Source organism: Paenibacillus sp. H1-7 (genome assembly GCF_022354825.1).
In the GTDB taxonomy this organism is placed as follows: Bacteria; Bacillota; Bacilli; order Paenibacillales; family NBRC-103111; genus Paenibacillus_S.
Map to the genome: position 1 here is coordinate 610,343 of NZ_CP031168.1, position 115,343 is coordinate 725,685.

The following is a 115,343-nucleotide window of genomic DNA, read 5'->3' on the forward strand; positions in this document are numbered from 1 at the left end:
CGGGTATATCATAGAACCGCCTAATGTTATTGGTGATTTTGGTCCAATTATCCGATGATAGAGTGGCTTTATTGTCATTAGGATCAAGTGAGGGCTCCGACAGCTGGTTCCACATCATGTAATGGGAAGGATTCACTTGGAAACCCTTATAAGTCACGTCCCCGTCCTGCTGCGTTAGCTTTTTGGCCAAATCATAGGCTTCATCCCAAGTCATTCCCGGCTTAGGGTAATTGACGCCGAATTTATCGAAGATGTCCTTGTTATACACCAGCACCCATTCGGCAGAGCTGTAGGGCAGCGAATAAAGCTTTCCATCTGATGAGTTAACCGATTGCTGCAGCATCGCTTGGTTTAATTTGTTTGTATCGAAGTTATACTTCTTGACCAACTCGCTCATGTCATACTGCAAATTATACCTGCGGACCTCCCTGTATGTGTTGCGGGCGGAATCATCGATGACAATATCGGGGACGGTACCCGCTGCAAGCAGGTCTTTAAATTGCCGTCCCGGATTATCCCATTGAATATGCTTAAACTTGACATCAGGGAACTTCTTGGCAAGGTGTTGACCGATATGCTGCTGCCAAGTTTCTTCCTTAATATAAAATTGCGGCCATACCGTGTAGATCAGCAGTTCGTTTTCGGAGGAAGACGACTGCTCCTGAATCGTATTTGTGGAAGGGTCGGTCGATGCAGTTTGCCCGGGTTCCAGTTCCGCACCGCTCTTGCAACCCGCCAGCATTATGAGGCTCATGATCACTGCGCAAAAGCTTTTTATTTTCATACCTTCACCACCTGTTTAATGATACTGGAATAAATTTATCTTAAACGGCGGCTAGTCGGTTGATAATTCTAAAATCTTAAGAAAGGTGGATAATTTTAAAACAAGAAACTTAAAAGTAACCAGACGGTTAGCCATCACTAGTGTTCAATTAACGGTACGCCTGCGAATGCTGTTCGTTTTTTTAGGAACGGAAGATACATGGGGGGATCCTATAAAATGGCTCATAGTTATGAAGAATACTCAGAACACATTAACGAAACGTATAATGAATATAAGGAAGATCAAAAGATGAGTAATAAGGAGGCGATTGCAAGAACATTTAATGAATATGATATGTCAATGAATAAAAGTGAGACAGATAAAGCAATCATTAGTGTAACAATTGCGGAAATATTAGTTACTCATATGAGAATTCTGTACAGTTTTAATGATTACATAATGGACACAGTGCTCTCTTTAAATTTTAAATTAATTGAGCAAGAAAATAAGTTATCTCAAGAACAACGTATTGATCTACTATCTCGTAAGGAACTTGTACTTAAGCAGTTAGAAAAAAAGTCGTTAGACTATTATCCAAGAGTATGTTGGTACTATGAAGAATTGACTGACGAAGTTAATAAATATTTTGATCAAATCAACGCTGGAAGTATATTCATGGACGAAATAGTTGCTAAAGTATTACAACGATTTGAACGAGATTCTAAAAATACATTAAGTGAAAAAAAAATCGTGTATACTACTCTAGCTGAGAACATGCTAAAACATGGTTATACGCAGGCAGAAGGAATACAGAAGATAAAAAAAGAGTTGCTACTGTTAAATAAGGAACATATTAGTGGAGAGCAATTAACAGAAGAGGAGCAAAAGAACCTGAAAAATCGAATGAATAACGTACTACTTCAAATAAAATAGTTGAATAAGCGGTTCGCATGAGTCTTGAAAAATATATCAAACCCTGGTCGATATGATTTGATATCGGCCTGGGTTTATTTGCATTCCCTAAATTCACCCAACCCCAAACACATCGGTAAGCAGCGATAACAAAAGCAGCACTCCCATAGCCCCGCTAGCCGTAAGTGCCCATGATTTCGTTTTGCCATGGGTGTTCTTCAACAGCGACCGCGCATACAGAAGGAAGCCCGCACCTACCAAAACAAGCTCCAGCACCATGCTTACACCCGGAAACTGCCACAAACCGAAGCCGAGCAGCGGCAGATTGCCAAGGTTGCCGGGCAGCAGAGGGAGGTCCATGCGGTGCACGATCAGGTCGAGAAGCCAGTGGCTAAAGACGACCGACCCGATCACGAAGCCGCTGCGCTTGCCCCAAAAGCGACTTGCAAGCAATCCGGCAAGCAGCGTAATAAGTAAGGCTCCTACCAAGGAGTGCGTGTAATCGGCGTGGATAACGCTCCCTCCATAGCCTTGGCTGCCTTCAACGGGCTCAATCGTTTCCACCCCTGACAAGAAGAGCGGGACGAACGCGACATCAAGCAGCTGGGTACCCAGCATGATTGCCCAGAGAGGCACTTCCGGCGTCTTGGCCTTCACAGTGGCGGCTAATCCGAAATGGCCAGCGAACATCTTACATCCCTTCCTTTCGTTTCATCGAACGAGTCCTTGCATCCAACCATCCGCATCCAGCGGTAAAAAGAATCACGAACAGCAAAAAGCTCATGTGTCGCTCACTCCTTATTTTTCTTGGGTGGGAAGCTCCGTACCGCCTTGCTTCATCGTCTGAATGCCTGAGATAAACGTATCGATAAGCAGACGCAGGCTAACGTCGAGATCGAGAGGGATGCCAAAGCCGCCCCGCTGCTCCAGGGACGCGAAGCCGTGCAGAATGCTGCGTAGCCCGCGCACGGCATGAATTGCTGCATCGCCCTGCAGATCGTACGCGTTCAGCACGCGGATAGCAAGATCGACAATATCGCTGCCGACTCGCTGCACATCAGGATCATTCGGATCCGGAGCACGAAGCGTGGCATCATACAGGCCGGGATGGGAGCGGGCGAAGGCTACGTACGCTGCTCCTATCGCGCGAACGGCATCATCACCTGAACGACCGACCGCCGCTTGGGTAGTAACGCTGAGAAGCTGTTCCAATCCGTAGACGGCAAGCTTGGTGCGAAGCCCGGGAAGTCCGTGGACGTGATTGTATAGAGAGGGGGAGCGAATATCTAGCTTTTGCGCTAAGGAGGCCAAGGTAACTTCTTCGATGCCATGAGTGTCGGCCATTTCCGCAGCTGCTTGTAAAATTGTAGGTATATCAAGTCCGATTCTCGGCGACATAACGGATGCTCCTTTTGACTAATTAAAAACTAATAACGTTAGTTTTATAATAACTAATGATATTAGTTTTTGCAAGAAGTTTTTTCCATAAATAAAATTACGTTAAGGTCGAGCTCTTGATACACGGTCGGGACGACTACTATAATAGAGAAAATAGCTCTTGGGCTTGACTAGGGATGCTTTTAGGAACGGGAGCAAAATACGGTTGGGAAGGCGGAAGCGCAATGAACTATACGTTCGATCTGCATCCTAAGGAGTCAAGGGTCCGGCAGCTGAGTCTCATGGATCCCAGGTTTGCCGAGCTGGCCGAAGTCATCGGGTCAATAAAAGTGCAGGAGCGTACGGATGGCTTTGAGTTTTTGGCAAAATCGCTTATCGGGCAGCAGCTTTCCGTCAAGGCCGCAGATACTATATGCCGGCGCGTTGAGCAGAACCGCGGGATTACAGCCGATTCGATGCTTGCGGCTCAAGAAGATGATTTGCGAACAGCTGGTGTGTCCAGACCCAAGATCGCGTATATTAAAGGGCTCGCGCAAATGGTCAAGCAAAATGAACTCGATTTCCAGTCCATGAACGGCATGAGTAATGAGGAAGTTTTGGACCGGTTAATGAAGGTGAAAGGGATTGGGCGTTGGACGGCCGAGATGTTTTTGATTTTTTTCCTTGGCCGGGAGGATGTGCTGTCTCTAGGGGATGCAGGGCTTCGCCGCTCGGCTCATTGGCTGTATGAAGGGGAGACGGGGAGCAGCCCGACGGCGCTGGAGCATTACAGCAACCAATGGAAGCCTTACCGTACAGTCGCGTGTTTGTACTTGTGGGAGGCTGTCAATCGCGGGCATGTCGGGGCCGGTAGTTTTCGGGATTTTCAAAAGGAGCTTGCAAAGGATTAAAGAGGCGGATGAATACGTTGACACCATTTACGAAGCAGGTTATCGGGATTATAAAAGGAATACCGGAAGGCCGGGTCATGACGTACGGGCAAATCGCGGAGCTGGCCGGAAGCCGCAGAGCCGCGAGGCAGGTCGTAAGGATTTTGCATTCATCGAGCAAAAAGCACGGTTTGCCGTGGCACCGGGTAGTCAATGCCAAGGGGGAAATCGCGATTCAGAATGACGAATCCCGGTTTATGCAGACGGTTCTTTTGCAAAATGAAGGGGTTGAGGTGGACGAGGAGGGCCGTCTCGATTTGGCGAGCGTACAGTTTCATCCGGATTGGAACGGGGAGTAAGATGAAAGCGGAGCTTTTGGCTTCCGACTGATGTGGAAGGACACAGTTCAACGGTAGCGGGTCGCAGGTACGAAGCTGGTTAGCATCACGCCAAAGGAGAGAACAGGGCTAGGGCTGCGGCGGAAAAAGGGGATTCCATCCTAAGAAGGTCTAGCCGAAAAAGTCTCCGGTATGGTATGCTATTTAAACATCAGATGATCAGATATAATTGAGACGAGTGGGGAGGAAACCAACATGAAATACATGATCGATTTGCAAAACATAACGTACCGGCGGGAACAAAACGAGCTGCTGCGAGGTATCGATTGGCAGGTTCGTCCCCGGGAGCATTGGGCGATTCTCGGTCTGAACGGCTCCGGTAAAACGACGATGCTCAATATCGTAAACGGATATATTTGGCCGACGACCGGTAAAGTATCTGTGCTGGGGCATGCCTATGGGGAGGTCGATCTGCGCGAGCTGCGGATGTCGATCGGCTGGGTGAGCTTGTCGCTGCAGGAAAAATTGTACCCAACCGACAAGGCGGAGCAAATCGTCGTGAGCGGCAAGTACGCGACCATCGGCTTGTACGAAAAGCCGGACGAGCAGGACTGGGAGCGGGCGATGCAGCTGATGGAGCAGATGCGCTGCATGCATTTGAAAGGACGGCAGTACCAGACGTGCTCCCAGGGGGAAAAGCAAAAGCTGCTGATCGCCCGGGCGCTCATGAGCTCGCCGAAGCTGCTGATCTTGGACGAGCCGTGCAATGGGCTCGATTTGTTCTCGCGGGAGGCGCTGCTCGAAGCGATCGATCAGCTGGCTCAATCTCCGGATGCGCCGACGCTGCTATACGTGACGCATCATACGGAGGAGATTCTGCCGATCTTCCAGCATGCGCTGCTGCTGCGCCGGGGCGAGGTATTCGCGTCCGGGCGGGTGAGCGAGGTGCTGACCGAACCGAGCTTGTCGAGCTTCTTCGAGGCGCCCGTCGAGGTGTTAAACCGGGAGGACCGGATCTGGGTCCTCCCGAAGCAGACGCGCCATGAGCTGCTGGCGCGGAAGTGACCTACATGACGGCCGGGCGCGTCATGCATAAGGCTGAAGCTGCTGCTGCAGCTTCGCGCCGATAGGCGTCATCGGCAAGCGGAGCGTGCCGCTGGCCAGGATCCCTTGCTCCGCGAGAAGCCATTTGAGCGGAGCGGGGTTCGGCTCGGCGAACAGCAGCCGGATGAGCGGCAGCAGTTCGTCGAATTGCTCCTTGGCTTCACTCACACGGCCTTCCGTGAAGCGGTGGTACAGCTGCACGAACCGCTCGGTGCGGATGTGAGCGGAGGCGAGCATGCCGCCACGGGAACCGCAGCAGAGCGATGCGAATAGATAAGCATCCTCGCCGCACAGCACGGGCTTCGAGCCGGTGCGCGACAGCTCCGAGACGAGCTGAATGCCTCCCGAGCTATCCTTCATCCCGATAACCCCATCCATATCCAAAATGGTGCGAACGGTGTCTAGCTCCAGCGCCACTCCCGTCCTAGCGGGAATTTCGTATAAAATGACCGGAACCCCCACCTCGGCGACCCGCCGAAAATGCTCTATGATCCCTTGCTGCGAAGGTTTGTTATAGTATGGAACGACGACAAGGACGGCGTCCGCTCCGAGCTTGCCTGCTTGCTCTGTTTTTTTCACAGTGGAAGTCGTATCGTTCGTGCCCGTGCCGAGCACAAGCGGAATCGGCGCCGAGCCAATGGCTGCTTTGGCGGCACCGGCCAGTGCCCCCATTTCTTGTGCGGTAATGGTAGGCGACTCTCCGGTCGTTCCGTTGACGACGAGACCGTGAATTCCGCTGTTAAGCAAGTGGACCGCAAGCGTATGGAACGATTCCAGGTCCGGTTCTCCGTTCGGGTGAAACGGGGTGACGATAGGGACATAAACGCCTTGAAGCTGCTGTTCGGTTAGCATAGGAATGACCTCCTGAAGATTTTTTTTGTGATGGAAAGTTAGCGCGTTACGTGTAGCAGGAAGCTGCACTGAAGCGCGTTACGTGAACATAAAATTGTTGCAAATTGCGATTCCGGTGTGATACACGAAATTGTAATGAAGTCCAAGACTTCATCTGCAAGGCAAAGCGAGAAAGAAATTGAATCGGCAAACCCGACATAATGCGATAAACCTGGGGCGAAGCAGGAAACTTATGCGATGAACGATCCGCCGTACATCAACTGTAGCATGGATTTCATCATCACTGATAGCTATAATAAATGATAATGTACATCAATATTTTTGATGATGGAGGCGAACGGTGATGGATTTAACCTACATGCGCACGTTCCGCGAGGTGGCGCGCAGGCAGAGCTTCACGCGGGCGGCGGAGGAGCTCGGCTACGCTCAGTCGAGCGTAACGATGCAGATACAGAAGCTGGAGCGCGAGTACGGCGTCCCGCTGTTCGAGCGGTACGGCAAGCAGCTCCGGCTCACGCCGCCGGGCGAGGCATTGCTCAAGCTTGCGGTGCAGATGCTTGAGCTGTACGACCAATCGAAGGAATCGATTGGCAACCAGGTCAGTGGTGCCGTCACGATCGGCACCATCGATTCGCTGGCGGCCTACTATTTGCCGCCGTATTTGCAGCAGCTGAGGCAGCGGTTCCCCGGTCTCGGCATCCAGCTGCTGCCCGACAGTGAGGCGGCGTTGGTCGCCAAGGTCAAGGAGGGCGACTACGACGTCGCCCTGCTGCTGGACCGTGCTCCGGCCGACGTCTCGCTGCGCAGTATTATGGTGCGCGAGGAGCCGCTCGTGCTGGTCGCGCCCCCCGGCCATCCGCTGACGGAGGCGGCGGGCGACGTCCGGCTCCATGATTTGGACGGCTGCGAGCTGATCGTGTCCGAAGGCAGCTGCCTGTACCGCAGCACCTTCGAGAAGGTGCTGAAGGACCATGCGGTCGCCTACCGGATCGGCTTCGAGCTGGGCAGCCTGGAGGCGATCAAGCACTGCGTGATGAGCGGCCTGGGTATCGCGCTGCTCCCGCGCATCGCCGTAGAGGAGGAGCTGTCACGGGGAAGCCTGGCCATGATTCCGTTCTCTCATCCGGACATGCGCTTTTATTTACAGCTTCTCCTGCATCCGAAAAAATGGATGTCGCAGATGCTGCTAACCTTCATCGGCTTGCTGACCGGTGAAGATCCCGCGTCCGTCGGTAAGCAGCTTCGCAGCCAGCAATGAGCCCCGGGAGCTGAGACGCCAGGGACATGCGTTTTTACTTGCAGCAAAAAACCGTAAAGCTTGTATCTCCAATTTTAGCTTCCTCCATGCCCAAACCAGTAATAATTCCAACTTAAAATCAAACGCGTACCAAGCCGCATTTCATCGCTATAAGGCAGCCGTTAGAACTTTAACCGCTCAGCTTCCTTTTCCATTATCGAGAAGCTGAGCGGTCTTTTTTGCCTAATTATCAATAGTTTCTTTGTTGACAAGTTTCGACTTATAAACTACTATGTAATTGCACAATGTGTAACCGGTTACACATAACATCGTAGAGATTATGGGTTATTGCTCGCTTTACATATAAATACTGCATTATTGAGCTTTACACCTTATGGTCCTGCTTATGTAACGGTTTACATGATGGCGTGCGATTAAGGCTTTGGCATGTGCCGGTTAACCGGTTACATATGGAGGTGGCCCGTGGCAACGATCAAGGATGTCGCTAAATTGGCGGGGGTTTCAGTAGCTACTGTATCCCGCGTAATAAATAAGAACGGCTACGTGAATGATGGAACGAAGGTTAAGGTGGACGAGGCGATCCGCAAGCTCCAATACGAACCGAATGCCATGGCTCGCGGGCTTGCCACCAGGAAGACGGAGACGATAGCGCTCATCCTGCCTGATATTTCGAACCCCTTTTTCCCTGAGCTGGCAAGGGCTGTCGAGGATGTGGCCCGGACGTACGGATACACGGTCATTCTGTGCAATTCGGACAGCGAAGCCAACAAGGAGAAGGAATATATCCATATTTTGAAGCAGCGGTATATTGACGGGATTTTGTTCTCCTCCCATTCCCTGAAGGCGGAGGACGTCGAGCTGATGAATAAGGAAAACATTCCGTTCGTCGTGCTGGACCGCGCTCCGGTGCAGGTCGACTGCCCGGTCGTCCGTTCGAAAAACTTTGAGGGAGCGCAAATCGCCGTGCAGCATCTGCTCGATGTAGGCTGCAGCAAAATCGCCCATATTTACGGACCGCAGGAAATGGCTACGGCACGAGAGCGTCTGATGGGGTACGAGGATTCGGTCAAGCATTTTGACTGGTTTACCCCGAGCCTGCTGGTTGAGGGCGATTTCAGCATTGAAGGCGGGAAGCGGGCGATCGAGCTGCTGATGAGCCGGCATCCGGATGTGGACGGTATTTTTGCAGGCAATGACCTGATGGCATTGGGCGTCATGAAGAAGCTGCATCAAATGGGCATTCGGGTGCCCGATCAGATCGCACTCTGCGGCTTTGACGGCATTCATCTTACGACGATAACCGAGCCGGAGATGACGACGATCGCCCAGCCGATCTACGACATCGGGATGCTCGCTACCCGGCTGCTGATCAAGAAGATCGAAGGGACATCCGAGAATAACAGGGTTCATGAATTCGATGTGAGGCTAATTCCAAGAGGATCTACAGAAAGGAAATGAACGTATGGTACAACCGAATATTGTGGTGATCGGGAGTTTGAATATGGACATCGTCGTGAAGGTATCCCGGTTTCCGCAAGCAGGGGAGACGTTAACAGGAGAGGAAGCCCACTTTATCCCCGGCGGCAAAGGAGCGAATCAAGCGGTAGCCGCTTCCCGTCTGGGGGCGCGGACGACGATGATCGGCGCTGTCGGCACCGACTCGTTCGGCCGCTCATTGCTGGAGTCGCTGCAAGGCAATCATGTCGCCGTCGACGGCGTCAAACGCATCGACCAGGCACCGACAGGGGTAGCTTCCATAACGCTCACCCCTTCCGATAATGTCATCGTAGTCGTACCCGGTGCCAATGCGCTCTGCTTGCCCCAAGATATTCAGCAAATCGAGCAGGTGATCGAAGAAGCCGATGTACTGCTGCTGCAGCTGGAGATTCCTTTGGAGACGGTGATTTATGCGACGGAGGTAGCCAAGAAGCACGGGAAAATGGTCATTTTGAATCCGGCACCGGCCCGCCAGCTTCCGGCAGAGCTGCTGCGTAACGTGGACTGTATTACCCCGAACTTATCCGAGCTGGAGCTGCTGACGAAGGTCGATACCTCGAAGCAGGGGCTGCAGGTAGCGATGGATACCTTGCTCGCAATGGGACCGGCTAGCGTAGTTACGACATTGGGAAGCAGAGGCTCTGCATGCAAGCGTCAAGGGGAACAAATGAAAATAATTGAGGCGCATAAAGTCCCTGTCGTAGATACGACGGGAGCAGGCGATGCCTTCAATGCAGGGCTTGCGTATGCGCTGGCTTCAGGCAGCAGCTTGTACGAGGCGGCGCAGTTCGCGGGTCATGTATCTGCATTGGCTGTAACGAAGTTCGGCGCTCAGGAAGGAATGCCGACATGGCAGGAGGTCAAAGCATTCGAAACGAGTTCTGCAGGCCAATAGCTGGAGTGTCTCCTCCTGCAGGACAAGCGGTCCGTCAGACTAATAAAACCAGAACACCGCGGCATCCATAGCTGCAAAAGCCCGTGAATCGATGGCGCAAGGCATCGGGCCGAACGATTCGGCCCGGCATAGCAGCGCATCAGACACAGGGACTGGAGCCTGACGATGATATCCAGCGATCGCTTCCAGGCTCGCATGACCCTGACACGAGACACGGCCTTGCTTTCTTAAGCGAACGTGTCACGCACAGGCATTTTTCATAATGAGAACATCATGCAAACGCAAGGAATTTTTATCGGCATCTCGGGCTTCTAGTCTTTGCGCGGCGCAAGCAACGACGATTATGATCGAGACCGCTCCGGGCAATACCGTGCCAAGCAGGCTGATCAGAAGCCTGTGTAGGTTTCCTCCAGCCTTTTTGGTTATCGCCGCTTGATCGCTCGCGCACGTAATGATCCAAATGAGGCAGGGACATGCTAAAGACAGACAGCCGCAATAAATGAAAGCAAACGGATATTGGAGATGTATTAGGTTGGATATGAAAGAAAAGCAAGGAAAGCAAGCGAAGCAAGATCGGCTTGGGAAGCAAGAGCGTCAGCGTCTAGGCTGGAACGAGGGGATAGGGGCCTTGCAATGGCTCGTTTTTTTATTGGCCAATGCGGTTACGCTGCCGATTGTTATCGGACAAATTTACCATCTGCCCTCCGATGAAGTAGTATCCCTTATGCAGCGGACGTTTCTTGTAGCCGGACTGGGCTCGTTTTTGCAAGGGTGGCTCGGCCATCGTCTGCCCGTGCCGGATGGGCCTGCAGGAACCTGGCTCGGGGTCTTTGCTATATTGGGAGCCGAGGTTGCGAAGCAAAGCGGCGGCGGAGCCTATCATACGCTGCAAGTATTGGAGACGGGCATGATTACCGCGGGCGTCATGCTGCTCCTGTTTGTCGCGACCGGGCTTACGGCGAGAATGATGTCTCTGTTTACGCCTCTTGTAACCGGCTCGTATTTGCTGCTGCTCGGGCTGCAGCTGGGAGGCGTCTTTTTGCAGGGGATGCTCGGACTAAGCGCCGACCAGCCGCATGTGGACGCGGTTACAGCCATTGTATCGATCGACGTCTTTGTTCTGATTCTCTTTTTATCGATTAAAGGCAGAGGCTGGGTCAAAAATTATGCGGTATTCATCGGCATCATACTGGGATGCATCCTGTACTACGCCCTTGGCAAAGGCTCTGGGATGGGGGCTGACGCCAGTATCGGCATGCCGCAGCTATTCGCATGGGGAGCACCCCGTTGGGACACGGGGATCGTCATTTCTTCAGCCATCATCGCCTTGATTCTCGTGTCGAATACAATAGCCAGCATCGCAGCGATGAAGCAGGTGATGCCGGATTCCTCGGGCGGCGAAGAGGAACCGGATCCGAAGGCCGTGAGCCGGAGCGGAGCGGTCGGAGGGGTCATTCAGCTGCTGTCCGCGCTGTTTTCTACCGTCGGAACCGTCCCGCTTTCGAGCGCCGTAGGCTTCGTACGCATGACCGGGCAGACGAAGCTGCGTCCTTTTCTCATCGCGTGTATCCTCATGGCAGGCGTAGCCTTCGTGCCCATTCTGATCCGTCTGATGGCGCTGCTGCCGAGTCCGGTAGCTTACGCCTCCGTCATGGCGTCCTTCGTCAATCTGGTCGGCGTAGGACTGCAATCCATCGCCAAGGACACGCTGGATCAGCGAAGAACATACATCCTCGGTATTACGTTGTTAATCGGCAGCGGCTCGATGATTTTGCCGGCATCCGTTTTTGAAACGATGCCTTCGGTGTTCCGCTATGTGTTCGGCAACGGGCTCATTCTCGGTACCATCATTGCGATCGTCATGGAGCAAATATGGAAAGAGAAGCGGAAGGCGGTACAGTGACGGATAATGGCAATTCATAGATTGTTGTCGCTGTATAGGCAAACAGGACTTTGCAATTTGATCGGGCATTATCAACGGCTTCCTTTACAGGACGTGCTTGTGGTAATGTCTTTTTCTTTTGTCTAATACCTTTCAACGTAACGGAGTACTCCCAATTCAAGTTGGTTCCAAGCTAATGTGATAAAATTTATGGTGAGATGCTCCATAATTCGAGATAAAGTCGGGAGATGAATTATGCCAAAACTAAGTAGAGAAGAGCTAATTGAATTGATCAGCAAAATTCGTTTAGGTCTAGGTGAGGATGAAGAAGTAGAAGGTTGGATCATGAGTATAAAACAGAGCGTACCCCATCCAGAGATTCTAAACGTAATAACACGAAACAAAGATGGGTTATCTGTAGAAGAAATAGCTGATAAATTATTGAATTATCAGCCTGTTATTTTAAAAGAAGCATCGGACAAGTAAGCCTTTCTTCCATTTTAATCAACACAAAAACACCTCCACGATTATAGCCATATCCTCCGACATGGTTACAAAGTTAGGAAGGTGTTTTAACCGTCTGAACTTTTGGATCAGCAAATACTCCCTGCAACGAAGCCCTCCGCCTCGTTATTTCACAATAAGCACGGGAATTTGGGAATGCTGCACGACATGATGGCTGGTGCTGCCGAGGAACAGCTCGTCAATAGCCGTATGTCCCCTGCTGCCGATGACGATCAGATCGACGCCGTTTTTCAGGGAATATTCTATAATCGTTTGGGCGGGACGGCCCGTGAGGATCGTGGATCTGCACCGGGGGATATCCGCTATAAGCTCCCGCAGCTCATCTTCGACCGCCTGCTCGTGCTCGTAGTAATTTTTTTGCAGCATGGGGGTGCTGATGACAGCTTCGCCGATAATGACAACCGGGTTTTGGTACACATGGAGCACCTCGATCTCCGTATCGTTTCCGGCCAAATGCGGAATATAGGTCAGCGCTTTTTTTGACTGATCAGAGCCGTCATAAGCTACCAAAATGTGAGAGAACATAGCAAACACCTCTTTAACGTGTAGTAGATAAATGGATAACCGTGAAAAAATACCCGCTCGTAATAACCTCTCCTATCCAGTGCCTGTTTATTCCACTTAATAAGCTTTACCCTTTCGCTGCAGCAGTGTCACACCTCTCGATATCGATCCAAGAGAAGCAGTTCCTGCGCTTATGTGGCATGATGCATGCATGGCTCCGTACGGTTTGCCCTCTTCCACTCCCGATGGCTTTAATTGAACAAAGGGCAATTATGTCAGGTTGATGTCAGAAAAAGTTTCAATTAAAGGATGACGGTACAAGGGATGTGTGCTACAATTTCAATAATTCGTGTTACTGGAGAATCTTTCATAAAAAAAGCTTAGGATAAGAAAGAATAGGGGAGAGAGCATGCTGAAGCAAAGTTCCATTCGCTTAACCATCCTGTTGGCGCTCATCGTGTCCGTGATAGCGGCAGGATGCTCGCAAACGCCAAAAGAAAGTGCAAACGCAGCCAAAGAAAAAGACCAGCTGGTTGTAGCGGTCGGCGCAGAGCCGGAGGGAGGCTTCGATCCAACGACGGGCTGGGGACGTTACGGTTCCCCGTTATTTCAAAGTACGCTTTTCAAATACGATGACAAAATGAGCGTCGTTAACGATCTGGCAACCGGCTATGAATTGAGCGCGGACGGCTTGGTCTGGACGGTCAACATTCGCAAGGATGTGAAGTTTACCGACGGCAAGCCGTTAACGGCGGCAGACGTCAAGTACACTTACGAAACGGCGGCAGGCAGCGGATCGGCGATTGATTTGAGCAATATGAAAAGCGTCGACGCCGTCAATGACACCACCGTCAAATTTACGCTGAAGGAGCCGCAATCGACGTTTCTCCAAATGATGCTAGCGACAGGGATCGTACCGAAGCACGCCCATGGCAAGGATTACAGCCAAAAGCCGCTTGGGAGCGGGCCTTACAAGCTCGTGCAGTGGGATAAGGGTCAGCAGCTCATCGTCGAAGCGAATCCGGATTATTACGGTACAAAGCCGTACTTCAAGAAGCTGACCTTCTTGTTCTTGACGGAGGATGCGGCGTTCGCGGCGGCCAAAGCGGGTAAGGTGGATGTCTCCTACATTCCTGCGGCATTCAGTAAGCAGCAGGTGCCCGGGATGAAGCTGGAAGCCGTTCGTACGGTAGATAACCGCGGCATAGTATTCCCGTATGTGAAATCCGGAGGCAAAACGAAGGACGGGTTCCCTATCGGGAACGACGTAACATCGGATATCGCGATCCGCAAGGCGATTAATACGGCGCTCGACCGCAAAGCGCTCGTGCAGGGCGTATTGGAAGGACACGGCACGCCTGCGTTTACGGTCAATGACGGCTTGCCTTGGTACAACCCGAGCTCTGTAGTACCGGATGCGGATCCGGAATCAGCGAAAAAAATGCTCGCCGACGCTGGCTGGAAAGACACGAATGGCGACGGCATTTTGGAAAAAGGCGCGCTTAAGGCGGAGTTCACGCTGCTGTACCCGTCCAATGACGTGACGCGGCAATCTCTAGCGATTGCGGTAGCGGACAAGATCAAATCCATAGGGATTAACATTAAGGTGGACGGCAAGAGCTTCGATGAAATCAAAAACCTGATGTATTCCAGCGCCGTCCTGCTGGGATGGGGAAGCAACGATCCGACGGAAATGTACAATATATATAACAGCAAGTACGCAGGTGTGGAATATTACAATCCAGGGTATTACAATAACCCGGCGGTTGACGACTATATGAACAAGGCATTAAGAGCTACCAATACGAAGGATGCAATGGAGTTTTGGAAAAAAGCCCAATGGGACGGCACGACCGGCTTGAGCGCCAAAGGGGATGCACCGTGGGCATGGCTCGTTAATATCGACCATTTGTATTTGGTGAAGGACAATCTGGATATCGGGAAGCAGCGCATTCATCCGCACGGACACGGCTGGCCGGTTACGGACAATATTGAAGAGTGGAAATGGCGGAATGAATAGGAAGCGGGGTTCATTAGCATGTTCGGAAGCTTGCTGAAGTTTTTTATGCAGAAAGCGCTCAGGCTGATTCTGCTGCTTGCGGCCATCAGCTGCGTTTCGTTTCTGCTCGTCAGCCAGTCCCCGATCGATCCGGTGCAGGCCTATATCGGTGCCGATGCGATGAAGGTATCCCCGGAGCAGCGCGCGCAAATCGCCGCGCACTGGGGGCTGGACCGCCCGCCGGCCGAGCGCTTCCTGAAATGGATAGCTTCGATGGCGCAGGGAGATATGGGCACGTCGATGATCTTTCGCCGCCCGGTAACGGAGGTGATAGCCGAACGGTTCGTCAGCTCTGTAGTGCTGATGAGCGCCGCGTGGCTGCTGTCGGGGCTGATAGGATTCACGGCGGGAGCCGTTGCCGCCATGCACAAAGACCGCTGGGTCGACAAAGCGATCAAATGGTACTGCTATATGCTCGCTTCGACACCGACCTTCTGGATGGGGCTGCTGCTGCTCATCGTGTTCGCGGTATGGCTCGGCTGGTTCCCGATCGGGATGGGCGTTCCCATCGGGGTGCTTGCGGAGGAAGTGACCTGGCAGGATCGGCTGGTTCACATGATTTTGCCGGCATTGACGCTAAGCGTTATCGGGATTTCTACCATCGCCTTGCATACGAGGGAGAAGCTGGTAACGATATTATCGAGCGACTATATTTTATTTGCGAGAGCTAGAGGAGAGAAAGGATTCGGCCTGTTCTGGCGCCACGGCCTCCGCAATGTGGCTCTGCCGGCAATTACGCTGCAGTTCGCCTCGTTCAGCGAGCTGTTCGGGGGCGCGGTGCTGGCTGAGCAGGTGTTCTCCTACCCTGGACTCGGGCAAGCAACCGTAGAGGCGGGTCTTCGCGGAGACGTGCCCTTACTGATGGGGCTTGTATTATTCAGCGCCGTGTTCGTATTTACAGGCAACCTGCTCGCCGATCTCCTGTATCGGATTGTCGATCCGAGAGTCAGAGAGGGGCGGGCTGTATGATACGATTGAATCGAAGACGGCGGACGGCAGCGATGACGATGCTGGCTGCGGCTCTCCTGGTATCAATCCTCCTGGGAGGGCTTCTAACAAGCAGCGAAAGCATCAACTCGCACTTGGAAATCCGCAACCAGGCTCCGTCATGGGACCATCCGTTCGGCACCGACTGGCTCGGGAGAGATATGTTCATCCGGACGCTGAAAGGGCTTGTCCTTAGTATCGGCGTTGGGATGACCGCCGCAGCCGCCAGTGTGATCATTGCTATGGCTCTCGGGTTGGCGGCAGCTACGATGGGCAAAGCCGTAGACCGGGCGATCAGCTGGCTGATCGATCTGTTCCTCAGCGTCCCCCACCTTGTTACGCTCATCTTGATAGCGTTCGTATTGGGTGGCGGGGCCAAGGGAGTTATTATCGGGATTGCGTTGACCCACTGGCCGAGCCTATCGCGTGTCATCCGTGCAGAGGTGATGCAGCTGCGATCCGCCGATTATGTGCAGCTATCGAGGCATTTGGGCAAGTCCAGGTGGTGGATCGCAACCCGGCATTTGCTGCCTCATCTGACCCCCCAATTTGTAGTGGGGCTGCTGCTCATTTTTCCCCATGCTATATTGCATGAAGCGGCCATTACGTTTCTAGGCATGGGCCTGTCGCCCCACCAGCCGGCGATAGGGGTTATTTTGTCCGAGTCGATGCGGTATTTGTCGACGGGCATGTGGTGGCTGGCGTTTTTCCCGGGCATTTGCCTGCTGCTTATCGTTCGATCATTCGACGTGCTGGGCAGCAACCTGCAGGCGCTGCTAGATCCGCACAAGGCTCATGAGTAAGCGGCATTCAAACATAGAATGGAACTTGTTGATCAGGGAGGCGGAAGGAACATGAACGCATTGGAAGTAGACGGCCTCTCCGTATCCTTTACGCAGTATACCGGGGGGCTGAAACAGCGCAAGGTCCGGGTCATTCACGATCTTCATTTGACGATTCAGGCAGGGGAAATCGTGGCGGTTGTCGGCTCCAGCGGCTCAGGCAAAAGTCTGCTCGCGCATGCGGTGCTGGGCATTCTTCCTTCGAATGCCGTAATGACCGGGAGCATCCGCTATAACGGAGAGGAGCTGACGGCGGAGCGGGCGGCCGGATTGCGGGGACGGGACATCGCCCTGGTGCCGCAATCCGTCACCTTCCTCGATCCGCTGATGCGGGTCGGAGCGCAGGTTCGCTCGTCCGTTCGCGAGGGCGACGCGGCGGCCAAGCAAAGGGCGGCCTTCGAACGGTTTCGGCTCGCCCCGGACACGGAGCGCAAATATCCGTTCGAGCTGTCCGGCGGCATGGCCCGGCGAGTGCTGGTATCCACCGCAACGGTAGGCGGCGCGCGGCTGATCATTGCCGACGAACCGACGCCAGGCCTCGATCCGGCCGTGGTGCAGGAGGCGCTCGACGGCTTACGCGAGCTGGCGGACGGCGGCTGCGCGGTCATGCTGATCACGCATGACATTGAATCGGCGCTTGCCGTCGCGGACAAAGTAGCCGTGTTCTATGCGGGAACGACGGTGGAGGTAGCGCAGGCAGGCGATTTCGCCGGGAGCGGCTCCTCGCTGCGGCATCCGTATACACGGGCGCTGTGGAGAGCGCTGCCGCAGAACGATTTTGCGCCGATCTCGGGCTTTCAGCCGCATCCGGACGCGCTGCCTCCCGGCTGTCTGTTCGCGCCGCGCTGCGCGAATGCAACGGACGGCTGCGGGGCAGCAATGCCCGCCATGCAGGAGCTGCGGGGCGGAAGGGTGAGGTGCATCCATGCGACTTGAGGCACGAAATATCGGCTTTGGCCACGAGAAGGGCGAGTGGCTGTTCCGCGGCGTCGATCTGACGCTGGAGCCGGGCGAGATCGTCGGGCTGACCGGCCCGAGCGGCTGCGGCAAAACGTCGTTCGGCCGTATTCTGGCCGGCTACGAGCAGCCCCGTGAGGGCTCGGTGCTGATGGACGGCCGACCGCTGCGGCCTAAGGGCATTCATCCGGTGCAGCTCGTCTTCCAGCACCCGGAGAAAGCGGTCAATCCGCGCTGGAAGATGGACCGGATGCTGCGCGAGGGCGCGGAGCCCGATGCCGAGCTGCTTGCAGCGCTCGGCATCGAGCGCGATTGGCTCACCCGCTGGCCGAACGAGCTGTCCGGCGGGGAGCTGCAGCGCTTTTGCGTGGCGCGGGCGCTCGGTCCCGGGACGCGCTATCTTATCGCGGACGAGATGACCGCGATGCTCGATGCGATCACGCAAGCGCAAATTTGGCACGCGGTGCTCGACACGGCTCGCAAGCGCAATATCGGCATCGTGGTCATAAGCCACGAGCACAAATTAATAGACCGGCTATGCAGCAAGGTCATAGACGCCCGCAGCTGGCGGGCAAGAGGAAGCACGGTACCGGCGGAACGGTGACCGTGCTTTTTTTGCCGTCCGCGAATCCGGTGGATTGGGTTTGGCTATAGCTGCAACGTGACGATTAGAAGGATAATGAAGTGTTCAAGCAATAAAATGATTGAACTTAAAGGATTTTAAATGGGCGGGAGCGAAATGAACAGCATAAGGCTGCAATGTGTTTCCGGCTGGAGGGTATTGACGATAACAATGGATCGCCCCACAGCGGATTGACAGCTCAGCAAACGAAGGAGTCATGACCATGAGTGAGGAAACATACGGAAGAATCGTGGACACGGCCTATAAGCTGATAGCGGAGCATGGGCTTGATCATACAAGCATGTCGATGATTGCACGGGAAGTGGGCATATCCAAACCGGCCATTTATTATTATTTTACTTCCAAAGATGTGCTGATTGATGTATTGTTCGAGGAGCTGTGCAAAGAGATGGGCTTTGCGAAAAGCTTCGCCGTTTCCGATTATACGGAGCACAATTTTCGAGATAAGCTGCTCGAGGACGGTTTCCACATGATTAAGGAGCATCAGGAAAATCCCCATTTCTCCCGTGTTGTCAACGAGTTTCTAACACTATGCTTGCGCAATGACACATATCGCGAGCGTATTCAAGCTATTACGAAAGGGTTCGTCACAGGCTTCCAGGATCTATTGCAGCAAGGCGTGGAGCTTGGGGTGGTGTCTGGGGAGCGAATTGCGGCCAAAGCGCAGCTGCTGACGGTCGTTATCGACAATATCGGCAATTTCATGGTGATGGGATACGATTTTGGGAGTGATTACGAGCAAATTTGGGCTGAGGCAGTTCACAACGCGCTGAATCGTTGATTTGATTTGGAAGGTTCTTCAGTAGCAGGCCGTATAAAAGGAAGAGCACTACACCGCGAATGCGATGTAGTGCTTTTTTGGCTATTTCCCATTTATTATTATTTCACGATAAGTACGGGAAGCTTGGCGTTTTGCACAACGTTATGGCTGACGCTGCCGAGAAACAGCTCGCGAATCGGTCCGAGACCGCGGCTGCCCATCAGGATCAAGTCGCTGCCTTTGTCGTCGGCGTGCTTAAGAATCGTTAGAGCGGGCTGTCCGTACTCGACGAGAAACTCGGCTTCGACTTCGGCCGGAACCAGCTGCCGCGCTTCATCGACGACGGCTTGAATCAGCTTGGGATCGATCGTGACCGCAGTTCCCATGACATAGGATACGTCCTGGACAATATGCAGAACATCCAGCTTGGGTGCGGTATCGTGGTGAGACGAGGTCTCCTTGACGATCTCGACCGCTTTGATCAACGCTTTCTTCGATAAGTCCGATCCGTCGTACGCTACTAGAATGTTGGAAAATAACATGGAAACCACCTCCGATAAGGATACGATCGTTGCTTGATAAGATTGGATTGCGACTAGTTAGATGCGAGTAGAATTGCCGGATGAATGGTTGCTTTCACACCTTCATTATATCATAGCTGTAGCGAAAGATGTCGAAATTGTCAGAAAGTTCACACATGGAACCGTTTCCTGTATTGCAGCGGAGATACTCCGATTTTATCCGTAAAACAGCGCGAGAAGTAAGCGGCATAATGAAATCCCGACCGATCGGCAATGGCCGAAACCGGTAGATCCGTCGTAAGAAGAAGCAGCTTGGCCTGCTCCAGCCGGTATTGCTGCAAAAACTCCATCGGCGTGCATTGATACACGGCCTTCATGCACCGGGTGATGTAGTTCGGGTGAAAATGCAGCGCTTCGCCAATAGACGTATTGGTCACATCCTCTTGAAAATGCTGCTTGATGTAGGCTTCCGCTTGTTCGGCGACGATTCTTGCCGGAGTCAGGCTTTCCATGCGCTGTCCCTCGTCCGCCAATCTTAGCAGCCGGAGAAACAGCAGCTGCCGCTCCCAAAAGGCGTGGGACCGCTTCTCGGCGGACATGGCGTTCAGCTTATCAAACAGCTCATAGCCTTCCGAAGGCACAGGCAGGGTCCAATGCTTGGGAACGCTGATCACATGTGACGGCTCGGGATGATATTCGCGGCTATCCCCAGGCTCCGGAAGGAAACCTGCGTCTTGACTCGGATCGGCCTCCGACTCCGTCCAGCTTCCCGCGGATTGGTAGTGAAGCCAATGAAACGTCGTATGTTCTGCGCATGGGGCTGCCGAGTAATGATACTGGTCCGGTCTAAGAATGAGCATATCCCCTGGCGCTAGCTCCCAAGCGGTTTCTTCTTCTCCGATGAACAAACGGCCCTTCTCAACAAGCAGCAGGTCGAACACGCCGAGATTCGCTCTATTCGGATGCTGGTCGCCCGGCCGGTATACGGCAGTTCCGCATTCCAGGAAAAAAGGGAGCGGGACGGGGGCGTAATGAAGGTAGGAAAATGAGGGCATCGATCCTCACCTCAGGTTCAAATAGTATAAAAACAATGTGAACAGGATCGTATTTTCATCTTATTTTATCCGATATGATGGGAGGAGGAAAGGGTTCGATTTTACATATTACCAAGAAAGGCGAGTGGCGGTGAAATGAGTTGGAGCAGCAGACAAATCCCTTTGAAGCAGGTACGGGTGGAGGACGGTTTCTGGTCGCCGTATGTCCGATTAGTGAGAGAGGTCGTGATCCCTTATCAATGGGAAGCATTGAATGATCGGGTTCCCGGTGCGGAGCCGAGTCACGCCATCAGCAACCTGCTGATCGCTGCAGGCAGGAAGAGCGGGGAATTCGGGGGCTTCGTCTTTCAGGACAGCGACATTGCCAAATGGCTGGAGGCCGTCGCTTACAGCTTGTCTACGCACCCGAACGATGAGCTGGAGAACATAGCGGATCAGGTTATCGAATGGATTGCCGAAGCGCAGGATGATGACGGCTATTTCAATACGTATTTCATAGTCAAAGAGCCAGGCAAGCGTTGGACGAATTTGACCGACTGCCATGAGCTGTACTGTGCCGGCCACTTGATCGAAGCCGCGGTGGCTTATTACCACGCTACGGGAAAAACCCGCTTTCTGGAGATCATGAGCCGATTCGCGGATTATATCGGTACGGTATTCGGTACGAAGCCGGAACAGATCCGGGGCTATGACGGCCATCAGGAAATAGAGCTTGCGCTGGTGAAGCTGTACGAAGTTACCGGAAAGGAGGCATATTTGCAGCTCAGCCGATATTTCATTGACGAGCGCGGAGGGAAGCCGAGCTTTTTCATCCAGGAATGGGAGCAGAGGGGGCAGACTACCCATTGGAGACCTGGGAAGGTGCCGCCGACGAATTTGGCGTACCACCAAGCCCATCTTCCCGTACGGGAGCAAAAGGAAGCGGTGGGCCATGCCGTGCGCGCTGTCTATATGTATACGGCGATGGCGGATCTCGCGGCGTATACAGGCGATTTGACCTTGCTGGAGGCTTGCCGTACGTTGTGGAGCAATATCGTTCAACGGCAAATGTACATCACCGGAGGCATCGGCTCTACGGCGCATGGCGAAGCATTCAGCTTCGACTACGATTTGCCGAACGATACTGTCTATGCGGAGACCTGTGCGTCGATCGGACTAATTTTCTTCGCCAGCCGAATGCTCCGTCTGGAAGCCAAGGGGCATTATGGCGATGTATTGGAGCGGGCGCTGTACAACAATGTAGCGGGAAGCATGTCGCTGGACGGAAAGCATTACTTCTATGTCAATCCGCTGGAGGTTTGGCCGAAGGCCAGCGAGGGCAATCCGGGCTGCAAGCATGTGAAGCCGGTCCGGCAGCCTTGGTTCGGCTGCTCGTGCTGCCCGCCGAATATCGCCCGCCTGCTGGCCTCTCTCGGGGAGTACATTTACACAAGCAGTAACGATACTATATTCGCTCACTTATATATTGGCAGCGAGGCTCAGACAACATTGGGGGCGGCGCAGGTGAAGCTGAAGCAGTCATCGAACTACCCTTGGGAAGGCCGTATTCAGCTGGAGGTAACACCCGAGGAAGCAGCGGAATTCACTGTGGCGCTGCGTATTCCCGGATGGTGTCAAGGAGCTGGTCTTCATATTAACGGCGAGCCTCTTGCGATAGAGCAGATTGCCGTTGACGGGTACGCATACATCCGAAGAAGGTGGGAGGCCGGAGATACCGTCGTGCTGGAGCTTCCGATGAGTGCACAGCTGGTCCGTTCCCACCCGAGGGTGCGTGCCAATGCAGGAAAAGCGGCTATCCAGCGCGGTCCGCTTGTGTACTGCCTGGAGGAAGCGGACAACGGCGGGCTGCTGCCGGCCATCCGGCTGAATGCCGGGACCAGATTTAGTGAGCGGTATGATTCCGAGCTGCTGGGAGGCATCGTCGCGATCGAGACAGATGCCGAGCGTGAAGACGAATCGGCTTGGAACACTGAAGCGCTGTATGGCACGGACCGGAAACGAACGGAGTCTCATAGGCTTCAGGCGGTACCGTACTGCTTGTGGGGGAACCGGGGACAAGGGGAGATGGCAGTGTGGATTCGGGAAGGCAGTTGAGTATGATTTTGCTCCAATAAACCAGAATAAGAGGGTACGCTTCAAAAACTTACATTTTAAGGAGATTTGCAGCATGAAGAAATGGATCCTCATTACTCTGATCTCAATGACCGCGGCTTGGATCTTTACGGCTTATGTTCCGTCCGTTCAAGCGGCAGAGCAGATGCAGGCGAAGGAGAAAAAAGATTGTATCAGCCCGGCGGCGGCCAAGCTCACATTCTGATTTAAGAAAACTATGGATCGATCATGTCGCCTGGACGAAAAGCTATATGATAAGCGCTCTGGGCGGATTGGAAGATCAGGAGCAGGTGTTGGCCCGGCTTCTTCAAAACCAGGTGGAAATCGGCAACGCTATTAAGCCTTACTATGGAGAAGCTGCCGGCAATAAACTGGCGGAGCTGCTGAAGCAGCACATCTTGATTGCAGGGAAAGTGATAGCGGCTGCCAAAAGCGGAAACGAGCAGGAACTCGCTGTACAAAATAAAGAGTGGTACCGTAATGCCGACGATATGGCCAAATTATTGAGCGGAGCCAACCCTAATTGGTCGTTCAAGGAATTGCAGGACTTACTGTACACGCACTTGAAGCTTTTGACGGAAGATGCTATGGCAAGGCATAAGAAGGATTGGAACGGAAGCATTGCGGCTTTCGACAAAGGCGAAGACCATCTTATTAAGCTTGCGGATGCTCTGTCCAAAGGCATTATCAAGCAGTTCCCGGATCAATTTTAAATTCTCGGACCGTATAGCTCTCACCAAGTCTATCCGGCAGCTTGTTCCTTCGCCTGACACAATAGGGATTGTGGAACCAATATATAAATTTGAGAGATAAATGGTTTATGTCATGAATCCGGGTTTTTCAACGTCTGATCCTTGCGAGAGCAAGGATTTTTTCGTTGTTTTGGAACTTTGCAATTCTAGTTTTCATAGACAAGAGGGCTCCCCCGGAGCTAATGTCCAACCTTTTAACGGATTAATGCCGATCAAGCACGTGCATAATTCGGACGGAATGGGCTTTTTAGGCTGTTTTCGCTTTCGGGAGACTGTTTCTTGGTTTCCAAATCCTTTACGATAAGAAAAAATGAACCTTTTGACCCTGCGGAGCCAATATAGAGTGAAATCCAGATTAGGGGGCCGGCCGCCTATGATAGACCCATCCAGTATGCAAGAATGGATTCGCAGAATGAATAACGGCAGCGAGGAAGCGTTTCGTGTCATTTATGATCAGACCAAGGAGCATGTGTACGGCACGGTGTCACTTCTGATTAACAATAGGGAGGATGTGTCCGATGTCGTAAACGAGGTGTATGCGGAGCTTATTACATCGCTTCCCAAATACGATTTGGGAAAGCCGTTCCGCCCATGGTTAACAGGATTAACGATTCGTCAGGTGAACAATTGGAACCGTAAGCTTTGGCGCAAATTCAGGTTAGTTGAGCGGAGCAAAAGCTTTGCTCTGCATGAGCCGAATCCCGGATCGGACGCCGTCGTCCTTCACAACGAGCACCGAAGCAGCCTCGTAGAGCTGGTGCAAAAGCTGCCTTACAAGCACAAAAGCGTCGTTGTATTGAGGTATTATCATGAGCACTCGTTCGAGGAGATTTCCGAGCTGCTGGGCATCCCGGTAGGGACGGTCAAATCGCGGCACCACGCCGCTCTTGCCAAGCTGCGCAAGCATGCAGTCACTATATTTTCGGAGGAAGAAGGAGGCATTCCCTCATGTCCATCGAACATCAATTAAAAACCGAGCTTCAACAGTACGCGAAGCAAATGCGTTATCCCCGCGAGTTGGATGAACGTATTAACAGACTGTCGGTCCGGGTCGGCAAAGCGGCAAAACCGGGGAAAACGGCGCGAATTGCGCTGATCGCGGCTTGCATTTTCTTATTTTCGGGTATAGCCTATGCATCAAGCTTGCTCTATACGATGCATTCCGGCAAGGTATCGGTGGAAGTGTCCAAGGACGAGCAGGTACAGCTGCCGGATAAGGTGAACGCCGAAATCAGGGCGTCGTTCCAGGATATCCGATATCATCTGACGCCGGGGGAATCGGCGATTGTCTACATATTGGAGCTGGAAAAGCGCAATCTTCCTGCATTAACGAGAGTGAATCGTCCTATCGAATACACTGAATTGAATCCATGGGCAGAGATGACCAAAGATTCGGAAGGGGTTCCTCTTAAAATGCCGACCAGAATGCCGCAAGGCTTCACTTTTTCCTACGGGGAGCTGGAAGCGCCTGTCGGCTTAGTCGATGCGACGAGCTATTCCTTGTACAGCAAGCTGCTGAAGGATAAGGCGTCCAAGTCGAAGCAGTCTATCGTATGGGAACGCGATACCCGATCCCAAGCGGCCTCGGCCGGCTTGAAGAGCCCCGGTCTCGTCTACATGAATCCGAAGGGGGATCCGATAGAAATCCGTTATCAGGTACTCGAGACGGCGGAAGGGAAAATCGACATGAGCCTGCGGACAGGCTCGGCGACCAGGGGGGAAAAGGTAACGGTGAACGGGAAGGACGGATATTTTACGGTAAATAACAGCTCGTTTCTTAGCGATACCGGCATACAGAGCACGGTCAGTTGGCTGGAAGAATCGAGTAACGGACGAACGATTATCTATCAGATTTCCGCTTTTTCGCCGAACATCGGTAAAGAAGAGCTGCTGCTTGCGGCTAACGGCTTGAAGTAGATTACGGCTGAGCCATGGCGGTTGGAAACCCGTTTTCACTTGTGAATAGTGGAGGCGGGTTTTGTTTTGGTATCATGGTATGTAACGTAAGAAACCATTCTTTCACTTTGACGCATGTTAAGGTTATACTTGGGAAAGAAAGGCACAGCATAAAGTTTATGAGGAGGCGGTTGCGATGATTTTTAGCGATTTGGGGAATTGGGAGCGGGAAAAAGCCGTGTACCCGAAGGCGGTGAACCGCGGGCTGGAATATATCCGCAGTACGGATTTCAGCACACTGCCGCTTGGAAAGCACGAGATCGAAGGGGATTTGATGTTTGCACTGCTGCAGGAGGCGTCAACCCGGGCTTGGGAAGAGCAGCGTCCTGAATCTCATCGGACTTATACGGATATTCAATTTTTGATTTCCGGCGAGGAAATCATCCGGGTTGCTCCATGGTCGGAGGACGCCAAGGTGTCCGAGGAAGCGTTCGAGCTTAAGGATATCGCATTTTATGAACAGGTCGGCAAGGAAAGCGAGCTGGTGCTGAGTCCGGGTTCGTTCGCAGTGTTTTATCCCGGCGATATTCACCGTCCTTGCTGCCGCGTGAATGATAACGGGACCATTAAGAAGGTCGTCATCAAAATCCATAAAAGCTTATTGGAACTATAACGTATTGTACCGGGACCACACTTAATGCGGAGTCCGCTTGCCAACATCCAGTCAAGCCACGTACAGGAGCGTAAGGAAGGGAGCCAACGGTTATGACAGAATCGATAGCGCCGTTTCAGGCATTGGTTGTCGAAAAGGAGGGAGACCGGTTCCAGGCCGGTGTTAAAGAATTGAAGCTTGAAGATTTGCCCGCAGGGGAAGTACTCATCCGGGTCAGCTACTCCGGCGTCAATTTCAAGGACGGCTTGGCCTGCCTTTCTAACGGCGGCATCGTTCGCACTTACCCGCACATACCCGGGATCGATCTTGCGGGAACGGTCGTAACCTCTGCGGACGCGCGCTTTCAGCCGGGACAAGCCGTGCTTGTGACGGGCTTCGACCTGGGCGTAGCCCATTTCGGCGGCTTCAGCCAAATGGCCCGCGTGCCGGCCGATTGGGTCGTAGCGCTCCCGCCGGGGCTCACCGCCTACGAAGCCATGGCCATCGGCACGGCCGGACTCACGGCGGCGATGTCCATCGACCGCCTGGAGCATAACGGCCTTGCGCCGGGCCAAGGCCCTGTGCTCGTCACCGGCGCTACCGGCGGTGTCGGCAGCTTCGCCGTCGCGCTGCTCGCCGCGCGCGGGTATGAGGTCGCGGCCAGCACCGGCAAGGCCGCGGAGCACGATTACCTGCGCAGCCTCGGCGCGCAGGACGTTCTCGAGCGCAGCGCGCTGGAGCCGGAGGCGATCAAGCCGCTCGAGAAGCAAAAGTGGGCGGCCGCGGTAGATCCGGTCGGCGGCCGCTCGCTTGCGTACATCCTTGCCTCGATCCGCTACGGCGGCTCTGTCGCGGTGAGCGGTCTTACCGGCGGCGGGTCGGTCCCTACGTCGGTGCATCCTTTTATTCTTCGCGGAGTCAGCCTGCTCGGCATCGATTCGGTGCAGTATCCGGCGGAGCGCCGATATGCGTTGTGGGAGCGGCTTGCGGCGGACCTTAAGCCGACGGGCCATCTCGAACGGATCGGCGGCACGCGGATCCGTCTCGCGGAAGTGCCGCAATATGCCGCTGACATATTGCAAGGCCGCATCAAGGGCCGGGTCGTCGTCGAGCTGTGACGACCGCGCCATGAGAGGCCGGATAGCCGCCCGGCCTCCAGTGCCGCACGCGCCGCGAATCGGCGCGTATCGGGAACCCGGCTGCTGCCATACCCACTATGGCACAGCCGAGCTGATTTGCCTTGCTCGCTGGAGCGGGATTCCAGCAAGCAAGGCTGAGGCCGCACGATACGTGCCTATGCGGCACGCCTCGGCCCGGCTCCATACCGGCACGAAACCCTCCAATCGCAATTAAGCGATGGAGGGTTTCGTTTGTTTTGCTGCTCTTTCTGCGTAGATCAGCAGCCTGCCTCTATTAGCACTCGGCCCCTGTCATTTCATTCGTGAACATCCGCTTGTACTCATGCGGCTTCAGCTTGACCGCGGATTCCGGCGCGTAATGGATTTGCAGCGAGCGTCTCCGCTTCTCAGAGAAGTTAGGCGGAGTCCCGTGATGCAGCAAGCCTGAGAAGAACAAGGCGCCGCCCGGCTTCAACGGCACCGCGACGTCATGCTCGACCTGAACGCTGACGTCGCACAGCTGCCAATCCCGCACCGCATAGTGCGGAACCGCTCCTTCCCGGTGCGAGTAGGGAATCACATGCATGCAGCCGTTATCCAGCTCGGCCGGGTCAAGCGCCACCCAAACACCGATGACCGATTTATCATAGGCCAGGTTGCCGTAAGCCATGTCTTGATGCCAAGGCTTTTCCGCGCCGCCTGAAGGCGGTTTCAGGATCGCTTGATCCTGAACGACTTTCGGCGCTTCCCCGAACAGTGCCTCCATTGCTTTCATAATGTCCGGATGATAAGCAGCGTCCCGCAGACGGGGCTCGTGATCGACGTAATCGTGCAGCTTGCGGGCGGCGAGCTCAATCTCCTGCTCGGTATGAAGCTCCGAACGGGGCTTCACGAACTGAATTTTCGTGCCGACGGAACGCCCGTACAGGACATCCATAATCGCCTCCAGCGAGGCTTGCACCTCCTGCGGATTCAGCACCTGATCGACAACGAGATAACCGCGTTCCCAAAATTGTTTGACATGCTCCTCCGTTAGCTGCTGCAGCGTAGGGATGCGATCGGAAGCGATGGAATCGTAACGGTACAGCGTATCGGCAATCGTTCGGGCTAATTGTTCCTCTTCTGGGCTGTCGTATGAATGTAAAGTACGTTTAGCCGCTTTATCCATGTACATTCCCCCTTAAGGTGTATTTGATTCTATGTTATCTGACGAAGAGGGAGACGAAAATGGGGCGAGTACGCTTTTTTTTATACTTAAACCGATACGGGTCAATTTCCCTTTGGATTGGAGTGTGCTTGGGCCGGCTCGGATTTCCATTTGAGCTGGGAAGGCGGCGTTCCGTAACGCTGCTTGAACTGCTTGCTGAACAAATAGATGTTGGAATAACCGAGAGCCTCCGCTACTTGAGTGACGTTCATCGGAGTTTCCATTAACAGATGCATCGCCCTCTCGAGCCGTACGTCGGTGATGTATTGCTTGATGGAGGTGCCGGTATATTTTTTGAAAAGGACGCTTACGTATTCCGCGGACAGCCCGACGTGCTCGGCGATATCCTGGTGCGTTGCGCGTCTTCCGGGTTCTTCGCGTATGTAGCTTATGACACGCCCGATCAGCTGCTTATGCTTATCTGCGGAGACGGCCTCTTGCGTTTGCTGCCAGCGGTGCAGATGAAGCATCGTCTGCTTCATGATCAGGTCGAACTCGGCTTCAAGCCAAGGCCCGTCCGAGTGGATCATCTGCAGCTGCCGGTTGAGCAGCATTTCGATAAGCAGCGTGTCTCCTACCGTTGTGTAGCGTTCCGGCAGCAGTGTCGGCGAGAGGGGCTGACCGGTCTGCAAGTCCTGTACGGAGAAGTGGATAAAAATAACGCTGAGACGATCGAACGGATCCTGCGTTGCTTCTGGCTTGTCACCGGGACGCAGGAGGAAGCAGCTTCCTTTGCCAATATCGTCGTAAGCGATTCCGTTCACCGTCATCCGGCCCTTGCCGGACAAGACGTACCATAGATCGTAATCGTCCAGCGGCCGCTGGGGCTGCCAGTGCCAGCCCGGCTCGCAGCGTGCTTTTCCTGCGTTGGGCGATCGTGCGAATAGGGTATTTTGCAGCGGATGCAGATTGAGTTCGATGGGAGACACCTCCTCCAAGCTTACCGGGCATGTGGAATATGATATGATCAAACTGATCAAGCGTGTATCTTGAGCCCCATTGCCGTGTGACAACATCGAAAAATCAACGCGACCTCAGGATTCGCGCCTTTGTAAGGGTTGATGTCTATTGCGATGAGACGCAATGTTCCCGCAATCGGACACAGAGGCCGCTATTTAGGGAAAATCGCCTGAATTTCGCGGTTAACGGACACAGGATACGTTATTTGGCGAAAATATCATGTTTTTCGCAGATTTTAGGCCCAATAGCGGAACCACGGTCCGCAGCAGCTTGATTTTCGCCCCTTTTTGGCTAAATAACGGCTGTACGGTCCGATCCTATCCGGCATCTAATCGAATTGGGCCCTCCGGCCGCTTCCGATAACAAAAAATCACATGGATGAGTGGCTGGGCGGTTCGTCTTTTGTCTTTATTGTAACACCGCTTACATGCCGGTTGAAACATTCGAGTATCGAAATCCGTAAAAAGAAGTAAGCTGCTGCGTACATGGAACATACTGGACCGTCCGCTCTGTCTCGCGGCGACGAAGCGTTTTGGGAATCGTGCGCGTAGGGGGAGAACACACGTGAACTTATCTGAGCGTCTCGCGGTGAGAAGTACGTGCCGAGGTCGCGTGCGATGGACATGGCACACGTTACCGTCCGCTCTGTTTCGCGGCGACGAAGCGTTTTGGGAATCGTGCACGTAGAGGAGGACACACGTGAATTTTATCTTAGCGTCTCGCAGGGAAGTACGTGCCGAAGTCGCGTACGATGGACATGACACACGTTGTCATCCGATCTGTCTCGCGCTGACGAAGCGCGCAGGGAATCGCGTACGTAGGGGCATGGCACGTATATGATCGCCCGACTGCCTTACGGGGTGAAGCGAGCACTCATTCGCTGGACACCTTACAGCGCCCAAAGCAAACTAACCCATGAAGCAGCGGCATTCAGGATCAAAGGAGGATTTGTCTGTGGATACCAAGACCGTATATTTCTCCGACCGGTATTTTTCAACGGGGGTTACCGACATTTGGGATGAACAGCAGCGGAAGATCGGGGAGCTTGATTTGCAGAGCATGTTCACCGCCGGAATTCATTTGCGGGATGAGCGGGGCTGCTTGACATACAGCGGGAAGTTCCGTTTTTTCTCCAGTGGATGGATCATACTGGATCGTACGGAAGAGGAAGTCGGGGTTTTGAAGGCGAAGCTGTCTTTTTTCTCCAAACGCTTTATATACGAAAACCGTCATGGAACGTATGAGGTTGAGGCGCCGGCTTTTTCCCGCGAGTACACGGTAACCTCGGCATGGGGAGACAAAGTGGCCGAATTTAGAAAAACGGACGGGATGTTCGGCGCCGGAGCGTTTGCGTTAACGAATGACTCGTCACTGCCTACCGAAGAGCTCATCTTGGTTGTCATGGGGGTGCATGCGATTCAGAAAAGGCAAAACTCAGCTGCTACATAGTGGGAAATATTGCCTTTATATGTAATAAAATGTATGTCATTGCTTAAGAGGGGAAAGCTATCGGTAACGAAGAACCTGTGAATAAGAGGTGGAGCGCCATGCCGATGGCTGAAGTAAACGGGATCCCATTGCATTACGACAGGGTCGGGAGAGGAGTCCCGATCGTGTTTATCCATCCTCCGTTGCTGACGGGGGAAAATTTTGTGTACCAGCAAGAGCAGCTGGCCGATCGGTTTGAAGTCATCACCTTTGATATTCGCGGGCATGGCCGAAGCGGTTATTCGAAAGAGAAGATCACGTATTCGCTCATTGCAGACGATATTTGCAAGCTGATGGACCAATTGAACATTCCGAAAGCCTATTTATGCGGATATTCCACGGGAGGCTCGGTTGCGCTGGAGACGCTGCTTAGATATCAGGATCGCTTCCTCGGAGGAATCTTGATCAGCGGCATGTCTGAGGTCAGCGACTGGTACAACAGGAGCAGAATTTGGACCGCCGCGCGAATAACCCGATTGCGGGCCAAGCGGCTGATGACCGCGGCCATCGCGATAGGGAACTCCGACATGCCCGCAACGTTCAAGCGGCTGTATGCAAGCGCGATACAGGGCCATGTCCGCAATCTGCACCAATACTACGAATACAGCTACAATTACAGCTGCACATCGAGCCTGCACCGGATTCATATTCCTATGCTGCTCATTTATGGGGAAAAAGATGTCAGCTTTCACCGTTATGCGCACCTGCTGCACCGGAGCCTGCCGAACAGCACGCTGCATCTGATAGCAGGTGCGTATCACCAGATTCCTACCAAAAACGCCTCAGCGCTGCATGAGCTGATGCGTCTATGGCTGGCGGACGAGGTTTCGTCGGAAGAAGCGACCTCCTCTGTGGCTACATCTGCATCCGCATCGGTTTCCTCAACCCGTGCCGCAGCTACAACCATACTTGGCGAGCAGCAGGAGTATCCCGATGCAGACAGCCCAATAGGCACTCATGCAGACCGTATCGCACAAGCTCCAGCAGACCGTATCGCACAAGCTCCTGCCGATCCGGAGCCCGGGGAGCAGCGGCTCTAGCCCTTGCTCCAGCCTAGATTTGTCCGCTGCCCCGAGATTCCTTGGGGCGCGCTATTCGCGCCGCGCGGCAGACAAGGCCGAGCTCCGCAAGATCAATTGCTCTCCAGACGCTTCATGAAGTCCTCCACCGCGCTATAGCCTTGCTGGCGCAAATACCAGTTGTTCGCGGCCGCTTCGACGAGCCCTGCGACATCCCTTCCCGGCTGAAGCTGAATTTCGATATGAGGAATTCGTACGTCCATATAGTCCGAGAATTTCGGCTCTAGCTCTAGCTCGTTATTCAGCGCATTTTCCTGCCACTGGGTCAGCTCGATATCCAACACGATACGGGTTTCATCCTGAAACGCCCTGCGTCCGTACAGACGGGACACGTTAATCAAGCCGATGCTGCGGAGGGCAAGAAATTCCTTGCTCTTCCCGTTATGCGTGCCGATAATCGTCTCGGGGCTGATCTTGCGCAGAACGACGATATCGTCCGCGACGAGCCGGTGGCCGCGGCGGATGAGCGTATGGGCGGTTTCGCTTTTGCCTACGCCCGACTTGCCGCGAAGCAGGATGCCGATACCCGATACATTGACGCATACCCCATGAATCGCTACTTCCGGAGCGAGAGCTTTGGTTAAGTACGCATCCATCAGCTCGAGAAATTTGGTTGTCGGCTCATGGGTCCGAAGCAGCGGAATGCCTTCCTCCTCGCAATATTTCATTAAATATTTAAGCCCCTCCTGATTACGGGTTACGACAAAGCAGGGCGGGTGATATTTGACGATATTGCCTATCCTTGAATTGCGTTCTTCCTCGCTAAGCGTATGCAAATAGTTGATTTCTTTGCTTCCAAGCACCTGAACGCGGGCCTGCTGAAAAAAATCGAAATAACCGACAAACTCAAGACCCGGACGATGCGTGCGCGGCTTCGTGATCAATCGGTTCAAATCCTTTTGGCCGGCCAGCACTTCCAATGAGAAACGGTTAACGAGATCTTGTACGGAGACGGATTTCGCCATTGCGATTCTCCTCCTTTTCCATGGTTCTAAGTCTACCTATTCTACATAAGGGATGCATATTCCTTCGGAAAAACCAAGAGGACTTAGGGCATTGGGAATATGCAGAATTTCTGGTAATATACTCGTAAGGCCTCTTTTCGGAGAGGTCTTATTTTTTCAAGGGAGGAATGTTCCATGAGGGCAAGTTACGGCTATTTCACGGAAGGAGAAGTTATACGCAGCGGAGGTGATCCTTACTATGAGCCATAGTTCTCTGCAATCCGCCAGACTTCAGCTGATTCGTCAGCTCGTTTATTTCGATGAAGAACGGTTCCATTTCTTGGACCATTATTTCCCGAGCGACAAAGACAAGAGAAAGGGAGAAATGTTCCTAGATGAGTATACTCAAAAGCTGGAGCACATTATTGCCCATTTTGAAGAGGATGCTCTTCACTCCGTTGCACTTATTGGCAGTCGTATCGAAATGACGGACGAAGGCTTCGACGATTCGTTCACGATCGTATTCCCGCATCAAGCCGATCCGGACCGCAATATGATCTCGTTTCTGGCGCCGCTCGGGTTCCAGCTGCTGCTCTCCGCGCAAAACGACAATAAGGCGATTGAAACTCCGATTGGAAATTCAACCGTGCATGTGCGCAACGTTCAATACGTCAATATGGGGGAACCGTTTCAGCAATCGTAAGCCGGCTGCCGTTCGTCTATTCAGAAGACCGTGATCGGCATCCCGTGCTGCGGCTATCCATCGTTCCTTATGAAATAATGTGGTTTAGTTCTTACGGCCTCCGGCTGCAGCTTGCAGTCGAGGCCTTTTTGCCGTTCGGCTAGGTCCTGCGGCTTATGTGAAATTTAAAACAATTTGCCGAAAATCGACACCGAGCTATAACATTTGCGGCGATATTTGTCGAAATAAAAGAAGTAGAATATCCAATGAAAGGAAAAAACGCTTTCATAAATGGGATAAAAAAGACCCCGCCAAGGGGAATATCGGAGGCTGTGGAACATGAAAGAAAGAGTAACCAGGCTGCTTCGACTGCCTATATGGGCGAAGCTGGCTTCGGTAGTGTCCAAACTGACACTGCACAAAAAATTGCTGATCAGTTTTCTGGTCGTCCTGCTGCTGCTATCGGCTATCAGTGCAACGGCGCTGACTCAGATGAGCACCATGGGCAAAAAGTCGGTACAAATGACGCAAACCGCTCTGCCAAGCGTCGTGTTGCTGGGTGATTTGAACTATGAGCTAAAAGAGCTTGACGATTTGATGCTGCGCATTCAGCTGAATATGCAGGAGAAGACCGACACCAGCGATATGTCCGCGATGGGTGTGACAGATGAGACCATTTCGATGCCGGATAAAGCGAAAGCACTTTTTGAAGCGATCCAAGGCAAGGTGAAGCAGGTAGATAGTATCGCTGTGACGGAGAAAGACGCCAACCTGGTCAAAATGTTCCATGTTCAATGGGAGGCGTACGCGAAGCAGTTCCCTGCCATCTTAAGCGCGGCGCAGAAGCATGGTCCGGAAGGGATGAGGCTGATTCAAGAAGCGGATCAGCATTTGAGCGGATGCAGCCTTGTCATCGAAGTGTTTACCCGCAATTTGCAATCTCATGCGGATGACTGGTCGGATGAGCTGGAGAACGCGAACCGCTCCGGCGTCGTGTGGGTGATCACTTTAAGTATCATAGCGATTGTGGTCGGCCTCGCCGTATCGTTCCTTATCGCTCGGCACGTTTCCAATCCGCTCAAGCTGATGAGCGCTTCCGCCAAACGGATTGCCGAAGGCGATTTGTCTGAGAGAAGCGCCGTATTGTCGCGTCAGGACGAAATCGGCGAGCTCAGCGCTTCCTTCGTGCTGATGACCGACCATATGCGCCAAATGATCGAGAAAATCAATGAGCACGCGCAGCTTGTTACCGTATCGGCCGATCAGCTGAAGTCGAGCTCCGAGGAAATGCAGGAGGCGTCGGCGCACATCGCCGATACCGTCAAGGAAGTGGCCAGCGGTGCGGATCAGCAGACGCAGACGATGGAAGAAACCTCGAGATCGATGGAAGAAGTCGGACAAGGCATCAGCCGGATGGCCGAGAGCGCGTCGACGATCGCCGAGTCCGTGGAATGGACCAAGCAGCAAGCGGAAACGGGCGGCACGTTCGTTCAGAGCACCGTTCAGCAGATGAATTCGATTCATAATTCGGTTCATCAGACCGACCAGGTCATCGAAATGCTTGCGAACAAATCGCACCAAATCGGCGGTATCTTGAAGGCGATTCAAGACATTGCCCACCAGACGAATCTGTTGGCGCTCAATGCTGCTATCGAAGCGGCCCGCGCAGGGGAGCAGGGACGCGGCTTTGCCGTAGTTGCCGCCGAGGTGCGCAAGCTGGCCGAGCAATCGGGCAGCTCGTCGGACCAAATCGCCAAGCTGCTGAATGAAATCCAAGTGAGCATAGGCGAATCCGGAGAAGCTATGGGCAAGGTGAAGGATGAAGTTCAGGCCGGCATCGAGCTGGCCAAGGAAACCGAGCAGAATTTCGGACAAATTTTGCAATCGACGTCGCATATCGCTTCGCAAATTCAGGAAATGGCCGCGACATCCGAGCAAATTTCCGCCGGGGCGCAGCAAATTACCGCCGCTGTCCAGCAGGTCGCGTACATCGCCAAAGAAACCGCCCATTCGTCACAGAACGTGTCTACCTCTGCGGAAGGCCAACTGGAAACGACGGGAGAAGTACAAGCTTCCGCCCAATCGCTGTCACAGATGGCGGAGGAGCTGCAGCAGCTGCTGTCCCAGTTCAAAACGGCATAGCCCGATCCATAGTCAAAGCCCGCCGGCGGCCTATACAGGCCCGTTACGGCGGGCTTTTGCATTGTCCGCGAGCGTGGGGACAAGGGACAGGGTCCCGGCGTTTTTGGCGTTATGGTACAATTGTCATGCGACATGATGAAGTGCGACAAATTTTTACATGGGGCAGACTAAGGAAGCTCACAAAAAGCGAAGGCGGTCGAGAGGGAATGTCACGGGTCATGGACTGGTTGAGAAATCGGAATTCGGTACGAAATCAAATTTTTTTCTCCATCTTGCTGTTTCTCATCGTTCCCTTTTTGCTGACGTTCTACTGGGTGGACAATCCGCTGGAGAGAACGATTGAGCGCAAAATCGGCGAATCCGCGAACGAAGCGCTGCACCAGGTGAATTTTAACGTGGAGCTTTTTCTCGAAAGCATGATGAAATCCGCCATTGATATATCCATGAACCCGACAATCGATGAGCTGCTCAAGCATCCGGAGCGGTTTACCGATTACGAGAAGCTGCGGATTAACGATACGGTCATTAACAAGCTGTTCAGCTCGAATTTCTCGGAGCCCTATGTGACGCTGCTTGATTTGAACGGCAGCTGGCTGAGCAACAAGTATATGGAAGAGGAGCTGTACCGGCAGTATACGGAATCGGCCTGGTTTCGGGAGATGGTCCATCAGCCGTTCCAGATGCGCTGGATGTTCAACTCGAACAATTACATTTATACCGACAAGCAGCCTCTTCTTACCTTGGTCAAAACGGTTACGGAGCTCCAGACGAGCCAAAATATCGGCATGATTCTGTTCAGCGTCCGGGAATCCGACGTCCGCAAATATTTATCCAAGCTGGAAGGCGAAGTGTATTTGGTTGACGAGAACGGCATGATTATTTCCAGCCCAGACGCTAAGCGAATCGGCACTCCTGTCGGCGATGAACCGTTCATGGACAATGTTCACCGGCAGCCGAAAGGGCAGGAGGTGGTCGAGAGGCAGCGGGAGAAATGGTTCGTCAACTACGATACCGTTTCGCAAAGCGGCTGGAAAATCGTTCAGCTGATCCCGTACGATACGGTGTTCAAGGAAATTTTCGACGTGCGTAAAGCGAATATCGCCGTTGTCGTCGTTATTTTTATCGTATTTATGATCATTACACTGTTTATTTCCTATGGCATATCGAGCCCCCTCAAGCTGTTGAAGAAAAGAATGCAGGAAATCGAGGAGCGCGATTTTAACAGCTACTTGTCCGTTTCGGGACCGAAGGAAATCGCCACGCTGCTCAGCACCTATAACAAAATGGCGAAGCGGATCCGCGATTTGCTTCAGCGGCTGCGCGAGGAATACCAGCAGAAGGAAGAAATCCGGTTCAAGGCGCTGCAAGCCCAGATCAACCCGCATTTTATTCTCAATACGCTGAACAATATCAAGTGGATGGCTTACATCCGCAACGACCGCGAGGTAGGGGAAATGCTGTCGCGGCTAGGCAGCATCATGGAGGCGAGTATCGGCAGAGGGGAGACCCTCATTCCATTGAAGGAGGAAATATCGTATATTCAAAACTATGTGGAGCTGATGAAGCTGAAATATAACGACAAGCTTGTTGTGAAGTACGATATCCCCGAGCCGCTGCTGAAGGTGGAGGCCATTAAATTCATGCTGCAGCCGTTGATAGAAAACAGTATTTTGCACGGGATCGAGCCTTTGAACGGGACCGGAACGATTGAAGTGAGCGCAAACGAGGAGGACGGCGGCCTGAAGGTGACCGTGAAGGATAACGGTGTAGGCATGATGCAGGACAAGCTGCTAGCGGAGCAGGCAAGGCTTGCAGGCAGCGTCGACCGAAGCGTTACCGGCAGCATAGGGATGAAAAATGTGCACGACCGGATACGTCTTCAATACGGCGAGCCATACGGTCTGCTTCTGGATAGCGAAGTCCGTGCCGGAACGACGGTGACGCTGCTGCTGCCTTTGCACCATATGGAAAAGTAACGAAACAGAGGACGGGGGAGTCCAGACGGATAAAGACACCAGGGAAAGGAAGGGATAACGATGGCTTTGAAGGTCGTGCTGGCCGACGACGAAATATTGGTTCGGCTCGGCATCAAATCCTTGATCGACTGGGAGCGGCATGGGTTTGAGTTCGCAGGCGACGCTCCCGACGGCCTCCAGGCATTGGAGCTGATCGAACGGACGATGCCGGACATCGTGCTGACGGATATCGTCATGCCGAACATGGACGGCATTGAGCTGATTGAAACGGTGAAGCAGCGGTACCCGTTCATGAGAATCATTGTCCTGAGCAGCCATAACGAATACGATTATATCCGCAAAGCGATGAAGCTCGGCGTGGACGACTACATTTTGAAAACGTCGATGAAGCCGGAAGAGCTGCTCGAGCTGCTCCTGGAGACCGCGGACAAAATTACGGCAAGCGACACGGAGTGGAAGCAGCGTTTGGCTATGGAGGCAGGCGGAGAGAGTCAAGCCGGGGAAACGCAGGACGAGCTGGCCGAGCGGTTGTACAGATACATCGAGGAGCCGGCGCCGAAGGAGCGCGACTTCCTGCAAGACGAGCAGGGCGGCGATGCATCTGCGGAAGCGAAGCATGTGCTCATGCTGCTTCGTATTCACCGCAGCGATCCGTCCAGGGCGACTGTGGATAGCCATCAGGCGAAACGGACCTTGCTCAATCTTCTTCATCTGGAGCTTACCAAATGGACGAAAGGCAACGTAATCCCGTACAAGGAACATGAGGTGATCGTCTGGATTCCGCTGTCTGCAGACTCTGATCAGGGAAGCGCTGCTGAAGATACCGCCGGGCCCGGGCAAGCTGCGTCTGTGCCTCTCCTCTCGCTGGGACAAGATTTGATCAGCGCGGCCAAGCGATTTTTGAATCAGCGCTTGAGCATCGGCATCAGCCGCGTGGCGGCCGGGGAGAGAGGGGCGCGGACCGCCTACCGGGAGGCGAAGGAAGCGCTGGAGCGGTATTTTTTTGGAGGGACGGAGCGGGTTTACGTGTACGAGCCGCCGAACAACACGGAAGCGTCTTCAGAGGTGCCGGTGATGACCCGGGAAATCGAGCAGCGGCTCAAGCAGCAGCTGGAGCTGATGGATGAGAAGGCGGTGCAGCAGATTGTCCGGGGCATTTTCGACAACATGGCTGAAGCCGGAGGGCCGCTGGAGCATAACGTGCAAATAGGCTTGCAGCTGCTGCATGTCATCCAAACGGCAGGCAAGCTGACGGACGAGCACGCGGCGGCTGTCGGACCGGATAGCGGGCTGCCTTTATACAAGCAGGTTATCGGCTTTGAAACGTTAGAGGAAGCAAGGAGCTGGTTCGAACGGCTGATCGGCGTCTGCTGCGATAGGGTCCGAAACCGGATGTACCGGACGGGCCGTGAAGATATTCAGCGTCTGCTTGTGTATATGAGAACGAATTACATGAACGACTTGTCGCTGAAGCAGGCGGCGGATATGGTCAGCATGAGCGAGAGCTACTTGAGTCACCTGTTCAAGAAAGAGACGGATACCGGATTTACGGAGTATCTGAATCAGGTGCGCATCGACAAGGCGGCGGAGCTGCTGCTGACGACGTCGCTCCCGAGCTATTTGATCGCCGAGCAGGTCGGGTATGAGAACATCAATTACTTCGGGCGCATTTTCAAGAAAGTGAAAGGTATCAGCCCGCAGCAGTATCGCTCGCAATATCCGAATGATACGGATGGAGCCTCCCTAACGTGACGGGGAGGTTTTTTGCTATGTCCGTCTGGAATGAAGCCGAGCGATCATAAAAAAATGAACGTCGATCCAAAATAAGTGAATACTACCGGAGACAGCAGTAAGAAAGTGAATAATGTAAGCGTTTTTGTTCGTGTCGGTTTGAAAATGAAACCGCTATACTTTGGTTTGTAAGCGGTTGTACCACATCAATGCCACATCAATACGGGAGGGTCCTATATGAGAAAAAGATTAGCCATGACGATGTCCGTCGTACTCGCTCTCGGCTTCGCGGCCGGCTGCTCCGGCGGCAAGGAGCAGGCCGGAGGTGCCGATAAAGCCACTGACGCGAACGGCGCACCGAAGGTCGAGCTGACCTGGTGGGTCGTACAGGATGAAGATGCATACGGCACATTTTACGACGAAATGATCGATAAATTCCAGAAGCAAAATCCGAATGTCAAAATCAAACGCGAAATCATTCCGAGCGACAAAATCAACGAAAAGCTGAGCATTGCGGCGAACACCGCACAGCTGCCGGATTTGCAGCAGGGCTCCATCTTCTGGCCGCTCAGCTACGCCTACAAAAACCTGATGGTGCCGCTGGACGACATCATCGACAAGGACGACTTCGATCCGGCTATTTTGAAAAACGTTACAGTTAACGACAAGCTGTACATTTATCCGAACAATACCGTCGCCATCGGCTTGGTCGTTAACAAGGATTTGTTCAAGGCGAAGGGAGCGCTCGACCTGCTTCCGAAAAACATGCAGCCTTGGACGACGGAGCAGTTCCTGAAAGCGGCCAAGGCGGTATCCGATCCGGCTGCAGGCACTTACGGCTACGCTATGTACGCGGCAGATACCGGCGGCGACCAGTCGCATCATGCCTTGCTGTGGGGCTTCGGAGGCAAGTCGTTTAGCGACGACAACAAGAAGGCGGTATTGAACTCGCCTGAAGGTATCGAGGGAATGAAGTTTCTGGTGAGCTTGTCCGACGAGAAGGTGGTTCCGCCGGGAGCGGCCGGGTTAAAGGCGACTGAGGTTATCAACAATATGTTTCCTCAAGGCAAAATCGGCATGACGATGGGCAATATCGGCCATATCGGGGCGTTCGAGAAATCGTTCAAGGACGGAACGAACAAGCCGTTTGAAATGGATATCGTCCCTTATCCGACCAAAGACGGCAAGAGCACCAACTCCGTGCTGTTCGGCTACGGCACTTGGGTATGGAACACGAATAAGAAAACGAACATGGAATGGGCCAAAAAGTTCACGCAGTTCATCAACACGAAGGAAAATATGGCCCGTCTGGCCGAGATTCCTTCCGTACTGCCGACCCGCAAATCGCTCGCATCGAAGTACGCGGAGGATTCCATTCAGGGCAAGACGATCAAGCTGTTCAAGAGCACAGGCAACGTCGGCCTGGGCGTGCCGGGCTACTCGGAGACGCGCGCGGCGTTTTATCCGGAGCTGCAGGCGGCTTTGACGAAGACGAAAACACCGGAGCAAGCGCTTAACGATTGGACGAAGAAAGCGAACGAAATCATCGAGCGCAACTCCAAGTAGCTCGCCGGCTATTGCACACTAGGGGGATACGGTGCTTCGTGCAGCGTATCCCTGGTAACATTCATGATTAAAGGAGGAGTATTGATGTCAACCAAGGCAGTCAAGACGAGCAGAGCCATCGGAGGTCATTGGTGGGGGCTTCTGTTCATAGCGCCTTTCGCCATGTTCTTCCTCCTGTTTGAAATTTATCCGATGATCCGCGCCGTGTACTTGAGCTTCTTCGATTACGGGCTCGGCAAGCAAGTGTGGATCGGCCTGGATAATTACGTCTATTTGCTGCAAGATAAAGTGTTTTTGCGTTCCATAGCCAATACGTTCGGCTTTGTCGTAGGTACGGTACCGTTGACGTATTTGTTCGCTATCTTCGTCGCGACGATGATTTATAACAAGCACCGCTATATTGCATCTTTTTTCCGCGGCGCCTTTTACTTGCCGATTGTGACGTCGCAGGTCATTTTATCCGTCATTTGGGCATGGATCTACAATCCGGTGAACGGCGTTGCCAACTACGGCCTGTCGCTGGTGAATTTGGGACCTTATATGTGGTTATCCGATGAACGCCTCGCACTTCCGGCATTGATTATTATCGTCGTTACGTTTAACGTGGGGCAGCCGATTATATTGCTGCTCGCGGCAATGGGCAACATTTCGTCGGACTATTACGAGGCGGCCGATATCGACGGCGCTTCCGCCTGGGACAAATTCCGGCATATTACCCTTCCGCTGTTAAAGCCGACGTCCTTATATATTCTCGTCATGGCTACGATCTGGGCGTTCCAGACATTCGTTGTAGTTCAGATGCTGACCGGAGGCGGCCCGAATTACGGCACCTCGACCATTATGTATATTTTGTACAATACGGCTTTCGTATACGGTCAGCTGGGCTTGGCATCCGCCATGGGAATCGTAATAACCTTGCTTATTTCCATCGTTGCTTTCGCGCAGTTCAAGCTGATGAAGGCCGATGCGGACTCTTAAAATGTAGGAAAGGGGGAGAGAAGTGTGCCGCAAGCTGCTGTCAAATCGGTCAAAATGGCCGCGGATCTCTTGTTGTATGTCGTTGCTGCACTGTTCATATTCCCTCTGTATTGGATGATTACAGGCGCGTTCAAGGATCAGACCTCGTCGATGAAATTCCCGCCGGAGCTGTTCCCGTCGTCGCCGACGCTCGTCAATTTCAACAAACTGATTGAGGACGGCACGATTTTCGTCTGGCTGTATAACAGCGTATTTGTCTCCGTCGTCTCAACCGCAGCCATTTGTTTGGTTGCTGCGATGGCCGGCTATGCGCTGACCAAAAGAAAGTTTCCTGGCGCGGATTACGCCTTCGGCATCATCGTCATTGCGATGTTCATCCCGCGGCAAATTACGCTGGTTCCGCTGTTTACCATGATGCGGGACTTGCATTTGGTCAACAATCTGGCAAGCGTCATTTTGCCTGTCATCTGTCTGCCGTTCGGCGTATTTCTTATGAAGCAGTTCAGCCAGTCCGTCCCTACGGAGCTGATGGAGGCGGGACGGATCGACGGCTGCTCGGAGCTCGGCTTGTTCTTCCGGATCTTTCTTCCGGTCGTCAAACCGGCGCTGGGGGCGCTCGCGATATTCGCTTTTACTTATGCATGGAACGATTACTTATGGCAGCTCGTTATGCTGAGCGATCATAAGAAAATGACGATGAACGTCGGCATATCGACCATGGTTACGGAGTACGTGGCGAATTACGGGCTGCAGATGGCTGCGGCGACATTGGGCTTCATACCGGTATTTGGCGTCTTTATCGCATTTCAAAAATATTTCGTCAAAGGCATCACAATGGGAAGCGTGAAGGGCTAAGAGAGGAGAATCATGGGATGGAAACGATTCGATTTGGTGTTGTAGGCTGCGGCTATTTCGGAAGCGAGCTGACGAGAATCGTACAGCGGATGGAAGGTACGGAAGTAACGGCGGTATTCGGAGGCAGCGATGCGGCGAGGCTGGCGGAGGAGCTGCAATGCAAAGAGGCGGCTACGTTGGAAGAGCTGACCTCGCTGGAGAACGTTGACGCTGTGATCGTAGCAAGTCCCAATCACGTGCACAAGGAAGCGGTAATGCTCGCTGCGGCTCGCGGCAAGCATGTATTCTGCGAGAAGCCGGTCGCTTTGTCGCTCAGCGACTGCCGGGATATGCTGGCGGCATGTCGGGATGCCGGCGTCCGGTTCATGGCCGGTCATGTGATGCATTTCATGAACGGCGTGCAGCAGGTGAAGCGCTGGATCGCCGACGGCGAGATCGGCCGTCCTATTCTGTGCCATGCGGAGAGGACGGGCTGGGAGGAGAAGCAGCCTGCCATCAGCTGGAAGAAGAACGTGGCGACGTCCGGCGGCCATCTGTTCCACCATATTCACGAGCTTGATGTTCTGCAAGCGATCATGGGTCCGGCCGAACAGGTTGTTATGGCCGGCGGCAATTTGGGCCATCAAGGAGACGGCTTCGGCGATGAGGAGGACGCGCTGCTGCTGACGCTGGAGTTCCCGGGCGGCACGCTTGGCACGATGCAGTATGGCGGCGGATTCCGCTGGGCTGAGCATTATATCAAGATTAACGGGACTGAGGGTTCGATTCTTATGGATATGAAGAACTCCAAGGTGATTTTGAACCGGGGCGCACAGCTGACCAGCCGTATGCTGAACGATACGGCTGCCGAGGACCTGGAGCGTGCCCAATCGTACGAGCTGGCCCACGGGGGCATTTCGTACGGCTCTCCTTCGGTCCGGGTGCCGGGATGGCTGATTACGGCGATGACCAAGGAGCTAAAGGCGTTCCGCGACGCGCTTCAAGGCAAGCCGGCCGAAGACAGCCTGAACCTGTTATTCGACGGATCGGCTGCATTAACGTCCATTGCTACGGCAGAGGCGGCCATGAGATCTATGCGCGAGAAGCGCTGGATCGCTGTAGAGAGTATCCATTAAACGGGAGGGAATTTATCATGGGAGCTTATGATATTAATCGGTTTAAAGGCGTCATTATCGCTATGTATGCATGTTATGATGAACAAGGGGAAATCAGCGCCGCTGCCGTGCGCAAGCTGGCCCGTCACTATGCGGGCCTTGGCGTGAAGGGCTTGTATGTCGGAGGCAGTACAGGGGAAGGCATGCTGCAGAGCGTAGAAGAGCGCAAGCAGGTGCTCGCCGCCGTTATGGAGGAGGTCGGCAGCGAGCTCACGATCATTGCGCATGTAGGAGCTCCATCCACGCGCGACAGCATGGAGCTGTCCAAGCATGCGGAGCAGGTCGGAGCCCACGCCATCTCGGCGGTGCCGGCCATCTACTACCGGCTGTCCCCGCAAAGCGTGGAGCGCCACTGGCAGGAGATGATCGACAGCACGTCGCTGCCGTTTATCATTTACCATATCCCGCAAACGACGGGATTCCAGCTCTCCACGTCGCTGCTTAGCAAGATGGCGGCGCAGGACAAGGTGATCGGAGTGAAAATTTCCTCCGAGAGCACGTTCGAGCTGCAGCAGTTCAAAGCTGCCGGCGGGGCGGACTTCCTTGTATTCAACGGACCGGACGAGCAATATTTGGCCGGACGGAGCATTGGCGCGGACGGCGGTATCGGCGGAACGTACGGCGTCATGCCCGAGCTGTTCATGAAGATCGAGCAATGCTTCGTCGAGGGACGGATGGAAGAAGCGCGCGAATGGCAATTCCGCGTGAACGAGATCATCACCGGACTGCTGGCGCTGCCTTCCCTATATGGCGGCTGCAAGGCTATTCTGAAGCTGCGGGGTCTGGATATCGGTCAGCCGCGGATGCCGCTGCTTCCGATACCGGAATCGGAAATGGACCGGGTGAAAGAGCTGAACGACAAAATCTTGGCGTACATTGACCTTGCCAAAGCATAAGGTTGAAGAATAAAGAGGTATCTGCTCTACAAATTGAAATCGCAAGTGCCTGGGCCTCCGTTCGGATTGAGTGGCGACCAGGCCTTTGCGGCAAGGAAGGGGACAGGAGAGACATGGCAACAAATTCAGGTTTGTTTGCGCAGAGGGGCTTGATCGTATCCTGCCAGGCGCTGGAAAACGAGCCGCTGCATGGCGGCGATGCGATGGCGAAGATGGCCAAAGCGGCGGAAATGTCCGGCGCCATCGGCATTCGGACGAACGGCGTGGATGATATTCGGGCGATTAAAGCCGCGGTTGCGCTTCCGGTCATCGGACTCATCAAACGGGATATTCCCGGCTCCGCCGTATTCATTACGCCGACGCTGGACGAAGTGAGAGCCATTGTGGAAGCGGGAGCGGAGATTGTTGCGCTGGATGTGACGGACAGGGAGGATCGGCTTGAGCAAGCCGCTTCCTTGATTGAATACGCTCACCAAGCGGGAGCGGCCGTCATGGCCGACGTGTCCACCTTCGAGGAAGGGCTGGCCGCGGAGCGGCTCGGCGCGGATTTCATCGGTACGACGCTATCCGGCTATACGCCTTACAGTCCGCAGCAGGAGGAGCCGGATTTCGATCTGATCCGCCGCTTGAGCGCCCGGGTGAGCGTGCCGGTCATCGGCGAAGGACGCATATGGACACCGGAGGATGCGGCTCAAGCATTGGCATGCGGAGCGACGTATGTCGTTGTAGGCAGTGCCATCACGCGCCCGCAGCTGATCACCGCCCGCTATGTTCAGGCGGTGCGCAAGCAGCTCGGTTAAGGGAGGGAAGGACTATGATCGCGCAGCAGCGCATCCCTTATGATGCGAGCTCCGAGTACGCCGTAGGCGTAGACGTCGGAGGCACCAAAATCAATGTCGGCCTCATCCGCGAGGCCGGGGAAGTGGTGCTGTCCCGCAGCCTGGAAACCTGCGCGGGGACAGCCGATACGGCCTCCAGGATCATGGAGGCCGTCGACGCCCTGCTTGGCGATGCCGCAGGCCGAATTCCCGCGCTGCGGCTGCGGGGAATCGGTGTCGGCACCGCCGGGCAGGTGGATTGGTCCGAGGGGAGCATCCGCTTTGCCTCGGACTTGATCCCCGGCTACGCCGGGACGCCGCTGAAGCGGCTTCTTCAACAGCGCTACGGCCTGCCGGCCTGCGTCGACAACGACGTGAACGTGCTTGCGCTCACGGAGAAGAAGCTCGGCTCCGGCCGGGGGGTCAAGCATCTGCTGTGCTTGACCCTTGGAACCGGCGTCGGCGGAGCCGTGATGATCGACGGCCGCATTGTGCACGGCGCATGGGGCGGGGCTGGCGAGATCGGCCACATGTCGGTCGATCTGCGCGGAGAGCGCTGCGTCTGCGGCAGCGTGGGGTGCCTGGAGCAGTACGCATCCGGCACCGGCATCGCCCGCAGAATGCAGGAGAGACTCGCCCGTCTGGGCTCGGACGGCGGTGAACGGATCGGCTCGCGGGAGGTGCTCGCCCGATGGCGGGCCGGCGAGCCCGAAGCTTCGGCGGTGATGGCTGACGCCTTCGCCGCCTTGGGCAGCGCCATCGCTTCGCTCGTCCACATTTTTAACCCGGAAGTGATCGTCATTGGCGGCGGAGTAGCCGAAGCGGGAGCGCCGTTGTTCGAGAGAATCCGCGAAGAGGCGGGCCAACGCGCCATGGCGTCGCTGTTCGCCGGAGTTCGTATCGAGCCGGCTTATCAAGGGAATTGGAACGGCATGATCGGAGCGGCTTTGCAGATGTGGGAATACGAGCAGATAGCCGGGACGGAGTCGTTCGCTGATACAGGATCCGCTGAAAGGGAAGGACTTGAACCATGATCGTTGGACATATTCGGCATTGGAAGCAGGAAAGAGCTATGGCGCATCCGGTGATCCGCCAAGCCTTGGATTATTTGGAGCGGACGAATTTCACCGATATGGAGACTGGGAAATATCCCATTATTCCGGATCAAATGTATGCGATGGTCATGCAGCTGACCACCAAGCCGCTGGAGGAAGCCAAGGCGGAAAAGCATGAGCAATTTTTGGACATCCATTATGTGCTTCAAGGCTCCGAGACGATTGGTTATGCGGTGAATTCGGGAGCGAACCAGACCATTCAGCCGTACGACGCCGATGGGGATTACGCCCTGTACGGTCACGTGGAAGGAGAGCGCTTTGTGCGCATGTCTGCCGGAGACTATGTCGTGTTATTCCCTGAAGACATCCATCGCCCGGGTCTGTGCGATAACGCTCCCGGTCCCGTGCGCAAAGTGGTTGTCAAAATCAGCAAAGACTTGTTTCAGTAGGTTCATAGAATGATAGATCGCGTGCGCGTGTGCCAGCTGTAGGATAAACGGCTTGGCTGCGCGTTTTTTTCATTTGAGGGAATGAATGGAATCTGCAAATATAGTCGAGAAGTTGCATTTTTAGTCGAAAATACCTGTGAAATCTACTGTTTTTTCATAGTTCCTATGATAAAATGATAATTAATACAATAATTTGGAATTTTATTGAGGTGGAAATCCATGGTATCCAAACGCCCGGTTACAAAAGCGGCATCCGCAGCGGCGGCGATGTCGATTCTTGCCGTGCCCTATGCCGTAATGGCCCAACCCGCGACCGTTACTCCTCCCGTTGTTCTTCATCCTATCCAAGACTTGACCCTGGCCAAAGGAACGAAAAAAACAATAGATCTAAGCCACTTGGGATCATTCCGCGTGGATAATTCGGTTAGCAGTGTCGTGTATGCAACCTATTCCAGCGCCGAACAGAAGTATGTGGATCTGAAAGGATTGGATCAAGAAGGACCGACCGTTATTACGATTACCGATAATGCAAGTAACCAAATTGTAGAGCAATTCAAGGTCCACGTGCTCGATGCCGGGAACGATGAGCGCATCGATATCGGAGACATTACCAAATACATAGCTTCCCACCCTGCGGACGTGACTCAAGCCTCAGATGTTAGAACGCTATTGAACGGCGTGGAACCGTTTAATACGACGAAGGTCGTTAATAATCCTCCTATCGTTGTGGGCAAACCGGGTACGGTTTATTTGGTTAACGGCGAGCCGAGTGCACCGAAAACGGTATCTATGGCAACGTATTTCAGTGATGATACGACATTGAGTTACAGCCTCATCAATCCGCCTGCTTATTTGAACGCAAACATACAAGAGCTATCAGGAATGCTGACCATTAATGGCGTTAATCTTCCGGTGAATGAGACGAGAACTGAGTGGCTTACGGTACAAGCTAGAAACGAACATGGACTTACAGCGACGATAGACGTGGAAATTTTTATTAATGCGAAGGTCGTTAATAATCCACCTAAAGTATCCGAAGATGCGGTTCGGTCAATTGATGCTGTTCAAAATAAACCATTCGAAAAAACAATAGATTTAAGCACAGTTTTTACAGATGATCCGGGCGATGAGCTTGTGTATAAAATCGAGAGTGTGCTGCCGAATGGTTTAACGGCCTCATTCTTATCCGGCAATACCATTATTGTTTCGGGAACTCCGACTCAAGCTGGGGACGAATATAGAATTGTGCTCAGTGCTACCGATTCTTCAAGTGCTTCTGTGCTGCATGAGATTACTGTACGAGTTGCAGGGGAGGAGCAGCCTGTCCCTGAATTGAGCGGGCAGCAGCCAGAAGTGTCTTGGAAGATAGGGGAGACACAGCCTCAGACCGTCGTATTATCGACGTATTTTAAACCTACTTCAGGCTTGACCTACACTATTGAAGAGATACCTACTTTTGTAACGGCTTCAATTCAAGAGGGGAACCTTATCATTTCCGGAATATCGCCGGACAGCAATGTGGGAGAAACTGCTCAAATTAAAGTCATGGCCGCTAATCGTAGTGGCAGCGTCATTTTGAATGTACCGATTTCTTTAAAATACCCAATTCCAGTTCTCACAGGCGCGAATCCGCCGACTATTGAATTAGTAGACCCTGGGATTTCCCATACGATTTCGCTGTCTGAGTACTTTCTACCGCCTTTATATGACGTAAGGTTTGAAGTGCAGTTTCCCGATTTTATAAGTATAAGTGTAGATACCGAAGCAAAGGAATTACAAATCGTGGGTACCCCTGCCATGAATGAACATGCAGGAGAAGCTTTCGAAATTCTAGTCACTGCATACAATCAATTTGGCCAAAGTCCAGTGTTGAGAGTTCCGTTACAGATCAAGGCGGCACCGCCAATTTATACTCCTCCGGTTGTTGTTGGCAATCCAGGTGCTTTGACATTGATAAACAGACAAGAAGGCCAGACGCAAACGATAACTATGGCGACATATTTCAACGATATTACGTCACTGAGATTCAGCTTAGTTGATCCACTGCCAGCTTATTTGGACGCAAACATACATGAATTATCCGGATTATTAACGATTAATGGCGTTAATCTTCCAGTGAACGAGACGAGAACCGAGTGGCTTCCGGTACAAGCAAGAAACGAGCATGGACTTACAGCGACGATAAACGTGGAAGTCAACGTACAGGCAGCGCCGCCAGTAGTTATCGACACCCCGGGAATAGTAACATTGACGAACCGTCAAGTAGGTATCCCCCAAACTGTAAGTATGGCGACGTATTTCCAAGATTCCAGCGCTTTGAGCTATAGCATTGCAATTAAGCCTGATTATTTGAGCGCCGATATAAACGGAACAACGGGTGAGCTTACAATTTACAGTGCTAATATGCCATCAAACGACCCTATTAGTACTTATATTCAAATTCAAGCGACGAACATGTACGGAAAACAAACGACATTGAACGTAGGCGTAAATATTGGTGCAGCCCCTCCTGCCATAATCGGATCGCCGGCTAGCGTTACTTTGTTGAACGGACAAGAGGCAGAGTCACAAACGAGAGCGATGTCGGCCTATTTCAGCGATACGACCGCTTTAAGTTATGAAATCATCACTAAACCTGAATATGTGACTGCATCTATTGATGAAGCCACGGGCATTTTAACTGTGTTAGGAGCTGCCTTACCTACTAATGAGACACGGACAGACTTTATCGAGGTTCAGGCGACAAATACATACGGTCAAAGCTCAGCATTGAAAGTACCAGTAACAATTGAGGCTGCCACACCTGCAATCATCGGATCACCGGCTGACGTTAAGTTGATTAATGGCTATATTGGTGCGCCTCAAACAGTGAACATGGCCACCTACTTTTGGGATTCGGTTCCGTTGACCTACAGCATTGGACTCAATCCGTATAATGTCGATGCATCTATTGAAACGGCGACAGGCGAACTAACCATCCGAGGGTTGACGCAATCGCTCCCTGAACCTGCGATCATCTATGTGCAAATTCAAGCGACCAATACTTCTGGGAAAACCGCAACAGTTAATGTGCCTATAACCATCGAATCCCCTGCGTTCTTGTATCACAATCAGGATGATCCGATGCCGCTCTCAGCACTGATAGCTGGACTTTTTGGCGATATTTCTGCGACTCATTTCGAGATCACGCGGCCACCTGGAGGCACGCTTACCGCCATCATTGAGCAAAATGATAGTGCGGATGCGCGGATCGTATTTGACGGTATCGCAGAGGAGACGTTCCTCGTAGTTAAAGGGGCCAATCCGACCACTGGAGCCAGTGTGGAGAGAAAAATCCGATTTATATTCAACCAGTCTCCACAAGTGACTGACATTCCAGTAGCTCCGATCTTAGCCGAAAAGGGCACGCCATTAGTCAATGTAACGAGAGACCTGAACGGATTGTTTATAGATCAACCAGGCCAGAACCTTGTGTATTCCATAGAAGAGATGGGAAGTTCATCGGGTTTAGAAGCTTCTGTAGAAGGTGGAGTACTGCATGTAGCAGGCACACCGGTATCTCCAGGATGGTACAGCTTTTATATTAGAGCAACCGATCCGAAGGGGTTGTATGCTTCCAGACAAGTCGAAGTACAAGTAGTAAACCGCCCTGAAGCGGTAGTAACTCCTGAGACTGTAGAATGGGTTTATGGCGTCACGCAGAATAAGGTGCTGAATGGTTCGGAGTATTTTGGGGAAGGTGGTTGGGAGTTTACCTATTCGATAGAAACTCCGGCTGAAGTCGCTGCCTTCATAGACAGCGAAACAGGGGAACTGATCATCCAAAACGTCAATCCGATGGCGAACGGCACGTATATCACTAAAGTAAAAGCTACGAATAGATTCGGAACAAACGCTGTAGTTGATATCCCTATTCATGTTAAGCTTCCGACAACCATTTCATGGAGCGCCGGCGCAGCAATGCCTTATGAATTTGATTTTTCAACATACTTCACGGGTACAGGAGCAACACAGTTTGAAGTGTCGTCATCCTACCCTGGTGTAACAGCATCGATTGTTGAAGAGACACAACAGCTGCAGCTTAGCGGGGTCCAGGCAGATACTTTGGTGACGATCAAAGGAACCAATGTTTCCAGCAATACAACGACGGAAGTCCTGCTTCACTTCTTTACCGACTATCCGGTACCTGTCCTTGATGGAAGTCCGGCCTCTCCGGAAACGATTGAAGTGACGAACGGACCGGTTATGGAGGAGAGGTTTACACCTTATTTGTCAAGCTATTTCGAAGGACAAACCGTCACCTTTGAACTGATGCCTTATACGAATCCTGCCGGATATGTGGATGCGCAAATTTTGGATGATAGAAGACTGGTAGTAGAAGGCGTCTACTTCCCGGATAATTTACCTAGAACAACATCTATCGATGTGAAAGTAACGAATGAGCGGAACAAGAGTACCACCATTAGCTTTCCGGTAGTTGTCAGAGCGATGCCTGCACCGGAAGTTAAATATGAGCCGGACACGCTGTATTTTTATAACGGAATCAACCGCTCCTACGACATTAATCCAGGTAACGATTATTTCGATCAAAAAGGTTTGGATTTTGTTGTTGAAAACAAAGCGGAGCTTATGAGCCTGAACATAAGGGCAGATATGGATGGCAACTTTTTATATGTAGAAAACGTGGCTCCTATCAACATCACTGAAGATTTGAATTTGACCGTAAACCTTATAGCAACGGATCCATTCAATCAATCGACAAGGCTGCAAATTCCGATCGTTATCAAACCCGTAAATAATGAACCGGTCATATCTTCCGATAGTATCGATACAATCTACATGGATACTTTCGATGATCGTTATAATGTGATCGATCTGAAGCTGCTGAACTTGTTTACGGACTCCGATGAAGGAGATTCGATTTCGGGTTATGATGTAGCGATAACAGGTCCTGTTACCGGCTACGTAACGGTTGACCAGTATTTGTTTCTGACGGCGAATAGTCTGGAGCCGGGAGCTGCAGTGACGATAACCGCACATGATCAGGCCAATCATACGGTCAGCAAGACGATACAAATAGCCAATTCTCCTATTGGCGATACGTACTCGCAGGTAAATCCCGGCATTCCGTTCCAATATAGCGATGAATTCCTGCCTGCCCTGCCTGCGGATCCGGAAGACCAGAGCAGAAAGATTTACCTGATAGACCCTAACAATGTATTGTTTTATAATACAACCTACAACTCGGCAGCAGGAGCCAATGAGATTACAATAACTAATCTGCCATCATCAGTAAATATTAGCAATGTGACGCTTAACTATGTGAATAAAGTCGATCACACGTTAACTTTGGATGTGTTCGATATTGCAATAACCGTCTAGCAAAGATTTAAATTATCGTAAGGTCAACTTTCGGGTTGGCCTTTTTTTGTAAAAAGGGGATGTGGCAGAGGATGAGCAATGACGCCAACGAACGATTTCAAGCAATAGCCGCTTCTCTTCAAAAGCAGCAGTACTTTCAGGCGGAGCAGCAAGCGAAGGAATACATTCAGACCCGCCCGCTGGATGCCCAAGGATGGGCCTATCTAGGCGAGGCACTGCTTTCGCGCGGATTTGCCGGTGCGGCCCGTGCCGTGTTCGAGAGAGCACAGCTGTTGGACCCCGAGGCAGCTTGGATGCCGAATATCCTCAAGCAGCTGGAGCAGCAGGAAGAAGGCACGGAGCGCTACGATATTGAGCTGCTGCTGAACACGGAGAAAGTAAGGGTCAGCGCAGCGATGCTCGTCCGCAACGGTGAAGAGTACATAGATGACTGCATCAGGAGCCTGCAGGGTGCTGTGGATGAAATCGTCGTTCTGGACTATGGCTCGACCGATCGAACACGGACGATTGTGGCCGGTATGCCTCACATCAAGCTTATTCAATCGCAGTGGAACGACAGCTTCGCGTCCTTGCGCAATGAGGTGCATGCCCATATTACCGGAGACTGGGTTCTTTGGCTGGAGGCAAATGAGCGGCTTCATCCCCGGTACAAAGGAAAAGTCCGGGAAGCGGCGGCATTGTTTCAGCAGAGCGAGTCTCCTGCCGCCCTCGATGTGATCTCTACGGTACGAGCGAGTGGCGGAGCCGGAATAGAGAAGTTCGTCGGGCCACGTATGTATGCTATGAAATGGGGGCTGGTCTATTCCGGCAGAGTGAAGGAGAAGCTGACCTACCTGTCAGGAATAACGAACGGTGTTACACTGCTCCAGCGAAGGTTAAACCTGAAGCTGGTTGTTACGGAAAGCGGCTCTCGGGAAAACGCCGAGAGGCTTTCGCAGCTGCACTTGGAATTACTGCAACGGATGCTGACAGAGGAGCCGGATAACCCTGTCTGGCCGATGCATTACGGCGAAGCGCTTGCCGGGCTCGGACGGCTCGAAGAGGCTCAGAGCTATGCGGAACAAGCGGCTCGACTGGCGGAGCTCACGGATTTTTCACACCGTTTGGAGCTGATGATATTAACAATACGCTTGAATATGGAGCTAAGCAGGTGGCAGGAGGCGGAGCAAGCGATCCAGGAAGGGATGGCGGCTTTCCCCGGCTATCCGGACTTTTCCTATTATTCAAGTCAGCTTCAGCTGCATAGGGCCCAGCTGCTGTATAAGCAAGCGGCGCAGAATACGCGACTTGCGCAGGAAGGCTTTGTAACCTACAGGGGACCGGACTCGATGGATCACGATATTGCCGATTGGAAAAGCCAACAGCTGTATGCAGAGCTGGCGTTAAGCAGCGGCGAGCTTGCAGCTGCGGAATCGATGTATGAGGCATTGGCGGAGCGCTTTCCGGAATCTGCGGAAATCCGTACAAGACTCGCCAGAATCGAGCGGCAGCGGTCGAAGCTGGCCGGAACGGAAGGAGGGCGCGATAATGAATCCGACAATGCAGCTCCATGAACAAATACAGCAGTGCCTGGTTCGACAAGAGTTCGAGACGACGGAGCAATGGGCGTCTTCCTATGTTAAGCAGGCACCGGCCTCGTCCGCAGCCTGGTTATTGCTCGGGCAAGCGCTGCTAGGCCGTGGTTACGGCGCGATGGCGCAGCTTGCTTTTCAGCGGGCATGGCTGCTCGATCCCGAGGCGACCTGGGTCCGGGCGGTGTTCGCGGCGCTGAAGCAGTCGCAGGCAGGGCCGATAAGGGAAGAGATCGTGGAGCTGCTGAAGGTCAAGAAGGTCACCGTGACCGCGGCGGTTATCGCCAAAAACGAGGAGCGCTGCATAGAGCGCTGCTTGAACAGCCTGATCGGAACCTTCGACGAGATTGTCGTCATGGATTCAGGCTCTACGGATAAGACCATGGAGATCGTACGCCGTTTTCCCGAGGTTAAGCTGTATGAGACGGAATGGAAGGATAGCTTCTCACAGCTTCGCAACGAAACGATACCGCTGCTAACGAGCGATTGGGTGCTGTGGATCGATGCGGATGAAGTGTTATATCCGGATGATGCCAAGCATGTGCGGGAAGCGGCGGGCCTGTTCGATGCATTCGAGCAGCCGGTGATTTTGCAAGTATGGATGGCCAACCAATACGGACGTCATTTCCATCAGGATTTTTCCCAATCGAGAATGTTCCCGCTTAACAGGGGATTGCGCTATTATGGCCGCGTCCATAATCAAATTGCCCCGGACGGGGGACTGCAGGAAAGAGTGAACACCGTCAGCCGCAAAGTGAGAATACGGCTGATTCACGACGGGTACGATCCTTCGGTATGGCGGGGACGGCAGAAGGGCGACCGCTCCTTTAAGCTTTTGCAGCAGATGGTCGATGAAGAGCCTCTCAACCCGTCAGGATGGTTTTTTTACGGCAGAGATTGCTTCAATGTAGGTGAGTATGACCGGGCGCTGGCTTACCTTAAGGAAGCGGAACGGCTTGCATTAATGACGCCTGCTTTTTCGGCGTTAGGTACGGTTCGGATGTATATGGCGCAAATCCATTTGCAGCAACAAGAGTGGGTCGAGGCGATGCGGCTGTGTGAAGAGGTATTGCAGCGCTCCCCCGATTATCCCGACGCTCGTTATTATTTGGCCCAAGCTCAGATGGGACAAGCCCGTGAGCATCTCCGCCAAGCTCAGCAAGCTATTGTCTCCTACAACGAAGCGTTGCCCGGCTATCGGGGAGCTGTTGCTCCGGATGCCGAGATCAAAGCGTGGAAAGCAGGCCGGCACATGGCCGAGCTGGCTGTGCGGAGCGGCAAGCTGGCGGAAGCGAGAGACCTGTACGAGCATTTCTTAGTGCAATTTCCGCAGGTAGAGCCGCTTCAAGCCGGACGGCAAGCATTGAACGGGAAAATAGAGAAGCTGCTGGCGCTACCAACCGTAAGGCAGAAGCCGGCTTCGGAATAAACCGAGCATGTCATAACTGCACGTGAATCGGCGCACATCAGTCGGCTCGATGGGGTCGAAGTCCGGCGTCCGGCAGCTGTTGTTTAGCGGAGCCGTCCAGGCGGCTTGAGGGCTTCTTATTGGCTTTTCTTGGCCAATTCTATAATTGATTTAATGAAAGGTGCTTTCAATTCGGTATATGTCGCTCGGTCTTCCGGATACATACTGGCAAGATGCTTCTTAAGCGCTGCATACTCCTGTAATTTCTCTGGATGGCTTTTGAGGTAATTGCGGAACAACAGGTTGTTGTTCCACTCCTCACTAGTTATTTCATAAATGTGAAGGTGATGCGTGCCCTTTCGCCACAAGCCTTTACGAAAAAAACGGCGGTTTGGGAATTCCATTTTAGGAACATATTCATAACCAAGCTCCTTCAATGGTTCTATAAATAAATCGGCGTCGTTAAGAAGATTCACTCCGACTGCTATATCGACTATTGGCTTAGCAGGTAATCCTACGATTGAGGTACTGCCAATGTGTTCGATAGAAATGGCTTTATCGTTCAGAGCGTGATGAATCTGTAACTTCTCCTTCTCAAACTCTTCGATCCATTCAGGCGTATATTCTTGAATGATGACCTCATAAGTCAAATCAATTCCCTCCCATCGTATACTTTTACAAAGAGGTGATCCGGCATCTAATCCTCCTGCTCCTCCATCATCAACGTGAGCCCGCAGGAGGGACACTCTCTCGCCGTAGCGGCTACGCGGAAACCGCAGGCAGGACAAGTCTCCTCCGCATTCTCGTGGGGAATAGGCCGATCGGAGACATTCTGGAAATAATCGCCGACGGGACGGCCATCAACCTCCACGACCAGAAGCTCCTCGGTCAGCATCCAAACCATATTGCCATAACGGTCGCTTACGGCGGCCAAAGGAATTTCTGCAGATTCCTCCTGGGGGAACAGGCTTCCCCCGAATACTCCGGGGAGCATGGCTTTGTAAGCACCGTAACCGGTTCCGATAAGGACGTATGTCTTGCCGGACTGCTTATGTTTTACGATCGTTGCCATTCACGCAGGCCTCCTTTCGGGTTTAGCGTCATCCTGTGAATCGTTCCAGCAAATCTTGAGGCTGGGCCAGCTTTTCGAATCCGGTGATTTTACCGCTGAAGTGCTCTGAAAGAAACCATGTTGCGTGAAACGCCTGAAGCCCGGCGGCAGCGGCACCATCCAGCTCGCGCGAGCCCCCGTCACCGACAAATATAGCTTCGCGCGGATCCACCTTCAGATTGCGAAGCGATAGCTGATAAATTTCCTTATCCGGTTTGGCATAGCCTGTCGTATAAGAGAAAACCGCATCATCGAAGTAAGGAGCCAGTGTGGACCGATCCCATGCCCGTACCTCCTCCTCGGTGCAATTGCTTATCATACCGATGCGGACGCCGCGGCTTTTGAGCTGCTTCAGCATGTAAATAATATTCGGCGATATCTCGTCGAAAGGGACCTTCTTAGCTTCTAGCCTCGCCTGATACAGCGATTGCAGGTAGGCTTCATCCAGCGTTTTTCCTTTACTCTGCCACATATCCCGAAGCACGCTCGGAAAATCCGGGAATGTGCCGTTCATTCGGCGCACTTGTCTTACCCGCCACTCCTCGTCGTATTCCTGCTTGGTCAATCCCCACTGCTCCTGAAAATCATTCAACCGCGGAACCTTCCTGGATCCATTGGCAAATTCGGAAATGAGCGTTTCGTACAGATCGAATAGGACTGCTTTTATCATGGTTGTCCTCCAGTATTGGGTTAGGTTTGGATGAATTTAACATTTCGAAACAAATATGGAATTCGTGGCGTCTAACCGTTTGAAGAGAAATTACCATGAGAGGCTGTGCGAATATGAAAAAGGTCGGTTTTGTAGCCGGGCTATGTGCAGGTATTGGGCTGTCCCTAGGTACGGCGGCATTCGCATCCGGCAGTATTCAAGCGGTGCTGTTTCCAAGCAAAGTGAATTTTCTCGTCAACGATACCGTCCGGCAGATGGATAACGCTGACAACGAGGTCCTCAATTATAACAATAAAACGTACATTCCGCTGCGCACCTTTGCCGAGTCTATGGGAGCTGTTGTCGAGTTTGTGCCCGGATCTCCGGAAACCGGTGGCCATAATAAAATCAATATTTATTCCGGCATGTCGGCGAACACGCTCGGGAAACAGGATCCACAAGGCTATGTCAGTTACGGACCGCTGACCTTCAAGCAAGCCAGCACGGATTTGGAATCGAAAACGGCATCTTTAACGGGGTTGTTGAAAGTGAACAAACCGCTGACCGGCAAAAAAATCGAGCTGATTGCAATGAATGCCGAAGGAAAGCGCGTCGGATCCGCTGACATCGATATATGGGATCGGCTGCAGCAGGGAGATATTATCGAGCTGAATCAGGCGCTGTATTTGAGCGGTAGCATAAGCTCCTGCCAGATCGAGGTCAAAGATTCCTGGGCGCTGACGACCCGGGATTTTTTCCACGACGGGATGCTGTTGATGAATGAAGGGCTTGTTTTTGGCATGGGTAGTATCGATCCGTCCCAAGGAGGACTTGTCCAAACGCTTCATTCAAAAATCAGGGCGGAAAAGCGATCCGCATCGAGCCTTTGAACGTGGAGTACCAGATTGTAAAGATCGAAGACGGCCAAGAACAGGTCATGTTCAGTCATAAGCTCGCCCCTTTGACAGGGGAGGTGCCTGAGTACGGATGGTACGAAGCGAAGCTTCCCGTATGGAATTTAAAGGACTCGGACGGTCGTCCTGTAACACCGGGAACGTATGTAGCGAAGATCGTCATTCCTGATGGACTCCAATACACGGTGGAAGGCAGTGCGGAAGTCCAAACGCTCACCAGGCTCTCACGGTTTACAAAATGGGAGTACGATATTAAGCAAGACGATATCGATTCGGTACCTTAGAGAGCGTTACGCCCGACAACCGGAATTTGCTCTAAATAGCTGCGAACCTCCCGCGGGGAGCGCAAAATAATAACCGTCTGCCCCTCCTTGAGCAAAGCCAAACGGTTCAGCAATGCCGGACGGCTCGTTCTCCTGTAGCTCCATATCCAGCGAATGAAGCCCAGATCCAGACGCTCGGGACAGCCCTCGTTCAAATCGGGTCTTGTCCGGCCGTGATACATCACTCTGCGTTTAATAACGCGGTACATGCACAAGGAGGTCGGCATATCGAGAAAAATAATCGTGTCCGCAGCCTGCAGCCGGGTATCGAGGGTTCTTCCGTAATTGCCGTCGATAATCCAGGCTTCGTTGCGGACCAGCTTGTTCATGAGCTCGTCCCATTCGTCTTTGGGGGTAGCAACCCAGCCGGGACGCCAGTTCAACGCATCCAAATGAAACACGGGCAAGCCCGTGCGTTCACCCAATTGCCTGGAAAAGGTCGATTTTCCCGCGCCCCCTGAACCGATGACTATCACTTTGTTCATTCAACGATTCTCCTCCCGCACGGGATAAGCTGATGATTTCGCTTTCAAATCCTCGAATGCTGAAATGAGCCAGGGATGGACGACCTTCAGCCGATCCCGCTGGTTCCACAAATAGGCGATATAGACAAATGCCCCTTGCTCCAACGAGGTGTCTAATTGCTCGAGCAGCTGCTCCAAATAAGGAGGCTTGCCCGGCTGGTCCCATTCGATTTTATCCGCAACGAACAAGACGAGGTCCATCAGCGTTGCCTTTGCTTTTAACGTGGTATGGCATTCGATGGCGTCGAGTATGCTTGGATCGTGGATGTGAAAGACGTCCCGGGCAATAATACGGGAAATTTTTTGATGAATGATCATGGGGAATAAGGCTTCTTCCGGGAGGATCTCGATGTGCAGCTCCTGGGCGACACGGATTCTTTCATTGTTCGGAATGATCGCACTTATGTCATGGAGTAAGCCTGCGGTGCGGGCGGCTTCGGGGTCCCCGCCGAATTTGGCGGCCAGGCGGCTGGCTTCATCTCCGACTCGTAAGCTGTGCTCTGCGGTTTTGGGACAATTATACAAGCTCAGCAGATCGATGACATCGTTCTCCAAATGTCCTGTAAACATCATCGATTGCCGAATCGTAGCAATCCGGTCGTTCATAAGGATTCACTCCTTCGAAATGAACTCTTCTTCATACTACCATATTCTGGTTTGGCTGCCCATAAGGACTCTTCATCGTAAAAAGCACGCAGGTTGACCCAATGCCAAAAAAAGTATGGACTACTTGGCGGAACATAGTATGCTTGAATGAGGAGCGCATCATTGTGTGCTGATACGGTCAACGAAATGGAGTGAAGGAAAGAATGAACACCGAAGCAGGGCTGCTGAACGGGCTGAAGAACCAGGCGCGGCGATTGAAGCAAAACGTGTACGTCCTGTACCTGGCGTACCGGGATCCGCGGGTTGCCTGGTACGCCAAGCTGTTTGCGATTTGCGTCGTTGCATACGCATTCAGTCCGATAGATTTAATCCCGGATTTCATTCCGATTCTCGGGTATTTGGATGATCTGATTATTGTGCCGCTGGGCATAGCCCTTGCGTTGCGGATGATACCGGAACCGGTGCTGGAGGATTGCAAAGCCAAGGCAGAGGAGGTGCGCCGGCAGGGCAAGCCGGTCAATTGGATTACCGGCGCGCTGTTTATCGCGCTTTGGATTGCCTGTGCCGTGTGGTTAGGGATGCTGGCTTACAGGATGTGGGGATGACGGATGATCACGGAAGGGCAGGATTTCCTGAACGGCATTCGAAATAAAAGGGGGAAGTCGGCTTGTTCATCCTGCTGCGCAAATATTCGATCCGGCTGCAGCTGCTCTGTATCGGAGGAGTCATCCTGCTTTTATTATCGGGTACGGTAGTATGGAGCTATCACCAGATCCTGAATATTACATACAAAAGAAATAGCGACTATACGATTGAGCTTATCTCCACTATTAAGCGAAATATTGCATCGAATGCCGACACGATCAACCGGATTTTGCCCAATATCGCTTATAACGAGCAGATTCAGGAATATTTGATGGAGCAGGATCGGCTGAAGCAGTACGAGCTGCATGGCAAAATCGAAAAGCTGCTGGTCAACCTGAAGTCCATGAAGCAGGGGATCGTCGATATAGTGCTTGTAAGCACGATCGGCAGCAGTTCGTACAATTGCATCAATTGTCAAGAATTCATTCCGTTGAATGAAATACCGGAACGAACCAGCGCCTACTATTCGGCTCTCAGCCTATATCCCTACAGCAATCCGATGAAACAGGTCGTGTATGTCGGAGTTCCCGTATATGACAGGCACAACCAGGTCCCATTGGAAGCGAAAATCGGCTATGCGATCATGGTGCTGGATGTGAACGCTATTGCTCCTCAAATAGACAGCATGTCCGACAAAACGGCAGGCAGCTTCTATGTGCTGGACCGCAACCGTGTCGTGACCTCCAGCAATGATTTGTCCCAAATCGGAAAGCGCTTGCCGGAGCTGGAAGACCGGATCGCGAGCGGCACCAGAAACGACGAGTTCAGAAAGGACGGAGCCCCGTACGTTATTCATGCGGAGCCTATTCCGGAGATTGCGGGGCAAATCGTCAGCATTTACCCGACCAAGGAGCTGTTCCGGGGACTGGAGGAGGTGCAGCACCTGGTCATAGGCACGTTTATTGCCGTGATTGTGGTGATGTATGTTCTTTATATTGCGATCAGCCATAACATTTTGCAGCCGATCCGTTCCTTTATGACATTTATTTACGGACTGCGTGCCAAAGGGCTGAACAATCTGAACAAACGGGTCGCCTTGGAAGGCTATGCGGAAATCAGCATTATGGCCAAACAGGTCAATGCGCTGTTGGATGAGATCGACGATTTGGCGAGTAAGCTGATCGATTCCAAGACGCATATTTTTGAGCTGCAGCTTATGAAAAAGCAGGCGGAGCTGCAATATTTGAAAAGTCAAATCAACCCCCATTTTCTATACAATACGATGGAGACCATTAAAGGCATTGCGTTTGTAAAAGGTGTGGATGAAATCCGGGACATGACGGATGCGCTGAGCCGGGTGTTCCGATACAGCATTAAAGGGGAAGAGCACGTTGCCCTGAAGGAAGAATTGGACATTGTCGAGGCGTATATCAATATTCAGCAAATCCGCTTCGTCGACCGGTTTCATGTCCGCTACGATTTCGAGGAAGCTTGCTGCAGCTGCAAAGTAATCAAGATGGTGCTGCAGCCCCTCGTAGAAAACGCTGTGTTCCACGGCATAGAACCGGCGCTTCACAACTGCACTCTAACCGTAGGCTGCCGCATGGAAGATCACCGCAATTTGCTGCTGTGGGTCATTGATGACGGGGTTGGCATGGAGCATGCGATGCTGGAGCAGATTAGACAAAGCCTCGAGGTTCAACCGCCGGCTTCGAATAATATTAACATGTCCCGCGAAAGGCATGTTGGTATAATCAACGTGAACAACCGGATCAAATTCGCCTATGGCGACCAGTATGGCATAATGTCTATCGACAGCGTGCCGGGCGAAGGCACGAAGGTGCTTATCAAAATCCCGGTTATAGGGGGCAGCGATGTATAAAATCTTGTTGGTCGATGACGAGAGATGGATCGTTGAAAGCTTGAAGGGCACGCTGGATTGGACGGCGGCCGGGTTTGAGATCGTCGGCATGGCGTATAACGGCATAGAAGCCTGGGAACGAATCAAGGAGCTTCGGCCCGACATAGCATTCATAGATATTCGAATGCCGGGGATGAACGGTCTGGAGCTGGTCAAGAAGCTGCAGGAGACAGGCTCCGCCGTCCGCTGCGTGATGGCCAGCGGTTACGCGGAATTCGACTATGCGAAGCAAGCCTTGCAGTACGGCGCTGCAGGTTATTGCCTGAAGCCTTTCAATAAAGCGGAGATCGAGGAACTATTGGCGCGTCTCCAAGAACAGATTGCTAGGGAGCGGCGCGTAGTGGAGAGTGAACTGCTGCATCTGTTTCAGGATAGAGAAACCACGCCTGAAGCCTATGCAAGGATGGAGCGGCTGCTGGACAAAATCAATGCTCCCTGGGACCGGGAAAACGGCGCTTTCGTTGCTGTTGTACAAAGCTCGGATCCGTGTAATCTGTTTGACAGGTGGGCTGCAGTTTCCATCAGGATCGGACGCGGTAAGACCGCCTTCCTCCTGTATGGACGACACCACAGAGATGTCATGAACCGATTGGCAGAACCGATACCGGAAGGTGTCCGCGGAATGGGTCTGACCCCGATCTTTTATAACATGAATGAGATTCATGAGAAGATAGAGGAGGCGGGTGCGGCATCCTACTTGTACTTCGTTTCGGGCCGTCCGTTCATTGGGGAGCTGATAGCCGCAGGGGCGGATGATCTCGATGCTGCAGCGCTTCGCATGCTGGAGGAAGGGCTTGAGCGCAAGGATGCGAAATACGTTCACGAGAGCTTCGCCATCATCGAACGGCACTTCCGGACGGGACGATACGATACCGGTCATGCGTTCCGGTTCTATCATGTGATGCTGTCCAGGATATACAGGATGGCCGATGGCTTCACCGAGCGATTTCTATTCGGCTTTGACGAATTGACCGCCGCTTTCGATGATGTATTTGCGATGATCCGTTACTTGGAGCAGCTTGCAATGGATAGCTTCCATTCGGCGGGTATGGGAGATAAGACCGGGGAAGCGACGTTCGACCAAATTTTACAGTATGTTCAAGATCATTTCCGTGAAAATGTGTCCATACAGGATATTTCCAGGAAATTTTTTATGCACCCGAACTATGTAAGTCATTTGTTCAAAAAGGAGCTGCAGGTCAATTTTACGAAGTTCGTAACCGATAAACGGATGGAGTTTGCTTGTGAGATGCTCAGAAGCACTTCGTTTGCCGTAAGCGACATTGCAGAGAAGTCGGGGTATAACGATTATTTTTATTTTGCCAAAATGTTCAAACGACATACCGGGGTAACACCCACCGAATACCGTTTACGGGAAAGCTGACACACTGTCGGGATACGGCTCACGTCCTAATAGGATCGATCCAAAGCCGCCGACCTGGTGCTTGACGCCCGCCGGAACCGCCGAGCCCTCGGTCGATCCGGCGGGCGTATTGTTTTGCTGCCGGAAAAAGTGAAAGGACCTATACAATAGCTGAGAAAAATACATACGGATGCTGAGAAATGTTTATATGGCGGAATTAAGCCCTCGATTAAACTGAAATGGAGCTGGAGAAAGCGGTTTGTCAGATGAGGGGGATTCCGATTGAACACGCAAGCTGCACAAAAAGCGTTATGGCGGCGAATGGCAGAGTACAAATATTTTTATCTGCTTGTCATTCCGCTACTGGTGTATTACATCGTATTTGAGTACGTTCCGCTGTATGGCTTGATACTGGCGTTCAAGGAATTCAACTTCGCCAAAGGCATATGGGGGAGCGATTGGGTCGGCCTGGCCAATTTTGAAGAAATATTCATGCTGGACGACTTCTGGATTGCTTTCCGCAATACGATCATCATCGCCGTTGGAAGACTTATCTTCGAGTTTCCCGTTCCTATAGTGGTGGCGCTATTATTGAACGAGGTCCGGAAAGCCGGGTTGAAGAAATTTTATCAAGTGGTCTACACATTCCCGCACTTTTTATCCTGGATTATTATTAGCGGCATTTTGGTCAATTTTCTGGGTAATTTCGGTGTACTGAATCAGCTGCTGGAGTTATTTGGGATGGATAAGGTCAGCCTGCTCGTCGATCCGGAGAGCTTTCGCGGACTCATCTTTAGCAGCAGCTTGTGGAAGGACATGGGCTGGGGGACGATTATTTACTTAGCAGCCATTGCGGGTATCAATCCATCCCTGTACGAAGCGGCCAGCATCGACGGAGCCAGCCGGTTTCAGCAAATGCTGCACATCACGTGGCCTTCGCTAAAAAGCACGGTTATGATTTTGTTCATCCTCAACATCGGCGGAATGATGAGCTCCGGAGGCGGCGGCTTTGACCAAATCTTCAATCTATACAATCCTGCCGTTTACGAGAAGGCCGATATCTTGGATACGTACGTTTACAGGAGAACCTTTTCCGTAGGGTTAAGCTACGGGACGTCAACCGCCGTAGGATTGTTCAAATCGGTCATTAACTTCATGCTGCTGGTCGGCGCGAATCGGATGGCCAAGCGGCTGGGACAGGAGGGGATTTATTGATGACCCGCAGGAATACGTGGGCTGACTATGCCATCCATATGCTATTGATGCTTATTGCCTTGATTACGATATTGCCCTTTTATAATGTGTTCATTACTTCGTTCGCGGATCCGGCGGAAATGATGAAGCAGCGCTTCTATTTGATTCCAACCAGCTTCGATCTGGCTTCTTACAAGATTTTACTGGAAGGCAGCTATGTCGGAAAAGCCGTGGTCAATTCTCTTATCGTAACGCTGGTCGGAACCGCAGTCAACATTCTGGTGACCACTTGCGGCGCCTATGCTTTATCCAAAAAAGGAATGCCGGGACGGACCTTCATGATGGGAGGGATCGTGTTCACGATGCTGTTCAGCGGAGGGCTGATTCCATACTACTTAACGATCAAAAACCTGCATTTGATCAACAGCTACGCCGTAATGTTTCTTCCAATGACCGTCAGTACCTTCTTTCTTATCGTCATGATCAATCAGTTTCGAATGGTGCCGCCAAGTTTGGAGGAATCCGCCAAAATCGACGGCGCCAACGATATTTACATCCTGTTTCGCATCGTGATTCCGATCTCCAAGCCGACGATAGCGGCCATTACGCTGTTTTATGCGGTGGCCCGATGGAATGAGTGGTACCACGCCATGCTGTTCGTCAATGATCCGAAGATGCATCCGATGCAGCTGTTTTTGCGCAATATGCTGGCCGATGTTACGAAGATGTCAAGAGACGATATGGGAGCGTCCATGGTGGCTCAATTGCGGGAGACGTACCCGGACGGACTGAAGATGGCCAGTGTCGTTATCACAATGGTGCCTATCATGCTTATTTACCCTTACCTGCAAAAATATTTTTCCGCCGGCGTCACGCTCGGTGCCGTTAAGGAATGACCAGCGGTTTTCAGTACTTGGCAATACAGGCTTAACGATACAATAACCATACTAATTTTGGGAGGATGACCATCATGAACGGTAAACGTTTTGGTGCGGCGGCATTGACGCTGGCCCTGTCCCTTTCGGCTCTCGCCGGATGCAGCGACAGTACGGGGAAGACACCGGAAGCGGGAAAGGCAGGACAGGGAGAGAAGGCAACCGGGGAGAAAAAGCTTGATATTTCCGTATCGTTCTACAACATCGGCAAGGCGTTCCCGAATCGGGCAGAGGATGAATACTTAAAAAAGATGGAGAAGCAGTTCAATGTGAATTTCGTAGACAAGGTCATCAGCTATAACGATTACAAGGAAAAGTATCAGCTGTGGAGCGCCTCCGGGGAATTGCCCGACGTGTTCAGCCACGACATTATCAACACCGACACGTACTATTCCTGGATCAAGCAGGGCATAATCCGTCCGCTGCCGGACGATTTGAGCAAATATCCGAATGTGCAGCGGGTTCTGAGCCTCGATGATATTAAAGGGCTTAAAGTGGATGGGAAGTTTTACATGATTCCGAGGCAGACGTACCAGGATTACGATACGTGGGCGGTAGAGCGCGCCTTGATTGTACGCAAAGATTGGATGGAGAAGCTGAAGCTGAAAACGCCGGTCACCTACGATGATTACCTGAACATGCTGAAGGCGTTCGCTCAGAACGATCCGGACGGCAACGGCAAAAAGGATACGGTAGGCGTAACGTTCCGTTCGAGCACAATGCTTCTTCCTCTAGCTACAGGGACGTTTCCTAACGTGAACAACGCCTCCTGGGTAAAGGAGAACGGCAAATATATCCCTTATTTTGCTTCCGACAAAATGAAAGAGGTCGTGAAGCAAATGCGGCAATTGTTCACCGAAGGGGCGATTGACCCGGATTTCGCAATCATGAAGACGAACGACGGGATCGAGAAATTCGGACAGGGCAAAGTAGGCGCAATATCGATGCAGGCTACGCCGAATGGACTTCAGAAGCTGGACGCGGCATGGAAAAAGTACAATAAAGACGTGCCGTTCGAGGATGTCGCAGCCATTCTTCCCGTTTCATGGGCGGCGGCAGACGGCACGGAGTACCGGCATACGAACGTGACGTTCTGGTCGGAAAGCTATTTCAGCTCCAAAGTGGATGATGAGAAGATGGACCGGATACTCCGCATGTACGATTTCTTGCTGTCCAAGGAGCACGAGATAGAAACCCAATACGGAATCGAAGGGAAGGATTATAAGAAGGAAGGCGATAAGCTTGTCATTACAAGAGAGAAAGATAACAATGGCGAATATAAAAGCTTGGGAGCGATGTACCCGTCCTATAACCTGTTCGGAGCTTTGGCCGCCTGGAACCAGCAGCTTGAATTTGTAGAAAATGAAGTGAATAACATTCAATTTACTCCAAAGCTGGCCAAAATGTCCCGTGATACGCTGAAGCAAAGGATTGCCAATGCCAAGCCTGTTCCGACGAACTTTCAGGTCGAGCTGCTCTACACGCCGGGCAAATCAAAGCTCAGCGCCATTAATCCTGTTGAAGACATAACGAAGCTGATCCTGGCTAAAGACGATCCGGTTGCTATGTGGGAGAGCACATTGAAGAGCTATGAGAATAAAGGGCTCCAGCAGGCAATTAAAGAAGTGAACGAAGCGGTTCAAAAGCAAGGCTTGGACAAGTGACCGGATTTGGCTGATTTAGACGAGAGTAACAGGAATTTATTGGTAAGGGAAAGGCGGGGATCCAAGTGAAAGATTTCTATATAGCAGGTACGGATCAGGCGTACCACCGGATTGTGGTGCTCGATCCGGAGGTGGAGGATTGGAGCGCCGGGCGTGCTGTCGTGTGGACATGGTCCGCCGATACGTCCGACGGCTTCGAAGACCTTGTCTCAGCGTGGGGACTTCCAACCGATGCTAAGGTGAGACATAACCCCGTATGGGGCGGGAAGTGGATGGTGGTTACGGACTCCAAAGGCTTGGCGGCTATCCTTCCTTACCCTGCCGGCGACCGAAAGCAGTGGGGCTTGAACGTCGGCGGCAACCCTCACTCGGCCGAGCTGCTGCCGAACGGCAACATTGCCGTAGCGGCCAGTACGGGCGGATGGGTACGAGTCTATACTTCCTCGCAGGGGCCTTCATCCGACGCTTATGCGGAATACAGGTTCCCGGGAGCGCACGGTGTTCATTGGGATGCTGATCGTCAAGTGCTCTGGGCGTTAGGCGACGATGAATTGGTTGCTCTCAAGTTGGAGGGAGAAGCCGATGCTCCCGTTATTCGCGAGGTTCACAAGACAGCGCTGCCGACCCGGTACGGCCACGACCTTCAGCCGGTTTACCGGAACGACGACCGTTTGTGGATCAGCACAGGCACTCATGTGTATCAGTATGTGAAGTCGACCGATACGTTCGACTCGGCTTATGCGGGAGGTCAGGCTTTTAGCCGCCCCGGAGTTAAGAGCGTGGGCGATCAGCCCTCTGGCCGAGTGGTAAGAACAGTACCGAAGGAAGGCAGCTTGTATGAATGGACGACCGATACGATAGATTTTTCTATGCCGTTTGGGCTGGATGAAGCACGGGTTTGTAAGGGAGCCGCGCTGTATAAAGCTCGAATTTTGCTACAGGAGCAAGAGTAAGAGGTACGCCTACGTACCCCTACAGGAGGGACGATCATAATGGAGCAAAAAGAAAAATCGCCAAAGAGGACGGATCCTGCCGATTGGGAGATAGGAACGTCGCTTTCCCTGGAGGCATGGAAGAACGCCCGATTCGATATCGAGGATGTGGGACGGGCGGGCATCCGTTACATAGAGCTTGCCTGGCGCAACGACACCTTCGATATGCTGGATCCCTATAACGAGGAGCTATGCGCTTCATGGGTCCGACGGACTCGTGATCTTGGGATGGACGTTTGGACGATGCATTTGCCGTACGGACCGATGTGGGATGTATCCTTAACGGATTCCTTGCAGAGCGGCGAAGCCGTACAGAGGCACCTGGCGCTGCTGCAGCTGGCGAATAGGTGGAACATTCGTACGGCCGTCATTCATCCGAGCTGGGAGCCGATCCCGGCCGAGGAGCGGTCCGCCCGGCTGGATGCGTGCAAGCGAAATCTGCCGGTGCTTGCCGATGCGGCCGAACGGCTTGGTGTTCGTTTGGCCGTCGAATGCTTGCCGCGCACCTGCCTTGGCAATACGAGCTTGGAGATGAGCAGCATTATGGAGTCGGACGAGAGACTGGGCGTCTGCTGTGATGTGAATCATTTGCTGCAGGAGCGTTCCGAGCAATTTATACGGGAGCTTGGCTCACGAATTATTACCGTTCATATGTCCGATTATGACGGGTTGGATGAGAAGCATTGGATGCCGGGTAAGGGCATCGTTCACTGGAATGAGGTTATCGGGACTCTGGCGGCTCATGGTTATCAAGGTCCTTTCATGTTCGAGGTGCGGGAGCCTGTCCCATCTGAATTAACGGCTTGCTGGAATCGTCTTTTGGCCGATTACAGGCAATCGCTGCATCATGGTTAACAAAATCACTTTATGAATTGAATCATGGCGGGAGGGCTATTATGAAGAATAAGATCGTCAACAAGGCTGTTGTTTTCTTGCAGAGAGTGTTCCCGGCAATGCGTCAACATGCTTCGGATCAGCCGGATCCGGCGAGAGCATGGCGGACCAAGCGATTCATTCTGCTTGGCGTGCTCCTTGCAGCCTTTTCCTTGTTAGGTATAGCGGGATGGTCGCACGTGTCGGCGTTGAATGCGGCTCCGAACGATTACGATATCGCCGTAAGCGATCAGGCCTCCAAGAAGATTTTAGTGATGGACCCTGCGGCCAGCGATTGGAACAGTCCGAGTGCCGTCAAATGGTCTTGGGCTCCGTCCGGCACGAACGGGTTCGCGGAGTTCACGTCTTTCTGGGGGCTCCCTACCGAAGCAAGGGTGCGGGATAGCCAGTTTTTCGGCGGTAAGGTTATGCTGGTGACCGATTCCAGAGGCTTAGCGGCAGTCATCCCTTACCCCGCGGGAAATTTCAAATATTGGGCCGCCAACGTCGGCGGGAATCCGCATGCTGCGGAGATGCTGCCTAACGGGAACATCGCAGTTGCCGCAAGTACAGGGGGATGGGTCAGGGTATATACCTCGTCCCAGAGCTGTCATTCGGAGGTCTATGCCGAATACAAGCTTACGAGCGCCCACGGCGTTCTATGGGACCCGGAGAAGGAAATCCTATGGACTCTCGGCAACAGTGCCATAGTCGGCTTGAAGGTAGGGGGAACCGCAGCTGCGCCTACCTTGCAAGAGCATGTCCGGCTGAATGTGACGAGCTTGAACGGACACGATATTCAACCGGTTTACGGAGATAACGATCGGCTCTGGGTTGCATCGGGAGGCAAGGTGTACCAGTATGTGAAGTCAACGAACTCGCTGGATTTAACCTATTCGGGAGCGGGCAGCATCAGCCGCGTCGGCGTCAAGGCGGTTGGCAATCAGCTGTCGGGCCAAGTCGTCGAAACCGTTACGGATACGGCAAAAACTCCGAAGGGCGGTTGCACTTTAAACACTTGGTGCACCGACTCGGTAGATATGTTTATGCCTGATGCGATAAAGACCCGGACCGGTGCGGCCTTCTATAAGGCAAGAATAATGAATCCGAATTATCAGTAAGATGGTCTGGCGCCGCAATAGAATTATGAAAAAAAGCCCTGAACTTGCTTCCCTCGAACGAATTGCTGTTCGATTCGAGGAAGGCTGGAATTCGGGGCTTTCTGTCATCAGTTATTAATGAAAGGAATATTTATTGAAGTTAATCATTAACCTTGGGATTTATAGTCGAGATCGCCGTGCTCTCCTTGCGCTCAATGAGCAAGGTCAGGCTAAGCAGGCTGATGAGAATCGTCGCCCCCATATCCGACAGGATGGCGAACCACAGCGTCAGCCAGCCGGGAATCGTCAGCAGCAGAGCAGCTAGCTTCAGCCCCATCGCAATGATGATATTGGTGCCAATGACGCGGTTCGTGCTGCGGGCGATGCCGATCGCTTCGGGCAGCTTGCCGAGATGGTCCTGCATCAGCACGATGTCAGCCGTCTCGATCGCGCTGTCGGTGCCTTTGCCCATCGCGATGCCGAGCTCCGCCGTAGCGAGCGCCGGCGCGTCGTTGATGCCGTCTCCGACCATGGCGACGCGCCCTTCGCGGCCGAGCTCGCGGATCTTCGCCACCTTATCCTCCGGCAGCAGGCTGCCGAAGAAGGAGGTGACTCCGACCGCGCGCGCGACCTTCTCCGCCGTCTGCGGATGGTCGCCCGTCAGCATCACCGTGCGGCGAATGCCGCGGCGATGCAGGGCGGCGACGACGGCGTCGCTCTCCGGGCGGATCTCGTCGGCGATGCCGAAGAGCCCGAGCACCGCTTCGCTGTCGGCGACTAGCACAAGCGTGAGGCCGCTCGCTTTGAAGCGCTCCACGTCGCGCTTCACGGTATCCGGCAGGGCGATGTGGCTGACGCTGGCTTCGTTGCCGAGCCAGTAGCGTCTGCCGCCCAGCACAGCCTGGATCCCTTTGCCGGAAGCGGCCACGACCTCTTCCGGCTGCTCCGCCGGGATGCCGCGGCGGCTCGTCTCGCGCACGATCGCCTTGGCGAGCGGATGCGTGGACGACTGCTCGATCGCCGCGGCAACCCGGTAAAAATGCTCCTCGTCGCTATCGTAGACGACGGTCTGCTCCACATGCGGCTCGCCTCGGGTCAGCGTGCCGGTTTTGTCAAAGGCCAGCGTGTCGATGCGGCCTAGCTGCTCCAGGAATACGCCGCCTTTCACCAGGACGCCGTGGCGAGCATTGCGCGTGATGCCGGCTACGATGGCGATGGGCGAAGCAAGAATTAGGGCGCAAGGACAGCCGACGATCAGTACGGCCAAGCCTTGGTACAGCCATTCCTTCCAGCCGCCCTGGAACAGCAGAGGAGGGACAATAGCTACGAGAAGCGCAACGAACATGATGGCCGGCGTGTAATATTTGGCGAACCGGTTGATGAACAGCTCGGTCGGCGTCTTCGTCTCCTGCGCTTCTTGCACAAGGTGCAGTATTTGCGCCAGCGAGGAGTCCTCGTACGCTTTCTCGATATGAATGCGCAGCACGCCTTCATGGTTGATGCTGCCGCCGAATACGCGGTCTCCCGGCGCCTTCTCCAGCGGGAGCGATTCCCCGGTGATCGCCGCTTCGTTCACCGAGCTGGCGCCCTCGAGCACGACGCCGTCGGACGGGATTTTCTCGCCGGCCCGGACGAGCACCGTATCTCCCGCTTGCAGCGATTCAATAGGGACGAGCGATTCCTTGCCATCGCGGATAAGCACCGCTTGCTTCGGAGCCACTTGCAGCAGCGTTTCCATGGAGCGGCGGGCCTTTTCCATTCCGATGCCTTCGAGCAGCTCGTTTAAACCGAACAAGATGGCGACCATCGTCGCTTCTTTCCATTCACCGATGCTCACAGCTCCGATCAACGCGATGGTCATCAGCGTGTCCATATTGAACCGGAGCTGCACGAGCCGCTTCAAGCCTTTAAGGAACGTGCCGTAACCGCTCAGCACCATAGCGGCCAAGTAAAGGATGATCTGCACGATGCCGGGAAGGCGGCCTTCGAGCAGCAGCGCTCCACCGTACAGCGCCGCGGAGATGATCAGCTGGCGTTTCATCGCAGAACCGCCGTGGTCGTGCGAATGATCGTGTCCGTGATCGTGCTCGTCGGCATGCGAATGATTGCCTTCATGGCTGTGATCATGGCCATGTCCATGCCCATGACTATGGCTGTGCCCATGCCCATGCCCATGCCCATGTGCATGTCCAGCAGCTCCTTGCATGCTTGCAGCGGAGCCGGATGCCAACGCAGCTTCAGCAGCGTGAGCTTCACTGGACGCCATTTGTCCGGCCGAGCCTGAGGCCGGATGAGAATGGAAGTGGGCACCTCTTACGCTGTCATCCGTGCCTTCATCGTATCCGTGCGCATGCTCCAAAGCAGCGCTTACTTGCTCCTGGCTGCCTTCGATGCTTCCGTATGTTCCGCGGCGCAGTGCGACTTTGCCTGCAGCCCCGCCGCGAGCCGGCTTGGATGGCGCCAAGGAATCGATGTAGGCGCCGTCCGAGCGCAAAATTTTCTGTACCTCCTGCAGCGGGACCTGGGAATCGATTTTCAGCTTACCGCTGTTATAGTTAAGCGTCGCCGTCTGTCCGTGCTCGAGCCGTTGAATCTGCTCTTCCATCTCCCTCGTACAGTTGGCGCAGCTCAATCCTTTCACTCTGTACTCCAACATTGGTTTCCCCTCATTTCATGACGGGTCGGTTTCCCCCGGCTAATCGTGGTTGGCGTGGTGAATCGCTTCGGTCAGCAAATCCATCACGTGCTCGTCATCATATGAATAATATAAGGTGGTACCGGCTCTGCGGAACTTGACGAGCCGCAGGTTTTTTAGAAACCGAAGCTGATGAGATACGGTCGACTGCAGCAGTGACAGCTCATCGGCGATTTCGTTCACGGAGCATTCCTTCTGCGACAACAAGTATAAAATGCGGATACGCGTCGTATCCGATAACGCTTTGAACGTTTGGGAAACCATAAACAGCGTTTCTTCGTCGAGAGAACGGACGTTGATATCCGGCGATTGAGGGCGGTCGTGAGAATCCATGGAAAGTACCTCCGAATAGGATAAATAGTATGAATATATGATTATATGCTCATATAGTATTCTGTGGAGGAGGATTTTGTCAATGACAAATGTCCGACAATGCGCAAAAAAAAGCAGATGCAGCGTATATCATTGAGGGCGGAGCAGTATATAGAGTGCGCCATTTGGGGCAAGAACATGAAAAAAATGTACGTTTTGGGAAGGGAAAATATAGGAGACAGGCTTTCCTCTTATCAGGGGCACAAAACACATCGAGCAGCGTTCGTTGAGAAAGAGCAGCAGCCGGCTTTTTATGACCGCCGAGTCGTGTACATAGATTTGCTGCCACATGCCGCGTATTAGTCTGCAACGTTTGTGCCGGGATGTCGGCAGCATCGATTGGATCGGATGCGGTGAGCTTCAGCTATACAACCCGATCTTCTAGCAGTGGCGAAATTAAAAAGGCGCCCGGAGGCCGCTTACGTTCATCTGTCGACGAGCGTACGGCTTCGGGCGCTTTTTCTAAAAGATCGGTTACATCGTGCTGCGGAATAGCTTGGGCGAGACGCCGACGATTTTTTTGAACAGTCTGGAGAAATAAAACACGTCTTGATAGCCGAGAGTGGAGGCGATCTCTTTGAGCGATTTGTCGGTGTTGAGCAAAATGTTCTTGGCTTCGGCCATCTTCAAGCGATGAACATATTCATTCAACGGGTAGCCGGTATATTTACTCACGAGACGCCGGAGCGTCGGGAACGAGATATGGTGCTGCTCGCACAGCTCTTGGGCGTCAAAAGGGCGGTACAAATAGTCCGCAATCGCCTCGATCAGACCGAGCGCATTCTCGGCTTTGGTTGCTTTTGGAATGGCTTCGGAGCTCGCGACGAAATCGTACAGCATCGATTCCACAAGCAAGGACGCTTTGTCGATGTTGCTCGGCACTCCTGTCTCCATCAGCATGAATATCCGGTTGATTTTGGTCAAATGCTCCTCTTCGGTTTGCTTGACCCTATCCGGCTCCGGAAGCCACGTGTCGAGCCATTCTTTAATGCGTGGGCCCTCGATCGTAAAATAATGCTCATCCCAATGCTCGTTCTCCCCCGGTCCATAATGAAATACAGCTTCGGGATACAGCAGAAAGAAGCTCCCTTGCTTCACCGGCTGAATGTCGCCGTCGTTCACCTGGTACGTTCCCGAGCCCCCGGCTATGTAAACGATGGCCCAGTAAGTAAACCGCGCATGAGCGCGATAGTGAATCCGTGCAGGAATATGGCCTACATTGACGATGGTGAGCGATTTGTGCTTGAGAATGCTTTTATCCACCTTGAGGTCAACGATTCGGATCGGCTGTCGACTGATCTTATAATCCATGTAACTGATCATGGCATGCATTCCTTCTTCGGACAATTCGTGTTAGTTTGATTATATATTGCATTCACAAATTGCTCAAACGTTTCACACCTATTAACGGGAGGATGAATTGGATTGAACAAGCTGAACATTGGCATTATCGGAGCGGGCTCTATTTCGGAGCTGCATTTGCAAGCGTATCAAAAAATGGGGCAAGCGGTGCAAATTTACGCGATTTGCGATTTGAACCTGGCCAGAGCCCAGGAAAAAGCGGATAAATACGGCGCTACCCAAGTATATGACGATTACCATAAGCTGTTGGCCGATCCGGCGATCGATGCCGTTAGTATTTGCACCTGGAACAATACGCATGCCGAGATCAGTATCGCAGCGGTCAAAGCAGGCAAGCACGTGCTCGTAGAGAAGCCGCTGTGCCGCACGGTAGAAGAGGCGCTCGAGGTGCAGAAGGCAGTCCGCGAGTCCGGCAAAGTGCTTCAGGTCGGCTTCGTCCGCAGATACGACAACAATGCTCAGCTGATGAAACGGTTTATCGACAATGGCGAGCTCGGCGATATTTATTATGCGAAAGCTTCATGTATCCGTCGTCTTGGCAATCCGGGCGGATGGTTCGCGGACAAGGAGCGTTCGGGCGGCGGCCCTCTGATCGATATCGGCGTCCATGTCATCGATATTTGCTGGTATTTGATGGGACGTCCGAAGGTCGTATCCGTAACCGGCAATACGTATCGGAAGCTGGGCAACCGCGGCCATGTGCAGAATCTCTCTTTTTATAAAGCAGCCGATTACGATGCCAGTCAAAATACGGTCGAGGATATGGCGAATGCGCTTGTCCGCTTTGAGAACGGCGCGTCTTTGATGATCGATGTCAGCTTTACGCTGCATGCGAAGCAGGATGAGACTACGGTCAAGCTGTTCGGGGACAAAGGCGGACTGGAGCTGGAGCCGGCCATGGCGCTCGTATCCGAGAAGCATGACACGATCCTGAATATTACGCCGCAAACGGATCAAAAAGGCTTGAACGTCACCGTGGCGTTCCAAAACGAAATCCGCTTCTTCATCGACAGCTGCAACACGGGCAAAGAGCCGGTCAGTCCTGTGGAGGACGGCGTCGAGCTGATGAAAATTTTGTGCGGCATCTATGAATCTGCAGAAACCGGACGCGAAGTCCGTTACGAATAAATTAAGGGAGGCATGGAGAGATGAAGCTCGGATTAAGCTCATACAGTCTGGTGAAGGCATTGAGAAACCAGGAGCTGGATATTCTCGGGGTTATCCAATGGATAGCCGACAACGGCGGGGAGCATGTGGAGATTGTTCCCATCGGCTTTAACTTGACGGAGAACCCGGAGCTGATCGATGCGATTCGGGAAAAAGCAGCCGCCGCGGGAATCGAAGTGTCCAATTACGCGATCGGAGCTAATTTTATTACGGAGACGCAGGAGCAGTACGAGGCGGAAATCGCGCGCGTGAAGCGCGAGGTGGATATTGCCGCCGGTCTCGGCGTGAAACGGATGCGCCATGACGTCGCTTCCCGCAAGGATACATCGATCGTCCGGTTCCAGGAGGATCTGGAGAAGCTAGCCGCAGCATGCCGCGAAGTTGCCGATCATGCGGCACAGTACGGCATCACGACCAGCGTCGAAAACCACGGCTATTACATTCAGGCGAGCGACCGGGTGCAGGCGCTGATCCATGCGGTAGACCGTCCGAACTTCCGCACGACGCTCGATGTCGGCAACTTTATGTGCGCGGACGAGAATTCCGTCGTTGCCGTACAAAAGAACATCTCCTACGCGTCGATGGTGCACGTGAAGGATTTCTACTTGCGTCCGGCGTCCTTGAACCCCGGAACGGGCTGGTTCCAGACTGCAAGCGGGAATCACCTGCGCGGCGCTATTGTAGGGCATGGCGACATCGACATGCGGCAGGTCATTAGCATCGTTAAGCGTTCCGGCTACGACGGCTACATTTCGGTAGAGTTCGAGGGCATGGAGGACTGCTATACGGGCTCCAAGCTTGGACTCGAAGCCGTCCGCAGATTGTGGGACGAAGTGTAAGCATTTGGATTGAGTGAAAAAGCGAAAGCGGCGAGTGAACTTCGGTTCATTCGCCGCTTTTTTTGTGCCGTTTTCGAGTAGAACGGGGATAGCGGAAACGGGCTTTGTAAGCCGGAAAACCCGTCTTACAGAGCGCTCGATGCCGCAAACCGGGCAGAAAGCTCCGCTGTAAGCCGGAAAAATCGCCTTACAGGCTGCGCTGGATCGGAAACGCGCTCTGTAAGCCGGAAAACCCGCCTTACAGAGCTGTCGATGCCGCGAATCGGGCAGAAAGTGCCGCTGTAAGTCGGAAAAATCGCCTTACAGGCTGCGCTGGATCGGAAACGCACTCTGTAAGCCGGAAAACCCGTCTTACAGAGCCGTCGATGCCGCAAACCGAGCAGAAAGCTCCGCTGTAAGCCGGAAAAATCGCCTTACAGGCTGCGCTGGATCGGAAACGGGCTTTGTAAGCCGGAAAACCCGCCTTACAGAGCCGTCGATGCCGCGAACCGGGCAGAAAGCCACTGTAAGCCGGAAAAATGGCCTTACAGGCTGCGCTGGAGTGGAAACGGGCTCTGTAAGCCACGGAAACCCGTCTTACAGAGCGCTCGATGCCGCAAACCGAGCAGAAAGCTCCGCTGTAAGTCGGAAAAACCGATTTACAGGCTGCGCTGGATCGGAAACGCGCTCTGTAAGCCGGAAAACCCGTCTTACAGAGCCGTCGATGCCGCAAACCGAGCAGAAAGCTCCGCTGTAAGCCGGAAATATCGCCTTACAGGCTGCGCTGGATCGGAAACGCGCTCTGTAAGCCGGAAAACCCGCCTTACAGGCCACCGATGCCATACAGTTCATTCCAGCGGTATTTGCATGCCCGTCTCGGCGAGCGAAACGGAGCACGGCAGCCCGTATTCCGATGCGATATCGACCCCATGGGACAGATGGGTGAATAGCGTGCGCGCCGGCTTTACCTCCTCCAGCAATTCAAGCGCCTCTACCATATCATAGACCGAGCGGGTCTTTTTATCGGCGTCTTCCTTGTAAAAGTTGGTTCCAAGGACGAGCAGCTGCAGCCCGAATAGAGGGGCTGATTCTTCCCGGCTCAGATTGATGGCGTCGGAGCAATAGGCCCATGCGTACGGGGCTAAGTCGAATGCAGGCCGGTCGAACCTGTACGCGTAGGAGTAGCCGTTTTTGCCGTGGCATACTTTCCATGGGCGAATGCTCCATCCGTTCCACTCCATCCCTACGGCGTTGTCGTGGTAGATGATGTGGTTTTCCAGCCACGGGAACTGCTGCCGCAGCGTATCCAAGACGTCGCGCGGAGCATACAGATGACCCTTGCGCCTCAGCCACCGGCAGGCGTCGGCCCATTCCGGGAGCCCGCCTATATGGTCGAAATGGGCATGGGTGATAAGAGCATGTTCTATGAAACGCAGGCCGAACCGTTCCATCTGCGCTCTCCAATCCGGGCCGCAGTCAATCAATAACGGCTCTCCACCCGCATTCAGAATGGCGGAGGAGCGAAAACGCCGATTGCGCCCCGTCGTTCTTGCTTCCGAGCAAATATCGCAAGGGCAGTATACACGCGGAACTCCCATGGAGTCCCCGGTTCCCCAAAAGGTTAACGTGTCGGTCATATGTCCATCTCCGATTTGTTCGATATGTTTTACAATAACAAGAATTGTTCGTTACAACAAGCGTGTGGCGCAAGGGAAACAAATGGACGGACGGAACGCAGCTATTTAACAATAAGTCCCAGTATAATAGAATGATAGTGTGAGAAGCGCCAAAAAGATAACGGTATAGTTGCCGCTAGCAGCATACTTGAGACAAAGTCGGGAGGAGAAACGATGACGGCAGACACAAGAGGGATTGAGTGGGTCAAACGGATTCAAGCGATTGCGCAGGCGGGATTGGCTTATTCCAAGGACGCCTATGATTTGGAAAGGTTCGAGGAGCTCAGGGCTATCAGCGTCGAGATGATGTCCGCTTACTCGGGGCTTGCTATCGAGCAGGTGGCGAATTTGTTCGCCAATGAGAGCGGGTATCAGACACCTAAGGTCGATGTACGCGGGGTAGTGATGCAGGACGGCAAGTTGCTGCTAGTGAAGGAAAAGACCGACGGAGGCTGGTCGCTGCCCGGAGGGTGGGCCGATATCGGATTGTCGCCCAAGGAGATTGTCGTGAAGGAAGTGAAGGAAGAATCCGGCTACGATGTCGAGCCCGTGAAGCTGCTCGCGGTTCTGGACCGCAACAAGCATCCGCATCCGCCGCTTGCGCATCATGTGTACAAGCTGTTCATCCAGTGCAAGCTGACGGGGGGCCAGGCTCAAACCAGCATAGAAACGACCGAGGTCGGCTTTTTCGCCGAGGATGAGCTGCCGCCTTTATCGACGGATCGGGTTACTTCCGGGCAGATTGCCATGCTGTTCAAGCAAGTGCGGGAGCCTTTGGGCGAGACCATTTTTGACTGAGCAATAAGTAGTTACCCTAACACCATAAGCGAAAAACAATCCCCTAAAGGCCTGTCGGCAGCCGAAGGGGATTTTTATTTTAAAGCGAAAGCCCGAACCGTTTCAGTTCAATGCAGATCCGCTCGAGCTGCTTTCCTTTTTCCGTCAACGAATATTCGACGCGGGGCGGAACTTCCGGGTACACGGTGCGGGATAGAATGCCGTGCTCTTCCAGCTCTTTCAGCCGCAAGGATAGGGTTTTTGGACTGATGCCGTCGAGGCTCTTGAGCAGGTCGCTGAAGCGCATGGTTCCTTCGATCAGCAAATCGCGAATAATCAGGAAGGTCCACTTCGTCCCGATAACATCTATGGCCTTCACGACCGCACATACTTCCCCGGGCGTTCCTTTGGTCAACACGATAGGCTCATCTTTCATTATCCGGCCAACTTCCTTTCTTTTCACAATGGATAAAGCCAACTGTAACACAAAACTATCTTTTCGGAAACTATGTGAATAAAATATCACTACTTCCGTAAGTAAAGTGTTTGTGTATATAATGACCTCGTGAAAACCAGACTTACAATGTTGCAGCAACGCGTTAGACAAATAACCCTTTTTTTTGGGAGGAGAGAACCCCATGCCGAATTTATCGTCCAGCTTTACGTTGAAAAATTTGGAGTTGAAAAATCGTACCGTAATGCCTCCGATGTGCCAGTATTCGGTTGAAGCCAAAGACGGTATTCCGAACGATTGGCATTACGTACATTACGTTTCCCGTGCTGTCGGCGGCACCGGCTTGATCATTATGGAAATGACGGACATCGAGCCCGACGGCCGAATTACGGATTTTGACCTTGGATTGTGGTCCGATGAACATATTCCGGCGTTTAAGCGGATTATTAATGAAGTGCATAAGTACGGCGCCAAAATCGGCATTCAGATTGCTCACGCAGGCCGCAAGGCGGAGGACGCCGCGGTTCCGGTCGGTCCGTCCGACATCCCGGTGAGCCCTGAGGGCAAAAAGCCGCGGGCGCTGACGACGGAAGAAGTAAAAGCCATGGTCGTAAAATACAAGGAAGCCGCTGTACGTGCAATCGAAGCAGGGGTGGATACCATCGAGCTGCACGGTGCGCACGGTTATTTGATTCATCAGTTCCATTCGCCGGCCATTAACAACCGGGGTGACGAGTACGGCCGGGACTACGCCAAATTCGGAGTGGAAGTCATTCAGGCGGTGAAAAGCGTTATGCCCGACGATATGCCGCTCATCTTTAGAATATCGGCCATAGAGTATATGGAGAACGGCTACGATTTGGAGCACAGCCTTGAAGTTGCCAAACGCTACAAGGAAGCCGGCGTGGACCTGTTCCATGTAAGCAGTGGCGGGGAAGGCCCTCCTCCGGGAGCACGGAAGCCCGGTAACTACCCGGGCTATCAGGTACCGTTTGCCCGGGCGTATAAGCAAGCGCTGGATGTTCCGGTCATTGCCGTCGGCATGCTGGACGATCCGAAATTGGCGGAAGCGACCGTTGCCAATGAAGATGCGGACCTCATAGGCGTAGCGCGCGGCATGCTTCGCGATTCGTACTGGGCGACTCATGCGATTCATGCCGTATCCGGCGACGTATCGGCACCGAGACAATATAGCCGCGCCTACTGATAGCGGACAAAAGTCCGTTCGGGCTTCCAAAGGGCTATCACCTAAATAAGAGCCCAAATTCTCAAGGCTAACGACCCTTTTTCTCTTCCCGACATACTGTAGATGTGTAGTCAGTTTGGAAAATGGGAAGGGAGAACATGTTAATTATGGGAAAAAGCCAAAGCAGCAGTGGAAATAAAAGCTCGCGGTCCAGCCAGCGCAGCATGCAGCAAGGCCAATGGTGGCCAGGTCAAGGAGGCGGCCAGTGGCCAGGACACGGTGGTGGCCAATGGCCAGGACACGGCGGAGGCCAATGGCCAGGACACGGCGGAGGCCAATGGCCAGGACACGGCGGAGGCCAATGGCCAGGACACGGCGGAGGCCAATGGCCGGGACACGGCGGAGGCCAATGGCCGGGACACGGCGGAGGCCAATGGCCAGGACACGGCGGAGGCCAATGGCCAGGACACGGCGGAGGCCAATGGCCGGGACACGGCGGAGGCCAATGGCCGGGACACGGCGGAGGCCAATGGCCGGGACACGGCGGAGGCCAATGGCCGGGACACGGCGGAGGCCAATGGCCAGGACATGGCGGAGGCCAATGGCCGGGACACGGTGGAGGCCAATGGCCGGGACATGGAAGCGGACATACTACGGGAGGGCATCATACGTCGGGACACCGCAGCAATAAAAGCACTCGCAAAGTAAAATAACAGCAACAACCGAACTAAACGGTTTTTAAGATATAAACCTTTTTTAGGAAAAAATGGTAGACGAATCAATCGTCTTATGGTAATCTTATAACAATAATCCGGAAGCACCGGTCGATCAGGTCCGCTAGAGGCATTGCCTCAGGCGGGCCTTTTTCGTTCATGGGAGCGGGTAGCGCGTTTTTTTTGGAAAATGTCGGAGATAGGTGGATTCATTAGTAACAAGAGCGGAAGCCGTTTCATATGTTGTCATGGAGTATGGATACGGTCGGCGAACTAATAACTGTTGTTCCCTATGGTTGGATGGCAGGAAGAGAGTTCGGCGGCTTGACAACATGATAACGGAGGATGATTAGAAATGAGCGATTTCAAAAAAAAATTGAAACAATTGAAGGTTTCCGATCTCAGATCGGGAGAAGTCAACTCCTGGCAAGCATCGGCTCAGGAAGATCCTAGAAGCTTGCAGTCTACTGGCATCAACTGCTTTAACTGCTTTAACTGTGTTTCGTGCTTCACTTGCTTTACCTGCTTTAACTGTGTGAGCTGCTTCCGTTGTTCCAACTGCTTCCGCTGCCATAACTGTTTCAACTGCCATAACTGCCAAAACTGCCATAACTGCGCGCGCTGCCAAAACTGTGCCCACTGTCACCGTAACGGCGAGCAATAATCCGTATATTAAACGGCATTCAAAGCACTTAAAACCCTTGTATCTTCAGATACAGGGTTTTTCTCATGAACGTCCTAATGGTCCGGGAGCAAGAACGTGACATGAGGGACAAAGAGCCATACATAAAATGATGGGAGACGGGTCGAACCGAACGGTTAACGAAGGAGGAATTACGATGACAGCCTTACATCCTTCTGCACGTTTGAAAATGAAGAGAGATACGTTCTACGTTCCGGATGCTCACGGCAGTGTATATTTCCGCAACAATACAAGTTCTTTCCGGATGGAAGGAGAGTCTGTGGATCAATGGATCGAGCAGCTTCTCCCTTTGTTCAACGGAGAGCATACCATGGATTATTTGACGGATGAGCTCCCGGAGTCCCATGCGAACCGTATCTATGAAATTGCCGGGATGCTGTACAAGAACGGCTTCGCAAACGATGTCAGCGTTGATAGGCCTCATCAGCTGCCGGAGCAGGTACAGCGCCGATACGCCTCCCAGATCGAGTTTTTGGAGCAATTCGCGCCATCCGCGGCGTTCCGGTTCCAGACTTATCGCGAGTCGCGGGTATTGGCTGTGGGCTGCGGGCCGTTATACGTTTCGCTGATCGCCTCCCTGCTCGAATCGGGGCTGCCCAAGCTCCATATGCTGATTACGGATGGAGAACCGACCGACCGGAGCCGGCTTACGGAGCTGGCGGCTTTTGCAAGGGAGCACGATCCCGAGGTCAGTCTGGAAGAACTAACCATCCGTCCTTCGTCTGAGCAGCCGTCGAGCCGGTTCTGGCAAGAGACCGTAGCACCGTTTGATGCGGTCATCTATGTGTCGAGAGGGGACGACGTGAGGGAGCTGCTGAGCGTTCATGCTGCATGCAAAGAGGAGAACAAGCGGTTTGCACCCGCAGTCTATTTGTCTCGGGCAGGATTAGCCGGACCGTTGATCCATCCCGGACAAGACACGCAATGGGAATCCGCATGGCGCCGTCTTCATAGCGCAGCCCTGAACGGCGGGCAGCCGCCGGAGGAGTATTCTTCTACGGCCGGAGCGATGCTGTCCCATATCGTCGTGTTCGAATTGTTGAAACATATCGCCGGGGTGAACGAGACCGCCGGCAAACGTCAGTTTTATTTGCTTGATCTGGAGACACTGGAAGGAAGCTGGCACCCGTTCGAGCCGCATCCGCTTGCCGAGGGGAGCTCGCTGCCGGCTGTAGTCGAGGAGGCAGAGCGGAGGCTCGAGCCGGCTAGGACGGATAACAGCGAGTGGCTGGCCCGCTTCAGCCGGCTGGTGTCGCCGGTATCGGGAGTTTTCCACGTGTGGGACGAAGGGGAGCTGAACCAGCTGCCGCTCTCCCAATGCCGCATACAGCCATCCGATCCATTGTCGGAGGGACCGGCAGAACGTCTCGCGGAGATCGCGTGCGCGGACTTAACCCATGAGGGGGCCAGGCGCGAGGCGGCTCTGGCCGGAGTGGAGGCGTACGTGCGGAGATGGACGGACAGCTCGTCTTTCCGGCAGGAGTGGGAAGCGAGCGGCTTCACTCGGCAATGCTTGCTCGGCATCGGAGCGGGAGAAACGGCGGCAGAGGCTATGGCTCGCGCGCTGCAAAGCTGCCTGGGAGAGCGGCTGAGGAGGACGATAGCGGATCGGCCGCAAGTGGTTGCGCAGGCGCGAATCGTCTCCCTGGAGGATGTGCAGAGCCGCTATTACTTTCAGGCGTTATCGCGGATGAGAGGGACACCGGTGATCGCGCTCGGGCAGGCGGTTCACGGACTGCCGGTCGTTTGGGTCGGGACCGAGGGACAGTGGTTCGGCAGTCCCGGCTTGAATGTCACCTTGGCGCTGCGCGAGGCTTTACGGGAAGCGGTGCAGCAGGAACAAAACCGCTCCGCAGGGCGCTCCACAACTGCGAGAGGGCTTGTAACGAAGACGGCGACGTCCGTCTATTTGAACGAAGCGTCGTCTTTCCCTCTTGAAACGCCTTCGTGCGATAACGGGCATATGCCGGAGGCGGTGCGGTCCGCTCTGCAAACGCTGAAATCGAGGATCGGACATCGTCTTGTAGTGCTGGATATGGCCTCGGAGCCTTTTTTAAGGGAAGAGATCGCAGCGGTGTTCGGTGTCGTAGTGCGTGAGGGGGTGTCCCGGTGAAGAAGCGCATCGTTATTGCCGGTGATGGCTCGTTAAGCGATTACGTTGGGGAGGAGCTGTCCCGCCAGGAGGTAGAAGGAATTCGGCTGCGTATGGATCAGCTTACGGACGGACTTCCTGATGAAGCCGGACTCGCGCTGCTGCTGCAGGAAGGCTGGCAGCCGCAAGCGGTGCAGCATGCCGAGGAGCGGTTCAGCGCTGCCCGCATCCCGTGGCTTCGGGGGGCGGTTGTGCTCGGCGAAGGTGTAATCGGGCCGTGGGTCATCCAGGGGGAGCCGGGCTGCCCGCAGTGCACGGACAGCCGCAGGCTGATGGCCGGCAGGGAACGCCGGGAAATGCAGTCGCTGCTGCAGGCATTAGCGGCCCAAGGCGGGACGCAGCGGGACGTATGGGCTGCGCCGATCGGACTCCTGCATATGGCGAAGCTGATTGCGGCGGAGGTGCGGGAGGCGCTGAACGGGTTGAGCGGCAAGCGAAAGGGGCGGCTGATGCGCGTCAACCTGCTGACCTTGGAGACGTCCAGCCATACGGTGCTGCCGGATTCGCTATGCCCGGCATGCAGCAGGCCTGTGGACGATACGCCGGAGCAGGCGCGCATGGAGCTTAGGCCGAGTCCGAAGCTCAAGGCCGACAGCTTTCGTACCCGGTCCATGGATGAGCTGCAAGCCGTATTGGGACGGGATTATGTGGATCATCGGGCTGGCTTGCTGAACGGAAGCATGGTCGACTTGACGTCTCCGTTTGCCGACGCCAGCGTCAATCTGCCGCTGCTGTCGGAGGACGTAGGTGCGGCAGGACGCACGCACTCTTATGCAGTGAGCGGCTCCACGGCGATTCTGGAAGGGCTGGAGCGCTACTCCAGTCTGCAGCCGCGCAGCAAGCGAACGGTCGTATACGGCAGCTACCGCGAGCTGGCGGAGCAAGCGCTGAATCCGTTGACCGTAGGGGTACACTCGAAGGAGCAGTATGCGCTGCCGAACTATCCGTTCCGGCCGTTTGATCCTGAAGAAACGACGCCATGGGTATGGGGCTACTCGTTCCTGCAGGAGCGTCCGATTCTCGTGCCGGAATCGTTGGCGTACTACAGCATGGGCTGCGGCAGCCAATTCGTCTTTGAGTCGTCCAACGGATGCGCCCTGGGAGGAAGCCTGGAGGAGGCCATATTGTACGGAATACTGGAAGTGGCCGAGAGGGATTCGTTCCTTATGGCATGGTATGCGCAGCTGCCTCTGCCGAGGCTGGACCTGGGTTCGGCCGCCGACCTCGAGCTGCAGCAGATGATCGACCGGCTGGAGACGGTTGCCGGGTTCGAGGTCATGTTCTTTAATTCGACGATGGAGTACGGCATCCCGAGCGTGTGGGGCATAGCCCGGAATAAGCGGGAGGAAGGGGCGCGTCTTATATGCGCCGCAGGCGCTCATCCCGATCCGCTGCGTGCGGTGAAGGGCGCGCTTCATGAGCTGGGCGGCATGATGCCGAGCTTGGATATGAAGCTCCAAGCGAACCGTGAGGACGCTGTAAGGATGCTCCGCGACTCCTCGCAGGTGAAGTCGATGGAAGACCATTCTCTGCTGTACGGGCTGCCGGAGGCTGAGCAGCGGCTTGGATTCTTGCTGGATGGGGGGAGCAAGCCCCTGAAGTTCGAAGAAGCGTTTCCGCTAACCGGACGGCGGAATACAACGGATTTGACGGATGAGCTGGTTGGCGTACTGCAGCGGTTCAACAGGCTGAACCTCGATGTCGTAGCGATTGACGTAACGGCACCGGAGCTGGCGCGCAACAAGCTGCATTGTGTCAAAGTGCTGATCCCGGGCACGCTTCCCATGACGTTCGGCCATCATTACACCCGGCTGGCCGGGCTGGATCGGGTGTTTCGGGTGCCTATGGAGCTAGGATTTACGAAACAGCCGCTGACGCCCGGTCAGCTCAATCCGTTCCCGCATCCGTTCCCGTGAGAGGAGGAGGACCCGTGGAGCTGGAAACGTTCTTGCATGATTTGCATTACGATGTCGACAAAACGAAGCCTCCGGGCTGGGAGATCGATTGGGACGACAAGCCGCTGCCTTACAAGCTGTATCGCAGCATACCGACAGTGACATTGGCTGCGGAAATTCCATTGGTGCTGCCGGCGAACAGGCCGTTAGCGGGCGCAGCCGCGCGTGAATATCCGGGTGCAGGCTCCGGAGCGAATACACTCCGGAAGCCGGGGCCGCCTGATCTGCGAACCATCGGACACTTTCTGTGGTATGCTTACGGCCTTGCTCAAGTGAGCGATTCGATACTAGCCACCATGGGTCCGGGGCAGGATGTGTTCCGGATGCAGCGAAGGTTCGCCCCTTCCGGCGGAGGCTTGTATCCGAATGAACTATATGTCTATTTGAACATCGGAGAGCTGCCTGAGGGTGTATATCATTACGATACGGCGCACCATCGGCTGGCGCTGCTGCGCGAAGGGAGATTTGACGGCTATATCGCCCGTGCGCTGGGCAACAGCTGCGATGTCGGCCGCTGCTTCGGCGTCGCCTTCGTTTCGTCGATGTTTTGGAAAAACTTCTTTAAATACAATCATTTCTCCTACCGTCTGCAAGCGTTGGACGCAGGCGCAATGATGGGGCAGCTGCTGGAATCGGCCAAACGGTTCGGATGGGAAGCGGGGGTCCATTACCGGTTTCTCGACCGCGCCGTTAATCGTCTGCTGGGGCTGTCTGAGCAGGAGGAGAGCGTATACGCCGTCATTCCGTTGTCGGCGGAATCGGCCGACGTCTGGTTTGCCGGCATGGCAAGGCAGCCGCCCGGAGCTATTACCGCTGAACGGCTGTGCAGCGAACTGCCCGCTATCCAGCATGACCAGTACGTACGATCGAAGAGAATCAAGCCCTACCCGCTGCTGAACCGGATGAATGAAGCTTCCATGCTGGAATCGCTAGAATCGTTAGGCCCTGTCGGGCTGCCTTGGATGGAAGCCGGTGGAAGCTCCGGCCGCAGAACGGCGGCGGGTGAGAGATATCGCCTGCCCGTCACAGAGAGGCTGGAGTACGATTTCGCCTCCGCATGCCGTCAACGGTATTCGCCGGATGCGGATTTCGTTATGGGCTCTCTGGAGCCGGAGCGGCTGGCCGCACTGCTGCGTGAAGCGACAGAGTCCTTCGTGTACCGGAACGATCTGGATGGCTTCATGGAGCCGTCCGCTCCGAGAGCTCCGAGAGTCGGTTTGTATGGGATCCTGCATCAGGTGGAAGGAATCCCTGACGGGTCGTACCGCTACGACAGCGCGGAGTGCGCCTTGCTGCAGCTCCGGCCGGGAGATTTGCGGCTGTGGGTTCAAGAGGGAATGCCAGCGCACAACGTCAATGTGCTGCAGGTTCCCCTTGTTTTGCATATAGCCGGGGATAGGCGGCATTACTTGCCGGCGCTTGGATACCGCGGGTACCGCATCCAGCAGATGGAAGCGGGTATGCTGACACAGCGCGTCCTGCTGTCCGCTGCGGCGCTGGGGTTAAACGGGCATCCGCTGCTCGGCTATGACGCCCGGCTGTGCGACGAGCTGTACCGGCTTCCGGAGCAGCGGCTGGCGAGCCTGATCCAAATTCCCGTCGGCTGGACCCGGCCCTCCCCCCGGCTGGCGGGGGCGCTGCATGGTTGACGGGTTACCCCGAAGCAAGCGGTATCCCGTGAAGCGGAGAGGTCATAGCATTACGATCAAGGCATACCGTAATTGTTAACGGGCTGCATTGGCAGGAGGATAGTTATCCGGCTAATGGCAGCCTTTTTACCACAAAAGATTTTATAAAGATTCCGATGTCAGCGGATGTAAAAGTTTATTTGGCGATAAAAACAACCTTGCTTACGTAGCGAGTTTTGCTAAAGCAAAACTTTAAGGTCGCTCCTCTGTGAAAGGACGTCGATAGACGTTTTTCTCACATCATGGATGCACAGGAATAACCGCATATTATGTCGAACTTCTTGGTATGATGCGAATAGTAAACTTAACCATACTTAGAAATATCGCCATATTGATTTTATTTTTCGGCGCTCTTTTTTACCTGCGCTGGACCTGGATGGGGGTTTTTACTACACAGGATCAACCCCAAGCCGTCCAAGGCGTAATCGATTTGCGCGGTGTCGACCTGGAGCAATCTCCGCCGTTCTTTTTGAACGGGCAGTGGGAGCTGTACCCTCACCAATTTGTTTCGTATCAAAACGGACCGCAGGGAGCGAACGGAGGACTCCCTATCCAAGTGCCGGGTGATTGGGGCGGCGCGCTGAATCCAGATTCCGGCGCCTCCTACGGGTACGGGACGTACAGGCTGCGTATTCTTATCGATCCGCTGGTCCAGCCTGTCGCCTTCTGGTTTCAAGGCATTCAGGCGTCGTCGGAAATCGAAATCAACGGGATTACCTCCAGCAAGATCGGCAAAATTGCCGCAAACGCCGACGATTACGTACCCGGAAACGTCTCGTACACTGCCAACTATGCGGAGGAGGGTACCACAGAAATCGATTTGCTAATTCGCGCAGCTAATTTCGACCAGCCGTTGAAAGGCGGCTTGACGCGTTCCATTCGCTTCGGCTCGCTGGCCTCGATTGATTACGTGCGATGGTATTCCATCGGCTTCCAGCTCGTTACGTTTATCATCCTGCTGCTTCACGGCTTGTATGCAGGCATCATCTACTTGTTCAACCGCGGGGAGAAGGCTTTGCTCATTACCGGCTTATTAACCATATCGGTCGGGATAGCGATCCTTATCGGCCATGATAACGTGCTCCAGCTCTGGCTGCCGATCAATTACGAATGGGCGATAAAGATCAGGCTGCTCAGCCTCCTGTGGCAAAACATTTTTATCCTGCTTCTGTTCCGAAAATTCTCGGCGGCACCTCCGAAGAGCCTATGGTTACGGGGTTACACAACGGCACTTGTTCTGTTCTCGGGATTTTTGGCGGCCGCACCCGCATCATGGGTCAATGCAGCGATCGATTTGCAGCTGTTCCATGCCTTCTATTTCACTTCCTTCGCCTGGTTTATTTATATCGTCTGCACCATGATCTTCATGAAGCAGGCTGACAAAGACGTCGTCTTCCTGCTGCTCACCGCGGCAGCTATCATAACCAACATGTTATGGAGCATCGTCGAGTCGATGAAGGACGTGACGACCGTGTATTATCCGATGGATCTTATTGCGGCGCTCACCGGATTTTCCAGCTATTGGTTTAAAAAATATATCCGTAACGCCAACAATAATGCGAAGCTGACGGAACAGCTGACAAAAGCGGATAAGCTTAAGGACCAATTTCTGGCCAATACCTCACACGAGCTGAGAACGCCGCTGCACGGCATCATGAATATTGCGGAAACCGTAGTGACCAAGGAAAAAGAGAAGATGGACGAAAAAAGCGTGAAGGATATGGAGCTGCTTGTGACGATTAGCCGCCGGATGTCACATTTGCTCGGCGATCTGCTGGACGTCGCACGGCTCCGCGAGCATGGCATTGTGCTGCAGCGGGAGCCTTTACAGGTGCAATCGGTCGTTCCGAGCGTCATCGCCATGCTGAAATTTATGGTGGAAGGCAGGCCGATCCGGCTGTCCACGGATATACCGGAATCGATGCCCCCGGTCATGGCCGATGAGAAAAGGCTCGTGCAAATTTTGTACAACCTGCTGCACAACGCGATCAAATACACCGAGGAGGGAACCATCAGCGTTTCCGCCGGGACCAGGGACGGGCATGCCGTCATCCATGTCACCGATACCGGAGTCGGCATGGACGAAGAGACACAGCTGCGAGTGTTTCTCCCTTATGAGCAAGGATCTTACGGGATCAGCGACGGGAAGGGGATCGGGCTCGGCTTGAGCATATGCAAGCAGCTGGTCGAGCTGCACGGCGGCTCGTTGACGGTTCACTCCGCAGAAGGCAGAGGCTCGGAATTCCGCTTCGAGCTGCCGCTCGCGGATGCGTCGGAGGTACCGCTGCCGCCGCAGCTGTTGTCTATGCCGGCAGGAACGGAGACGGAACCGCCGCCCGGGTTCCTTGCCCGGGACACGGCCGTTGGCGAAGTGGCTGCCGCCGCAGCTATTCCGCCGCTTCTGCACGATTCGCGGGCGAATATTCTTGCGGTTGACGACGATCCGGTCAACCTGAATGTACTGGCCGGCATCCTGTCGACGGAGCCGTACAGCATTACCACGGTCCAGTCAGCCCGTGAAGTGCTGGAACTGCTCGGCACCCGGCAATGGGACCTGCTGATTGCCGACGTTATGATGCCGCAAATGTCGGGCTACGAGCTGACGCAGCGAGTAAGGGAGCATTACTCGGTATCGGAGCTTCCGGTGCTGCTCTTGACCGCGCGCAGCCAGCCTTCCGATATATATACCGGCTTCTCGTCGGGAGCCAACGATTATGTTACAAAGCCGGTAGATGCCCTGGAGCTGAAATATCGGATCAGGGCGTTAGTAGCGCTGAAGCAATCCATCCATGAGCGTTTACGTATGGAAGCGGCCTATTTGCAGGCGCAGATCCATCCTCATTTTCTGTTTAACACGCTGAATTCCCTGATGGCGCTAAGCGACATCGATACGGAGCGCATGCGGGATTTAGGCGATGCGTTCACGTCGTATTTACGGATCAGCTTCGATTTTCTTAATACGGGAGAGCTGGTCGAGCTTACTCATGAGCTGGAGCTGGCCAAAGCTTATTTGTACATTGAAAAAGAGCGGTTCGGGGACAAATTGGCGATCGTTTGGGAGGTCGAGCCCGATATTAATTTGCTTCTCCCGCCGCTGCTCATTCAGCCGCTGATTGAAAATGCGGTCAAGCACGGTATTTTTAGCCGGACCCAAGGCGGAACGGTACATATTCGGATTACCCGCCGGGAGGGCTTCATCCAAGTTGAAGTAAAGGACAACGGCAAAGGGATGGACCAGGAGAAGGTGATTCAGCTCCTCAGTCCGACGATGAAGGGGAAGTCCGGCATAGGGCTCCCGAATACGAACCGGCGGTTGATTCAAATGTATGGCCGCAGCTTATCCATCATCAGCACACCGAATGAAGGAACCGTCGTGTCGTTCGTTATCCCTTATAATTCTTTTAATGATATGAAATAATCTGACACCAAGATCACCCTCTCCGCGCCTGAGCTTGCGCCTCCCATTACTGTTATGTGTTAACCATTAGGGGGTGCAGGAAGCAGTCGCGCGGAGCCTGGTGATCTTTTGTCCGTTATAGCCGAAGCTAAAAGCTCGCGGCAAGCTTCGCTGTCTTCTGCAATCCTTCCTCCACAATCTGGCTGGCACGGTCTGGATACTGGTTATGCCCTTCGATAACGGCCACTTCCGGATCGTGAATCCCCCACATGCCGAGCATATTTCTCACATAGGCCAACGACATCTCCATTCCAGCCAGGAAGGAATTGGAGTAATCCCCTCCGCGTGCATTTAATAGAGCGACTTTTTTGCCTGCTGCGAGTCCGGTGATTCCTTCTTCGGTAAACTGGAACGTTTTGCCGCTCTGCGTCAAATACGAAATGTAAGTGATCAGCGGTGCCGGAACCGTATGGTTCCACAGTGGAAAGGCAAAGACCGCTTTGTCGGCCGCCAAAAACTGATCCATATACCGGTTGGCGATCCGGGCGGCTTTAAGCTCTTCGGGAAGGGGCTCCAAGCCCAGGCTCAGCTTATAAAGACCACTGATGGTTTTGTTTCCGTAATACGGAAGCTCGGCATGGTAAAGATCAAGCTCGGTAATGTGATCCTGCGGATTGGCCTCCTTGTACGTTTGCAGGAACGTTTCATACATTTGTACGCTGACGGATTGCTCTGCCGGACGGTCATTGGCAATAATGAATAATACACGGGACATGTTCATCTTCCTCTCCTGAGATGTGATCTTTTACAAGGTCTAGTGTAAGGGAAGAACACTGACAACAGACTGTCAGAGATTGTTGATGGTTTCTATTGTTTTTTCTTTTATTTTTTGCGGTTTGTACGATACAATAGATGTGCATTTGGACCGTTTGAAGGAGCCGCGCGAGATGGAGAACCTACATAAGGAGCATGACCAAATTAGTCAAATCTGTTTGCTGGCCGGCAAAATTATGCTGCAAAGCGGAGGAGAAACCTACCGGGTGGAGGATACGATGATGCGCATCGCCGCCTCGCTAGGGTTCGACAATACCCATAGCTATGTAACCCCTACGGGAATCATCTTTACCATTGACGGGAAGGAGCCGGCAACCCGGCTGATCCGGATTATGGAGCGGTCGACGGATTTGCGCAAGGTGGCGCTGGTCAACGACGTCTCGCGCAAAATTAGCGCAGGTCAGCTATCCGTCCAGGATGCCTACGAGACGCTGAAGCAAATCGATGCGGACCGCCACGCCTATCCGGTAGGCACCCAGGTTATCGCCGCCGCATTGTCCAGCGGATGCTTCCTGATCATGTACCAGGGCGTCTGGCAGGATTTTATTCCGGCTATGCTTGCCGGCGGGTTCGGTTTTTGCATGCTCGTCTTCTTGCATCGGCTTATTTCCATCAAGTTTGTCGCGGAGTTCGCAGCTTCTCTCTTGATCGGCATGATCACGTTCGTCTTTGTCAAAAGCGGCTTCGGCCGGGAGCTCGACACCATTATTATCGGGTCCGTCATGCCGCTTGTACCGGGGCTGCTTATTACGAATGCGGTAAGGGATTTAATGGCGGGGCACCTTGTGTCGGGTATCTCGAAGGGTGCGGAGGCGCTGCTCACCTCGTTTGCCATCGGCTCGGGGATCGCGTTCGTGCTTTCTTTTTATTGAACCGCTTAGGAATCCGAACAGGAGAGTTCATATATATGATCCTAGAACAGCTCGTGACCAGCTTCATCGCCTCCGCCGGCTTCGGCATTTTATTTAACGCCCCCAGGAGAAACCTGCTGCAATGCGGCTTTGTAGGGATGCTTGGGTGGCTCTTGTATATCTCGTGTCTGAAATCGTGGGACGATCCTATCTTGTCGACGCTGACTGCTTCGTTTTTCGTCACCGTAGTAAGCCAGTTTCTCGCAAAAGTATACAAAACGCCGATCATCATTTTCAGCGTCTCCGGCATTATTCCGCTTGTACCGGGGGATTGGCTTACGATGCCATGCGCAACGTCGTAGAAAATCAGTATGATCTGGCCGTGCAGATGGCAGCCAAGGCGTTCATGCTGTCCGGTGCCATTGCGATTGGCATTGTTTTCTCCGAGGTGATCAATCAGGTTATCCGGAAGTCGCGTTTATAGTAAGCTGTGGAGGGGAGAGCCGGGGTATGAAAGTAGAAACGATCTCATTGCAAGGAACGGCGCAGTGGAACGAGGATGCGCTCGTTATTAACGAAAGCCTGCATTTGTACGGCGTTTTGGACGGGGCTACCTCCGTACATCCTTATCGCGGGCCCAACAACGAGACGGGAGGCTATCTGGCTTCGCAAACGATACGGCAATATATGCAGTCGCTGAAGACAGACGCCGGGCTGGAGACGGGGCTGAAGCCGCTTGTCCTCGAAGCGAATTCGAAGCTCAGGGAAGCGATGCTCGAGGCCGGGATCGACGTCACCGACAAGCAATCGTTGTGGACGAGTGCGCTGGCGATGGTCCGGATTAGTAATAATTACATCGATTACGCCCAAGTAGGGGATTGCATGATTATCGCCGTTTACAAGGACGGATTGATCCGGCCAATCTCCAGGGATCAGGTGGCGCCCATCGATGCGCGGTTGAAAAGCGTCCTGCGGGAGCATATCCGGCAGGGTGTTGCGTCGAGAGATGAGCTGTGGGCATGCATCAGGCCGATGATTTTGCAAAACAAAACGAAAATGAACACGATCGAGGGCTACTCGGTCATGAGCGGCGAGCCGGAGCTTGCCGATTTTATCGAATACGGCAGGTTTAACCGGATCGGGCTGCAGTCGATCTTGATCGTGACGGACGGCTTGTTCCTGCCTGGAGCGGACTCGGAGCGGGAAGCAGACGCTATAACAGCGATGGCCGGGCGCATTGCCGACATGACCTTGCCCGGTTATGCCGAATGGCTGCTCCGGCTGGAGCAGGACGATAGCGAATGCGTGCGGTATCCCCGATTCAAAATATCCGACGATAAAACGGGCGTATGGATCAAATGGTGAGCATGGAGCTGCAGGGAACATACAGGTTGCCTGCGGCTCCTTGGAATTGAGTTTGGCAAGGAGATGATTGGAATTGCAGGGAAACGATTCGGGGGTTTGCAAGTTCGTTCATTATGGATTAAAATGAAACCGGATTCAGATAATATAATAAGAATTGACCATTGGACAATTATGGGATCATAGCGAAGGCTGAGGGAGAGAAGTACAATGAAAGAAACGTTGCGTGTCGAGAAAGATTTCTTAGGTTCCAAGGAAGTGCCGATCGAAGCTTACTACGGTATTCAAACGTTAAGAGCCGTAGAGAACTTCCCGATCACGGGTTACCGGATTCACGAAGAGCTGATCAGAGCGATGGCGATCGTGAAAAAAGCGGCGGCTACAGCCAATATGGAAATTACGAGACTGCAGCCTGCATTGGCGGAAGCCATCGTTCGCGCCGCGGATGAAATCATTGCAGGCCAATGGCACGACCAATTCATTGTCGATCCGATTCAAGGCGGCGCAGGAACATCCATCAATATGAACGCCAACGAGGTTATTGCCAACCGCGCGATTGAGCTGCTGGGCGGAACGAAAGGCGATTACTTCACCGTTAGCCCCAACTCGCACGTCAACATGGCGCAATCGACGAACGATGCGTTCCCGACGGCGATTCACATTTCCGTGCTGTCTTCGATAGACAAGCTGTTGGTGACGATGAAGCAGCTGCATGAAGCTTTTGTCGCCAAGGCGAAAGAGTTCGACGGCGTGATCAAAATGGGCCGCACCCATCTGCAGGATGGAGTGCCGATTCGGCTTGGTCAGGAATTCGCCGCCTATGCCAAAGTGCTGGGACGGGACATGAAACGGATCGAGAACACCCGCGAGCATCTGTACGAGGTTAATATGGGAGCGACGGCGGTCGGAACGGGCTTGAACGCCGATCCGCGCTATATCAAGCGGGTTGTGGAGCTCTTGGCCGAATGGAGCGGCTTCCCGCTCGTTAACGCCGAGGATCTCGTCGACGCTACGCAAAATACAGATGCGTACACCGAGGTGTCCGCAGCATTGAAAGTATGCATGATGAATATGTCCAAGGTGGCGAACGACCTGCGCCTTATGGCGTCGGGGCCTCGCGCCGGATTAGGCGAAATCAGGCTGCCGGCCCGCCAGCCGGGATCTTCCATCATGCCGGGTAAAGTGAATCCGGTTATGTGCGAGGTCGTCAATCAGGTGGCGTTCCAGGTTATCGGCAACGACCATACGATTTGCCTTGCTTCCGAAGCGGGACAGCTTGAGCTGAACGTGATGGAGCCTGTTCTCGTCTTCAACCTGCTTCAGTCTTTGAGCATCATGAACAATGTGTTCCATGTGTTCAAGGTTCACTGCGTTGACGGAATTGAAGCCAACGAGCAGCAGTGCAAAGAATACGTCGACCGGAGCATCGGTATCATTACGGCGCTGAACCCGCATTTGGGCTACGAGGTAGCGGCCCGCATCGCGCGCGAAGCGACGTTAAGCGGCAAATCGGTACGCGAGCTGTGCTTGCTGTATAACGTGCTGACCGAAGAGGAGCTGGATCTCATCTTGGATCCGTACGAGATGACGCATCCCGGCATTGCAGGTGCGGCGCTTCTGGATAAAAATTAATCGGCTCTGCCGGGTCTGGCAGACTCCTGACAATTCAACCGGCGGTCCGGAACTTTGGTTCCGGGCTTCCGGTTTTTTTGCCGCTGCGATTCTTAATGCTGCTTCATGCGTTAAATAGGTAACGGCATTGATTGATGTTCCTTGTCTTTGATGGCGGTATGTGCATGAAACTCCGGATATTCCCGTATGCTAAGGAAGTGCGCAAGACTTATGGATTTAAAGGAGGAGGATTTCCATGATTTTAAGTACTACACCGACGATACAGGGGAAAGAGATTGTGCAGTACGTTTCCATTGTCACTGGAGAAGCCATTATGGGGGCCAATATCGTACGCGATCTGTTCGCATCGATCACCGATATTGTAGGCGGACGCTCCGGGGCCTACGAGAGCAAGCTGAAGGACGCCCGGGACATAGCATTCAACGAGATGGAATCGCAGGCGGCTCGGATGGGGGCCAACGCTGTCGTCGGAATCGATATTGATTATGAAGTGATTCGCGAAGGTATGCTGATGGTGGCGGTGAGCGGCACCGCGGTCAGAGTGGAGTAAAGCAACGCCTGAATCGGGCGAAACGGGCTGGGAAAGTACATACACCAGCGAAAGTAACTAAGAGGCGGCTTACCGGCGAGATGTTAGAGGTAAGCCGTCTATTCGTTTCTCATACTGGAGAGTTGAGTCGATCGACTCAGACGGGAACAACATCGATGTATTGCACTCTGCCGTCATCCCCGTCTATAACCAGCTGGATCTCTACGGCCGGGACGGAAGCAAGCGCCCGCAGCGTGGGCGAATGACGCAGCTCATCCATTAGATGCCAGCCCGTCGGGCAAAGGATGTAGCGGCGGTCGCCGCGTGCCATGAACGTGTTCGCAATAAAGCTCCACAGCTCGTCCCAATGCTCAAGCTGAATCGTTTCCAAACGCTCCGCATACAAGGAATAGTATTGGAGGCGCTTGGCCGGCTCGTGGATGATGAGATCCGTTCTATACAAATCTGTAATCAATGGATAAACCTCCCCGCTTCGAAGCTTGTCTCGCAGCCATTGCTTGGATGAAGGCCGGATCCCGTTCAAAATGACCTCTTGGTCCTCGTTGGCAATAGACACCATCTTAGGTCTGCCGAAATGAGGGAGCAGCTGCTCGAACAGGACTGCTTGCGTTTCCAGACTGCCGATCGGGATTTGCATATGAACATCACCGGAGTAGAGAGCATGGGGCGCCAGCAGCCATTGGGCGAGCACCGACATTTCCCCGTCTGGAGAGGGTGATTCCAGACCTTGCGTATAAATGAAAAAATCGGCGGCATCGCTATCTCCGGCTACCAGAATGCCGTTTCCTTGACATACAACGAGCTTCTCTTCCTTCAACCAATCCAAAGCCGGTCCACCTCCCATCGTTTTCACAACTCTAATCAATCCAATCCGCTCATGAAGTCGCAGGGGACATGATTTTATTGTAATCTGAGGGTATGCCGATGACAACTTTTCCATGGATGCCAATTGTTAGGCGGATGTCAGGAATTTTAATCTTTTAGTCTAAAAGTTACCTAAAGCTTGTTTGCCATAATACTATACAAAAGCAGTACAATGGCAGGGGGAATTCAAATGGCAAAAGTGATGGTAGTCGACGATGCGGCTTTTATGAGAATGATGCTGAAGACGATGCTTACGGAAGAAGGGCATGAGATCGTAGCCGAAGCGGCGAACGGTTTGGAAGCGGTGCAGGCATATATGTCGGCCAAGCCCGATCTGGTAACGATGGACATTACGATGCCCGAGCTTGACGGAGTAGGGGCCGTCAGGGAAATTCACAGGCTGGACCCGCGGGCCAAAATCATTATGTGCTCCGCCATGGGGCAAAAGGCAATGGTGATCGAGGCGATAACGGCGGGAGCGAAGGATTTTGTCGTAAAGCCGTTTCAAAAGGAACGCGTGATGGAATCTGTTAACAAAGTGTTAGGATTATAAGCGGACGGCCTCCTTGCCATGATGTGGCGACGGAGGTTTTTTACTTGTAAACAATACATATACTGTATATAGCGAAACTGAAGAGAGGGGAGGGTGATGAACTTTGCGGTGGAAAGCGATAGGCGGGGTCGTGCTGCTCATAGGCGTCGCAGCCGCAGCCGCCATTCAAATATACGGCAAGCCGTATCATCCCGATGCGTCTGCGCTTGAGGCAATGAGAGGGGGACACGGAATTACCGTAACGGACAGCAAACGGTGGATCGCCTTCGAGCCGCTGCAGGTCAAGCAGCCGGACGTTATATTGTATCCTGGCGCATGGATCAGTCCCGAGAGCTATGCCCCGCTCGCCTCCCTGCTGGCCGATCGGGGCTACCGCACCTGGATCGTCAAAATGCCGTTTGAGCTTGCGGTATTCGGCGTAGAACGGGCAGCGGATATTATGGAGATGAATCCGAAGCAGCCGTACGTCATCGGAGGCCATTCGCTCGGAGGCGCGATGGCAGCCCGTTACGCGGCCAAACATCCCGACAGCGTGCACGGGATCTTTTTTCTGGCGGCATATGCAGATCAGAAGGGCAGTATCAGGGAGACGAAGCTGGCGGCGTTATCCATTACCGGCAAAGAGGACGGCGTTCTGAACAGGCAAGCCTACGAGGAAGGGAAAGCGTATTTGCCGGAGAGCACCGTCTATGAAGAGATCAAAGGCGGCAATCATGCCGGCTTCGGCAGCTACGGGATGCAGAAGGGAGACAGGCCATCCAGGCTGAAGCCCGATGAGCAGGAGGCCCTTACGGCGGACATGCTGAGCAAATGGATGAATACCATAGTGACGCGCTCCAGCAGCAAATAAAGTAAAGACGACAGCAAAAAACCACCCGTTGGCTGGACGAATGGTTTTCGGTTGTATCGGTCGAGTTCAGTTCAGTTCAGGTAATCCCCTGATATGGCGTTTTGCCGGAAGGGGCGTACGCCTGGCTCGGAGTAGCGAGCGGCTCTCCGTTCTTATAATAGACCTTCGGGTCAAGAATAACGAAGAAAATGTGGATGTTATCGTAGCCCTGCTCCTGGAGCAGCCGGTTCAGCATGGAGGCCGCGGCGTCATGAACCTCCTGCTTGCGGGGAAACATTAGAATTTCTACGCTGAGCGGGACCTGGGTAATAGCTTCCGTGACCAGCGATTCCATCTTTACTTTCTCGTTCGATATGTTGACGATATGGGCGAATTCCTCCACCACCCGGGGGGCTATCGTTCGTAAAACATCCGTGGGAAAACCTTTAAAACGCAAATAAGGCATGGTGTCCGTCTCCCTTATATTCCAATATAAAAAGCAGCAGCATATCGATGCTCCCGCCAGACCTGAAACGATCAGCTTGTCCTAACCAGCGAGCCTGCCACTGGGGCTGTCTATTGATTATATGTACATTTTTACATATAATAGGCTCGTGAACATCGTACTACGGTTCCATATTTCTGTCAACCGAACAACCGTTACACGGGAGGGACCATGAATACTCTTTCATACGGCTTGCTTGCCATGCTTGCTCAGGGGCCGTGCACAGGGTATGAGCTGATGCTGCAAATTCAGCCGGTCTGGCAGGCGAAGCACAGTCAGATTTATCCGCTGCTTGCGAAGCTCGAGCAAAACGGCTTCGTCAGGTTCGTCGAAGTGCCGCAGAAGGAGAAGCCGGATAAAAAAGTGTACTCTATCACGGAACGGGGCGTCGAGGCACTGAAGCAATGGCTTCCAAGCGAGACCTCCGAGCCGGTCAAGCGGGACGAGATGCTGCTCAAAACCTACTGCATCTGGCTTGTTGACCCATCAAAGACGGAGCGTTTGTTTGAGGAACGGCTCGAGAGCTTTGGGAAAAAAATGAGTAAATATAAGTCAATGCTGTCCGAGCTGCATCGGGAGGACGATAACGCAGAGCGCTTGCCGGGCGCAGGTTCCGCCTCGTTCGGCCAATATATATTGCTAAAGAGGGCTATAGACAGCGCTCAAATGGAGATGGATTGGTGCCGCTGGGTGCTGCAGCAGCTGCAGGAGCAGAGGGAGAAGCGGGCCGCTGCAGAGGCAGCCAAGGATGCCGCGCAGTGACGCCCTAACCCGGGCGAATGCCTCGCTAGGCAGGCAGGTCATCCCTCTATCCGATGGAGCTTCACTTAATTTATAGGTCAGGTCGTCTTGTCGTTCATCGCTGTGAATACGATAGGCCGATTTATTTGTTTTTGCCCCCGTGCAAAATCCAGTGCAACATTCGTTGCTCCCATCGCCGTGCGTGCGTGCCTTTATCCCGTTTTTATGCTATGGTTAGATGTGAGAGAATTGGCAAGAGCTTGATGACTAATCGGGAGCTGAAGTGAGGGTAGATGGATGAACGATCGCAAGATGATTGTCTGTTTGGGCGAGCTTTTAATTGATTTTGTACCGGAAGAGAACGGACAGCCGCTGGATAAGGTGCCTGCTTTCCAGCGAGCGGCGGGGGGAGCTCCCGCCAACGTAGCCGCGGCCGTAGCGAAGCTGGGCGGATCGTCCCGGTTTATCGGGAAGATCGGCAGCGACGCGTTCGGCCGTTATTTGCGCGGCACGCTGATTGACGCGGGAGTGGAGCCGGCGCTCGTCGAGACGGAAGAGGCGAGGACGGGCCTGGCCTTTGTATCGCTCCGCCGGGACGGGGAGCGGGATTTCTTGTTTTACCGCGAGCCGGCCGCGGATATGCTGCTTGAGGCGTCGGAGCTGGAGGACGATTGGCTGCACGACGCAGCCGTATATCATTTCGGCTCCGTATCCCTGATCAGCGAGCCGAGCCGGACGGCAACACTGGAGGCGGCGCGCAAGGTCCGGGCGGCGGGCGGAGTCGTATCGTACGACCCGAACCTTCGTCCTGCCTTATGGCCGGACGAGCAGACGATGCGGCAGGAGGTGCTCGCGCATATCGCTTTGGCCGATATAGTGAAGGTCAGTGAAGAGGAAGCGTCGCTTCTGCTGGAGACGCACCCGGCGGATGCGGTGCAGCAGCTGCTGGCTATGGGAGCCAAGGCTGTGGTCGTCACAAGAGGCGAGGAAGGCTGTTTCGTCGTTACGCGCAATGCGATGACGCTGGTACCGGGCGTGCGTGTTAAGGCGGTCGATACGACGGGAGCGGGAGACAGCTTCGTCGGAGCGATGCTATACAAGCTGGCGGAATGCGGAATGACAGCCGAGCGGCTGGAAGGGCTGTTGTCCGATGAAGCGGCTGTGATGGACATTTTTACATTCGCCAATAAGGTAGGCGCAATCACTACGACGCGTCGAGGCGCGATTCCTGCGCTGCCGACGCTGGCAGAAGTCGAAGCGCTTTAATACAACAACAAAGAAGGGAATCTGCTTTGGAATCAAGCAGGTTCCCTTCTTCGTTTCTATGCCGCTAGAAGCTTAGCGGAACGGTACGTTGTGCTGCGGGCAGCGGGCGAGAGTGTGGTCGGCGCTTAATACACCCGCGCCTCGACGAGCTCGGCGCAGCGGCCGCCGTTCGTTGCTTCGACGACGAGCCGGATCCGGGACGTATGCACCGCTTGGCTCAAGCGGTGGGTACGCTTGCGCTTGCGGTTCGCGCGCTCCTCATGCAGGACGGTCCATTCACCGTCCACTAACGCCTCCAGCCGGTAATCGCGCACGAGCTCTGGAATGATCTCGAACGGGGTCCGGTGGTGATGCAGGTTGATCAAATCCTCGTTCACGTCGTCGTTAAAGACGAGCTGCACCTCATTCACCTCGACCGGCTGCTCCCAGCTCAGCTCCAACGTCGCGGATTCTCCTTGGCGAAGCGGCTCGGAGCTCCACAGATGAGGCTGCCCGTAAGGGCGGAGGTAGCCGTCCTTGACGTTGTCAGCGGTGAAGGCTGCCGTCTCCGGATGAAGCCGGAAGCAGAACGGACGGCGCACGAGCTTCTTCATGCTCCATTGAACTACCGGCTGATCCGGCTGATGATCCTCCAAATCGCGCGAGACGACCGGCTTCCGTCCTTTGTCGAACGCGAGCACGCCGGTGTGTGGCTCATCGGATACATACAGCGCGACGCCGTCGCAGGCTTTCACGACGATGAACGCGTTCTGAGGCGTATCCGGCTTCCAGGCGAGCGGCACCTGAATCCACTGCCGCTCGCCTGGAGCAACCGCCACCGTGCCGCTTACTTCGAGCTTGTGCGGCACGTAGTTTTCCCCTCGGCCGGTGCTCCACACCTCGACCTCGAGCGTTGCCGGCGCCGCCGCATCGACCAGCAGGTCGAGCCGCTCCAGCTCCGGCGCCACGGGTACGAGCAGGCCGGCGTCCCGGGCCAGCTCATACCGCTCGGCGGCTTGCTCCACCGCGAGCCGCCGCAGCGTGCTCGACGCCGTGACGGCGGCACGGCGGGCAAGGTCCCGTTCATCGGCATTGTGCAGGCCGATGACGGAGGCATCCTGGCGCAGCAGCGTCTGCTGCAGCTGCGCCAGATGCTCGCGGTACACGCCGCGCGGCGTCGTGCCGAGCTGCACAGCCAGCGCCGCGCCGGTGCCCGCGGCCTCGCCGATGACCGCGCACGTGGCCATGACGCGCGTCGTCCCGAAGGCGACGTGGGAGGCGCTGATGTTGCGTCCCGCAAACATCAGGTTCGACACGTTCGCCGAGTAGAGCGAGCGGAACGGGATGTGGTATATCCCGTCGGCGTGCAAGTGCTTCGAGCCGCTCTCTGTCGAATACATCCCCTGCGGCGGATGAAGATCAATCGACCAGCCTCCGAAGGCGACCCGGTCCTCGAACTCCCGCTGGGCGAGAATGTCGTTCTGGTTCAGCACGTAATCGCCGACGAAGCGGCGGTATTCCCGTTTGCCCGGCAAGGAGCCGACCCATTCGAGTGTCATGTTGGCGGCGTCGAACTGGCCGGAATTTTTAATATAATCCCAAATGCCGTAAATAACCGACCACAGCTCGTCGCGAATGCGTTCATTCTGATGAACCGTGTCCAGCTCGCCGCCCCACTCGATCCACCAGTAATGGCAGCCCGAATCACCGCTGCGGATGACTCTTTTGATTGGGATCGACGTCTGGGTAATGTCTTTGGCAAAGCTTGGAGGGATATAGGCAACAGGGTGCCCGACATCCTTCGTATAAAATAACAGCGTGCTGCCGAGGGTAATCGAGTCCGCTTCCTCCGGCGCCCAATCCTCGTTGTATTCGTGCCTCGCCTCACGGCCGATCCGGTATTTGGCTCCGGCCAAAAAGCCGACCAGACCGTCGCCGGTACAATCCAAAAACATAGCGCTTTCAAAACGGATTTTGCGCTCCGAGCCCATCATCCACCCGGTGACGGAGACAATGCGGCGGTCGTCCGCTTCCCCAACCGCTTCCACCTCGTGAACGTCCGTGTTCAGGAACAGCTGAATATTCGGCTCCGCCAGCACCGTTTCCAGCACGACCAAATCCCAGAAATACGGATTCCCGTCCGGGTTCCGGTATTGATTTTCCACGAACATCTCACCCATAATGCCGGTTTCCCGGGCATAACGGTTCGTTCCGTGCGCTGTGGCGCCGCATACCCATACCCGGACCTCGCTGCTGGAATTGCCGCCGAGGACGGGGCGGTTCTGGATCAAGGCTACCGTGCTGCCGAGACGGGCCGCGGCGACAGCGGCGCTGACTCCGGCCAAGCCGCCTCCGATGACGGTAATATCGGTTTGGATCAGTTCGTTTTTCATATCGGATCACCTCTGCTTCAAAATAATTGCTTATCTATAATTTCATTATATGAGGGGCTATTTACTTTTAACATGCACTGATTTAGCATTGAGTATATACAAAATTTCATCGATGTCAGTTCGTGAGCATCGACATGAATCGTTCAGAGAGGGGGCGCCGGGCATGGAGGCTCCGTTTACAGAATGGCTGCCCGTTGTCCTGCAATATACGTTTTGGAAGCGGAAAGCCGACTTTCAGCTTGCAGAGGATACGTATGAGGAATGGGTGCTGTTTGCGGTAGAGGAAGGCTCGTTCCGCTATGAAATTAGTGAGTCGTCGGGAACAGCCGCCTTCGGCGACATCATCGTCTGTCCTCCAAGGACACCGTTTCACCGGGAGGTGGTCGAGCCGGTCTCATTTCATTTTTACACGTTCGGCTGGTCGCGACGCGATTGCGGAGAGGATTCCGCCCCTATTGGCGGTGATGAGGTCCCCGTTCGGCTGGCGCTGACGGACAGCACCCGGCTGTCCTCGACCTACCTGTACATGCGGCAGCTGGCCAGACTCGGCCCGCCTGCGCAGAGGCTCGGGCAATGGAACCATTTGCTGCAGGATTTATGGCAGCAATACGTGATGGAGCGCGAGCTGGCCGAGTCGGCCTCGTCCGTCGTTCAGCAGGAGCTGGATCCGGTCATGATCGAGGCGGGAAGTTGGCTGCAGCGCCATGCTTTCGGGCCTGTCCTGCTGAAGGAGCTTTGCAGCAATCTCGGCTTAAGCCCCGTCCAGTTCACGCGCAAGTTCCAAGCCGCCTATCGGATGACGCCGATGGATTATTTAACCTCATTAAGAATTCAAAAAGCGCAAACGCTGCTGCTGGAAACGACGCTCACGCTGGAGCAAGTCGCCGAACGGTGCGGCTACGAGAACGGCTTCTACTTAAGCCGTGTCTTTTCCCGAAGGATGAACGTGAGTCCGTCGCAATTCCGCAGCATGCACCGTGTCTAGCTCTGCAGCTCATTAGGCGCTCTTCAAGCGTTGAAGTGCGGGCTTCGTCCGGCCGGTGCGATGTCCTGTTTTCGTGCGATGTCGCAATGTTACATTCCGCTGTCGCCTATTTGGAATGGGATGCTTTTCCGAACCGTGGTACGATGTGGCTACAACCACTTAGGATGTCATTTTGGATTTCGGGAGGGTGAATTACGGATGGCGAGTAAAGTAAGAATCGGCATTATCGGAAGCGGCGGCATTGCGGGAGCGCATGTGAGAGCCTATAAACAAATGGAAGATGTGGACGTGGTTGCCGTAGCGGATATTATTCCGGGCAAAGCGGACGAGTTTATCGCGAAGCACGAGCTGACAGGCGCCCGCGGCTTTGACGATCACCACAGACTGCTGGAGCTGGAGCTGGACGGTGTCAGCGTCTGCACGCCGAACGTATCGCACAGCTCTACCAGTGTCGATGCGCTGAGGGCAGGCAAGCACGTGCTGGTCGAGAAGCCGATGTCCGTCACGCTGGAGCAAGCAGTAGAAATGGTGCAGGCGGGGAAAAAGGCGCAGCGCATGCTGTCCATAGCCTTCCAGCCGCGCTATGACCCGAACATGCAGACGGTGCGGGATATTGTCCGCTCCGGTCAGCTCGGTGACGTCTATTATGTGCAAACCGGAGGCGGGCGCCGCCGTGGCATGCCCGGAGGGACGTTCATTTCCAAGGAATTGGCCGGGGCGGGTGCGCTAGCGGACATCGGCTGCTATTCTCTTGATATGGTGCTGAACGCTCTCGGCTATCCGAAGCCGTTGACCGTGTCGGCGATGACCAGCAACCATTTCGGCACCAATCCCAAGTACCATTCGCAGGCGAGCCGTTTCGAAGTGGAGGATTTCGGCATGGCGATGATCCGCTTCGAGGGCGACTTGACCGTCAACTTCAAAATCGGCTGGGCCATGCATATGGATACGCTCGGTCCGACGCTGTTTCTCGGCAAGGATGCGGGCTTGAAGGTCACTCCATCCGGCAGCGGGGCGTGGGACGGCGGTATCACTTCGATCGCCTTGTACCACGATATTCTCGGTCACCCGACCGAGAGCCCGATTCCGGTCAAGCAGCATAACGTCAATATTTTTTACGAAAAGGTGCGCGACTTCGTCACAGCCATTCAGGAAGGAAGGCCGGCTCCGATTCCGGGTGAGGATATTATCCGGAACCAGGCCATTATCGACGGCATACTGAGATCCGGGGAGAGCAAGCGGGAAGTCGATATTGTTATTCCCGAGCTGTAGCCCCGAAGCCTTTATAGCTCTATAGCTCATGAAACATGAAAACCGCAGGATTCCAAGCGAGCATTGCCTTGTCCTTGAAGGATAAGGCTTGACCGGCTGGAGTCCGGCGGTTTTTGGTTATGTCCGGCGAGGAGTGCGCCTGTCAAATAACGAAGCCTTTATGGGGCATACTGCTCGGGAAGCGCGCGGATAATTTCCTCGTACTTCAGCGCAATCGCGATTTCCAGAATGTGAACCGGATTGCGGTGCGCATAAGCAAGCAACAATTCTTTGTTAAATTCGTCTTCGTTCATTTTCAAGCTTTTGCGTACGAGGTCCATCATCGCCCTTTGGTTGCGATAGTTGAGCTGCTCGATTTTTTCAACAGCCAGATCGATTTCATTGTCCATAATTACGCCCCCGTATAAGCTTATTGGTTTACCATATTCATTCGTTGCTTGTACGATTTTTTTGGCCTGCCAGCATGTTAGACATTTCACTACCGTAGAACGGTTCAGTTCGTCTCTCCGCTGTCTTACTTATCGGCTCTTCATCCGGTAATGGCGCTGGGCTTGTTCTGGACCTTTTTTATATTTCTCTTTCTTTGGATAATGTGTACAATGTACCATATTGTTCCAGGTGGTCCGATTTCTAATTGAGCAGGCTGGTCGGTAAAGGGACATCATATCCGTAAGGGGGAACGACCGTGACGGTTTCGAATTTTGCCTTTGTCAAAGCTGCTTTGCCGGAGCTTCACGCTTTGGCGTCCAAAGCTGAGCGAACGATGGACAGCGCCCCGCTTGTAACGCTGCAGTACCTTCAACTTATGGGGCAGTGGTTTGTCACAACCATTTTGATGCATGAGGATCTTGCGCCGGGGTCAGCAGAGCCTATGGCACGACTGGAGACCTTGCTCCGCAACGAAATCGTTCCTGAACGATGGAGCGCGGTATTGAAGAGGCTGGAATATATGGATACGAGAGAAAGCGAGCTTTTATTGGATCCGGCTATCGGTAAGCGGCGACTATTCGAGATGTACGATTTTACTTGCTGGTATTACAAAACCTATATCGACGACGAATACGAACCGTCCCCCGCCTATGTCTCTTCCCAAAGCTTGTGCATAAGCAGCATGGAGTCGACGGAAGTCCGACGTGAGCACGTACAGTCCCAGATCGGAATTAACGGACAACACTTCGAAGCACAATGGGAACGCCATATCGGGAACGGACATCGCATCGAGACCGCAGAAGGCGAGAGCTATCAGGGCGAATGGCATAACGGAATGAAGCAGGGCACGGGCGTATACCGCTGGTCCGACGGAACGAAATATACGGGGCAATGGAGCAGGGATGTCGAGCATGGCTTTGGAGAGAAGCAGTACGCCAATGGAGATACGTACCGGGGGGAATGGCGGGAAGGGCTGTTTTACGGCAAAGGCACCTATCAATGGAACGATGGAGCCGAATACGTTGGCCAGTGGGAAGACAATATGGAGCATGGCTACGGGGTGAAAACGTTGCGAGACGGCGCGGTTCACCGCGGATTGTGGGTATACGGCGAACTGGTTGTTCGAGAGGACCAGCTTGCAGGCGGCCGGGATAAGATGACCGGTTCGGCAAACGGTTGAGCTGTCCTGCGTAAAAAAAATGGAATTCATCTCGATTTAAGATGGAAATCGTGCAAATGAAGTATTATTCGACATCGTTGAATGTTGGTATACTCCAAATATGTGACCATTTCCTAATGAGGAGAGATGCCCCGTGTCTCAATTTGATGCCGTAGCCAACAAGTACATTGAGCATGCAGTGAAAAAAGGGGCGCAGTGGAAGCCCTACGCAGCGATCGTTGACGAGCTTGCCAAGGAGACAGCCATAGCGGGCAAAACGATCTGCGATATAGGATGCGGTCCGGGGATCTTAACCGGCAAGCTGCGTGAGCTGGGCGGTCAACTTACCGGTGTCGATTCCAGCGAAATCTTGTTAAACTACGCGAGCAGCCAGGATCAGAACGTGCATTGGATACATGACGATGCTATGACGCTGAGCCAGCTTCGGGAGGAGAGCTTCGATATCGTTGTATCGAGCTTGATGCTGATGGACGTACCGGATCATAGGGCGGTGTTCCGTCAAAGCCTGCGTATTCTCAAGCCTGGCGGGCTGATGATCTGGTTAATCATGCATCCGTGCTTCCAGTCTCCTTTTAGCGAGCCATTGGAAGGCGGAGGCCATAAAGTGGTTCAATATGCGCCGCAATATTGGAAGTCCGAGGGAGAGGATACATTCCGCTCCATAGCAGGCTCGCACCATCGCCCTATCAGCGATTATGTGAACGATTTTATGAATGCAGGCTTCGAGCTGCAGCGCTTGTTTGAGCCGGGAGCGGAGCAGGGGATTCCGGTGCATTTCGGGGCTGTAGGGAGAAAAAGCGCTTCCGATGGAATCGGAATTATAGGCGATTAAATGCAGGGCAGCTTTCCCGCGCGGAAAGACTGCTCTTTTTTGCATAGTTTGGAGAAGGATTCGGAAATCGATTTCAGATGATAACCGTATAAATAGCTGAATTATTGGAAATCGATTTCATAGAAATGGTGGGCTGTAGAAGGATAGCACTCTTACGGTAAGGCAAAGGGATAGTTGGCTAGCTTCAGTTTTTTACAATTGGTTATTGACTTCATATTGGAAAGATTATTATAATGGCTTATGAAATCGATTTCATTAAGTAAACAAAATGTAAGCGTTCTATTCAATGAAGATCTGGGGGTAGATTAGTATGAAAAAACAAATCCATTTGCTGGCCGGCGCACTTCTTCTATCGGGTGCCGTATTGTCCGGATGTTCGGGCGCCAAATCGGAGCCTGCGGCAGGCGGCTCAGCGGCTCCGGCTGCGATGAAGCCGGTAGAGCTGTATTTTTACCATAACGGCAACATTACCGAGGAACAGTTTAACACCATGTACGGAGATTACATAAAGCAAAAGCTGCCTAACGTCACCACGAAGTTCGTGCCCAAAGACAAGAACGTTTCGCTTGCCGAAATGATCAGCAGCGGTACGACGAAAATCGATATTTTCATTGATTCCATCGGGCAGATCGGCTTGAAGGGCTCGCTTCTGGACATCGGATTGAATCAGGACATGACCGAGCTTGTGAAAAAGCACAACGTCGATTTGAACCGTTTTGAACCGACGACGCTGGAGGCTGTGAAAGTGATGGGCGGGCTGTACGGGCTGCCGATCGGCAACAGTGCTTTGGTGCTTATGTACAACAAAGATATTTTCGATAAGTTCGGCGTTGCGTATCCGAAGGACGGCATGACCTGGGACGAGCTGGCGGACTTGTCGCGCAAGCTTACTCGTTCGGACGGCGGAGTCAACTATATAGGCTATACGACGTCCGTCAATCATTTTCTGCGGCTCAATCCTCTCTCGCTCGCGAATGTCGATCCGAAGGAAAAGACTGTGACGCTCGAGACGGATGCCTGGAAAAAGCTGCTGCAGGATACGCTGATGAAGCCGATGCAAGCGGAAGGCTACAGCCAGGTGCTGAACGATTTGAAGAAGCAGTGGTACAAAATCCCTTATATCGATGAGTTCTCCAAGACCCGCAACGTTGCGATGTTCAGCTTCATGTACGCCGATTACGCTTGGGCCAAGGAGATGAACTGGGATGTCGTCGCTCTGCCGACGTTTGCAGACAAGCCGAAGGTCGGAAGCCAGGCTTATCCGAGCTATATGTTTATCACCTCGATCAGCGAGCATAAGGATGAGGCGATGGAGGTGGTGAAGCTGTTCACCTCGGATGAGTATCAGACGCAATTTTCCAAAACGGGCGGTATTACGGTGTTGAAAAACGAGGCGGTCAAGCAGGTGTTCGGCCAGGATACGCCCCTTAAGGACAAAAACATTAAAAATGCGGTGTTTTACAACAGCTCCGCTCCGGCTGCTCCAAAGACACGCTATGATGTATTTGTGGAGGACGGCATAAGAAACCAAGTCACGAGCTTGTTATTGGGGGAGAAGGATCTTAATACGGTATTGAGAACGGCGCAGGAAGAAGCGAATACGAAAATACAGTCGGACACCAAGTAGGGGAACGGCATAAAAGCGGTCTATGATCCGGACGGACGGAGGCCGCTTTTTCTTTTTTTATCACCGGTTATCATCTTCGCGCTGTGCGAGCGGCGCCTCTCGTTCAAGACCTGAACCGGCCGTCCGTTCACGCCGTTAACGGATTTGCTCCTCAAAATTTAGATCCTTAATCTTTAATCCCGTATCATATTCGGCGGCCAGCATTCCGGCAAGCTCGGCAGGAGAGACGCTGACGGACACGTAGGCCCATAACCGGTTGTCACGAACTTCATATTTCAGTATGGACCCGTAACCGGGGTGATCCAGCCAAACAGCCGCATAGGATGCATCGTATAGCTTCACAACGTCCCCTTTATTGTCGATATGTAAGGTTAATATCATGGAATCGTCCGATGGTGTCATGCTGGCGCTAACTTGCTCTCGAACGGCCTCAAGCGGGTTCTCTAATGGAATTTCCGTTACGTCTTCGGGATTCAGTACGTGAATTTCCTGTTCCAAAACTCCTGTGCCGTACCCTTTGGTTAAAATGATCGTCAGCTCGTTCTTGTTATCGCCTGTAAGATCGGTCAAAGAAACGGCGGGAGCATACGTTTCATTGGATGAAGTGCTCCATGCGAAGGTTTGGTCACGGCTTGGCGCCCGGACGGTGATACCCTTATAGACCCCGTCTTCCGGAGGTTGAAAAGCGAGGATTTCCACATCGCCTGCTCGGGCAAGAACCGTCGGAGTCCGGGAGGGCAGCTGCTGCTCAGCCGCCGGTATGGAGCTTGCGTCTGGTACAGCATGTGTTTGAGGAGCAAGGCCGCTTGCGTAAACGAGAATTGCAAATGCTATTGCGCCTATGGGTATGAACGGGATTGGCATCATCTATCGCTCCTAGCTTCCAAATGATCGTTTCAAAAAATTAGACGCACGATAAGGGGACAAAAGTTTCAAAGCCGGGACACAAGCCCAGGAATAACCGTTTATTGACAAGCAAATTCCACTTTTGCTGTATTCCATTTGCCAGTGTTTTTGAATATTGTAACTTAGTCTATATGAAGGGAGTAAGAGTCATGACCAAAACTCGTCGGGTTGGTGGAACATCCAAACCTAAAGCTAAACGAAAAGTTCAAGGAACTCGCAAGCCGCAAGCAAGCCGCAAGCCTCGCTATGATAGCTCGGAAGGCTCGGCTGACAGAACGTCGGGGAGCTACGATGACTTTGCGCTAGGCACTTACGGTGATAGAACACAGGGGACCTACGTTGACAGAACGATGGGAGCTTATGGAGACAGACCGACAGGGGCTCAGGGCAACAGAACGACGGGGGTCTATGGAGGCCGCACGACTGGGGCATACGGGGACCGCACGACGGGGGCTTACGGAGGCCGCACGACAGGAGCTGCCGGAGGCAGAACGATGGGAGCATTCGGTGGCCGCACGACGGGAGCTGCCGGAGGCAGAACGATGGGAGCATACGGAGGTCTAACGACGGGAACTGCCGGAGGAAGAACGGTAGGAGCTCATGGAGGTAGAACGATGGGAGCTGCCGGAGGTCAAACGGTGGGAGCTCATGGAGGCCGCACGATGGGAGCTTCCGGAGGTAGAACGGTGGGAGCTCATGGAGGCCGCACAACGGGAGCTAACGTAGGCCGCCCGACGGGAGCCAACGCAGGCAGAACCGCAGGAGCTTATGGTCTTAGACCCCAAACGATTCAGGATTATGCAAATGCACTTCGTCAACGTCAACCTGAGAACAATGCAAATTTATACAATGGATTGTTGCTTCTCTAAGATATTCACAAACGTGGGGACTCTACCGTTAAAATGGCCGGGCTCCCTGCGGATACATATTGGGGACAGTAACTCCGCCGGCCAATTACCTGAGAATTGTCCAACTTTGAATGAGTATCGTGTATTTAAACAGGGCATCGCTTGCTCTTATAATCATAATGTGGGGCGAGTTAGCCCTGCTTCGAGGTCTTCATTACGACTAACGGTCCGCGATACAGCTACATCTCGTTCAAAGAGGAGAGAATGTGAAAATGCAGCAGGAAATCGTTCTAAAATCAATGCAGAGTGCAGACTGGGAAGCGTTCCTGGGCAGGCACGATATGCTGTGGAGCCCGCACCCGTCGAGCTGGGAGAGCGGAGCTTTTATCGGCAACGGGCTATTGGGTGCGATGATTTATAGTCTATCCGATCAAGAGCTGCAGTGGGATATTGGAAGAAGTGACGTTACCGAGCGTCAGCCGACGAATACGCCGATTTACGGCAAGCATAGACTTCCAATCGGGAAGCTGCTGCTTAAGACGGTCGGGCGCGTGGTGGATAGCGGGGTGCGCGTCCATCTATGGAATGCGGAGGCAGCGGGATTCACTCAGACTGAAGCCGGAAGGATCGAATGGCGGTCGTTCGTCCATGCGGACCAGCACGCTATTGTCGTGGAGTGGAGCGCTACAGGCGGCGAGAGCAGCTGCCAATGGAGCTTTGTGCCGGAGAGACCGATCAATCCGAGACAGGTTCATCGTAAGGAGCCGATTACTGACATTAATCCGCCGCATATCACCGAATGCGTGGACGGCATCGAGATAGTGACGCAAAAGCTGCAAGCGGGCGGAGAATTCGCCACAGCTTGGAAGACAACGGCGACCGGAGCCGGCACCAACGTGCTCTTGCTAAGCGTCGGGTCGTCTTATCCAGAGAACGGTGGACGCGAAGAAGCGCTGCAGGCGATAATCAAAGCGGACAAGACCGGGATCGCCGAATTGACGGCAAGCCATCGTGCCTGGTGGCATCATTACTATCCGGAGAGCTTTCTTTCTATTCCGGACACGCGCCTCGAGAGCTTATACTGGATTCAAATGTACAAGCTGGCTTCCGGAACGAGAGCCGACCGTCCGCTGCTCGATTTGATGGGGCCCTGGTTTTATATCGACACCCCATGGCCGGCGATTTGGTGGAATTTGAACGTACAGCTGACCTATTGGCCGGTGTACGCCTCCAACAGGCTTCATCTTGGCGAATCGCTGACCCGGTTTCTGGAGCATAACCTGGATAGCTTGATCGGTAACGTGCCGGAGGAATACCGCCACGACTCTGCGGCTATCGGGCGCTCCTCAAGCTATGACGGCGTACGTAACGCTGGGGAGGAGCTCGGCAATCTTCCGTGGATTTGCCATAATTATTGGCTCCACTACCGTCATTGCATGGATGAATCGATGCTGCGGGACCGCATTTATCCTCTATTGAGACGAAGCATCAATTTTTATCTGCATTTGCTGCAGCCCGGAGCTGACGAGAAGCTGCATCTGCCGCTCGCCATTTCCCCGGAATATCCGGATAAGGCGGAGGATACGAACTATGACTTGTCTTTGCTGCGGTGGGGATGTCAAACGCTGCTGTACATATGCGACCGGTTGAACCTGGAGGATGCGTTGAAGCCGAGATGGGAAGAGGTGCTCGACCGTCTGGCGGACTATCCGGTAGACGATACGGGCTTTATGATCGGCAAGGACGTGCCGCTCAGCGTGTCGCACCGCCACTATTCCCATTTGTTTATGATTTATCCTCTGTACCTGATCAGCTGGGAGCAGCCTGAGCATAGAGATATCATCTGGAAGTCGCTGCAGCATTGGATTGGCTTTAAAGGAGCGCTGCAAGGCTATTCCTATACCGGCGCATCGTCCATCTACTCCAGCATGGGCAAAGCGGAGGAGGCGGTGCAATGCTTGAACGATTTTATGAAGCAATATTTGAAGCCGAACACGATGTATATGGAGTCCGGCCCCGTCATTGAAACCCCGCTGTCCGCTGCGGCGTCGATCCACGATTTGATGCTGCAGAGCTGGGGGGACAAAATCCGCATTTTCCCTGCCATACCGGCGCATTGGCACGATGTAACGTTCCATGGTCTGCGGGCGGAGGGAGGCTTCCTCGTCAGTGCGGTCAAGCAAGAGGGAGCGACCCGATTCATCCTGATACACAGCGAAGCCGGCGAGCCCTGCCGCATTCAAACGGATATCGCCGGCCCGGTAGCTTGCTCGGGAAGCCGCGCGTTCACTCTGACTAGCAACGAGGATGGAAGCATTCAGATTGACTTGAATAAGGGTGAGTTCGTTATAATATATCCAGAAGGAAGCGAGCCGGATCTCGCGTTCGTGCCGGTGCCGGCAAACCCGGATAGGCTTAATTCGTTTGGCTCCCGCCAGTGACGGGCCCGGGGCTGTAAACAGGCTTTTCGCATTATCAAAATCAGTACTATTAGTAGAAGGGAGATTGCTGTGATGAGACGCTAACCTTACAAGTATCATGCTCGTGCACCTCCAGGCTGACCTGAAGTACCCTAAGGCATAGGCCCAAAAATAGAAAACGGAGGTATCGCATAACGATGAGAAGCGAGCAGCAAGTATTGGATCAAATGCTGGAGATGGCGGAGCGGGACGATAACATTCGAGCGGTCGTTCTTAACGGCTCCCGGGTCAACCCTAACGCCCCGAAAGATTTTATGCGGGACTACGACGTCGTGTTTTATATGGCCCGGTTGAAAGAAGCCTCTTATAACACAGACCGGAGCTGGATCGATTCGTTGGGCGAGCGGGTCGTCGTTCAATTCGAATATTTGGAGGACGGCTCCTACATTTACATGATGCAATTTAAGGACAGCGTCCGGATCGACCTTATTTTTCAAGATACCGCAGCTTTGGTTCGGGAAGTGACCAACGATTCCTTAAGCAGAGTGCTGCTGGATAAAGACAACCTGAATCTGGAGCTGCCGGAGCCGAACGACAGCAGCTACGTCGTGAAGAGGCCGACCGAAGACAAATGGAACTTATACGTCGTAGAGCTGTGGTGGCTGCAGGTTTATATCGCCAAGGAGCTGTGGCGGGATGAAATGCCGCGTGTTAGGCAGCTGTACGATTATTATTTCATGGAATCGCTGACCTTCCTGCTGGAGTGGCATGTTGGCGCCGCCAACGACTGGACCGTGAACGTCGGTTCTACAGGAAAATGGTTTAAGCGGTTTCTAGAGCCGGAGCATTATGAAGAGCTGCTTTCCTTGTATTGCGGGGCTGATCCTGAGGAGCAATGGGAGAAGCTGTTCCAAGCGGGGCGGTTCATTCGCAAAATCGGCATTCCGCTGGCCGAGAAGCTGGGTTACTCGTATCCGATGGAGGAAGACCGTAACGTCACGGCTTACATTGAAAAAGTAAGGCGTTTGCCGGCCGACGCGCAATCTTGGGAAGGGTAGTCATATTTGAGACCGTCAGGCTGATTCAGCCTGCGGTCTTTTTTTCGCCGTATGAGAGGTCGGAGT

General features: G+C 53.6%; 101 protein-coding genes and 2 pseudogenes (2 of these 103 running past the window's edge). 75 read left to right on the top strand and 28 right to left on the bottom strand.

Features of this window, described 5'->3' with window-relative positions:
- Window positions 1-784 carry the 5' portion of an ABC transporter substrate-binding protein gene (locus tag DVH26_RS02970; RefSeq protein ID WP_239631062.1) on the bottom strand. Its footprint begins 575 nt before the window's first position, so the window shows 784 of its 1,359 coding nt (coding positions 1-784); it begins with the start codon at window positions 782-784; its stop codon lies beyond the left edge, outside the window.
- 216 nt (window positions 785-1,000) lie between these two features.
- Here DVH26_RS02970 and DVH26_RS02975 point away from each other — a divergent pair, with 216 nt between their 5' ends.
- The gene (locus DVH26_RS02975; RefSeq protein WP_239631063.1) at window positions 1,001-1,696 is read left to right on the top strand and encodes an Imm3 family immunity protein; all 696 of its coding nucleotides are present in this window, start codon (window positions 1,001-1,003) and stop codon (window positions 1,694-1,696) included.
- A 93-nt stretch (window positions 1,697-1,789) separates the two neighbouring features.
- Here the strand turns inward: DVH26_RS02975 and DVH26_RS02980 are convergent, their stop codons facing one another.
- Both DVH26_RS02980 and DVH26_RS02985 read right to left on the bottom strand, forming a co-directional pair.
- Window positions 1,790-2,365: a permease gene (locus DVH26_RS02980; protein ID WP_239631064.1), complete on the bottom strand. Its 576-nt coding sequence runs from the start codon at window positions 2,363-2,365 to the stop codon at window positions 1,790-1,792.
- Window positions 2,366-2,473: 108 nt separating this feature from the next.
- Window positions 2,474-3,073 carry a TetR/AcrR family transcriptional regulator gene (locus tag DVH26_RS02985; protein ID WP_239631065.1) on the bottom strand — a complete coding sequence of 200 codons (600 nt, stop codon included), beginning with the start codon at window positions 3,071-3,073 and terminating at the stop codon, window positions 2,474-2,476.
- A 224-nt stretch (window positions 3,074-3,297) separates the two neighbouring features.
- Between DVH26_RS02985 and DVH26_RS02990 the strand changes: the two genes are divergently transcribed.
- The 3 genes from DVH26_RS02990 to DVH26_RS03000 all read left to right on the top strand — a co-directional run bounded on the left by DVH26_RS02990 (window position 3,298) and on the right by DVH26_RS03000 (window position 5,345).
- The gene (locus tag DVH26_RS02990) at window positions 3,298-3,963 is read left to right on the top strand and encodes a DNA-3-methyladenine glycosylase family protein (protein WP_239631066.1); all 666 of its coding nucleotides are present in this window, start codon (window positions 3,298-3,300) and stop codon (window positions 3,961-3,963) included.
- 17 nt (window positions 3,964-3,980) lie between these two features.
- A complete protein-coding gene (locus DVH26_RS02995; protein WP_239635263.1) occupies window positions 3,981-4,301 on the top strand; it encodes an MGMT family protein in 321 nt (106 codons plus the stop codon).
- A gap of 234 nt (window positions 4,302-4,535) precedes the next feature.
- Window positions 4,536-5,345 (top strand): ABC transporter ATP-binding protein, encoded by an 810-nt coding sequence (locus DVH26_RS03000; RefSeq protein WP_239631067.1) that lies wholly within the window; start codon window positions 4,536-4,538, stop codon window positions 5,343-5,345.
- A gap of 21 nt (window positions 5,346-5,366) precedes the next feature.
- Here DVH26_RS03000 and dapA read toward each other — a convergent pair whose 3' ends face one another.
- Window positions 5,367-6,236 carry a 4-hydroxy-tetrahydrodipicolinate synthase gene (gene dapA / locus DVH26_RS03005; protein ID WP_239631068.1) on the bottom strand — a complete coding sequence of 290 codons (870 nt, stop codon included), beginning with the start codon at window positions 6,234-6,236 and terminating at the stop codon, window positions 5,367-5,369.
- A gap of 343 nt (window positions 6,237-6,579) precedes the next feature.
- Between dapA and DVH26_RS03010 the strand changes: the two genes are divergently transcribed.
- The 5 genes from DVH26_RS03010 (at window position 6,580) to DVH26_RS03030 (ending at window position 12,254) form a co-directional block, all read left to right on the top strand.
- Window positions 6,580-7,494 (top strand): LysR family transcriptional regulator, encoded by a 915-nt coding sequence (locus DVH26_RS03010; protein WP_239631069.1) that lies wholly within the window; start codon window positions 6,580-6,582, stop codon window positions 7,492-7,494.
- Window positions 7,495-7,956: 462 nt separating this feature from the next.
- Complete coding sequence (locus tag DVH26_RS03015) at window positions 7,957-8,952, top strand: LacI family DNA-binding transcriptional regulator (RefSeq protein ID WP_239631070.1); 996 nt, start codon at window positions 7,957-7,959, stop codon at window positions 8,950-8,952.
- Between the two features lie 4 nt (window positions 8,953-8,956).
- Window positions 8,957-9,886 carry a ribokinase gene (gene rbsK / locus DVH26_RS03020; protein ID WP_239631071.1) on the top strand — a complete coding sequence of 310 codons (930 nt, stop codon included), beginning with the start codon at window positions 8,957-8,959 and terminating at the stop codon, window positions 9,884-9,886.
- A 538-nt stretch (window positions 9,887-10,424) separates the two neighbouring features.
- Complete coding sequence (locus DVH26_RS03025; RefSeq protein ID WP_239635264.1) at window positions 10,425-11,789, top strand: purine/pyrimidine permease; 1,365 nt, start codon at window positions 10,425-10,427, stop codon at window positions 11,787-11,789.
- A gap of 234 nt (window positions 11,790-12,023) precedes the next feature.
- Window positions 12,024-12,254, top strand: a complete 231-nt coding sequence (locus DVH26_RS03030; protein ID WP_239631072.1) for a hypothetical protein — start codon at window positions 12,024-12,026, stop codon at window positions 12,252-12,254.
- Between the two features lie 144 nt (window positions 12,255-12,398).
- On the opposite strand, the gene DVH26_RS03035 is transcribed toward DVH26_RS03030, so the two are convergent.
- Entirely contained in the window at window positions 12,399-12,818 is a 420-nt protein-coding gene (locus DVH26_RS03035) for a universal stress protein (RefSeq protein WP_239631073.1), read from the bottom strand.
- A 388-nt stretch (window positions 12,819-13,206) separates the two neighbouring features.
- Between DVH26_RS03035 and DVH26_RS03040 the strand changes: the two genes are divergently transcribed.
- From DVH26_RS03040 to DVH26_RS03065, 6 genes are all read left to right on the top strand, one after another.
- Complete coding sequence (locus DVH26_RS03040; RefSeq protein ID WP_239631074.1) at window positions 13,207-14,817, top strand: ABC transporter substrate-binding protein; 1,611 nt, start codon at window positions 13,207-13,209, stop codon at window positions 14,815-14,817.
- Between the two features lie 18 nt (window positions 14,818-14,835).
- Window positions 14,836-15,825: an ABC transporter permease gene (locus DVH26_RS03045; RefSeq protein ID WP_239631075.1), complete on the top strand. Its 990-nt coding sequence runs from the start codon at window positions 14,836-14,838 to the stop codon at window positions 15,823-15,825.
- Window positions 15,822-16,646, top strand: coding sequence for an ABC transporter permease (locus DVH26_RS03050; RefSeq protein ID WP_239631076.1), 825 nt, complete (start codon window positions 15,822-15,824; stop codon window positions 16,644-16,646). Before DVH26_RS03045 ends, DVH26_RS03050 begins: the two co-directional genes overlap by 4 nt.
- 51 nt (window positions 16,647-16,697) lie before the next feature.
- Window positions 16,698-17,621 (top strand): ABC transporter ATP-binding protein, encoded by a 924-nt coding sequence (locus DVH26_RS03055; RefSeq protein ID WP_239631077.1) that lies wholly within the window; start codon window positions 16,698-16,700, stop codon window positions 17,619-17,621.
- The gene (locus DVH26_RS03060) at window positions 17,611-18,246 is read left to right on the top strand and encodes an ABC transporter ATP-binding protein (protein WP_239631078.1); all 636 of its coding nucleotides are present in this window, start codon (window positions 17,611-17,613) and stop codon (window positions 18,244-18,246) included. The genes DVH26_RS03055 and DVH26_RS03060 overlap by 11 nt, the downstream gene beginning before the upstream one ends.
- A 241-nt stretch (window positions 18,247-18,487) precedes the next feature.
- Complete coding sequence (locus DVH26_RS03065) at window positions 18,488-19,066, top strand: TetR/AcrR family transcriptional regulator (RefSeq protein WP_239631079.1); 579 nt, start codon at window positions 18,488-18,490, stop codon at window positions 19,064-19,066.
- 98 nt (window positions 19,067-19,164) lie between these two features.
- Here DVH26_RS03065 and DVH26_RS03070 read toward each other — a convergent pair whose 3' ends face one another.
- Together DVH26_RS03070 and DVH26_RS03075 are read right to left on the bottom strand one after the other, a co-directional pair.
- The gene (locus DVH26_RS03070; protein ID WP_239631080.1) at window positions 19,165-19,587 is read right to left on the bottom strand and encodes a universal stress protein; all 423 of its coding nucleotides are present in this window, start codon (window positions 19,585-19,587) and stop codon (window positions 19,165-19,167) included.
- A gap of 149 nt (window positions 19,588-19,736) precedes the next feature.
- Window positions 19,737-20,621, bottom strand: a complete 885-nt coding sequence (locus DVH26_RS03075) for a helix-turn-helix transcriptional regulator (RefSeq protein ID WP_239631081.1) — start codon at window positions 20,619-20,621, stop codon at window positions 19,737-19,739.
- Between the two features lie 135 nt (window positions 20,622-20,756).
- Between DVH26_RS03075 and DVH26_RS03080 the strand changes: the two genes are divergently transcribed.
- The 6 genes and pseudogenes from DVH26_RS03080 (at window position 20,757) to DVH26_RS03105 (ending at window position 27,151) form a co-directional block, all read left to right on the top strand.
- A complete protein-coding gene (locus tag DVH26_RS03080; RefSeq protein WP_239631082.1) occupies window positions 20,757-22,715 on the top strand; it encodes a glycoside hydrolase family 127 protein in 1,959 nt (652 codons plus the stop codon).
- Window positions 22,716-22,821: 106 nt separating this feature from the next.
- A pseudogene (locus DVH26_RS03085) lies at window positions 22,822-23,446 on the top strand (glycosyltransferase).
- A 412-nt stretch (window positions 23,447-23,858) separates the two neighbouring features.
- Window positions 23,859-24,455 carry a sigma-70 family RNA polymerase sigma factor gene (locus DVH26_RS03090; RefSeq protein WP_239631083.1) on the top strand — a complete coding sequence of 199 codons (597 nt, stop codon included), beginning with the start codon at window positions 23,859-23,861 and terminating at the stop codon, window positions 24,453-24,455.
- Entirely contained in the window at window positions 24,434-25,402 is a 969-nt protein-coding gene (locus DVH26_RS03095; RefSeq protein ID WP_239631084.1) for a hypothetical protein, read from the top strand. The genes DVH26_RS03090 and DVH26_RS03095 overlap by 22 nt, the downstream gene beginning before the upstream one ends.
- 175 nt (window positions 25,403-25,577) lie before the next feature.
- Window positions 25,578-26,054: a NanQ anomerase/TabA/YiaL family protein gene (locus tag DVH26_RS03100; protein ID WP_239631085.1), complete on the top strand. Its 477-nt coding sequence runs from the start codon at window positions 25,578-25,580 to the stop codon at window positions 26,052-26,054.
- Between the two features lie 92 nt (window positions 26,055-26,146).
- Window positions 26,147-27,151 (top strand): acrylyl-CoA reductase family protein, encoded by a 1,005-nt coding sequence (locus DVH26_RS03105; RefSeq protein ID WP_239631086.1) that lies wholly within the window; start codon window positions 26,147-26,149, stop codon window positions 27,149-27,151.
- 295 nt (window positions 27,152-27,446) lie between these two features.
- On the opposite strand, the gene DVH26_RS03110 is transcribed toward DVH26_RS03105, so the two are convergent.
- Together DVH26_RS03110 and DVH26_RS03115 are read right to left on the bottom strand one after the other, a co-directional pair.
- Window positions 27,447-28,319 (bottom strand): phytanoyl-CoA dioxygenase family protein, encoded by an 873-nt coding sequence (locus DVH26_RS03110; RefSeq protein ID WP_239631087.1) that lies wholly within the window; start codon window positions 28,317-28,319, stop codon window positions 27,447-27,449.
- Window positions 28,320-28,420: 101 nt separating this feature from the next.
- Window positions 28,421-29,287 carry an AraC family transcriptional regulator gene (locus DVH26_RS03115; protein ID WP_239631088.1) on the bottom strand — a complete coding sequence of 289 codons (867 nt, stop codon included), beginning with the start codon at window positions 29,285-29,287 and terminating at the stop codon, window positions 28,421-28,423.
- A 985-nt stretch (window positions 29,288-30,272) separates the two neighbouring features.
- Here DVH26_RS03115 and DVH26_RS03120 point away from each other — a divergent pair.
- Window positions 30,273-30,767 (top strand): LURP-one-related/scramblase family protein, encoded by a 495-nt coding sequence (locus DVH26_RS03120; protein ID WP_239631089.1) that lies wholly within the window; start codon window positions 30,273-30,275, stop codon window positions 30,765-30,767.
- 104 nt (window positions 30,768-30,871) lie between these two features.
- Entirely contained in the window at window positions 30,872-31,846 is a 975-nt protein-coding gene (locus DVH26_RS03125; RefSeq protein WP_239631090.1) for an alpha/beta fold hydrolase, read from the top strand.
- Window positions 31,847-31,938: 92 nt separating this feature from the next.
- Here the strand turns inward: DVH26_RS03125 and hprK are convergent, their stop codons facing one another.
- A complete protein-coding gene (gene hprK, locus DVH26_RS03130) occupies window positions 31,939-32,850 on the bottom strand; it encodes an HPr(Ser) kinase/phosphatase (RefSeq protein WP_239631091.1) in 912 nt (303 codons plus the stop codon).
- 238 nt (window positions 32,851-33,088) lie between these two features.
- Here hprK and DVH26_RS03135 point away from each other — a divergent pair, with 238 nt between their 5' ends.
- The 15 genes from DVH26_RS03135 to DVH26_RS03205 all read left to right on the top strand — a co-directional run bounded on the left by DVH26_RS03135 (window position 33,089) and on the right by DVH26_RS03205 (window position 55,513).
- Window positions 33,089-33,532, top strand: a complete 444-nt coding sequence (locus DVH26_RS03135) for a GreA/GreB family elongation factor (RefSeq protein WP_239631092.1) — start codon at window positions 33,089-33,091, stop codon at window positions 33,530-33,532.
- 318 nt (window positions 33,533-33,850) lie between these two features.
- On the top strand, window positions 33,851-35,653 hold the full coding sequence (locus tag DVH26_RS03140; protein WP_239631093.1) for a methyl-accepting chemotaxis protein: 1,803 nt from the start codon (window positions 33,851-33,853) through the stop codon (window positions 35,651-35,653).
- Between the two features lie 206 nt (window positions 35,654-35,859).
- Window positions 35,860-37,629, top strand: coding sequence for a sensor histidine kinase (locus tag DVH26_RS03145; protein ID WP_239631094.1), 1,770 nt, complete (start codon window positions 35,860-35,862; stop codon window positions 37,627-37,629).
- A 60-nt stretch (window positions 37,630-37,689) separates the two neighbouring features.
- Window positions 37,690-39,381 (top strand): response regulator, encoded by a 1,692-nt coding sequence (locus DVH26_RS03150; protein ID WP_239631095.1) that lies wholly within the window; start codon window positions 37,690-37,692, stop codon window positions 39,379-39,381.
- A 216-nt stretch (window positions 39,382-39,597) separates the two neighbouring features.
- Window positions 39,598-40,926 carry an ABC transporter substrate-binding protein gene (locus tag DVH26_RS03155; RefSeq protein WP_239631096.1) on the top strand — a complete coding sequence of 443 codons (1,329 nt, stop codon included), beginning with the start codon at window positions 39,598-39,600 and terminating at the stop codon, window positions 40,924-40,926.
- Window positions 40,927-41,010: 84 nt separating this feature from the next.
- Window positions 41,011-41,904, top strand: a complete 894-nt coding sequence (locus DVH26_RS03160; RefSeq protein ID WP_239631097.1) for a carbohydrate ABC transporter permease — start codon at window positions 41,011-41,013, stop codon at window positions 41,902-41,904.
- Window positions 41,905-41,928: 24 nt separating this feature from the next.
- Window positions 41,929-42,759, top strand: coding sequence for a carbohydrate ABC transporter permease (locus DVH26_RS03165; RefSeq protein WP_239631098.1), 831 nt, complete (start codon window positions 41,929-41,931; stop codon window positions 42,757-42,759).
- A 17-nt stretch (window positions 42,760-42,776) separates the two neighbouring features.
- Entirely contained in the window at window positions 42,777-43,874 is a 1,098-nt protein-coding gene (locus DVH26_RS03170; RefSeq protein ID WP_239631099.1) for a Gfo/Idh/MocA family protein, read from the top strand.
- 17 nt (window positions 43,875-43,891) lie between these two features.
- Window positions 43,892-44,809: a dihydrodipicolinate synthase family protein gene (locus DVH26_RS03175; RefSeq protein WP_239631100.1), complete on the top strand. Its 918-nt coding sequence runs from the start codon at window positions 43,892-43,894 to the stop codon at window positions 44,807-44,809.
- 113 nt (window positions 44,810-44,922) lie between these two features.
- The gene (locus DVH26_RS03180; protein WP_239631101.1) at window positions 44,923-45,609 is read left to right on the top strand and encodes an N-acetylmannosamine-6-phosphate 2-epimerase; all 687 of its coding nucleotides are present in this window, start codon (window positions 44,923-44,925) and stop codon (window positions 45,607-45,609) included.
- 14 nt (window positions 45,610-45,623) lie between these two features.
- Window positions 45,624-46,661 (top strand): ROK family protein, encoded by a 1,038-nt coding sequence (locus DVH26_RS03185; protein ID WP_239631102.1) that lies wholly within the window; start codon window positions 45,624-45,626, stop codon window positions 46,659-46,661.
- Window positions 46,658-47,131 carry a NanQ anomerase/TabA/YiaL family protein gene (locus tag DVH26_RS03190; protein WP_239631103.1) on the top strand — a complete coding sequence of 158 codons (474 nt, stop codon included), beginning with the start codon at window positions 46,658-46,660 and terminating at the stop codon, window positions 47,129-47,131. The genes DVH26_RS03185 and DVH26_RS03190 overlap by 4 nt, the downstream gene beginning before the upstream one ends.
- Window positions 47,132-47,350: 219 nt before the next feature.
- Window positions 47,351-52,513 carry a putative Ig domain-containing protein gene (locus DVH26_RS03195; protein ID WP_239631104.1) on the top strand — a complete coding sequence of 1,721 codons (5,163 nt, stop codon included), beginning with the start codon at window positions 47,351-47,353 and terminating at the stop codon, window positions 52,511-52,513.
- 71 nt (window positions 52,514-52,584) lie between these two features.
- Window positions 52,585-54,066: a tetratricopeptide repeat-containing glycosyltransferase gene (locus tag DVH26_RS03200; RefSeq protein ID WP_239631105.1), complete on the top strand. Its 1,482-nt coding sequence runs from the start codon at window positions 52,585-52,587 to the stop codon at window positions 54,064-54,066.
- Entirely contained in the window at window positions 54,041-55,513 is a 1,473-nt protein-coding gene (locus DVH26_RS03205; RefSeq protein ID WP_239631106.1) for a glycosyltransferase, read from the top strand. The genes DVH26_RS03200 and DVH26_RS03205 overlap by 26 nt, the downstream gene beginning before the upstream one ends.
- A gap of 116 nt (window positions 55,514-55,629) precedes the next feature.
- On the opposite strand, the gene DVH26_RS03210 is transcribed toward DVH26_RS03205, so the two are convergent.
- Genes DVH26_RS03210 through DVH26_RS03220 form a run of 3 tightly spaced genes read right to left on the bottom strand, consistent with a single transcriptional unit; the run spans window position 55,630 to window position 57,273 of the window.
- Window positions 55,630-56,142, bottom strand: coding sequence for a GrpB family protein (locus tag DVH26_RS03210; protein ID WP_239631107.1), 513 nt, complete (start codon window positions 56,140-56,142; stop codon window positions 55,630-55,632).
- A 47-nt stretch (window positions 56,143-56,189) separates the two neighbouring features.
- On the bottom strand, window positions 56,190-56,564 hold the full coding sequence (locus tag DVH26_RS03215) for a zinc ribbon domain-containing protein (protein WP_239631108.1): 375 nt from the start codon (window positions 56,562-56,564) through the stop codon (window positions 56,190-56,192).
- A 28-nt stretch (window positions 56,565-56,592) separates the two neighbouring features.
- Window positions 56,593-57,273: an HAD family hydrolase gene (locus tag DVH26_RS03220; RefSeq protein WP_239631109.1), complete on the bottom strand. Its 681-nt coding sequence runs from the start codon at window positions 57,271-57,273 to the stop codon at window positions 56,593-56,595.
- 113 nt (window positions 57,274-57,386) lie between these two features.
- Here DVH26_RS03220 and DVH26_RS03225 point away from each other — a divergent pair, with 113 nt between their 5' ends.
- Window positions 57,387-58,142: a copper amine oxidase N-terminal domain-containing protein gene (locus DVH26_RS03225; RefSeq protein WP_239631110.1), complete on the top strand. Its 756-nt coding sequence runs from the start codon at window positions 57,387-57,389 to the stop codon at window positions 58,140-58,142.
- A 2-nt stretch (window positions 58,143-58,144) separates the two neighbouring features.
- Complete coding sequence (locus tag DVH26_RS03230; protein WP_239631111.1) at window positions 58,145-58,450, top strand: hypothetical protein; 306 nt, start codon at window positions 58,145-58,147, stop codon at window positions 58,448-58,450.
- Here DVH26_RS03230 and DVH26_RS03235 read toward each other — a convergent pair.
- Window positions 58,447-58,974, bottom strand: coding sequence for a DNA topology modulation protein (locus DVH26_RS03235; RefSeq protein WP_239631112.1), 528 nt, complete (start codon window positions 58,972-58,974; stop codon window positions 58,447-58,449). The two genes, DVH26_RS03230 and DVH26_RS03235, sit on opposite strands and share 4 nt — an antisense overlap.
- The gene (gene yqeK / locus DVH26_RS03240) at window positions 58,975-59,619 is read right to left on the bottom strand and encodes a bis(5'-nucleosyl)-tetraphosphatase (symmetrical) YqeK (protein ID WP_239631113.1); all 645 of its coding nucleotides are present in this window, start codon (window positions 59,617-59,619) and stop codon (window positions 58,975-58,977) included. It abuts the gene before it with no gap.
- Window positions 59,620-59,822: 203 nt separating this feature from the next.
- Here yqeK and DVH26_RS03245 point away from each other — a divergent pair, with 203 nt between their 5' ends.
- The 9 genes from DVH26_RS03245 (at window position 59,823) to DVH26_RS03285 (ending at window position 70,267) form a co-directional block, all read left to right on the top strand.
- A complete protein-coding gene (locus DVH26_RS03245; protein WP_239631114.1) occupies window positions 59,823-60,224 on the top strand; it encodes a YkvA family protein in 402 nt (133 codons plus the stop codon).
- Window positions 60,225-60,286: 62 nt separating this feature from the next.
- Entirely contained in the window at window positions 60,287-62,086 is a 1,800-nt protein-coding gene (locus tag DVH26_RS03250; RefSeq protein ID WP_239631115.1) for a cache domain-containing sensor histidine kinase, read from the top strand.
- Complete coding sequence (locus DVH26_RS03255) at window positions 62,079-63,509, top strand: response regulator transcription factor (protein WP_239631116.1); 1,431 nt, start codon at window positions 62,079-62,081, stop codon at window positions 63,507-63,509. Before DVH26_RS03250 ends, DVH26_RS03255 begins: the two co-directional genes overlap by 8 nt.
- Window positions 63,510-63,770: 261 nt before the next feature.
- Window positions 63,771-64,703 carry an ABC transporter permease gene (locus DVH26_RS03260; protein ID WP_239631117.1) on the top strand — a complete coding sequence of 311 codons (933 nt, stop codon included), beginning with the start codon at window positions 63,771-63,773 and terminating at the stop codon, window positions 64,701-64,703.
- The gene (locus tag DVH26_RS03265; RefSeq protein ID WP_239631118.1) at window positions 64,703-65,578 is read left to right on the top strand and encodes a carbohydrate ABC transporter permease; all 876 of its coding nucleotides are present in this window, start codon (window positions 64,703-64,705) and stop codon (window positions 65,576-65,578) included. Before DVH26_RS03260 ends, DVH26_RS03265 begins: the two co-directional genes overlap by 1 nt.
- A gap of 74 nt (window positions 65,579-65,652) precedes the next feature.
- Window positions 65,653-67,281, top strand: coding sequence for a type 2 periplasmic-binding domain-containing protein (locus DVH26_RS03270; protein ID WP_239631119.1), 1,629 nt, complete (start codon window positions 65,653-65,655; stop codon window positions 67,279-67,281).
- A 65-nt stretch (window positions 67,282-67,346) separates the two neighbouring features.
- Window positions 67,347-68,234, top strand: coding sequence for a DUF6528 family protein (locus tag DVH26_RS03275; protein ID WP_239631120.1), 888 nt, complete (start codon window positions 67,347-67,349; stop codon window positions 68,232-68,234).
- A gap of 39 nt (window positions 68,235-68,273) precedes the next feature.
- Window positions 68,274-69,128 carry a sugar phosphate isomerase/epimerase family protein gene (locus DVH26_RS03280; protein ID WP_239631121.1) on the top strand — a complete coding sequence of 285 codons (855 nt, stop codon included), beginning with the start codon at window positions 68,274-68,276 and terminating at the stop codon, window positions 69,126-69,128.
- A gap of 41 nt (window positions 69,129-69,169) precedes the next feature.
- Window positions 69,170-70,267 carry a DUF6528 family protein gene (locus DVH26_RS03285; protein ID WP_239631122.1) on the top strand — a complete coding sequence of 366 codons (1,098 nt, stop codon included), beginning with the start codon at window positions 69,170-69,172 and terminating at the stop codon, window positions 70,265-70,267.
- Window positions 70,268-70,406: 139 nt separating this feature from the next.
- Here the strand turns inward: DVH26_RS03285 and DVH26_RS03290 are convergent, their stop codons facing one another.
- From DVH26_RS03290 to DVH26_RS03300, 3 genes are all read right to left on the bottom strand, one after another.
- Window positions 70,407-72,902 carry a heavy metal translocating P-type ATPase gene (locus DVH26_RS03290; protein ID WP_239631123.1) on the bottom strand — a complete coding sequence of 832 codons (2,496 nt, stop codon included), beginning with the start codon at window positions 72,900-72,902 and terminating at the stop codon, window positions 70,407-70,409.
- Window positions 72,903-72,941: 39 nt separating this feature from the next.
- The gene (locus tag DVH26_RS03295) at window positions 72,942-73,274 is read right to left on the bottom strand and encodes an ArsR/SmtB family transcription factor (RefSeq protein WP_239631124.1); all 333 of its coding nucleotides are present in this window, start codon (window positions 73,272-73,274) and stop codon (window positions 72,942-72,944) included.
- Between the two features lie 513 nt (window positions 73,275-73,787).
- Window positions 73,788-74,636, bottom strand: coding sequence for a helix-turn-helix transcriptional regulator (locus tag DVH26_RS03300; RefSeq protein ID WP_239631125.1), 849 nt, complete (start codon window positions 74,634-74,636; stop codon window positions 73,788-73,790).
- 102 nt (window positions 74,637-74,738) lie between these two features.
- Here DVH26_RS03300 and DVH26_RS03305 point away from each other — a divergent pair, with 102 nt between their 5' ends.
- Both DVH26_RS03305 and DVH26_RS03310 read left to right on the top strand, forming a co-directional pair.
- Window positions 74,739-75,803: a Gfo/Idh/MocA family protein gene (locus DVH26_RS03305; RefSeq protein ID WP_239631126.1), complete on the top strand. Its 1,065-nt coding sequence runs from the start codon at window positions 74,739-74,741 to the stop codon at window positions 75,801-75,803.
- A 20-nt stretch (window positions 75,804-75,823) separates the two neighbouring features.
- Window positions 75,824-76,681 (top strand): sugar phosphate isomerase/epimerase family protein, encoded by an 858-nt coding sequence (locus DVH26_RS03310; RefSeq protein WP_239631127.1) that lies wholly within the window; start codon window positions 75,824-75,826, stop codon window positions 76,679-76,681.
- An 827-nt stretch (window positions 76,682-77,508) separates the two neighbouring features.
- On the opposite strand, the gene DVH26_RS03315 is transcribed toward DVH26_RS03310, so the two are convergent.
- Window positions 77,509-78,297: an MBL fold metallo-hydrolase gene (locus tag DVH26_RS03315; RefSeq protein WP_239631128.1), complete on the bottom strand. Its 789-nt coding sequence runs from the start codon at window positions 78,295-78,297 to the stop codon at window positions 77,509-77,511.
- A 213-nt stretch (window positions 78,298-78,510) separates the two neighbouring features.
- Here DVH26_RS03315 and DVH26_RS03320 point away from each other — a divergent pair, with 213 nt between their 5' ends.
- A complete protein-coding gene (locus DVH26_RS03320; protein ID WP_239631129.1) occupies window positions 78,511-79,134 on the top strand; it encodes an NUDIX hydrolase in 624 nt (207 codons plus the stop codon).
- Window positions 79,135-79,213: 79 nt separating this feature from the next.
- On the opposite strand, the gene DVH26_RS03325 is transcribed toward DVH26_RS03320, so the two are convergent.
- Window positions 79,214-79,549, bottom strand: coding sequence for a winged helix-turn-helix transcriptional regulator (locus tag DVH26_RS03325; RefSeq protein WP_379461518.1), 336 nt, complete (start codon window positions 79,547-79,549; stop codon window positions 79,214-79,216).
- Window positions 79,550-79,751: 202 nt separating this feature from the next.
- Between DVH26_RS03325 and DVH26_RS03330 the strand changes: the two genes are divergently transcribed.
- A complete protein-coding gene (locus DVH26_RS03330) occupies window positions 79,752-80,774 on the top strand; it encodes an NADH:flavin oxidoreductase/NADH oxidase (protein WP_239631130.1) in 1,023 nt (340 codons plus the stop codon).
- A 146-nt stretch (window positions 80,775-80,920) separates the two neighbouring features.
- Window positions 80,921-81,466, top strand: coding sequence for a hypothetical protein (locus DVH26_RS03335; protein WP_239631131.1), 546 nt, complete (start codon window positions 80,921-80,923; stop codon window positions 81,464-81,466).
- 349 nt (window positions 81,467-81,815) lie between these two features.
- On the opposite strand, the gene DVH26_RS03340 is transcribed toward DVH26_RS03335, so the two are convergent.
- The gene (locus DVH26_RS03340; RefSeq protein ID WP_239631132.1) at window positions 81,816-82,076 is read right to left on the bottom strand and encodes a hypothetical protein; all 261 of its coding nucleotides are present in this window, start codon (window positions 82,074-82,076) and stop codon (window positions 81,816-81,818) included.
- A gap of 229 nt (window positions 82,077-82,305) precedes the next feature.
- On the opposite strand from DVH26_RS03340, the gene DVH26_RS03345 reads away from it, so the two are divergent.
- The 4 genes from DVH26_RS03345 (at window position 82,306) to DVH26_RS03360 (ending at window position 91,382) form a co-directional block, all read left to right on the top strand.
- Window positions 82,306-84,282 (top strand): putative thiazole-containing bacteriocin maturation protein, encoded by a 1,977-nt coding sequence (locus DVH26_RS03345; protein ID WP_239631133.1) that lies wholly within the window; start codon window positions 82,306-82,308, stop codon window positions 84,280-84,282.
- Window positions 84,279-86,237 carry a TOMM precursor leader peptide-binding protein gene (locus tag DVH26_RS03350; protein WP_239631134.1) on the top strand — a complete coding sequence of 653 codons (1,959 nt, stop codon included), beginning with the start codon at window positions 84,279-84,281 and terminating at the stop codon, window positions 86,235-86,237. The genes DVH26_RS03345 and DVH26_RS03350 overlap by 4 nt, the downstream gene beginning before the upstream one ends.
- A 14-nt stretch (window positions 86,238-86,251) precedes the next feature.
- Complete coding sequence (locus tag DVH26_RS03355) at window positions 86,252-87,925, top strand: SagB family peptide dehydrogenase (protein ID WP_239631135.1); 1,674 nt, start codon at window positions 86,252-86,254, stop codon at window positions 87,923-87,925.
- Between the two features lie 328 nt (window positions 87,926-88,253).
- Window positions 88,254-91,382, top strand: a complete 3,129-nt coding sequence (locus tag DVH26_RS03360) for a hybrid sensor histidine kinase/response regulator (RefSeq protein WP_239635266.1) — start codon at window positions 88,254-88,256, stop codon at window positions 91,380-91,382.
- Between the two features lie 127 nt (window positions 91,383-91,509).
- Here DVH26_RS03360 and DVH26_RS03365 read toward each other — a convergent pair whose 3' ends face one another.
- Window positions 91,510-92,142, bottom strand: coding sequence for an FMN-dependent NADH-azoreductase (locus DVH26_RS03365; protein WP_379461502.1), 633 nt, complete (start codon window positions 92,140-92,142; stop codon window positions 91,510-91,512).
- Window positions 92,143-92,308: 166 nt separating this feature from the next.
- Between DVH26_RS03365 and DVH26_RS03370 the strand changes: the two genes are divergently transcribed.
- The 5 genes and pseudogenes from DVH26_RS03370 to DVH26_RS03390 all read left to right on the top strand — a co-directional run bounded on the left by DVH26_RS03370 (window position 92,309) and on the right by DVH26_RS03390 (window position 96,590).
- Window positions 92,309-93,067, top strand: a complete 759-nt coding sequence (locus tag DVH26_RS03370) for a threonine/serine exporter family protein (RefSeq protein ID WP_239631137.1) — start codon at window positions 92,309-92,311, stop codon at window positions 93,065-93,067.
- A gap of 35 nt (window positions 93,068-93,102) precedes the next feature.
- Window positions 93,103-93,530 (top strand): annotated as a pseudogene (locus DVH26_RS03375) (threonine/serine exporter family protein).
- 26 nt (window positions 93,531-93,556) lie between these two features.
- Complete coding sequence (locus tag DVH26_RS03380) at window positions 93,557-94,411, top strand: protein phosphatase 2C domain-containing protein (RefSeq protein WP_239631138.1); 855 nt, start codon at window positions 93,557-93,559, stop codon at window positions 94,409-94,411.
- Between the two features lie 207 nt (window positions 94,412-94,618).
- The gene (gene aspA, locus DVH26_RS03385; protein ID WP_239631139.1) at window positions 94,619-96,040 is read left to right on the top strand and encodes an aspartate ammonia-lyase; all 1,422 of its coding nucleotides are present in this window, start codon (window positions 94,619-94,621) and stop codon (window positions 96,038-96,040) included.
- 235 nt (window positions 96,041-96,275) lie between these two features.
- Window positions 96,276-96,590 carry a heavy metal-binding domain-containing protein gene (locus DVH26_RS03390; protein ID WP_239631140.1) on the top strand — a complete coding sequence of 105 codons (315 nt, stop codon included), beginning with the start codon at window positions 96,276-96,278 and terminating at the stop codon, window positions 96,588-96,590.
- 136 nt (window positions 96,591-96,726) lie between these two features.
- Here DVH26_RS03390 and DVH26_RS03395 read toward each other — a convergent pair whose 3' ends face one another.
- On the bottom strand, window positions 96,727-97,416 hold the full coding sequence (locus tag DVH26_RS03395) for a hypothetical protein (RefSeq protein WP_239631141.1): 690 nt from the start codon (window positions 97,414-97,416) through the stop codon (window positions 96,727-96,729).
- A 228-nt stretch (window positions 97,417-97,644) separates the two neighbouring features.
- Between DVH26_RS03395 and DVH26_RS03400 the strand changes: the two genes are divergently transcribed.
- Window positions 97,645-98,007, top strand: coding sequence for a response regulator (locus DVH26_RS03400; protein WP_239631142.1), 363 nt, complete (start codon window positions 97,645-97,647; stop codon window positions 98,005-98,007).
- Between the two features lie 103 nt (window positions 98,008-98,110).
- Window positions 98,111-98,857 (top strand): alpha/beta fold hydrolase, encoded by a 747-nt coding sequence (locus tag DVH26_RS03405; RefSeq protein ID WP_239631143.1) that lies wholly within the window; start codon window positions 98,111-98,113, stop codon window positions 98,855-98,857.
- A gap of 76 nt (window positions 98,858-98,933) precedes the next feature.
- On the opposite strand, the gene DVH26_RS03410 is transcribed toward DVH26_RS03405, so the two are convergent.
- Complete coding sequence (locus tag DVH26_RS03410) at window positions 98,934-99,302, bottom strand: DUF1904 family protein (protein ID WP_239631144.1); 369 nt, start codon at window positions 99,300-99,302, stop codon at window positions 98,934-98,936.
- 210 nt (window positions 99,303-99,512) lie between these two features.
- Here DVH26_RS03410 and DVH26_RS03415 point away from each other — a divergent pair, with 210 nt between their 5' ends.
- A complete protein-coding gene (locus DVH26_RS03415) occupies window positions 99,513-100,103 on the top strand; it encodes a PadR family transcriptional regulator (RefSeq protein ID WP_239631145.1) in 591 nt (196 codons plus the stop codon).
- A gap of 276 nt (window positions 100,104-100,379) precedes the next feature.
- Window positions 100,380-101,348, top strand: a complete 969-nt coding sequence (locus DVH26_RS03420; RefSeq protein WP_239631146.1) for a PfkB family carbohydrate kinase — start codon at window positions 100,380-100,382, stop codon at window positions 101,346-101,348.
- Between the two features lie 125 nt (window positions 101,349-101,473).
- Here the strand turns inward: DVH26_RS03420 and DVH26_RS03425 are convergent, their stop codons facing one another.
- On the bottom strand, window positions 101,474-103,720 hold the full coding sequence (locus DVH26_RS03425; protein WP_239631147.1) for an FAD-dependent oxidoreductase: 2,247 nt from the start codon (window positions 103,718-103,720) through the stop codon (window positions 101,474-101,476).
- Window positions 103,721-103,883: 163 nt separating this feature from the next.
- Between DVH26_RS03425 and DVH26_RS03430 the strand changes: the two genes are divergently transcribed.
- Both DVH26_RS03430 and DVH26_RS03435 read left to right on the top strand, forming a co-directional pair.
- Entirely contained in the window at window positions 103,884-104,705 is an 822-nt protein-coding gene (locus tag DVH26_RS03430) for a helix-turn-helix transcriptional regulator (protein WP_239631148.1), read from the top strand.
- A 198-nt stretch (window positions 104,706-104,903) separates the two neighbouring features.
- The gene (locus tag DVH26_RS03435; protein ID WP_239631149.1) at window positions 104,904-105,977 is read left to right on the top strand and encodes a Gfo/Idh/MocA family protein; all 1,074 of its coding nucleotides are present in this window, start codon (window positions 104,904-104,906) and stop codon (window positions 105,975-105,977) included.
- Between the two features lie 158 nt (window positions 105,978-106,135).
- Here the strand turns inward: DVH26_RS03435 and DVH26_RS03440 are convergent, their stop codons facing one another.
- Window positions 106,136-106,366: a hypothetical protein gene (locus DVH26_RS03440; RefSeq protein WP_239631150.1), complete on the bottom strand. Its 231-nt coding sequence runs from the start codon at window positions 106,364-106,366 to the stop codon at window positions 106,136-106,138.
- A 296-nt stretch (window positions 106,367-106,662) separates the two neighbouring features.
- Between DVH26_RS03440 and DVH26_RS03445 the strand changes: the two genes are divergently transcribed.
- The 3 genes from DVH26_RS03445 (at window position 106,663) to DVH26_RS03455 (ending at window position 110,045) form a co-directional block, all read left to right on the top strand.
- The gene (locus DVH26_RS03445; protein ID WP_239631151.1) at window positions 106,663-107,586 is read left to right on the top strand and encodes an MORN repeat-containing protein; all 924 of its coding nucleotides are present in this window, start codon (window positions 106,663-106,665) and stop codon (window positions 107,584-107,586) included.
- Window positions 107,587-107,719: 133 nt separating this feature from the next.
- The gene (locus DVH26_RS03450) at window positions 107,720-108,418 is read left to right on the top strand and encodes a class I SAM-dependent methyltransferase (protein WP_239631152.1); all 699 of its coding nucleotides are present in this window, start codon (window positions 107,720-107,722) and stop codon (window positions 108,416-108,418) included.
- Between the two features lie 310 nt (window positions 108,419-108,728).
- On the top strand, window positions 108,729-110,045 hold the full coding sequence (locus tag DVH26_RS03455; RefSeq protein WP_239631153.1) for an ABC transporter substrate-binding protein: 1,317 nt from the start codon (window positions 108,729-108,731) through the stop codon (window positions 110,043-110,045).
- A gap of 135 nt (window positions 110,046-110,180) precedes the next feature.
- Here the strand turns inward: DVH26_RS03455 and DVH26_RS03460 are convergent, their stop codons facing one another.
- On the bottom strand, window positions 110,181-110,912 hold the full coding sequence (locus tag DVH26_RS03460; RefSeq protein ID WP_239631154.1) for a hypothetical protein: 732 nt from the start codon (window positions 110,910-110,912) through the stop codon (window positions 110,181-110,183).
- 188 nt (window positions 110,913-111,100) lie between these two features.
- Between DVH26_RS03460 and DVH26_RS03465 the strand changes: the two genes are divergently transcribed.
- From DVH26_RS03465 to DVH26_RS03475, 3 genes are all read left to right on the top strand, one after another.
- Window positions 111,101-111,820 carry a hypothetical protein gene (locus DVH26_RS03465; protein ID WP_239631155.1) on the top strand — a complete coding sequence of 240 codons (720 nt, stop codon included), beginning with the start codon at window positions 111,101-111,103 and terminating at the stop codon, window positions 111,818-111,820.
- Between the two features lie 251 nt (window positions 111,821-112,071).
- Window positions 112,072-114,240: a glycosyl hydrolase family 95 catalytic domain-containing protein gene (locus DVH26_RS03470; RefSeq protein ID WP_345774067.1), complete on the top strand. Its 2,169-nt coding sequence runs from the start codon at window positions 112,072-112,074 to the stop codon at window positions 114,238-114,240.
- A 176-nt stretch (window positions 114,241-114,416) separates the two neighbouring features.
- Entirely contained in the window at window positions 114,417-115,277 is an 861-nt protein-coding gene (locus DVH26_RS03475; protein ID WP_239631157.1) for an aminoglycoside 6-adenylyltransferase, read from the top strand.
- A gap of 65 nt (window positions 115,278-115,342) precedes the next feature.
- Here the strand turns inward: DVH26_RS03475 and DVH26_RS03480 are convergent, their stop codons facing one another.
- A protein-coding gene (locus DVH26_RS03480; RefSeq protein WP_239631158.1) for a cupin domain-containing protein crosses the window boundary here: on the bottom strand, window position 115,343 shows a 1-nt sliver of it. It continues 512 nt past the right edge of the window; only 1 of the gene's 513 nt is visible here; its start codon lies beyond the right edge, outside the window; only part of the stop codon is in view: it crosses the right edge, with 1 base visible at window position 115,343.

Bases quoted from the DNA above. Each gene is read 5' to 3' on its own strand.
- DVH26_RS02975 (WP_239631063.1), top strand. From the start codon at position 1,001: ATGGCTCATAGTTATGAAGAATACTCAGAACACATTAACGAAACGTAT.
- DVH26_RS02980 (WP_239631064.1), bottom strand. From the start codon at position 2,365: ATGTTCGCTGGCCATTTCGGATTAGCCGCCACTGTGAAGGCCAAGACG.
- DVH26_RS02985 (WP_239631065.1), bottom strand. From the start codon at position 3,073: ATGTCGCCGAGAATCGGACTTGATATACCTACAATTTTACAAGCAGCT.
- DVH26_RS02990 (WP_239631066.1), top strand. From the start codon at position 3,298: ATGAACTATACGTTCGATCTGCATCCTAAGGAGTCAAGGGTCCGGCAG.
- DVH26_RS03000 (WP_239631067.1), top strand. From the start codon at position 4,536: ATGAAATACATGATCGATTTGCAAAACATAACGTACCGGCGGGAACAA.
- dapA (WP_239631068.1), bottom strand. From the start codon at position 6,236: ATGCTAACCGAACAGCAGCTTCAAGGCGTTTATGTCCCTATCGTCACC.
- DVH26_RS03010 (WP_239631069.1), top strand. From the start codon at position 6,580: ATGGATTTAACCTACATGCGCACGTTCCGCGAGGTGGCGCGCAGGCAG.
- rbsK (WP_239631071.1), top strand. From the start codon at position 8,957: ATGGTACAACCGAATATTGTGGTGATCGGGAGTTTGAATATGGACATC.
- DVH26_RS03025 (WP_239635264.1), top strand. From the start codon at position 10,425: ATGAAAGAAAAGCAAGGAAAGCAAGCGAAGCAAGATCGGCTTGGGAAG.
- DVH26_RS03030 (WP_239631072.1), top strand. From the start codon at position 12,024: ATGCCAAAACTAAGTAGAGAAGAGCTAATTGAATTGATCAGCAAAATT.
- DVH26_RS03035 (WP_239631073.1), bottom strand. From the start codon at position 12,818: ATGTTCTCTCACATTTTGGTAGCTTATGACGGCTCTGATCAGTCAAAA.
- DVH26_RS03040 (WP_239631074.1), top strand. From the start codon at position 13,207: ATGCTGAAGCAAAGTTCCATTCGCTTAACCATCCTGTTGGCGCTCATC.
- DVH26_RS03045 (WP_239631075.1), top strand. From the start codon at position 14,836: ATGTTCGGAAGCTTGCTGAAGTTTTTTATGCAGAAAGCGCTCAGGCTG.
- DVH26_RS03050 (WP_239631076.1), top strand. From the start codon at position 15,822: ATGATACGATTGAATCGAAGACGGCGGACGGCAGCGATGACGATGCTG.
- DVH26_RS03055 (WP_239631077.1), top strand. From the start codon at position 16,698: ATGAACGCATTGGAAGTAGACGGCCTCTCCGTATCCTTTACGCAGTAT.
- DVH26_RS03060 (WP_239631078.1), top strand. From the start codon at position 17,611: ATGCGACTTGAGGCACGAAATATCGGCTTTGGCCACGAGAAGGGCGAG.
- DVH26_RS03065 (WP_239631079.1), top strand. From the start codon at position 18,488: ATGAGTGAGGAAACATACGGAAGAATCGTGGACACGGCCTATAAGCTG.
- DVH26_RS03070 (WP_239631080.1), bottom strand. From the start codon at position 19,587: ATGTTATTTTCCAACATTCTAGTAGCGTACGACGGATCGGACTTATCG.
- DVH26_RS03075 (WP_239631081.1), bottom strand. From the start codon at position 20,621: ATGCCCTCATTTTCCTACCTTCATTACGCCCCCGTCCCGCTCCCTTTT.
- DVH26_RS03080 (WP_239631082.1), top strand. From the start codon at position 20,757: ATGAGTTGGAGCAGCAGACAAATCCCTTTGAAGCAGGTACGGGTGGAG.
- DVH26_RS03090 (WP_239631083.1), top strand. From the start codon at position 23,859: ATGATAGACCCATCCAGTATGCAAGAATGGATTCGCAGAATGAATAAC.
- DVH26_RS03095 (WP_239631084.1), top strand. From the start codon at position 24,434: ATGTCCATCGAACATCAATTAAAAACCGAGCTTCAACAGTACGCGAAG.
- DVH26_RS03100 (WP_239631085.1), top strand. From the start codon at position 25,578: ATGATTTTTAGCGATTTGGGGAATTGGGAGCGGGAAAAAGCCGTGTAC.
- DVH26_RS03105 (WP_239631086.1), top strand. From the start codon at position 26,147: ATGACAGAATCGATAGCGCCGTTTCAGGCATTGGTTGTCGAAAAGGAG.
- DVH26_RS03110 (WP_239631087.1), bottom strand. From the start codon at position 28,319: ATGGATAAAGCGGCTAAACGTACTTTACATTCATACGACAGCCCAGAA.
- DVH26_RS03125 (WP_239631090.1), top strand. From the start codon at position 30,872: ATGGCTGAAGTAAACGGGATCCCATTGCATTACGACAGGGTCGGGAGA.
- hprK (WP_239631091.1), bottom strand. From the start codon at position 32,850: ATGGCGAAATCCGTCTCCGTACAAGATCTCGTTAACCGTTTCTCATTG.
- DVH26_RS03135 (WP_239631092.1), top strand. From the start codon at position 33,089: ATGAGCCATAGTTCTCTGCAATCCGCCAGACTTCAGCTGATTCGTCAG.
- DVH26_RS03140 (WP_239631093.1), top strand. From the start codon at position 33,851: ATGAAAGAAAGAGTAACCAGGCTGCTTCGACTGCCTATATGGGCGAAG.
- DVH26_RS03145 (WP_239631094.1), top strand. From the start codon at position 35,860: ATGTCACGGGTCATGGACTGGTTGAGAAATCGGAATTCGGTACGAAAT.
- DVH26_RS03150 (WP_239631095.1), top strand. From the start codon at position 37,690: ATGGCTTTGAAGGTCGTGCTGGCCGACGACGAAATATTGGTTCGGCTC.
- DVH26_RS03155 (WP_239631096.1), top strand. From the start codon at position 39,598: ATGAGAAAAAGATTAGCCATGACGATGTCCGTCGTACTCGCTCTCGGC.
- DVH26_RS03160 (WP_239631097.1), top strand. From the start codon at position 41,011: ATGTCAACCAAGGCAGTCAAGACGAGCAGAGCCATCGGAGGTCATTGG.
- DVH26_RS03170 (WP_239631099.1), top strand. From the start codon at position 42,777: ATGGAAACGATTCGATTTGGTGTTGTAGGCTGCGGCTATTTCGGAAGC.
- DVH26_RS03175 (WP_239631100.1), top strand. From the start codon at position 43,892: ATGGGAGCTTATGATATTAATCGGTTTAAAGGCGTCATTATCGCTATG.
- DVH26_RS03180 (WP_239631101.1), top strand. From the start codon at position 44,923: ATGGCAACAAATTCAGGTTTGTTTGCGCAGAGGGGCTTGATCGTATCC.
- DVH26_RS03185 (WP_239631102.1), top strand. From the start codon at position 45,624: ATGATCGCGCAGCAGCGCATCCCTTATGATGCGAGCTCCGAGTACGCC.
- DVH26_RS03190 (WP_239631103.1), top strand. From the start codon at position 46,658: ATGATCGTTGGACATATTCGGCATTGGAAGCAGGAAAGAGCTATGGCG.
- DVH26_RS03195 (WP_239631104.1), top strand. From the start codon at position 47,351: ATGGTATCCAAACGCCCGGTTACAAAAGCGGCATCCGCAGCGGCGGCG.
- DVH26_RS03200 (WP_239631105.1), top strand. From the start codon at position 52,585: ATGAGCAATGACGCCAACGAACGATTTCAAGCAATAGCCGCTTCTCTT.
- DVH26_RS03205 (WP_239631106.1), top strand. From the start codon at position 54,041: ATGAATCCGACAATGCAGCTCCATGAACAAATACAGCAGTGCCTGGTT.
- DVH26_RS03215 (WP_239631108.1), bottom strand. From the start codon at position 56,564: ATGGCAACGATCGTAAAACATAAGCAGTCCGGCAAGACATACGTCCTT.
- DVH26_RS03220 (WP_239631109.1), bottom strand. From the start codon at position 57,273: ATGATAAAAGCAGTCCTATTCGATCTGTACGAAACGCTCATTTCCGAA.
- DVH26_RS03225 (WP_239631110.1), top strand. From the start codon at position 57,387: ATGAAAAAGGTCGGTTTTGTAGCCGGGCTATGTGCAGGTATTGGGCTG.
- DVH26_RS03235 (WP_239631112.1), bottom strand. From the start codon at position 58,974: ATGAACAAAGTGATAGTCATCGGTTCAGGGGGCGCGGGAAAATCGACC.
- yqeK (WP_239631113.1), bottom strand. From the start codon at position 59,619: ATGAACGACCGGATTGCTACGATTCGGCAATCGATGATGTTTACAGGA.
- DVH26_RS03245 (WP_239631114.1), top strand. From the start codon at position 59,823: ATGAACACCGAAGCAGGGCTGCTGAACGGGCTGAAGAACCAGGCGCGG.
- DVH26_RS03255 (WP_239631116.1), top strand. From the start codon at position 62,079: ATGTATAAAATCTTGTTGGTCGATGACGAGAGATGGATCGTTGAAAGC.
- DVH26_RS03265 (WP_239631118.1), top strand. From the start codon at position 64,703: ATGACCCGCAGGAATACGTGGGCTGACTATGCCATCCATATGCTATTG.
- DVH26_RS03270 (WP_239631119.1), top strand. From the start codon at position 65,653: ATGAACGGTAAACGTTTTGGTGCGGCGGCATTGACGCTGGCCCTGTCC.
- DVH26_RS03280 (WP_239631121.1), top strand. From the start codon at position 68,274: ATGGAGCAAAAAGAAAAATCGCCAAAGAGGACGGATCCTGCCGATTGG.
- DVH26_RS03285 (WP_239631122.1), top strand. From the start codon at position 69,170: ATGAAGAATAAGATCGTCAACAAGGCTGTTGTTTTCTTGCAGAGAGTG.
- DVH26_RS03290 (WP_239631123.1), bottom strand. From the start codon at position 72,902: ATGTTGGAGTACAGAGTGAAAGGATTGAGCTGCGCCAACTGTACGAGG.
- DVH26_RS03295 (WP_239631124.1), bottom strand. From the start codon at position 73,274: ATGGATTCTCACGACCGCCCTCAATCGCCGGATATCAACGTCCGTTCT.
- DVH26_RS03300 (WP_239631125.1), bottom strand. From the start codon at position 74,636: ATGATCAGTTACATGGATTATAAGATCAGTCGACAGCCGATCCGAATC.
- DVH26_RS03310 (WP_239631127.1), top strand. From the start codon at position 75,824: ATGAAGCTCGGATTAAGCTCATACAGTCTGGTGAAGGCATTGAGAAAC.
- DVH26_RS03315 (WP_239631128.1), bottom strand. From the start codon at position 78,297: ATGACCGACACGTTAACCTTTTGGGGAACCGGGGACTCCATGGGAGTT.
- DVH26_RS03320 (WP_239631129.1), top strand. From the start codon at position 78,511: ATGACGGCAGACACAAGAGGGATTGAGTGGGTCAAACGGATTCAAGCG.
- DVH26_RS03325 (WP_379461518.1), bottom strand. From the start codon at position 79,549: ATGAAAGATGAGCCTATCGTGTTGACCAAAGGAACGCCCGGGGAAGTA.
- DVH26_RS03330 (WP_239631130.1), top strand. From the start codon at position 79,752: ATGCCGAATTTATCGTCCAGCTTTACGTTGAAAAATTTGGAGTTGAAA.
- DVH26_RS03335 (WP_239631131.1), top strand. From the start codon at position 80,921: ATGGGAAAAAGCCAAAGCAGCAGTGGAAATAAAAGCTCGCGGTCCAGC.
- DVH26_RS03340 (WP_239631132.1), bottom strand. From the start codon at position 82,076: ATGGCAGTTTTGGCAGTTATGGCAGTTGAAACAGTTATGGCAGCGGAA.
- DVH26_RS03345 (WP_239631133.1), top strand. From the start codon at position 82,306: ATGACAGCCTTACATCCTTCTGCACGTTTGAAAATGAAGAGAGATACG.
- DVH26_RS03360 (WP_239635266.1), top strand. From the start codon at position 88,254: ATGCGAATAGTAAACTTAACCATACTTAGAAATATCGCCATATTGATT.
- DVH26_RS03365 (WP_379461502.1), bottom strand. From the start codon at position 92,142: ATGAACATGTCCCGTGTATTATTCATTATTGCCAATGACCGTCCGGCA.
- DVH26_RS03370 (WP_239631137.1), top strand. From the start codon at position 92,309: ATGGAGAACCTACATAAGGAGCATGACCAAATTAGTCAAATCTGTTTG.
- DVH26_RS03380 (WP_239631138.1), top strand. From the start codon at position 93,557: ATGAAAGTAGAAACGATCTCATTGCAAGGAACGGCGCAGTGGAACGAG.
- aspA (WP_239631139.1), top strand. From the start codon at position 94,619: ATGAAAGAAACGTTGCGTGTCGAGAAAGATTTCTTAGGTTCCAAGGAA.
- DVH26_RS03390 (WP_239631140.1), top strand. From the start codon at position 96,276: ATGATTTTAAGTACTACACCGACGATACAGGGGAAAGAGATTGTGCAG.
- DVH26_RS03400 (WP_239631142.1), top strand. From the start codon at position 97,645: ATGGCAAAAGTGATGGTAGTCGACGATGCGGCTTTTATGAGAATGATG.
- DVH26_RS03410 (WP_239631144.1), bottom strand. From the start codon at position 99,302: ATGCCTTATTTGCGTTTTAAAGGTTTTCCCACGGATGTTTTACGAACG.
- DVH26_RS03415 (WP_239631145.1), top strand. From the start codon at position 99,513: ATGAATACTCTTTCATACGGCTTGCTTGCCATGCTTGCTCAGGGGCCG.
- DVH26_RS03420 (WP_239631146.1), top strand. From the start codon at position 100,380: ATGAACGATCGCAAGATGATTGTCTGTTTGGGCGAGCTTTTAATTGAT.
- DVH26_RS03425 (WP_239631147.1), bottom strand. From the start codon at position 103,720: ATGAAAAACGAACTGATCCAAACCGATATTACCGTCATCGGAGGCGGC.
- DVH26_RS03430 (WP_239631148.1), top strand. From the start codon at position 103,884: ATGGAGGCTCCGTTTACAGAATGGCTGCCCGTTGTCCTGCAATATACG.
- DVH26_RS03435 (WP_239631149.1), top strand. From the start codon at position 104,904: ATGGCGAGTAAAGTAAGAATCGGCATTATCGGAAGCGGCGGCATTGCG.
- DVH26_RS03440 (WP_239631150.1), bottom strand. From the start codon at position 106,366: ATGGACAATGAAATCGATCTGGCTGTTGAAAAAATCGAGCAGCTCAAC.
- DVH26_RS03455 (WP_239631153.1), top strand. From the start codon at position 108,729: ATGAAAAAACAAATCCATTTGCTGGCCGGCGCACTTCTTCTATCGGGT.
- DVH26_RS03460 (WP_239631154.1), bottom strand. From the start codon at position 110,912: ATGATGCCAATCCCGTTCATACCCATAGGCGCAATAGCATTTGCAATT.
- DVH26_RS03465 (WP_239631155.1), top strand. From the start codon at position 111,101: ATGACCAAAACTCGTCGGGTTGGTGGAACATCCAAACCTAAAGCTAAA.
- DVH26_RS03470 (WP_345774067.1), top strand. From the start codon at position 112,072: ATGCAGCAGGAAATCGTTCTAAAATCAATGCAGAGTGCAGACTGGGAA.
- DVH26_RS03475 (WP_239631157.1), top strand. From the start codon at position 114,417: ATGAGAAGCGAGCAGCAAGTATTGGATCAAATGCTGGAGATGGCGGAG.